The 115,343-nt window shown below is 59.4% G+C and carries 98 protein-coding genes and 3 tRNA genes; 47 read left to right on the top strand and 54 right to left on the bottom strand.

Going from position 1 to position 115,343, the window contains the following annotated elements:
• The first annotated feature begins 35 nt into the window (after positions 1-35).
• The 3 genes from F8N21_RS01600 to F8N21_RS01590 all read left to right on the top strand — a co-directional run bounded on the left by F8N21_RS01600 (position 36) and on the right by F8N21_RS01590 (position 4,643).
• A complete protein-coding gene (locus F8N21_RS01600) occupies positions 36-1,223 on the top strand; it encodes an ATP phosphoribosyltransferase regulatory subunit (protein ID WP_150640438.1) in 1,188 nt (395 codons plus the stop codon).
• A 54-nt stretch (positions 1,224-1,277) separates the two neighbouring features.
• Positions 1,278-2,570 carry an adenylosuccinate synthase gene (locus tag F8N21_RS01595; RefSeq protein WP_150640437.1) on the top strand — a complete coding sequence of 431 codons (1,293 nt, stop codon included), beginning with the start codon at positions 1,278-1,280 and terminating at the stop codon, positions 2,568-2,570.
• A gap of 138 nt (positions 2,571-2,708) precedes the next feature.
• The gene (locus F8N21_RS01590; protein ID WP_150640436.1) at positions 2,709-4,643 is read left to right on the top strand and encodes a methyl-accepting chemotaxis protein; all 1,935 of its coding nucleotides are present in this window, start codon (positions 2,709-2,711) and stop codon (positions 4,641-4,643) included.
• 241 nt (positions 4,644-4,884) lie between these two features.
• On the opposite strand, the gene F8N21_RS01585 is transcribed toward F8N21_RS01590, so the two are convergent.
• Positions 4,885-4,971, bottom strand: a tRNA-Leu gene (locus F8N21_RS01585).
• Between the two features lie 167 nt (positions 4,972-5,138).
• Positions 5,139-5,225 (bottom strand) — tRNA-Leu (locus F8N21_RS01580).
• 225 nt (positions 5,226-5,450) lie between these two features.
• Here F8N21_RS01580 and rnr point away from each other — a divergent pair.
• The 7 genes from rnr (at position 5,451) to dnaB (ending at position 12,726) form a co-directional block, all read left to right on the top strand.
• The gene (gene rnr, locus F8N21_RS01575; RefSeq protein ID WP_150640435.1) at positions 5,451-8,081 is read left to right on the top strand and encodes a ribonuclease R; all 2,631 of its coding nucleotides are present in this window, start codon (positions 5,451-5,453) and stop codon (positions 8,079-8,081) included.
• The gene (gene rlmB / locus F8N21_RS01570) at positions 8,078-8,839 is read left to right on the top strand and encodes a 23S rRNA (guanosine(2251)-2'-O)-methyltransferase RlmB (RefSeq protein WP_150640434.1); all 762 of its coding nucleotides are present in this window, start codon (positions 8,078-8,080) and stop codon (positions 8,837-8,839) included. The genes rnr and rlmB overlap by 4 nt, the downstream gene beginning before the upstream one ends.
• 289 nt (positions 8,840-9,128) lie before the next feature.
• Positions 9,129-9,554, top strand: coding sequence for a 30S ribosomal protein S6 (gene rpsF, locus F8N21_RS01565; protein ID WP_020299424.1), 426 nt, complete (start codon positions 9,129-9,131; stop codon positions 9,552-9,554).
• 28 nt (positions 9,555-9,582) lie between these two features.
• Positions 9,583-9,813 carry a 30S ribosomal protein S18 gene (gene rpsR / locus F8N21_RS01560; RefSeq protein WP_002551829.1) on the top strand — a complete coding sequence of 77 codons (231 nt, stop codon included), beginning with the start codon at positions 9,583-9,585 and terminating at the stop codon, positions 9,811-9,813.
• 36 nt (positions 9,814-9,849) lie between these two features.
• Positions 9,850-10,743, top strand: a complete 894-nt coding sequence (locus F8N21_RS01555) for a hypothetical protein (protein ID WP_150640433.1) — start codon at positions 9,850-9,852, stop codon at positions 10,741-10,743.
• A 19-nt stretch (positions 10,744-10,762) separates the two neighbouring features.
• Positions 10,763-11,209, top strand: a complete 447-nt coding sequence (gene rplI, locus F8N21_RS01550; RefSeq protein ID WP_150640432.1) for a 50S ribosomal protein L9 — start codon at positions 10,763-10,765, stop codon at positions 11,207-11,209.
• Between the two features lie 122 nt (positions 11,210-11,331).
• Positions 11,332-12,726 carry a replicative DNA helicase gene (gene dnaB, locus F8N21_RS01545; protein ID WP_150640431.1) on the top strand — a complete coding sequence of 465 codons (1,395 nt, stop codon included), beginning with the start codon at positions 11,332-11,334 and terminating at the stop codon, positions 12,724-12,726.
• A 60-nt stretch (positions 12,727-12,786) separates the two neighbouring features.
• On the opposite strand, the gene F8N21_RS01540 is transcribed toward dnaB, so the two are convergent.
• Positions 12,787-13,269: a hypothetical protein gene (locus F8N21_RS01540; protein WP_150640430.1), complete on the bottom strand. Its 483-nt coding sequence runs from the start codon at positions 13,267-13,269 to the stop codon at positions 12,787-12,789.
• Positions 13,270-13,610: 341 nt separating this feature from the next.
• Between F8N21_RS01540 and F8N21_RS01535 the strand changes: the two genes are divergently transcribed.
• From F8N21_RS01535 to F8N21_RS01520, 4 genes are all read left to right on the top strand, one after another.
• Entirely contained in the window at positions 13,611-15,914 is a 2,304-nt protein-coding gene (locus F8N21_RS01535) for a YgiQ family radical SAM protein (protein ID WP_150640429.1), read from the top strand.
• A gap of 306 nt (positions 15,915-16,220) precedes the next feature.
• The gene (locus tag F8N21_RS01530) at positions 16,221-19,496 is read left to right on the top strand and encodes a DUF2126 domain-containing protein (protein ID WP_150640428.1); all 3,276 of its coding nucleotides are present in this window, start codon (positions 16,221-16,223) and stop codon (positions 19,494-19,496) included.
• Positions 19,497-19,584: 88 nt separating this feature from the next.
• Positions 19,585-22,071 carry a circularly permuted type 2 ATP-grasp protein gene (locus F8N21_RS01525; RefSeq protein ID WP_150640427.1) on the top strand — a complete coding sequence of 829 codons (2,487 nt, stop codon included), beginning with the start codon at positions 19,585-19,587 and terminating at the stop codon, positions 22,069-22,071.
• Positions 22,071-22,964 carry a transglutaminase family protein gene (locus F8N21_RS01520; protein WP_150640426.1) on the top strand — a complete coding sequence of 298 codons (894 nt, stop codon included), beginning with the start codon at positions 22,071-22,073 and terminating at the stop codon, positions 22,962-22,964. Before F8N21_RS01525 ends, F8N21_RS01520 begins: the two co-directional genes overlap by 1 nt.
• A 282-nt stretch (positions 22,965-23,246) precedes the next feature.
• On the opposite strand, the gene F8N21_RS01515 is transcribed toward F8N21_RS01520, so the two are convergent.
• From F8N21_RS01515 to F8N21_RS01495, 5 genes are all read right to left on the bottom strand, one after another.
• Positions 23,247-23,435 (bottom strand): hypothetical protein, encoded by a 189-nt coding sequence (locus F8N21_RS01515; protein ID WP_150640425.1) that lies wholly within the window; start codon positions 23,433-23,435, stop codon positions 23,247-23,249.
• 67 nt (positions 23,436-23,502) lie between these two features.
• On the bottom strand, positions 23,503-24,090 hold the full coding sequence (locus F8N21_RS01510) for a TIGR00730 family Rossman fold protein (protein ID WP_150640424.1): 588 nt from the start codon (positions 24,088-24,090) through the stop codon (positions 23,503-23,505).
• Positions 24,091-24,180: 90 nt separating this feature from the next.
• On the bottom strand, positions 24,181-25,008 hold the full coding sequence (gene nadE, locus F8N21_RS01505; protein WP_150640423.1) for an ammonia-dependent NAD(+) synthetase: 828 nt from the start codon (positions 25,006-25,008) through the stop codon (positions 24,181-24,183).
• 3 nt (positions 25,009-25,011) lie between these two features.
• On the bottom strand, positions 25,012-26,238 hold the full coding sequence (gene pncB, locus F8N21_RS01500; protein ID WP_150640422.1) for a nicotinate phosphoribosyltransferase: 1,227 nt from the start codon (positions 26,236-26,238) through the stop codon (positions 25,012-25,014).
• Between the two features lie 376 nt (positions 26,239-26,614).
• A complete protein-coding gene (locus F8N21_RS01495; RefSeq protein ID WP_150640421.1) occupies positions 26,615-27,520 on the bottom strand; it encodes a LysR family transcriptional regulator in 906 nt (301 codons plus the stop codon).
• Positions 27,521-27,696: 176 nt separating this feature from the next.
• Here F8N21_RS01495 and F8N21_RS01490 point away from each other — a divergent pair, with 176 nt between their 5' ends.
• The 8 genes from F8N21_RS01490 (at position 27,697) to F8N21_RS01450 (ending at position 37,891) form a co-directional block, all read left to right on the top strand.
• The gene (locus F8N21_RS01490; protein WP_150640420.1) at positions 27,697-29,187 is read left to right on the top strand and encodes an aldehyde dehydrogenase family protein; all 1,491 of its coding nucleotides are present in this window, start codon (positions 27,697-27,699) and stop codon (positions 29,185-29,187) included.
• A gap of 175 nt (positions 29,188-29,362) precedes the next feature.
• Positions 29,363-30,646 (top strand): NAD(P)/FAD-dependent oxidoreductase, encoded by a 1,284-nt coding sequence (locus tag F8N21_RS01485; protein ID WP_150640419.1) that lies wholly within the window; start codon positions 29,363-29,365, stop codon positions 30,644-30,646.
• 365 nt (positions 30,647-31,011) lie between these two features.
• Positions 31,012-32,148, top strand: coding sequence for an ABC transporter substrate-binding protein (locus F8N21_RS01480; protein ID WP_150640418.1), 1,137 nt, complete (start codon positions 31,012-31,014; stop codon positions 32,146-32,148).
• A gap of 169 nt (positions 32,149-32,317) precedes the next feature.
• Positions 32,318-33,232: an ABC transporter permease subunit gene (locus F8N21_RS01475; RefSeq protein WP_150640417.1), complete on the top strand. Its 915-nt coding sequence runs from the start codon at positions 32,318-32,320 to the stop codon at positions 33,230-33,232.
• A gap of 2 nt (positions 33,233-33,234) precedes the next feature.
• Positions 33,235-34,515 carry a high-affinity branched-chain amino acid ABC transporter permease LivM gene (gene livM / locus F8N21_RS01470; RefSeq protein WP_150640416.1) on the top strand — a complete coding sequence of 427 codons (1,281 nt, stop codon included), beginning with the start codon at positions 33,235-33,237 and terminating at the stop codon, positions 34,513-34,515.
• Entirely contained in the window at positions 34,512-35,387 is an 876-nt protein-coding gene (locus F8N21_RS01465) for an ABC transporter ATP-binding protein (protein ID WP_150640415.1), read from the top strand. The genes livM and F8N21_RS01465 overlap by 4 nt, the downstream gene beginning before the upstream one ends.
• Positions 35,384-36,100, top strand: coding sequence for an ABC transporter ATP-binding protein (locus tag F8N21_RS01460; RefSeq protein ID WP_150640414.1), 717 nt, complete (start codon positions 35,384-35,386; stop codon positions 36,098-36,100). Before F8N21_RS01465 ends, F8N21_RS01460 begins: the two co-directional genes overlap by 4 nt.
• A gap of 1,023 nt (positions 36,101-37,123) precedes the next feature.
• Positions 37,124-37,891, top strand: coding sequence for an SDR family oxidoreductase (locus tag F8N21_RS01450; RefSeq protein ID WP_150640413.1), 768 nt, complete (start codon positions 37,124-37,126; stop codon positions 37,889-37,891).
• A 239-nt stretch (positions 37,892-38,130) separates the two neighbouring features.
• Here the strand turns inward: F8N21_RS01450 and F8N21_RS01445 are convergent, their stop codons facing one another.
• The 15 genes from F8N21_RS01445 to F8N21_RS01375 form a co-directional block, all read right to left on the bottom strand.
• Entirely contained in the window at positions 38,131-39,264 is a 1,134-nt protein-coding gene (locus F8N21_RS01445) for an AGE family epimerase/isomerase (protein WP_150640412.1), read from the bottom strand.
• Between the two features lie 268 nt (positions 39,265-39,532).
• On the bottom strand, positions 39,533-40,105 hold the full coding sequence (locus F8N21_RS01440) for a HupE/UreJ family protein (protein ID WP_150640411.1): 573 nt from the start codon (positions 40,103-40,105) through the stop codon (positions 39,533-39,535).
• A 40-nt stretch (positions 40,106-40,145) separates the two neighbouring features.
• Positions 40,146-40,760, bottom strand: a complete 615-nt coding sequence (gene ureG, locus F8N21_RS01435) for an urease accessory protein UreG (RefSeq protein ID WP_150640410.1) — start codon at positions 40,758-40,760, stop codon at positions 40,146-40,148.
• Between the two features lie 9 nt (positions 40,761-40,769).
• Positions 40,770-41,444: an urease accessory protein UreF gene (locus F8N21_RS01430; protein ID WP_150640409.1), complete on the bottom strand. Its 675-nt coding sequence runs from the start codon at positions 41,442-41,444 to the stop codon at positions 40,770-40,772.
• Complete coding sequence (gene ureE / locus F8N21_RS01425) at positions 41,441-41,941, bottom strand: urease accessory protein UreE (RefSeq protein WP_150640408.1); 501 nt, start codon at positions 41,939-41,941, stop codon at positions 41,441-41,443. Before ureE ends, F8N21_RS01430 begins: the two co-directional genes overlap by 4 nt.
• A 324-nt stretch (positions 41,942-42,265) precedes the next feature.
• Entirely contained in the window at positions 42,266-44,092 is a 1,827-nt protein-coding gene (locus tag F8N21_RS01420) for a S9 family peptidase (RefSeq protein WP_150640407.1), read from the bottom strand.
• A complete protein-coding gene (gene pqqE / locus F8N21_RS01415; RefSeq protein ID WP_150640406.1) occupies positions 44,058-45,230 on the bottom strand; it encodes a pyrroloquinoline quinone biosynthesis protein PqqE in 1,173 nt (390 codons plus the stop codon). Before pqqE ends, F8N21_RS01420 begins: the two co-directional genes overlap by 35 nt.
• Positions 45,202-45,477, bottom strand: a complete 276-nt coding sequence (gene pqqD, locus F8N21_RS01410; RefSeq protein ID WP_150640405.1) for a pyrroloquinoline quinone biosynthesis peptide chaperone PqqD — start codon at positions 45,475-45,477, stop codon at positions 45,202-45,204. Before pqqD ends, pqqE begins: the two co-directional genes overlap by 29 nt.
• On the bottom strand, positions 45,474-46,226 hold the full coding sequence (gene pqqC, locus F8N21_RS01405) for a pyrroloquinoline-quinone synthase PqqC (protein ID WP_150640404.1): 753 nt from the start codon (positions 46,224-46,226) through the stop codon (positions 45,474-45,476). The genes pqqD and pqqC overlap by 4 nt, the downstream gene beginning before the upstream one ends.
• 224 nt (positions 46,227-46,450) lie before the next feature.
• The gene (pqqB, locus tag F8N21_RS01400; protein WP_150640403.1) at positions 46,451-47,362 is read right to left on the bottom strand and encodes a pyrroloquinoline quinone biosynthesis protein PqqB; all 912 of its coding nucleotides are present in this window, start codon (positions 47,360-47,362) and stop codon (positions 46,451-46,453) included.
• An 86-nt stretch (positions 47,363-47,448) separates the two neighbouring features.
• Entirely contained in the window at positions 47,449-47,523 is a 75-nt protein-coding gene (pqqA, locus tag F8N21_RS01395; protein ID WP_080591079.1) for a pyrroloquinoline quinone precursor peptide PqqA, read from the bottom strand.
• 155 nt (positions 47,524-47,678) lie between these two features.
• Positions 47,679-50,144, bottom strand: a complete 2,466-nt coding sequence (pqqF, locus tag F8N21_RS01390) for a pyrroloquinoline quinone biosynthesis protein PqqF (RefSeq protein WP_150640402.1) — start codon at positions 50,142-50,144, stop codon at positions 47,679-47,681.
• A 48-nt stretch (positions 50,145-50,192) separates the two neighbouring features.
• Positions 50,193-50,987, bottom strand: coding sequence for a carbon-nitrogen hydrolase family protein (locus F8N21_RS01385; RefSeq protein ID WP_150640401.1), 795 nt, complete (start codon positions 50,985-50,987; stop codon positions 50,193-50,195).
• 13 nt (positions 50,988-51,000) lie between these two features.
• Positions 51,001-52,683, bottom strand: a complete 1,683-nt coding sequence (locus F8N21_RS01380; protein ID WP_150640400.1) for a flavin monoamine oxidase family protein — start codon at positions 52,681-52,683, stop codon at positions 51,001-51,003.
• A 344-nt stretch (positions 52,684-53,027) separates the two neighbouring features.
• A complete protein-coding gene (locus F8N21_RS01375; RefSeq protein WP_008067391.1) occupies positions 53,028-53,489 on the bottom strand; it encodes an Lrp/AsnC family transcriptional regulator in 462 nt (153 codons plus the stop codon).
• Between the two features lie 137 nt (positions 53,490-53,626).
• On the opposite strand from F8N21_RS01375, the gene F8N21_RS01370 reads away from it, so the two are divergent.
• On the top strand, positions 53,627-54,271 hold the full coding sequence (locus F8N21_RS01370; protein ID WP_150640399.1) for a peptidase M41: 645 nt from the start codon (positions 53,627-53,629) through the stop codon (positions 54,269-54,271).
• 110 nt (positions 54,272-54,381) lie between these two features.
• Here F8N21_RS01370 and F8N21_RS01365 read toward each other — a convergent pair whose 3' ends face one another.
• From F8N21_RS01365 to rpsU, 8 genes are all read right to left on the bottom strand, one after another.
• Positions 54,382-54,690, bottom strand: a complete 309-nt coding sequence (locus tag F8N21_RS01365) for a DUF3077 domain-containing protein (RefSeq protein ID WP_150640398.1) — start codon at positions 54,688-54,690, stop codon at positions 54,382-54,384.
• A gap of 426 nt (positions 54,691-55,116) precedes the next feature.
• Positions 55,117-55,557, bottom strand: a complete 441-nt coding sequence (locus tag F8N21_RS01360) for a helix-turn-helix domain-containing protein (protein ID WP_150640397.1) — start codon at positions 55,555-55,557, stop codon at positions 55,117-55,119.
• A 5-nt stretch (positions 55,558-55,562) separates the two neighbouring features.
• Positions 55,563-55,886: a DUF4258 domain-containing protein gene (locus F8N21_RS01355; protein ID WP_150640396.1), complete on the bottom strand. Its 324-nt coding sequence runs from the start codon at positions 55,884-55,886 to the stop codon at positions 55,563-55,565.
• 157 nt (positions 55,887-56,043) lie between these two features.
• Positions 56,044-56,120 (bottom strand) — tRNA-Ile (locus F8N21_RS01350).
• Positions 56,121-56,135: 15 nt separating this feature from the next.
• Entirely contained in the window at positions 56,136-59,879 is a 3,744-nt protein-coding gene (locus F8N21_RS01345) for an EAL domain-containing protein (RefSeq protein ID WP_150640395.1), read from the bottom strand.
• A gap of 122 nt (positions 59,880-60,001) precedes the next feature.
• A complete protein-coding gene (gene rpoD / locus F8N21_RS01340; protein WP_150640394.1) occupies positions 60,002-61,852 on the bottom strand; it encodes an RNA polymerase sigma factor RpoD in 1,851 nt (616 codons plus the stop codon).
• A 67-nt stretch (positions 61,853-61,919) separates the two neighbouring features.
• Positions 61,920-63,881: a DNA primase gene (gene dnaG, locus F8N21_RS01335; protein WP_150640393.1), complete on the bottom strand. Its 1,962-nt coding sequence runs from the start codon at positions 63,879-63,881 to the stop codon at positions 61,920-61,922.
• Positions 63,882-64,367: 486 nt separating this feature from the next.
• Positions 64,368-64,583, bottom strand: a complete 216-nt coding sequence (rpsU, locus tag F8N21_RS01330; RefSeq protein WP_002551877.1) for a 30S ribosomal protein S21 — start codon at positions 64,581-64,583, stop codon at positions 64,368-64,370.
• 200 nt (positions 64,584-64,783) lie between these two features.
• On the opposite strand from rpsU, the gene tsaD reads away from it, so the two are divergent.
• Positions 64,784-65,809, top strand: coding sequence for a tRNA (adenosine(37)-N6)-threonylcarbamoyltransferase complex transferase subunit TsaD (gene tsaD, locus F8N21_RS01325; RefSeq protein ID WP_150640392.1), 1,026 nt, complete (start codon positions 64,784-64,786; stop codon positions 65,807-65,809).
• Positions 65,810-65,862: 53 nt separating this feature from the next.
• Here the strand turns inward: tsaD and plsY are convergent, their stop codons facing one another.
• Positions 65,863-66,432: a glycerol-3-phosphate 1-O-acyltransferase PlsY gene (plsY, locus tag F8N21_RS01320; RefSeq protein ID WP_150640391.1), complete on the bottom strand. Its 570-nt coding sequence runs from the start codon at positions 66,430-66,432 to the stop codon at positions 65,863-65,865.
• Between the two features lie 74 nt (positions 66,433-66,506).
• Between plsY and folB the strand changes: the two genes are divergently transcribed.
• Positions 66,507-66,860: a dihydroneopterin aldolase gene (gene folB, locus F8N21_RS01315; RefSeq protein ID WP_150640390.1), complete on the top strand. Its 354-nt coding sequence runs from the start codon at positions 66,507-66,509 to the stop codon at positions 66,858-66,860.
• Positions 66,851-67,369, top strand: coding sequence for a 2-amino-4-hydroxy-6-hydroxymethyldihydropteridine diphosphokinase (folK, locus tag F8N21_RS01310; protein WP_150640389.1), 519 nt, complete (start codon positions 66,851-66,853; stop codon positions 67,367-67,369). Before folB ends, folK begins: the two co-directional genes overlap by 10 nt.
• Positions 67,370-67,489: 120 nt before the next feature.
• On the opposite strand, the gene F8N21_RS01305 is transcribed toward folK, so the two are convergent.
• The 11 genes from F8N21_RS01305 to F8N21_RS01255 form a co-directional block, all read right to left on the bottom strand.
• The gene (locus tag F8N21_RS01305) at positions 67,490-68,713 is read right to left on the bottom strand and encodes a multifunctional CCA addition/repair protein (protein WP_150640388.1); all 1,224 of its coding nucleotides are present in this window, start codon (positions 68,711-68,713) and stop codon (positions 67,490-67,492) included.
• Positions 68,714-68,777: 64 nt separating this feature from the next.
• Positions 68,778-70,340: a SpoVR family protein gene (locus F8N21_RS01300; RefSeq protein ID WP_150640387.1), complete on the bottom strand. Its 1,563-nt coding sequence runs from the start codon at positions 70,338-70,340 to the stop codon at positions 68,778-68,780.
• On the bottom strand, positions 70,337-71,608 hold the full coding sequence (locus F8N21_RS01295) for a YeaH/YhbH family protein (RefSeq protein ID WP_150640386.1): 1,272 nt from the start codon (positions 71,606-71,608) through the stop codon (positions 70,337-70,339). The genes F8N21_RS01300 and F8N21_RS01295 overlap by 4 nt, the downstream gene beginning before the upstream one ends.
• 200 nt (positions 71,609-71,808) lie before the next feature.
• On the bottom strand, positions 71,809-73,731 hold the full coding sequence (locus F8N21_RS01290; protein WP_150640385.1) for a PrkA family serine protein kinase: 1,923 nt from the start codon (positions 73,729-73,731) through the stop codon (positions 71,809-71,811).
• A 298-nt stretch (positions 73,732-74,029) separates the two neighbouring features.
• Positions 74,030-74,359, bottom strand: coding sequence for a thiosulfate sulfurtransferase GlpE (gene glpE / locus F8N21_RS01285; protein ID WP_150640384.1), 330 nt, complete (start codon positions 74,357-74,359; stop codon positions 74,030-74,032).
• 33 nt (positions 74,360-74,392) lie between these two features.
• Complete coding sequence (locus F8N21_RS01280) at positions 74,393-75,274, bottom strand: symmetrical bis(5'-nucleosyl)-tetraphosphatase (protein WP_150640383.1); 882 nt, start codon at positions 75,272-75,274, stop codon at positions 74,393-74,395.
• A complete protein-coding gene (gene apaG / locus F8N21_RS01275) occupies positions 75,274-75,654 on the bottom strand; it encodes a Co2+/Mg2+ efflux protein ApaG (protein ID WP_150640382.1) in 381 nt (126 codons plus the stop codon). Before apaG ends, F8N21_RS01280 begins: the two co-directional genes overlap by 1 nt.
• 122 nt (positions 75,655-75,776) lie before the next feature.
• Complete coding sequence (gene rsmA / locus F8N21_RS01270) at positions 75,777-76,595, bottom strand: 16S rRNA (adenine(1518)-N(6)/adenine(1519)-N(6))-dimethyltransferase RsmA (protein ID WP_150640381.1); 819 nt, start codon at positions 76,593-76,595, stop codon at positions 75,777-75,779.
• Positions 76,592-77,581 (bottom strand): 4-hydroxythreonine-4-phosphate dehydrogenase PdxA, encoded by a 990-nt coding sequence (gene pdxA / locus F8N21_RS01265; protein ID WP_150640380.1) that lies wholly within the window; start codon positions 77,579-77,581, stop codon positions 76,592-76,594. The genes rsmA and pdxA overlap by 4 nt, the downstream gene beginning before the upstream one ends.
• Positions 77,578-78,894, bottom strand: a complete 1,317-nt coding sequence (surA, locus tag F8N21_RS01260) for a peptidylprolyl isomerase SurA (RefSeq protein ID WP_150640379.1) — start codon at positions 78,892-78,894, stop codon at positions 77,578-77,580. Before surA ends, pdxA begins: the two co-directional genes overlap by 4 nt.
• The gene (locus F8N21_RS01255) at positions 78,875-81,673 is read right to left on the bottom strand and encodes an LPS-assembly protein LptD (protein WP_150640378.1); all 2,799 of its coding nucleotides are present in this window, start codon (positions 81,671-81,673) and stop codon (positions 78,875-78,877) included. Before F8N21_RS01255 ends, surA begins: the two co-directional genes overlap by 20 nt.
• A gap of 130 nt (positions 81,674-81,803) precedes the next feature.
• Between F8N21_RS01255 and F8N21_RS01250 the strand changes: the two genes are divergently transcribed.
• The 3 genes from F8N21_RS01250 to F8N21_RS01240 are packed head-to-tail and all read left to right on the top strand — an operon-like array spanning position 81,804 to position 84,269.
• On the top strand, positions 81,804-82,829 hold the full coding sequence (locus tag F8N21_RS01250) for an aminoglycoside phosphotransferase family protein (RefSeq protein ID WP_150640377.1): 1,026 nt from the start codon (positions 81,804-81,806) through the stop codon (positions 82,827-82,829).
• On the top strand, positions 82,826-83,500 hold the full coding sequence (gene murU, locus F8N21_RS01245; protein WP_150640376.1) for an N-acetylmuramate alpha-1-phosphate uridylyltransferase MurU: 675 nt from the start codon (positions 82,826-82,828) through the stop codon (positions 83,498-83,500). Before F8N21_RS01250 ends, murU begins: the two co-directional genes overlap by 4 nt.
• Position 83,501: 1 nt before the next feature.
• The gene (locus F8N21_RS01240; RefSeq protein WP_150640375.1) at positions 83,502-84,269 is read left to right on the top strand and encodes a TerB family tellurite resistance protein; all 768 of its coding nucleotides are present in this window, start codon (positions 83,502-83,504) and stop codon (positions 84,267-84,269) included.
• Positions 84,270-84,496: 227 nt separating this feature from the next.
• Here the strand turns inward: F8N21_RS01240 and F8N21_RS01235 are convergent, their stop codons facing one another.
• On the bottom strand, positions 84,497-85,495 hold the full coding sequence (locus F8N21_RS01235; protein ID WP_150640374.1) for an alpha/beta hydrolase family protein: 999 nt from the start codon (positions 85,493-85,495) through the stop codon (positions 84,497-84,499).
• 74 nt (positions 85,496-85,569) lie between these two features.
• Here F8N21_RS01235 and F8N21_RS01230 point away from each other — a divergent pair, with 74 nt between their 5' ends.
• The 9 genes from F8N21_RS01230 (at position 85,570) to trpE (ending at position 96,679) form a co-directional block, all read left to right on the top strand.
• Complete coding sequence (locus tag F8N21_RS01230; protein ID WP_150640373.1) at positions 85,570-87,966, top strand: PAS domain S-box protein; 2,397 nt, start codon at positions 85,570-85,572, stop codon at positions 87,964-87,966.
• Between the two features lie 9 nt (positions 87,967-87,975).
• On the top strand, positions 87,976-88,605 hold the full coding sequence (locus tag F8N21_RS01225; protein ID WP_150640372.1) for a response regulator transcription factor: 630 nt from the start codon (positions 87,976-87,978) through the stop codon (positions 88,603-88,605).
• A gap of 344 nt (positions 88,606-88,949) precedes the next feature.
• Positions 88,950-90,074, top strand: coding sequence for an ABC transporter ATP-binding protein (locus F8N21_RS01220; protein ID WP_150640371.1), 1,125 nt, complete (start codon positions 88,950-88,952; stop codon positions 90,072-90,074).
• Between the two features lie 44 nt (positions 90,075-90,118).
• On the top strand, positions 90,119-91,162 hold the full coding sequence (locus F8N21_RS01215) for an ABC transporter substrate-binding protein (RefSeq protein ID WP_150640370.1): 1,044 nt from the start codon (positions 90,119-90,121) through the stop codon (positions 91,160-91,162).
• A gap of 173 nt (positions 91,163-91,335) precedes the next feature.
• On the top strand, positions 91,336-92,583 hold the full coding sequence (locus tag F8N21_RS01210) for an ABC transporter permease (protein ID WP_150640369.1): 1,248 nt from the start codon (positions 91,336-91,338) through the stop codon (positions 92,581-92,583).
• A gap of 13 nt (positions 92,584-92,596) precedes the next feature.
• Complete coding sequence (locus F8N21_RS01205; RefSeq protein WP_150640368.1) at positions 92,597-93,421, top strand: ABC transporter permease; 825 nt, start codon at positions 92,597-92,599, stop codon at positions 93,419-93,421.
• 222 nt (positions 93,422-93,643) lie between these two features.
• On the top strand, positions 93,644-94,318 hold the full coding sequence (gene rpe / locus F8N21_RS01200; RefSeq protein WP_150640367.1) for a ribulose-phosphate 3-epimerase: 675 nt from the start codon (positions 93,644-93,646) through the stop codon (positions 94,316-94,318).
• On the top strand, positions 94,315-95,133 hold the full coding sequence (locus F8N21_RS01195) for a phosphoglycolate phosphatase (protein WP_150640366.1): 819 nt from the start codon (positions 94,315-94,317) through the stop codon (positions 95,131-95,133). The genes rpe and F8N21_RS01195 overlap by 4 nt, the downstream gene beginning before the upstream one ends.
• Before the next feature lie 70 nt (positions 95,134-95,203).
• Positions 95,204-96,679 (top strand): anthranilate synthase component I, encoded by a 1,476-nt coding sequence (gene trpE / locus F8N21_RS01190; RefSeq protein ID WP_150640365.1) that lies wholly within the window; start codon positions 95,204-95,206, stop codon positions 96,677-96,679.
• A gap of 194 nt (positions 96,680-96,873) precedes the next feature.
• Here trpE and estP read toward each other — a convergent pair whose 3' ends face one another.
• Complete coding sequence (gene estP, locus F8N21_RS01185) at positions 96,874-98,781, bottom strand: esterase EstP (RefSeq protein WP_150640364.1); 1,908 nt, start codon at positions 98,779-98,781, stop codon at positions 96,874-96,876.
• Positions 98,782-99,190: 409 nt separating this feature from the next.
• Between estP and F8N21_RS01180 the strand changes: the two genes are divergently transcribed.
• The 4 genes from F8N21_RS01180 (at position 99,191) to F8N21_RS01165 (ending at position 102,446) form a co-directional block, all read left to right on the top strand.
• A complete protein-coding gene (locus F8N21_RS01180; protein WP_150640363.1) occupies positions 99,191-99,784 on the top strand; it encodes an aminodeoxychorismate/anthranilate synthase component II in 594 nt (197 codons plus the stop codon).
• A 9-nt stretch (positions 99,785-99,793) separates the two neighbouring features.
• Positions 99,794-100,843 carry an anthranilate phosphoribosyltransferase gene (trpD, locus tag F8N21_RS01175; RefSeq protein WP_150640362.1) on the top strand — a complete coding sequence of 350 codons (1,050 nt, stop codon included), beginning with the start codon at positions 99,794-99,796 and terminating at the stop codon, positions 100,841-100,843.
• Complete coding sequence (trpC, locus tag F8N21_RS01170; RefSeq protein ID WP_150640361.1) at positions 100,840-101,676, top strand: indole-3-glycerol phosphate synthase TrpC; 837 nt, start codon at positions 100,840-100,842, stop codon at positions 101,674-101,676. The genes trpD and trpC overlap by 4 nt, the downstream gene beginning before the upstream one ends.
• Before the next feature lie 68 nt (positions 101,677-101,744).
• On the top strand, positions 101,745-102,446 hold the full coding sequence (locus F8N21_RS01165) for a biotin/lipoate A/B protein ligase family protein (protein WP_150640360.1): 702 nt from the start codon (positions 101,745-101,747) through the stop codon (positions 102,444-102,446).
• Here the strand turns inward: F8N21_RS01165 and crp are convergent.
• On the bottom strand, positions 102,443-103,087 hold the full coding sequence (gene crp, locus F8N21_RS01160) for a cAMP-activated global transcriptional regulator CRP (protein ID WP_150640359.1): 645 nt from the start codon (positions 103,085-103,087) through the stop codon (positions 102,443-102,445). The two genes, F8N21_RS01165 and crp, sit on opposite strands and share 4 nt — an antisense overlap.
• A 237-nt stretch (positions 103,088-103,324) precedes the next feature.
• On the opposite strand from crp, the gene F8N21_RS01155 reads away from it, so the two are divergent.
• Together F8N21_RS01155 and speD are read left to right on the top strand one after the other, a co-directional pair.
• Positions 103,325-103,747 (top strand): OsmC family protein, encoded by a 423-nt coding sequence (locus F8N21_RS01155; protein WP_150640358.1) that lies wholly within the window; start codon positions 103,325-103,327, stop codon positions 103,745-103,747.
• A 239-nt stretch (positions 103,748-103,986) separates the two neighbouring features.
• Positions 103,987-104,781: an adenosylmethionine decarboxylase gene (gene speD, locus F8N21_RS01150; RefSeq protein ID WP_150640357.1), complete on the top strand. Its 795-nt coding sequence runs from the start codon at positions 103,987-103,989 to the stop codon at positions 104,779-104,781.
• Positions 104,782-104,981: 200 nt separating this feature from the next.
• Here the strand turns inward: speD and coq7 are convergent, their stop codons facing one another.
• The 6 genes from coq7 to hemJ all read right to left on the bottom strand — a co-directional run bounded on the left by coq7 (position 104,982) and on the right by hemJ (position 109,441).
• A complete protein-coding gene (gene coq7, locus F8N21_RS01145) occupies positions 104,982-105,629 on the bottom strand; it encodes a 2-polyprenyl-3-methyl-6-methoxy-1,4-benzoquinone monooxygenase (RefSeq protein WP_150640356.1) in 648 nt (215 codons plus the stop codon).
• Positions 105,630-105,756: 127 nt separating this feature from the next.
• Entirely contained in the window at positions 105,757-106,095 is a 339-nt protein-coding gene (locus F8N21_RS01140) for a histidine triad nucleotide-binding protein (RefSeq protein WP_150640355.1), read from the bottom strand.
• 79 nt (positions 106,096-106,174) lie between these two features.
• On the bottom strand, positions 106,175-106,963 hold the full coding sequence (locus F8N21_RS01135; protein WP_150640354.1) for an SDR family NAD(P)-dependent oxidoreductase: 789 nt from the start codon (positions 106,961-106,963) through the stop codon (positions 106,175-106,177).
• 62 nt (positions 106,964-107,025) lie between these two features.
• Positions 107,026-107,925: a DUF805 domain-containing protein gene (locus tag F8N21_RS01130; RefSeq protein WP_150640353.1), complete on the bottom strand. Its 900-nt coding sequence runs from the start codon at positions 107,923-107,925 to the stop codon at positions 107,026-107,028.
• An 81-nt stretch (positions 107,926-108,006) separates the two neighbouring features.
• Positions 108,007-108,975 (bottom strand): NAD(P)H-dependent flavin oxidoreductase, encoded by a 969-nt coding sequence (locus tag F8N21_RS01125; RefSeq protein WP_150640352.1) that lies wholly within the window; start codon positions 108,973-108,975, stop codon positions 108,007-108,009.
• A 34-nt stretch (positions 108,976-109,009) separates the two neighbouring features.
• On the bottom strand, positions 109,010-109,441 hold the full coding sequence (gene hemJ, locus F8N21_RS01120) for a protoporphyrinogen oxidase HemJ (RefSeq protein ID WP_150640351.1): 432 nt from the start codon (positions 109,439-109,441) through the stop codon (positions 109,010-109,012).
• A 136-nt stretch (positions 109,442-109,577) separates the two neighbouring features.
• Between hemJ and argC the strand changes: the two genes are divergently transcribed.
• Both argC and erpA read left to right on the top strand, forming a co-directional pair.
• Positions 109,578-110,612, top strand: a complete 1,035-nt coding sequence (gene argC, locus F8N21_RS01115) for an N-acetyl-gamma-glutamyl-phosphate reductase (protein WP_150640350.1) — start codon at positions 109,578-109,580, stop codon at positions 110,610-110,612.
• A gap of 153 nt (positions 110,613-110,765) precedes the next feature.
• Positions 110,766-111,116: an iron-sulfur cluster insertion protein ErpA gene (gene erpA, locus F8N21_RS01110; RefSeq protein ID WP_150640349.1), complete on the top strand. Its 351-nt coding sequence runs from the start codon at positions 110,766-110,768 to the stop codon at positions 111,114-111,116.
• A gap of 75 nt (positions 111,117-111,191) precedes the next feature.
• On the opposite strand, the gene F8N21_RS01105 is transcribed toward erpA, so the two are convergent.
• Positions 111,192-112,283 (bottom strand): anhydro-N-acetylmuramic acid kinase, encoded by a 1,092-nt coding sequence (locus F8N21_RS01105; protein ID WP_150640348.1) that lies wholly within the window; start codon positions 112,281-112,283, stop codon positions 111,192-111,194.
• Between the two features lie 3 nt (positions 112,284-112,286).
• On the bottom strand, positions 112,287-113,723 hold the full coding sequence (locus tag F8N21_RS01100; protein ID WP_150640347.1) for a peptidoglycan DD-metalloendopeptidase family protein: 1,437 nt from the start codon (positions 113,721-113,723) through the stop codon (positions 112,287-112,289).
• 211 nt (positions 113,724-113,934) lie between these two features.
• Between F8N21_RS01100 and tyrS the strand changes: the two genes are divergently transcribed.
• Positions 113,935-115,134 (top strand): tyrosine--tRNA ligase, encoded by a 1,200-nt coding sequence (gene tyrS, locus F8N21_RS01095; RefSeq protein ID WP_150640346.1) that lies wholly within the window; start codon positions 113,935-113,937, stop codon positions 115,132-115,134.
• Positions 115,135-115,343: the final 209 nt, after the last annotated feature.

Here is a 115,343-nt window from a genome sequence, read left to right as displayed (position 1 = left end):
AAGGCTGGCCGCCCGGATCATAGGGGAATGGCGTAATGGCAACGGTAGACCGCTGGCTGCTGCCAGATGGCATCGAAGAAGTACTGCCGCCGGAAGCGGCGCGCATTGAAATAGCGCGCCGTCAGGTGCTGGATCTGTTCCAGAGCTGGGGTTACGAGTTCGTCGTTACCCCGCATATCGAGTACCTGGAATCCCTGCTGACCGGCGCAGGTCAGGACCTCGACCTGCGGACCTTCAAGGTCATCGACCCGCAGTCGGGCCGGCAGATGGGCTTTCGTGCCGACATCACGCCGCAAGTGGCGCGCATCGATGCGCACACCCTGCGACGCGAAGGACCGAGCCGTCTGTGCTATGCCGGCAGCGTCCTGCATGCGCAGCCGCGGGCCTTGTCGTCCTCGCGCAGCCCGATCCAGCTGGGTGCCGAGTTGTATGGCGATGCCAGCCCGAGCAGCGACGTTGAAGTCATCAGCCTGATGCTGGCTATGCTGCAACTGGCCGACGTACCGGAGGTGCACATGGACCTCGGTCATGTCGGCATCTATCGCGGCCTGGCCCGTGCCGCCGGATTGTCCGGTGAAGTGGAACAACAGTTGTTCGACGCCCTGCAACGCAAGGCGATCGATGAGGTCATTACCTTGACCGAAGGCCTGCCTGCCGATTTGTCGGGCATGCTGCGGGCGCTGGTTGATCTGTGTGGCGGTCCTGAAGTGCTGCCTGCTGCCCGTGAGCGACTGGCCAATGCGCCGGCGCCAGTGAAGGCGGCGCTGGATGATTTGCTGGCAATTGCCGAGCGGTTGTCCGCACGTTTCCCTGAAATGCCGCTTTACTTCGATCTGGGTGAGTTGCGCGGTTATCACTACCACACCGGTGTGGTATTCGCGGTATTCGTCCCGGGTGTTGGCCAGTCCATCGCTCAGGGCGGTCGTTACGACGACATCGGCGCCGACTTCGGTCGTGCCCGTCCGGCGACTGGTTTCTCTACCGATTTGAAAACCCTGGTGACCCTGGGGCGTGCTGAAGTCGAGCTACCGTGTGGCGGTATCTGGATGCCTGACAGTACGGATGCAGCACTCTGGCAGCAGGTTTGCCAGTTGCGCAGTGAGGGTCAGCGTGTCGTTCAGGCATTGCCTGGGCAGCCTTTGGCCGCCGCCCGTGAAGCGGACTGCGACCGGCAATTGATTCAGCAGAACGGGCTTTGGCAAGTATTGCCGCTGGCTTCATGAGTTTTCCTGCCGGCCGTTGCCGGCACCAAGTTTGCGCGAATGAGGACAAGTGTTATGGGTAAGAATGTCGTAGTCCTGGGCACCCAATGGGGTGATGAGGGCAAAGGCAAGATCGTTGATCTGCTGACCGAACATGCTGCCGCCGTAGTGCGCTATCAGGGTGGCCACAACGCCGGTCACACGCTGGTGATCGATGGCGAGAAAACCGTCTTGCACCTGATCCCGTCGGGCGTCCTGCGCGCTGGCGTGCAGTGCCTGATCGGTAACGGTGTCGTGGTTGCACCTGACGCCTTGCTGCGTGAAATCATCAAGCTGGAAGAAAAGGGTGTACCGGTGCGCGAGCGCCTGCGTATCAGCCCGTCCTGCCCGCTGATCCTGTCCTACCATGTAGCGCTGGACCAGGCCCGTGAAAAGGCCCGTGGCGAGCTGAAGATCGGCACCACCGGTCGTGGCATCGGCCCAGCGTATGAAGACAAGGTTGCACGTCGCGGTCTGCGCATCGGTGACCTGTTCCATCGTGAGCGTTTCGCCGCCAAGCTGGGCGAGTTGCTGGATTACCACAACTTTGTGCTGGTCAATTACTACAAAGAGCCGGCGATCGATTTCCAGAAGACGCTCGACGAGTGCATGGAATACGCCGAGCTGCTCAAACCGATGATGCTCGACGTCACCGCCGAATTGCACGAGCTGCGTCGCGCTGGCAAAGACATCATGTTCGAAGGCGCCCAGGGCTCCTTGCTGGACATCGACCACGGTACCTACCCGTACGTCACCAGTTCCAACACCACCGCTGGCGGCATCGCCACCGGTTCGGGTTTTGGTCCGATGTACCTGGATTACATCCTCGGCATCACCAAGGCGTACACCACTCGCGTGGGCTCGGGTCCGTTCCCTACCGAGCTGTTCGACGACATCGGTGCATTCCTGGCCAAGCGTGGCCACGAGTTCGGTGCTACCACCGGTCGTGCCCGTCGTTGCGGCTGGTTCGATGCCGTGATCCTGCGTCGCGCTATCGACGTGAACAGCATCTCCGGTCTGTGCCTGACCAAGCTCGATGTGCTCGATGGTCTTGAGACCATCAACATCTGCGTGGGCTACAAGAATCAGGATGGTGCAGTGATCGATGCACCGACCGACGCCGACAGCTACATCGGTCTGGAGCCGGTATACGAAGAAATGCCGGGCTGGACCGAGTCGACCCTCGGCGCCAAGACCCTGGAAGAGCTGCCTCAGGCTGCTCGTAACTACATCAAACGCGTCGAAGAGTTGGTCGGCGCGCCGATCGATATTATTTCGACGGGCCCGGACCGCAACGAGACCATCGTTCTGCGTCACCCGTTCGCTTAATAAGTCGTTGATGTAAAAGATAAAGGGCCCTTCTCAGGGCCCTTTTTCGTTTTTGTCGGTCAAGCGGCACGACCCTTGCTGTGATTCCCTTTTCCTGGCTGCCATCAATTTAATGGCGTCCTAGCGGAGGGATTTCCTGTGTCGGCCGTTCTCTCACTGTTACAAAGCCGTTTATTGCGGCCTGTGTTCGTTACCCTTGGTATCGCCCTTTTAGTGCAGGTACTGGTGGCCGTCGCTCTGACCCGGAGCACGGTGACCGCACTGGAAGCCGATCTCGGCAATAGCCTGGGGATCGATAGTCAAAAACTCGCCGGCGAACTCGAGCAAGCGGGACGTGAAGTCACGTCGAGTCTCGATAGCCTGTCTGCCAGTACCCGTCAACGGCTGACCGCAGGGTTGTCCTCGCGGCTGCAGGACGAGCAGGCACAATTGCGCGCGACGCTGGAAAAGGGGTTGAAGGACTCGGCCAATGACATGGCCCAGCTGCTGGCTTCCGTGGCTCCGCGGGCCATGTGGGACAGTGATGTGCCGACTCTTTCCGAGTTCGCTCGACGTGCCCAGCGCAATCCCGACGTACTGTTCGTGGTATATGACGACGCCACTGGCCAACACCTGACTCGCTATATGAATCGGGAAAACCCGGTCAACAAGGCGTTGCTGGAAAAAGGCCAGGGCGATCGCGCGATGGATAAAATCCTCGATGCGGCGAAAAACGATCCTTCGGTCTACTACCTCGAAGCCTCGATCAACCCCAATGGCGTGGAAATCGGCAAGGTCTTGATGGGGGTCTCCACGGCGTCGGTGGAAACCGATCTGGCGGCGCTGGACAAGCGCTTCTCGGCCTTGATCGCCAGCAGTGATCAACTGGTGGGCGACAGTCTCAAGGGGGCAGCGGCTGATAGCGCCGCAGCCATGCGAGCGCGTTTGCAGTCGGCGCAAAGCACCGCCTCCGAGATGAAGGACAACACCACCAGCACTGTGCAGGAAGCAGCGGCAACCTTGCGCTGGCGGATTGGCATGGGCCTGGCGCTGGTTGGCTTTGGTGTCCTGCTGTTGCTGGCGGTGGTGCTGGGGCGTCGGGTGGTCAACAGATTGCATCTGCTGATCGCGGCGCTGAATGATCTGGCGGCCGGGGAAGGGGATTTGACCAAGCGCGTGCAGCTCAACAGCAGGGACGAGATTGGCGAGATGGCCTCGGCGGTCAATCGTTTTGTCGACAAGTTGCAGCCGATCGTTCGCGAGGCGGGCGATGTAGCGCAGCGCACGGGCGTGGAAATCGGCGCCATGACCCTGCGCAATGCCGGTGCCGATGCGGCGGCAGCGGCGCAGCGTGATGAGGTGGCCGAGAGCCTGCGCGCGCTGTCGCAGATGGCCGACGAGGCGCAGGCCGAAAGTCATGCCATGCAGGCAGCCTTGCAGCAAGTGGTGGATATCCGTCAGGCGACCGACGAGAACACCCGTACCTCGGCTCAGGTCGGCAGTCTGATCGAGGCCTTGGCCGGGCAAGTGGAGACCGGGTCCAAAGTGATCGAGCGGCTGGCGCAACAAAGTGAGCAGATCGAAGTGGTGCTCACGGTGATCCATGGAATTGCCGAGCAGACCAACCTGTTGGCGCTGAATGCCGCCATCGAAGCGGCCCGTGCCGGTGAAACCGGGCGTGGCTTTGCGGTTGTTGCCGATGAAGTGCGGGCGCTGGCGAGCAAGACCCAAAGCTCTACCGGCGACATCCAGGCGCATATCGGCGCCTTGCAACAAGGTGCCCGGGAGGCGGTAGCGGCGATTGGCCAGGCAGGTCGGCAGGCCAGCGAAGGCTTGTTGGTGTTGCGTGATAGCGCACGGCTGCAGCAGTCGGTGCAGGCTTCGGTCGAGCAGGTGCACGCAGCCATTGGTCTGGCGACTCAGGCGGCTGCTCATCAGGCGAAAGGTGCGCATGCGGTGCGTGGGCGGGTTGAAACCATCCATGCCCAGGCCGAGCGCGCGGCTCAGGCGGTGGTGGAAACCACAGCCAGCGGCAAGGTGCTGGATGGGCTGGCGGCGCAGTTGAAAGCCAGTCTGGGGCAGTTCAGGGCTTAATTGTTGTCAGGTCTATCGCTATCGCGAGCAAGATCGCTCCCACACTGGATCATCGTGTGCCCACAATTTTGGGCGCGACATAAATCTAATGTGGGAGCGAGCTTGCTCGCGATGACAATCTCAACGGCTCAGATACATCCACGTCGTCAGCAAATAGACCGGCAGTCCCGAAGCCAGAAACGCAAAAACCCGCTTTCGCGGGTTTTTGTGAAGCTTCAAAGCAAGGCTCTGAAGTTTGAATTGGTGCCCAGAAGAAGACTCGAACTTCCACGACCTTGCGGTCACCAGCACCTGAAGCTGGCGTGTCTACCAATTTCACCATCTGGGCAGTATCAGCAGCGTTGTCCGCCGTTGATGAGGCGCACTATACGGAGAGCGTTTTGATCTGTAAACCCCTGTTTTGGTTTTAATAAATCAAATACCTAAAATGCAAAAACCCGCTTTCGCGGGTTTTTGTGAGAGTCTGGAGATTGATGTAATCTCCAGCTCTTGAATTGGTGCCCAGAAGAAGACTCGAACTTCCACGACCTTGCGGTCACCAGCACCTGAAGCTGGCGTGTCTACCAATTTCACCATCTGGGCAATATCGACATGCGTCTGCGTCGTCGATGGCGCGCACTATACGGACCACCTATTTCACTGTAAACCCCTGTTATGAAAAATACCTGGAAAATTTCGCGAGCGGCATTCAGTCAGGCTTTCTATGCTTGTCAAAGGGCTTTTAAGGTGCTGTCCGAGCCTGAAATTTCCCGTTTCAATACGCGTATGCCAAACTAACCCGCATATAGACAAGGTGAAAACTCTCTAATGGCCGATTGGCAGTCCCTCGATCCCGAGGCCGCTCGTGAAGCGGAAAAATATGAAAACCCTATTCCTAGCCGCGAACTGATCCTCAAGCATCTTGCTGATCGGGGTTCGCCGGCTAACCGCGAGCAGCTGGTGGAGGAGTTTGGTCTGACCACAGAAGACCAGCTCGAAGCCCTGCGTCGCCGCCTGCGCGCCATGGAGCGCGATGCTCAGCTGATCTACACCCGTCGCGGCACCTATGCGCCGGTGGACAAGCTCGACCTGATCCTCGGTCGCATCAGCGGTCACCGCGATGGCTTTGGTTTCCTGATCCCGGATGACGGCAGCGACGACCTGTTCATGAGCCCGGGGCAAATGCGCCTGGTGTTCGACGGTGACCGTGCTCTGGCCCGGGTTTCCGGCCTGGACCGTCGTGGTCGCCGCGAAGGCATGATCGTCGAAGTGGTTACCCGCGCTCACGAAAGCATCGTTGGCCGGTACTACGAGGAAGGCGGCATCGGTTTCGTCGTTGCCGACAACCCGAAGATCCAGCAAGAAGTGCTGGTCACGCCGGGTCGCAATGCCGGCGCCAAAGTCGGTCAGTTCGTCGAAGTGAAGATCACTCACTGGCCAACGCCACGCTTCCAGCCGCAAGGCGACGTGATGGAAGTCGTGGGTAACTACATGGCGCCGGGCATGGAAATCGATGTCGCCCTGCGTACTTACGACATTCCTCACGTCTGGCCTGAAGCGGTGCTCAAAGAAGCCGCCAAGCTCAAGCCGGAAGTCGAAGAGAAAGACAAAGAGAAGCGCATCGACCTGCGCCATCTGCCGTTTGTTACCATTGACGGTGAAGATGCCCGCGACTTCGATGATGCGGTCTACTGCGAAGCCAAGCCGGGCAAGCTGCGCCTGTTCTCCGGTGGCTGGAAGTTGTACGTGGCGATTGCCGACGTTTCCAGCTACGTGAAGATCGGTTCGGCGCTGGATAACGAGTCCCAGGTACGTGGTAACTCGGTGTATTTCCCCGAGCGCGTGATACCGATGCTGCCTGAGCAGCTGTCCAACGGCCTGTGCTCGCTGAATCCGCACGTCGATCGTCTGGCCATGGTCTGCGAGATGACTATCTCGAAAACCGGCGAGATGACCGATTACCAGTTCTACGAAGCGGTGATCCACTCCCAGGCGCGCCTGACCTACAACAAGGTCAGCACCATCCTCGAGCAGCCGAAAACCAGCGAAGCCAAGCAACTGCGTGGCGAATACGCCGGCGTCGTGCCGCACCTCAAGCAGCTGTATGCGCTGTATAAGGTGTTGCTCGGTGCACGACACATCCGTGGTGCGATCGATTTTGAAACCATGGAGACCCGAATCATCTTCGGTTCCGGGCGAAAAATCGCCGAAATCACCCCGACCGTTCGTAACGATGCGCACAAGCTGATCGAGGAATGCATGCTGGCGGCCAACGTGGCCACCGCTGAATTCCTGAAAAAGCACGAGATTCCTGCGTTGTATCGGGTCCATGCCGGTCCGCCGCCAGAGCGTCTGGAAAAGCTTCGCGCGTTTCTCGGTGAACTCGGTCTGTCGCTGCACAAGGGCAAAGACGGTCCTTCGCCGAAGGATTACCAGGCACTGCTCGCCACCATCAAGGATCGTCCGGATTTCCATCTGATCCAGACCGTCATGCTGCGCTCGTTGAGCCAGGCGGTTTATAGCGCCGATAACCAAGGCCACTTCGGCCTGAATTACGATGCCTATACCCACTTCACTTCGCCGATTCGTCGTTACCCGGACTTGCTCACGCACCGGGCGATCCGCAGCGTCATCCATTCCAAGCAGAACACCCCGCACGTCAAGCGTGCCGGTGCGATGACCATTGCGAAAGCGCGTATCTATCCGTACGACGAAGCGGTGCTGGAGCAACTCGGCGAGCAGTGCTCGATGAACGAGCGGCGTGCCGACGAAGCGACCCGTGACGTAGTGAACTGGCTCAAGTGCGAGTTCATGAAAGATCGCGTTGGCGAGTCGTTCCCGGGCGTGATCACCGCGGTTACCGGTTTTGGCTTGTTCGTCGAGCTGACCGATATCTATGTCGAGGGCCTGGTGCACGTCACCGCCTTGCCGGGTGACTACTACCACTTCGATCCAGTGCACCACCGCCTGGCTGGTGAGCGCACCGGTCGCAGCTTCCGTTTGGGTGACACCGTGGAAGTGCGGGTCATGCGGGTTGATCTGGACGAGCGCAAGATCGACTTCGAGATGGCCGAAAAAACCATCAGCGCGCCGATCGGGCGCAAAAAGCGTACGGCGGGTGTCGATGTGCCTGCGGCCAAGCCTGTTCCTGAGCCGGCAGCGGCCAAGACCGGGCGGCGTACCGCGGCAGACAAAAAATCCGCCGAAGCTTACCGTCCAAGCGATGCGGCGGCGAAAAACGCCGAGCTGCGCAAAAGTCGTGAAATGAAGCAGGCGTTGCTGTCTGAAGCGAAAAGCGGCGGTAAAGCGCCGTCTGCGGGAAAGTCCGGCAAGTCGACGTCGGACAAGGCGACAGACAAGCCAGCCAAACCGAGTAAACACCGTAAAGGCCCGCCGAAAGCGGGCTCGGCTCCTGCCGCGAAAAACGGCGGAGTGCGTAAACCTAAGGCCAAGTCATGAGTCAGTTGGAAAAGATCTACGGCGTGCATGCGGTAGAAGCGTTGTTGCGCCATCACCCGAAGCGGGTCAAGCAGATCTGGCTGGCTGAGGGTCGTAATGATCCGCGAGTCCAGGTATTGATTGAACTGGCCAACGAAAACCGGGTGGCCGTCGGTCAGGCTGAAAAGCGTGAGCTGGATGCCTGGGTCGAAGGTGTACACCAGGGCGTGGTCGCGGACGTCAGTCCGAGCCAGGTCTGGGGCGAGGCGATGCTCGATGAGCTGCTCGATCGCACCGAAGGCCCGCCACTGATCCTGGTGCTCGATGGCGTTACCGACCCGCACAACCTCGGCGCTTGCCTGCGCTCGGCGGATGCGGCAGGTGCTTTGGCTGTGATTGTGCCGAAAGACAAGTCGGCAACCCTGACACCGACTGTACGAAAAGTGGCCTGCGGCGCGGCGGAAGTGATTCCGCTAGTGGCTGTGACCAACCTGGCGCGGACCCTGGAAAAACTCAAGCAGCGGGGCTTGTGGGTCGTCGGTACGGCGGGCGAGGCTGAGCAGGATCTGTATCAGCAAGACCTGACTGGTCCGACCATCCTGATCATGGGCGCGGAGGGTAGCGGGATGCGTCGCCTGACTCGCGATCTTTGCGACTATCTGGTGCGCCTGCCAATGGCCGGCAGTGTCAGCAGTCTCAACGTTTCCGTGGCGACCGGTGTCTGCCTGTTCGAAGCCCTGCGTCAGCGCGGTGTAAAAGCGGCTACCAAAAAGTCCTGACACGCCTCTCTGTAGGAGCTGCCGCAGGCTGCGATCTTTTGATTTTGCTTTTTAGAAGATCAAAAGATCGCAGCCTTCGGCAGCTCCTACAGGTGTTCGGCGTTCCACCCGAGGTGATTGTTCAAATAATCACCAATCACCTTGCGTCGCTCTCGCCCCTTCTCTACAATTGCGCCCCTTGCCTTCATGGCAGGCACGCATGTGCCTCCCTCCGGCAAGACACACAAGTGTCATTCACTCCTTGTCTGACCGCTTTTGAGCGGCAGGCTACAACCCGTAAGGAGCATTCATGCGTCATTACGAAATCATCTTTTTGGTCCACCCGGATCAAAGCGAGCAAGTCGGCGGCATGGTAGAGCGTTACACCAAGCTGATCGAAGAAGACGGCGGCAAAATCCACCGTCTGGAAGATTGGGGCCGTCGTCAACTGGCCTACGCAATCAACAATGTTCACAAGGCTCACTACGTGATGCTGAACGTTGAGTGCACCGGCAAAGCCCTGGCTGAGCTGGAAGACAACTTCCGTTACAACGATGCAGTGATCCGTAACCTGGTCATCCGTCGCGAAGAAGCCGTTACCGGCCAATCCGAGATGCTCAAGGCTGAAGAAAACCGCAGTGAGCGCCGTGAGCGTCGTGACCGTCCTGAGCATTCTGACAGCGCCGATGGCGATGACAGCGATAACAGCGACGCCAGCGATAACGCTGACGAGTAATCCACGGACCTTTTGAGGAGCCAATTACATGGCACGTTTCTTCCGTCGTCGTAAATTCTGCCGCTTCACCGCTGAAGACGTGAAAGAGATCGATTACAAAGATCTCAACACCCTGAAAGCATATGTATCCGAGACCGGCAAAATCGTTCCAAGCCGCATCACCGGTACCAAAGCTCGTTATCAGCGTCAGCTGGCCACCGCTATCAAGCGCGCCCGCTTCCTGGCCCTGCTGGCCTACACCGACAGCCACGGCCGCTGAGACCGGGCAGTCGACACGTAGTAAGGGATTGAATGCATGCGCGCCTTAGCTGAGTTCATCATGCGCGGTCGTATGCAGGCCACTCTGGTAGTGGCTGGATGTGCCGCATTGCCGATGCTGTATTGGTTGGGTGCTGCCGCGGGAAGCTTCGTGCTCCTGCGGCGCGGATTGAAGGACGCCCTTGGCGTCCTTGCTCTGGGAATGCTGCCGGCGTTGATCTGGTGGCTTTATTCCGACGACCCACGCGCACTTATGGTGTTGCTCGGGTCATCGGGCCTTGCGTTGGTTTTGCGCGCAAGTGAATCCTGGAACCGCGTGCTGCTGGTCAGCATAGCGATGGGGTGGGTGTTTTCAGTGGTGCTGGGTGCGGTTTACCGCCCTCAGATCGAAAGCCTGGCGCAGGAGTTGGTAAAAATCCTGCCGCTGGCGCTCGGTGATCTCTACCAGCAGTTTTCGGTAGAAGAACGAGCGCGTCTGGCTGCACTGATTGCACCGATCCTGACCGGCCTGATCGCGGCCTTGTTGCAGATCGTCAGTGTGCTGAGCCTGATTGTTGGGCGTTACTGGCAGGCGTTGTTGTACAACCCGGGTGGTTTTGGTCGCGAGTTTCGCACCATCCGAATCCCGCTGGGGCCGGCGATGTTGCTGCTGGCGTGCATGCTTCTGGGACCGAATTTCGGTTCGCAGATGGCCATGTTGACGCCGTTGTGCAGCGTACCGCTGGTATTCGCCGGGCTGGCCCTGATTCACGGGCTGGTGGCTGAAAAGCGACTGGCCAGATTCTGGCTGGTGGGGTTGTACGTCACGCTGTTGCTGTTTATGCAGCTGCTCTATCCGTTACTCGTGGTGTTGGCCATTGTCGACAGCCTGATTGATTTTCGCGGTCGTTCTGCGCCGAAAGACGCCGATAACGCGAACGGTGAAGGTTAAAAGTTAAGAGGATTTTCACATGCAACTGATCCTTCTGGAAAAAGTCACCAACCTGGGCAACCTGGGTGACAAAGTGAACGTTAAGGCTGGTTACGGTCGTAACTACCTGCTGCCTTACGGCAAAGCAACCGCTGCGACCGCTGCCAACCTGGCTGCGTTCGAAGAGCGTCGCGCTGACCTGGAAAAAGCCGCAGCAGATCGTAAAACTTCGGCTGAAAACCGCGCTGCCCAACTGGCTGAGCTGGAAGTGACTATCACTGCCACCGCCGGTGACGAAGGCAAGCTGTTCGGTTCGATCGGTACCCACGACATCGCTGATGCACTGACCGCCTCTGGCGTTGAAGTTGCAAAAAGCGAAGTTCGTCTGCCGAACGGCACTATCCGCAACGTAGGCGAATTCGACGTAGCCGTGCACTTGCACGCCGAAGTTGAAGCCACCGTACGCGTTGTCGTGGTAGCAGCTTAAGCAGCACTTGTCGGTTGGCACCCTCGGGTGCTTGCCGGTAACATCGGGCACGATCCTGTTTACAGGTCGTGCCCTTTGTCTTTCTGCTGATCCTGATTTTTAGACCCTGATTTCAAGTGGCCATGAACGATATCTCCGCTCCTGAGCAATACGATCTGCAAACCGCTGCCCTGAAAGTGCCGCCGCATTCCATCGAGGCCGAACAGGCCGTGCTCGGTGGTCTGATGCTGGACAACAACGCCTGGGAACGCGTGCTCGATCAAGTCTCCGACGGTGATTTTTATCGGCATGACCACCGCCTGATCTTCCGTGCGATCGCCAAACTGGCCGATCAGAACTCGCCGATCGATGTCGTGACCCTTGCCGAGCAATTGGACAAGGAAGGCCAGACCTCGCAAGTCGGTGGCCTCGGTTATCTGGGCGAACTGGCAAAAAACACGCCGTCGGTCGCCAACATCAAGGCCTATGCGCAGATCGTTCGCGAGCGAGCGACCTTGCGGCAACTGATTGGCATCAGCACCGAAATCGCCGACAGCGCCTTCAATCCGGAAGGCCGCTCCGCCGCCGAGATTCTTGACGAAGCCGAACGGCAGATCTTCCAGATCGCCGAAGCACGGCCGAAAACCGGTGGTCCGGTCAGCGTCAACGACCTGTTGACCAAGGCCATCGACCGTATCGACACGCTGTTCAACACCGACAACGCAATTACCGGGCTGTCCACCGGTTACACCGATCTCGACGGGATGACCAGCGGCCTGCAGCCATCGGACTTGATCATCGTCGCTGGTCGTCCGTCCATGGGTAAGACCACCTTTGCCATGAACCTGGTGGAGAATGCCGTACTGCGCAGCGAAAAGGCGGTATTGGTCTACTCGCTGGAGATGCCAGGCGAATCGCTGATCATGCGTATGTTGTCATCGCTGGGTCGGATTGATCAGACCAAGGTCCGTGCCGGTCGCCTTGAAGACGATGACTGGCCGCGCCTGACCTCGGCGGTCAATCTGCTCAACGATCGCAAGCTGTTCATCGATGACACCGCCGGCATCAGCCCGTCGGAGATGCGCGCGCGAACCCGTCGACTGGTGCGTGAGCATGGCGAGGTTGGCCTGATCATGATCGACTACCTGCAATTGATGCAGATCCCCGGCTCCGGCGGCGATAACCGGACCAACGAGATTTCCGAGATCTCCCGCTCGCTGAAAGCCCTGGCCAAGGAATTCAACTGCCCGGTGGTGGCGCTGTCGCAGCTCAACCGGTCCCTGGAGCAGCGTCCGAACAAGCGCCCGATCAACTCCGACTTGCGGGAATCCGGAGCGATCGAGCAGGATGCCGACGTGATCATGTTCGTCTACCGGGACGAGGTGTATCACCCGGAAACCGAGCACAAAGGCATTGCCGAGATCATCATCGGCAAGCAGCGGAACGGTCCGATCGGCACTACTCGCCTGGCGTTCATCGGTAAGTACACCCGCTTCGAAAACCTTGCGCCGGGTAGTTATAATTTCGACGACGAATAAAGTCCATGACGCTGCCGGCACGAATGTTTATCGGCTGGCAGCGATGTGTTTATTGACTGTTTATTGTTTAACGCAAGTTTCTGTCCCGCGCCCACCGGCACCACGGCCATCTTTGGCATTACGTTCGTAGTCGGGCAAATAATAAGATTTGTGCAAGGTAGTTGTGTATTTTCCGTTGGTGTCTTGATCATGGGTAATTAATGCCATGCCAACCCCGCGATCAGTCGGAGCCTCCTGGCTGTCATTGGCAAAATACATGGATAGCGATTGACCTTGTGCCGCCGCGATGCCGGAGTAGGTAGCGGGTGCTCCATCAAGCTCAACTCGTAGCTTGAATCGGTAGGCACCAAAGCTTTGCTCGAAATGGCTGGCTGCCTCATCAAGAGTGAATGTCAGATCACCTTCGAAGTAACCGTCATGGCTGTCGTAACCTGTACATTTATAATTGCCGACTATATGCAAAGGATCGGGTGATTGAGCCATGGCACTGTTACATAGTGAAACAGCTATTAAACCAATCGTTAAAAAACATTTCCTGAACATGTGTTGCTCCTTTAATGTATGCAGATAGAACCAAGTCTCGGCATGTTCTACCTTTTCAAATTGATTACCTCCTTGCAACCCGGTCAAACTCCAAATACTTCACAACTTGTTTCTTGAATTAATTCCTGAACCACACCCTGTGGTTCTGCAGTGACCCTGCGCAACCGCCATGGTCAGAGGCTGGTCGAGGATGAACGAGTGGCCGGGCGGGGGGGTGACAGACCTGATGGTAAAAGCCGACCATTACCGTCGGAATTGGTCAAATTTTGTGCTATATTCCGCGACCGCGAAATTCTCAGTGAATAAACGCGTCCTTATTTACACCAACACCGGTCATCGTCATGCAAACAGCCAAGCCGTTATTTGACTATCCCAAGTACTGGGCCGAATGTTTCGGTCCAGCGCCATTCCTGCCGATGAGCAGGGAGGAGATGGATCAGCTTGGCTGGGATTCCTGCGACATCATCATCGTCACCGGTGATGCCTACGTCGACCATCCATCGTTCGGCATGGCGATCATTGGCCGGCTGCTGGAAGCCCAGGGTTTCCGTGTCGGTATCATCGCGCAGCCGAACTGGCAGTCCAAAGACGACTTCATGAAGCTCGGCGAACCGAACCTGTTCTTCGGCGTCGCGGCCGGCAACATGGATTCGATGATCAACCGCTACACCGCCGACAAGAAAATCCGTTCCGATGACGCCTACACCCCCGGTGGCATGGCTGGCAAACGTCCGGATCGCGCGAGCCTGGTCTACAGCCAGCGCTGCAAGGAAGCCTACAAGAATGTGCCGATCGTCCTCGGTGGCATCGAGGCTTCGCTGCGCCGTATCGCCCACTACGATTACTGGCAGGACCGGGTCCGCAACTCGATCCTGATCGACGCCTGCGCCGACATCCTGCTCTACGGCAACGCCGAGCGCGCGATCGTCGAAGTCGCCCAGCGTCTGTCCTACGGTCACAAGATCGAAGACATCACCGATGTTCGCGGCACCGCGTTCATTCGTCGTGACACGCCGAAAGACTGGTACGAGATCGACTCCACGCGCATCGACCGTCCGGGCAAGATCGACAAGATCATCAACCCGTACGTCAATACGCAAGACACCCAGGCCTGCGCCATCGAGCAGGAGAAGGGGCCGGTCGAAGATCCGCTGGAAGCCAAGGTCGTGCAAATCCTGGCGAGCCCGCGGATGACCCGCGACAAGACCGTGATTCGTCTGCCATCGGCGGAAAAAGTCCGTGGTGACTCCGTGCTTTACGCGCACGCCAACCGGGTGCTGCACCTGGAAACCAACCCGGGCAACGCCCGTGCGCTGGTGCAGAAACACGGCGAGGTGGACGTCTGGTTCAACCCGCCACCCATCCCGATGACCACCGAAGAAATGGACTACGTGTTCGGCATGCCTTACACGCGGGTTCCGCACCCGGTGTACGGTAAGGAAAAGATTCCTGCCTACGAGATGATCCGCTTCTCGATCAACATCATGCGTGGCTGCTTTGGTGGCTGTACTTTCTGCTCGATCACCGAGCACGAAGGGCGAATCATCCAGAACCGCTCCGAAGAGTCGATCATTCGCGAAATCGAAGAGATCCGCGACAAGGTCCCAGGCTTTACCGGGGTCATTTCCGACCTCGGCGGCCCGACCGCGAACATGTACCGCATCGCCTGCAAGACCCCGGAAATCGAATCCGCATGCCGCAAGCCTTCGTGCGTATTCCCCGGCATCTGCCCGAACCTGAACACCGACCACTCGTCGCTGATCCAGCTCTATCGAAGTGCCCGTGCACTCCCGGGTATAAAGAAGATCCTGATTGCCTCCGGCCTGCGCTACGACCTCGCGGTCGAGTCGCCGGAGTACGTCAAGGAACTGGTGACCCACCACGTCGGCGGTTACCTGAAGATCGCCCCGGAACACACCGAGGAAGGTCCGCTCAATCAGATGATGAAGCCGGGCATCGGCAGCTATGACAAGTTCAAGCGGATGTTCGAGAAGTACACCAAGGAAGCCGGCAAAGAGCAGTACCTGATTCCGTACTTCATCGCCGCGCATCCGGGCACTACCGACGAAGACATGATGAACCTGGCCCTCTGGCTCAAGGGCAATGGCTTCCGCGCCGACCAGGTGCAAGCGTTCTACCCGTCACCGATGGCCACCGCCACCGCGATGTACCACTCGGGCAAGAACCCGCTGCGCAAGGTCAGCTACAAGAGCGACAGCGTGACCATCGTCAAGAGCGAGGAACAGCGCCGTCTGCACAAGGCATTCTTGCGCTACCACGACCCGAAAGGCTGGCCGATGCTGCGTGAAGCATTGACCCGCATGGGCCGTGCCGACCTGATCGGGCCGGGCAAGAACCAGTTGATCCCGCTGCATCAGCCGGCGACCGACAGCTATCAGAGCGCCCGTCGCAAGAACTCGACGCCGGCCGGCAGCCATAAAGTGGCCCAGGAAAAGACTACGAAGATCCTGACCCAGCACACTGGCCTGCCACCGCGTGCCAGCGATGGCGGCAATCCATGGGACAAGCGTGAACAAGCCAAGGCCGCGGCGTTCGCCCGCAACAAGCAGGCAGCCAAGGAGCGCTTGGACGCCGCCAAGGGCAAAGGCAAGAAGCCTGAGCGCAAGCCGGTTGTGCCGCGTTAAGCGTCACCTGCTCTGAACAGAACGCCAACCTTCGGGTTGGCGTTTTGCATTTTGCCAAAAGATCAAAAGATCGCAGCCTGCGGCAGCTCCTACGGGTGTACGCCATATCAATGTAGGAGCTGCCGAAGGCTGCGATCTTTTCAGGGGCGCTCGCCACATTTGCGTGCAACCCTCCCAAAGCAAAATCCCGCGTCGCCCGATTTTGGTGCTGTACTGCCTCAGGCAAAGGAAGAAAGCCCCCGACTTACCTGAATGGCATAAGTCTTGCGCCGCTTTCGAAACGCCCAGGCTCGCAGGAGGCACGCCGTGTCGATCCATGTCGCATTGCACCATGTCACCCATTACCGTTACGACCGTGCGGTCGAACTCGGCCCGCAGATCGTTCGCCTGCGTCCGGCGGCCCACAGTCGCACGCGGATTCTGTCCTATGCGCTGAAGGTTCTGCCCGAGCAGCATTTCACCAACTGGCAGCAAGATCCCCAGGGCAATTACCTGGCGCGACTGGTGTTCCCGGAAAAAACCGATGAGCTACGGATCGAGGTCGATCTATTGGCCGAGATGGCCGTGTTCAATCCGTTCGATTTCTTCCTTGAACCCTACGCGCAAAAGATTCCTTTCACCTACGCCGCTGACGAACAACGCGAGCTGGCACCGTATCTGGAAACGCTGGCGCTCACGCCGAAGTTCAAGGCCTACCTCGAGGGCATCGACCGTACGCCGCTGCCCAGCGTCGATTTTCTGGTGGCGCTGAATCAGCGCCTGAGCGACGACATCGGCTATCTGATCCGCATGGAACCCGGTGTCCAGCCCCCCGAGCACACCCTGGAAAATGCCTCGGGTTCCTGTCGCGACTCGGCCTGGTTGCTGGTGCAACTGCTGCGCAACCTCGGCCTGGCAGCGCGTTTTGTCTCCGGTTACCTGATTCAACTGACTGCCGACGTCAAAGCCCTCGACGGGCCGTCCGGCACCGAGGTGGACTTCACCGACCTGCATGCCTGGTGCGAGGTGTACTTGCCCGGTGCTGGCTGGATCGGTCTGGACGCCACTTCCGGGCTGTTTGCCGGTGAAGGACATATCCCGTTGGCCTGTAGCCCCGATCCGTCTTCTGCGGCGCCGATCAGTGGGTTGGTCGAACCCTGCGAGTGTGAATTTACCCACGAAATGTCGGTGGAAAGGATTTGGGAAGCCCCGCGGGTGACCAAGCCCTACACCGAAGACCAATGGCTGGCGATTCAGACCCTGGGACGGCAGATCGATGCCGACCTGCTCGAAGGCGATGTGCGCTTGACCATGGGCGGCGAGCCGACCTTCGTCTCTATCGACGACCCGGATGGCGCCGAGTGGAACACCGCCGCATTGGGCCCGGCCAAGCGCAAGCTGTCCGCCGAGCTGTTCCAGCGCATGCGCAAGCACTACGCGCCCAAGGGCCTGGTGCATTTCGGCCAGGGCAAGTGGTACCCCGGTGAGCAACTGCCACGCTGGTCGCTCAATCTCTACTGGCGCCGCGACGGTGTGCCGATCTGGCACAACAGCGCGCTGATTGCCGATGAACAGCAAGACTATGGCGCCGATGGTGAACTGGCCGGACGTTTTCTGGCGAGTGTGGCCGAGCGCTTGAAACTGCCGACACGCTTTGTGTTTCCGGCCTACGAAGACAATTTCTATTACCTCTGGCGTGAAGGGGCCTTGCCGCTGAACGTCAGTGCCGAAGACTCACGTCTGGGCGACGAACTCGAACGGGCGCGCCTGCATAAAGTCTTCAGCCAGGGCCTGGACAAGGTCATCGGCCAGGTCCTGCCGCTGGCGCGTACCGCCAAGGGCGATCAATGGCAGAGCGGTCGCTGGTACTTGCGGGAGAACCATTGCCGCCTGGTGCCGGGCGATTCGCCGCTGGGTTATCGCTTGCCGCTGGCTTCGCAGCCCTGGGTGACGGCGGCGGAATATCCGTTCGTGCATCCCACCGATCCGAATCAGGACTTGCCAGAGTTACCCGATACCGCGCAGCTGCGGGCCCACGGCGATCCCGCCGAGGCTGTCGAGCGCACGCCGCAACTCGATGAGTCCGCCGATTGGCTGACCCGCAGCGCCTTTTGCGCCGAGGCGCGGGAAGGGCGACTGTATCTGTTCATGCCACCGCTGGAGCGGGTTGAAGACTATCTGGAGCTGGTCAGCGCCATCGAAGCCACCGCCGAGGAGCTGCATTGCCCGGTATTGCTGGAAGGCTATGAACCGCCGAGCGATCCGCGCCTGCGCAACTTGCGTATTACCCCGGATCCGGGGGTGATCGAGGTCAATGTGCAGCCGTCCGCCAGCTGGGACGAACTGGTGGAGCGCACCGAGTTTCTCTACGAGGAGGCGCGACAGACGCGGCTGACCACCGAGAAATTCATGATCGACGGCCGCCACACCGGCACCGGTGGCGGTAACCATTTCGTACTGGGTGGCGCGACACCGGCCGACTCGCCGTTTCTGCGTCGCCCGGACTTGCTGCGCAGCCTGATCAGTTACTGGCATAACCACCCATCGCTGTCCTACCTGTTCTCCGGATTATTCATCGGCCCGACCTCCCAGGCGCCGCGGGTGGACGAAGCGCGCAACGATGCCTTGTATGAACTGGAGATCGCCTTTGCGCAGATGCCCGATCCTGGGGAAGAGTGTCCGCCATGGCGGGTGGACCGTTTGCTGCGCAATCTGCTGATCGACGTGACCGGCAATACCCACCGCGCCGAGTTCTGCATCGACAAATTGTATTCGCCCGATGGCGCGACCGGTCGCCTTGGGCTGCTGGAGCTGCGCGCCTTTGAAATGCCGCCTCATGCGCGCATGAGTCTCGCCCAGCAACTGCTGTTGCGGGCGCTGGTGGCGCGGTTCTGGCGCGAGCCATACGCGCCGGCCAAGCTGGCACGTTGGGGCACCGAACTGCATGACCGCTTCCTGCTGCCGCACTTTATCGAACAGGACTTCGCCGACGTGATCGTCGACCTGAACGCCGCAGGTTATGCCGTGCGCGCTGAATGGTTCGCCGCGCATCTGGAGTTCCGTTTTCCGAAGGTTGGTGATTACGCTGTCAGTGGCATCGAGCTGGAACTGCGCCAGGCCCTCGAACCCTGGCATGTCCTGGGTGAAGAGGGCACGGCCGGAGGCACGGTGCGCTATGTCGACTCGTCCCTGGAGCGCTTGCAGGTCAAGCTGACCGGCCTGCCACCACAGCGCTATGTGCTGACCTGCAATGGCATCCCGGTGCCGCTGCAACCGACCGGGCGGGTCGGCGAATTTGTCGCTGGCGTGCGGTTTCGCGCCTGGCAGCCGGCAAATTGCCTGCAACCGACCATCCCGGTGCATGCACCGTTGGTGTTCGACCTGCTCGATACCTGGATGCAGCGCTCGCTGGGTGGCTGTCAGTACCATGTTGCCCATCCGGGCGGGCGCAATTACGACAGCTTGCCGGTGAACGCCAACGAAGCCGAGAGTCGGCGTATGGCGCGCTTCTTCCGCCTTGGCCACAGCCCGGGGATCTTGGCGGTGCCGACCCTGACGATCAACGACGAGCTGGCGATGACACTCGATTTGCGACGTTTCTAAATCAGACACGACGCTCGGATTTTTCGCATATCCGGGCGTCAGCCGTCTGCGCTAATCTGCCTTTCACTTGCTGTCTGCCGAGCTCTCCATGCCTGATCTGCTTGACCGCTACCCGCTGACGGCGGGCACTTATCATGAATTGCTCGACGCCAGCGGCGCGGTACGCCCGCACTGGCGTCGGCTGTTCGAGCAATTGCAACGCAGCACCTCGGCGCAGCTGGTTCAGCGTCAGGCGCTGCTGGCCCGGCAGATTCAGGAAAACGGCGTGACCTACAACGTCTACGCTGACCCCAAGGGCGCCGATCGTCCATGGGAGCTGGATTTGCTGCCCCATGTGATTGCCGCCGCTGAGTGGCAGCAGCTGACCGCCGGGATTGCCCAGCGCGCACGCTTGCTCAATGCGCTATTGGCGGATCTGTATGGCCCGCAGCGATTGATCGCTGAAGGGTTGCTGCCGGCCGAACTGGTATTCGGTCACAACAACTTCCTCTGGCCTTGTCAGGGCATTGCGCCGCCTGACGGGACCTTCCTCCATCTGTACGCTGTGGACCTGGCGCGCACTCCCGACGGGCGCTGGTGGGTAACCGCCGACCGGACTCAGGCGCCGTCCGGTGCCGGGTATGCGCTGGAAAACCGCACCATCGTTTCGCGCGCCTTTCCCGAGCTGTACCGCGATCTGAAAGTGCAGCACCTGGCCGGGTTCTTCCGCACCCTGCAGGAAACCCTGGCCCGCCAGGCACCGAGTGATGACGAAGCGCCGTTGGTGGTGCTGCTGACGCCGGGGCGTTTCAACGAGAGCTACTTCGAGCATTTGTACCTGGCGCGTCAGCTCGGTTATCCACTGGTCGAGGGCGCAGATCTGACCGTGCGCGATGCCACGGTCTACCTGAAGACCCTGAGCGGTCTGCGTCGGGTGCACGCCATCATGCGCCGGCTCGACGACGATTTCTGCGACCCGCTGGAGCTGCGCACCGACTCGGCCCTGGGTGTGCCGGGTCTGCTCGAGGCGGTGCGCCGAGGCCGGGTGCTGGTGGCCAATGCCTTGGGCAGTGGGGTGCTCGAGTCGCCGGGGTTGCTGGGGTTTCTGCCGCGGATCAATCAATTCCTGTTCGGTGAAGAACTGCTCCTGCCGTCCATCGCCACCTGGTGGTGCGGTGAAGCGCCGGTGCTGGCCCAGGCACTGGAAAAGCTTCCGGAACTGCTGATCAAACCGGCCTTTCCCTCACAGAGTTTTGCCCCGGTATTGGGGCGTGACCTGAATGACGAACAGCGTCGGGCCTTGGCCGAGCGCATGCAGGCCCGGCCCTATGCCTACGTCGCGCAGGAGTTGGCGCAGTTGTCCCAGGCGCCGATCTGGCAGGCCGAAGACGGTCAGTTGCAACCGCGAGCGATCGGCATGCGGGTCTATGCGGTGGCCAGTGCCGAAGGCTATCGGGTGCTGCCCGGTGGCTTGACCCGGGTCGCGGCCGAAGCCGACGCCGAGGTGGTATCGATGCAGCGCGGCGGCGCGAGCAAGGACACCTGGGTGCTGGGCGAGTGCGCGCCGAGTGGCGAGCAATGGAAGGCCCGGCGGGTCATCGGCGTACAGGACCTGGTAAGACGCGATCCGTACCTGCCTTCGCGGGTGGTGGAAAACCTGTTCTGGTTCGGCCGTTATTGCGAGCGCTGTGACGACAGTGCCCGGCTGCTGCGAATCATGCTGGCGCGGTATGTCGATGGAGATGATCCGCAGGCGCTGCAGGCAGCGGTCGATCTCGGTGAGAGCCTGATGCTGCTGCCGCAGGAGGGGCAATTGCCTGAGCGGCTGCTGGCGGCGTTGCTCGGTGACGACTGGTCCTTCAGTCTGCGTTCCAATCTGCAGCGTTTGCAGTGGGCGGCCTCCCAGGTACGCGGCAAACTCTCGCGGGAGAATTGGCAGGCGTTGGTGGAACTGCAACGCGAAGCCCTGGAGCTGGAAACCGCAGAGCCGGACTTCGGCGAGCTGCTGGATTTTCTCAACCGCCTGGTAATGTCGCTGGCGGCGTTGTCCGGGTTTGCCCTGGACGACATGACCCGCGACGAAGGCTGGCGCTTCTTGATGATCGGTCGGCGGCTGGAGCGGCTGCAGTTCCTTGGCAGCAGCCTCGCGGCGTTCTTGCGCGGCGCTGCGGCGTTCGATCAGGCCGGGCTGGAATGGTTGCTGGAGCTGGGTAACAGCAGCATCACCTACCGCTCGCGCTACCTGGCGGTGGCGCAGTTGATTCCGGTGCTCGATCTGTTGCTGCTCGATGAGCAGAACCCCCATGCGGTGCTGTTCCAGCTGAAACTGGTGAATCGCACCCTCAAGCGCTTGAACGATGATTTTGGTGTGTCGCGCGAAGTTGGCCTGCCCAGGTTGGTAGAACGCCTGGCATGCTTCGATCTTCGATGCCTGGAGAATCCGCTGTTCGGCGAGGCCGGTGTGCGCGCCGCCCTGGATGGCCTGGCGGACCTGCTGCAGGAAGTCGCCGAGGCCAGCGGGCAAGTGTCCGACCGCCTGGCGCTACGGCATTTCGCTCATGTCGATGATGTCAGCCAACAAACGGTGTCCGTCTGATGAGCGCCCAGTACCAGATTCTTCACGATACCCACTATCACTACGACAGCCCGGTGTCGCTGGCCCAGCAGCTTGCGCACCTGTGGCCGCGGCCTTGTGCCTGGCAGCGCTGCACTGAGCAGCAACTGCTGATCAGCCCGGAGCCGACTTCGCGCCGCGATGAGCTGGATGTGTTTGGTAACCCGCTGACCCGCCTGGCCTTCGAGCGGCCCCACGACGAACTGCGGGTCAACGCCCGACTCCGGGTCGAAGTACTGGCCAGGCCCACGCTGAATTTCAAACAGTCACTGGCCTGGGACATGACCCGCAGCGCGCTGACTTACAGCCGCCAGCCGGTTGCCTCGGCGTTGCTGGAAGCCTGCCGCTATCGCTTCGAATCGCCTTACGTGCACTTGAAGAGCAGCTTCGTCGAGTTCTCCGAGAGTTGCTTTCCCCTCGGTCGGCCGTTGTTGCTGGGGGTCCAGGCCTTGATGGAGAAAATCTTCAGCGAGTTTACCTTCGATGCCGAGGCGACCCAGGTGGCCACGCCACTGGTGGAGGTGCTGGAGCGTCGACGCGGGGTGTGCCAGGACTTTGCCCACCTGATGCTCGCCTGCCTGCGTTCTCGTGGGCTGGCGGCACGTTATGTCAGCGGCTATCTGCTGACCCAGCCACCACCGGGCCAGCCGCGGCTAATCGGGGCTGACGCATCCCATGCCTGGGTTTCAGTGTTCTGCCCGGTGCTGGGCTGGGTCGATTTCGACCCGACCAATAACGTGCAGCCAGCGCTGGAACACATCACCCTGGCCTGGGGCCGGGACTTTTCCGATGTTTCGCCACTGCGTGGGGTGATTCTGGGGGGCGGGAGTCATGATCCGGAGGTGCGGGTGACGGTGATGCCGTTGGATGAATGACGTTGGCCGGGACTAGTGGTGCCTGTGCAGCCGTCTTCGCGGGCAAGCCACCTCCCACAAGGATGGTGCAATACCTGTGGGAGCGTGGCTTGCCCGCGATCGACTGCGCAGCAGTCGCAAAACCGGTGAATGCGTTATGCCTGACAAAATGCGATTGCAGATTTCAGGGCCGCTGCGCGCCCCAACGGGGGCAAGCCCCCTCGCCACAAGGGCCAGCAGCATAACTGCTGACCCTGGACACAGATCCGGTGGGCCTGATCAGATCATCCGGCCCGGAGGGTCTCAGGCGTCAGGCGCCTGATCTTTCGGTGCTTCAACATCATCGGCAACCACTTCACCTTCAGCATCCGGGTTCAGGGCGGCGGCTTCTTCTTCAGCTGTAGCTTTCTTGCGTTGAAGCTTTTCCTCTTTCTTCTGCTCTTTAGCCAAGTCTCTCTGACGTTTGGCGAACGAGTAATTAGGTTTAGCCATGGGCGATCCTCTGGGGTCGAAGGTGAGGTTGAGCGGCGCGTATTCTGCCTTAAACAGGGCTCAAGGGTTAGCTGGGTTTTTGCCCGGCCCATTTTGGCGGTACCGAGGGTTTCCAGGCATCCAGCGCATCGAGCAATAGTTGCGGCGATTCGCTCACTTGCAGCATGGCACGGTGGTGGTCGCGAACGAAGCCTTCACCGACGACATGATCAAGAAAACCGGTAAGTTTCTGGTAAAAGTCATTCACTTCCAACAGACCCAGCGGTTTGCCGTGGTAGCCGAGTTGGCCCCAGGTCCAGACTTCGAACAGTTCTTCCAGAGTGCCCAAGCCACCGGGCAGGGCGATAAAAGCGTCGCTCAGCTCAGCCATGCGGGCCTTGCGCGCATGCATGCCATCGACCACTTCCAGGCGGGTCAGGCCTTCATGGCCGATTTCCGAGCTCTTCAGGCTTTGGGGGATGATCCCGATCACTTCGCCGCCCGCCGCCAGCGCGGCATCAGCGACGATTCCCATCAAGCCGACCGCGCCGCCGCCATAGACCAGGGTCAGCTTGCGCCTGGCCAGTTCCTGCCCCAAGGCAATCGCCGCTTCACGGTAAGCCGGATTGGTGCCAGTACTGGCACCACAAAATACACAAACTGACGTTAAAGACATGCCTTACTCCGTGGTCAATGACGATTCAGAGTAATGGCTGATCACCAGCTCTCCAAGGATTAAACCTTGTCGTTTGTTCCCGGCCGCTCGCTACGGCGCGAACGGCATCACGCGCTTGTGATGGGTTTTCTTGTAGGTGTCGCAGATGATCTTGAAAGCTTCTTCACGCACCGGTTGGCCGTGCAGGAACGCATCAATCTCGGCATAGGTCACGCCGTGGGAGGCTTCATCCGGTTTGCCCGGGGACAGATCTTCAAGGTCGGCAGTCGGGATTTTTTCCACCAGCGACTCCGGGGCACCAAAATGCCGAGCGATGGCCCGAACCTGATTCTTCACCAGCCCGCTCAACGGCGCCAGATCGCAGGCGCCGTCGCCGAACTTGGTGAAGAAGCCCATCACCGCTTCCGCCGCGTGGTCGGTGCCGATCACCAGGCCCTGCGCAGCGCCGGCAATGGTGTACTGCGCAACCATACGCATCCGCGCCTTGGTGTTGCCCAACACGAAATCCACCGATACCGCATGCTTGCCTTCGAAGGCTGCGACTTCATTGGCCAGCGATTTGACCGCAGGGCCAATGTTGACGGTGTGGCGCTCGTCCGGGGCGATGAAGTCCACTGACGCCTGGGCCTCGTGCTCATCGAACTGGGTCTCGTACGGCAAGCGCACGGCGATGAACTTGTAGGCGGCGTCACCCGTGCGATCGCGCAACTCGCGCATGGCGCGCTGGGCCAGCAGGCCGGCGGTCAGGGAGTCGACCCCACCACTGATGCCCAGCACCAGGGTTTTAAGCCCCGAGTACAGCAGGCAATCCTGGATAAAGCTGATCCGCCGGGCGATTTCCGCCTCAAGGGCGGCCTGATCGGTAAAGGGCGGTTGGACCTTGAGCTGTTCAGCAATCTCACGCTGTACGGCTTGCATGATTCACTCCTTGCTTGATTTGCCAGATAGGGCGGCAGGTACTTTGAAAACGTGGCGTAAATAGGCGACAAAATTCGGATCCGTGCAATGGGTCTTGCCCGGCTCATCGGAAATCTTGGCGACGGGTTCACCATCGCAGGCGGTCATTTTAAGCACGATACTCATCGGCTCGACACCGGGAATATCGCATGTCAGGTTGGTGCCGATCCCGAAGCTGACATTGATCCGACCGCGCAGCGCCCGAAAAATCTCCAGGGACTTAGGCAGCGTCAGGCTGTCGGAGAACACCAGGGTCTTGCTCATCGGCTCGATGCCCAGCTTGTGGTAGTGGGCGATGGCCTTTTCGGCCCAGAGGATCGGGTCGCCGGAGTCGTGGCGCAGGCCGTCGAACAGCTTGGCGAAGTACAGATCGAAATCGCTGAGAAAGGCATCGGTGGTGATGCAGTCGGTCAGGGCGATACCCAGCAGGCCGCGATATTCACGGACCCAGCAGTCAAGCGCAGCGATCTGGCTATCGACCAGCCGTGGGCCGAGTTGCTGGTGGGCCATGATCCATTCATGGGCCATGGTGCCCAGCGGCTTCATATCCAGTTCACGAGACAGATGCACATTGCTGGTGCCGACGAATCGCCCCGGGAAATCGTGCTTGAGCACGTTGACTACTTCTTCCTGGACCCGATACGAGAAGCGTCGACGGGTACCGAAGTCGGCGACCTGCAGATGCGCCAGTTCATCGGCGCTGGCGTTGGCCGTCAGCCAGTCAAACTTGCGATAGAGCTGCTCGCGGGCCTGCTCCATGACAATTTCGCGGTAGCGATAACGGTTGCGCACTTCGCTGACGATCGCCAGCAGCGGCACTTCGAAGAGAATGATATGCAGCCACGGACCGCGCAGGCGGATGAACAGTTCGCCGTTTTCAATGCCGGTATGGACGTAGCGCAGATTGAAGCGGAACAAGCCGAGAAAACGCAGGAAATCCGGCTTCAGGAAGCTGATGTGTTCCAGAAAGCTCAATTGATCAGCGCTCAGGCTCAAGTCGGCCAGGCGCTCGATCTGAAAGCGGATCTGCGCCAGATACGGACGCAAATCCTCACTGTTACGGCAGCGGAACTCCCATTCGACTTCAACGTTGGGGTAGTTGTGCAGCACCGCCTGCATCATGGTCAGCTTGTAGAAGTCGGTGTCGAGCAGGTTCTGCACGATGCGATCGGCAAACACACTCTCGCTCATAACGGGAATCTCCAGGCTGGTCGCCGCTTGGGCCGCGACATCTCAGCTGTTTCAATGAAGGGGCTAGTGGCGCATATCAGCGGTCTGCTTTGCCAGTGTTTTTTTGGATTATGGGCCTGGCGCAATGCGAACCGTAGCAGCTGCCGAAGGCTGCGTCCGGGCTCATGTAGCAGCTGCCGAGCCCGGCGAGGCTGCGTTCGGCTGCGCAGCAGTCGTAAATCCTGAATGCACGGTTTGTCTGGAATACCGCGGTGGCTGATTTTACGACTGCTGCGCAGCCGAACGCAGCCTCGCCAGCTCGGCAGCTGCTACGCGAGCCGAACGCAGCCTCGCAAGCTCGGCAGCTGCTACGGAGGGGGCGCCAGAAATTTCTTGATCAAGGCACCGCCGGGCCATCCACCTGCTCCAGCATCCACTTCACAAAGTCCCGCACCTTGGGCACTTCCGCCGAATGCTCCGGGTAGGCCAGGTAATAGGCGTCGCTGCTGGGCATCGCGTGTTGCCACGGGATCACCAGTTTGCCGTCGGCCAGTTCTTCTTCCACCAGGAATCGCGGTAACAGCGCTACGCCGCAACCGACCTGGGCGGCGCGGATGCACATGTAAAAGGTTTCGAAACGCGGACCGTGATAACTGTGCTCGGTCTGGTAGCCCTGGCTGTCGAACCAGTCGTGCCAGGCTTGCGGGCGGGAGGCATTTTGCAGCAGCACCAGTTCGCTGAGTTGCGTCGGATCGGTGAAAGGCGTCTGCGGCAAGCTGCCCGGGGCACACACAGGCACCAGCTCTTCGCCGAACAACTTCAGGCTCTCGGTGCCGGGGCGCGAACCCTGGCCGAAGTAGAACGCCAGATCGCTGCGCCCTTGCAGCAGGTCGTCGGCTTCCTGTTCGTTGCACAGGTCCAGGTGGATATGCGGATGGCGCAGGCGCCAGCCCTTGAGCCGCGGTACCAGCCAGCGTGCGCCGAAGGTCGACGGCGTCGAGACTCGCAGGACTTCGGTTTCGCCACCGTAGGAGCGCAAGTAGTGGGTCGACATCTCGACCTGGGTGAGGATTTTGCGCACCTCGACCAGGTACAGATCACCGGCCGGGGTCATCTGCAGGCGTCGGCGAACTCGACGGAACAGCAGGTGCTGCAACAATTCCTCAAGCTGCGCGACCTGTTTGCTGACGGCGCTTTGGGTCAGGTTCAGCTCTTCGGCGGCGCGGGTGAAGCTCAAGTGACGGGTAACCGCCTCGAAACACTGGAGTGCGGTGATCGATGGCAGGTGGCGTTTATTCAGCATGGGTGATCCCTTGTTCTTGTCTCAGCGCTGCGATGCCGACGCAGCATGAATAAACGGAATGATATCTCGCCTAAAGGTCGTTTGTTGACAAGTCTCGGGCCGGCTACAACTAGAGGTCTGAATAGTCGCGGTTGCGGGCTACGAAATTTCTGTTTTTCATGTTTGAGGAGTGACCCATGGTTGCCGCATTGCTTGATCGTCTTGGTGTGAACCCGGCGCTGTACCAGAACGGTAAACAGCCTGTGCACTCGCCGATTGACGGCAGTCGTATTGCCGCCGTGAACTGGGAAGGCGCCGCCGAAGTCGAGCAGCAGGTCAGTCGCGCAGAGCATGCGTTCGAACTCTGGCGCAAGGTTCCGGCACCGCGTCGTGGCGAGCTGGTGCGCCAGTTGGGCGATATTCTGCGCGAATACAAGGCCGACCTCGGCGAATTGGTGTCTTGGGAAGCCGGCAAGATTACTCAGGAAGGTCTGGGTGAAGTGCAGGAGATGATCGACATTTGCGACTTCGCCGTCGGCCTGTCTCGTCAACTGTACGGTCTGACCATCGCTTCCGAGCGTCCTGGTCACCATATGCGTGAAACCTGGCATCCGCTGGGGGTAGTCGGGGTGATCAGTGCGTTCAACTTCCCGGTCGCGGTCTGGGCCTGGAACACTACGCTGGCGCTGGTCTGCGGCAACGCAGTGATCTGGAAACCGTCGGAGAAAACCCCGCTGACCGCACTGGCCTGCCAGGCGCTGTTCGAGCGCGTGCTGAAGAACTTCAGCGATGCGCCGCAGTACCTCAGCCAAGTGATCATCGGTGGTCGTGATGCCGGTGAAGCCCTGGTTGACGATCCGCGTGTGGCCTTGATCAGCGCCACGGGCAGTACCCGCATGGGCCGCGAAGTGGCGCCGAAAATCGCCGCACGTTTCGCCCGCAGCATTCTTGAATTGGGCGGCAACAACGCGATGATCCTCGGCCCAAGCGCCGACCTCGACATGGCGGTGCGGGCGATTCTGTTCAGCGCGGTCGGTACCGCCGGTCAGCGTTGCACCAGCTTGCGTCGCTTGATTGCTCATGAATCGGTCAAGGAAGAGATCGTCACCCGCCTCAAAGCGGCTTACTCCAAAGTGCGCATCGGTCATCCGCTGGAAGGCAATCTGGTCGGTCCACTCATCGACAAGCACAGCTTCGAGAACATGCAGGACGCGCTGGAACAGGCCCTGAGCGAAGGCGGCCGGGTGTTCGGCGGCAAGCGTCAGCTGAAAGACCAATTCCCCAACGCCTATTACGTGTCGCCGGCCATCGTCGAGATGCCGGAGCAGAGCGATGTGGTCTGCACTGAAACCTTCGCGCCGATTCTGTACGTGGTGGGTTACACGGATTTCGCCGACGCACTGCGTCTGAACAACGCTGTGCCACAAGGCCTGTCGTCGTGCATCTTCACCACGGACGTGCGTGAGGCCGAGCAGTTCATGTCGGCGGTGGGCAGTGACTGCGGGATCGCCAACGTCAACATCGGCCCGAGCGGTGCGGAAATCGGCGGCGCCTTTGGTGGCGAGAAAGAAACAGGTGGCGGTCGCGAGTCCGGTTCCGATGCATGGCGCGGTTATATGCGTCGCCAGACCAATACCGTTAACTACTCGTTGGAGTTGCCGTTGGCGCAGGGCATCACGTTCGACTGATGGAATGTCGGTGCGCCTGAAAAGATCGCAGCCTGCGGCAGCTCCTACGGGGATTTGCGCACGGCTGCGGTTTTGCAGGTGCCCCCGGTCGGCGTAGGAGCTGCCGCAGGCTGCGATCTTTTTGGCGGCTCTTACACAATGAGGGTTGGTTAGGTTTCATTTTTGGAGTCTGGCAATGCCGTTACGCGAAGAATGTCTGTGGGAAAAACTGACGCCGCAAAGGCCTGACAACGCGGTACTTCAAGGCGGGCTGACGGTGGATGTCTGCGTGATCGGCGCCGGCATCACTGGGCTATCGACGGCGATTCATTTGCTTGAGCAAGGCAAACGGGTCTGTGTACTCGAAGCCCATCGCACGGGCCATGGTGGCTCCGGACGCAATGTCGGACTGGTGAATGCCGGGATGTGGATTCCCCCGGACGAGATCGAAGCCGGTTTCGGCAAAACGGTCGGCAGCCAGCTCAATCGGATGCTTGGCGCCGCGCCATCCTTGGTGTTCAGCCTGATCGACAAATACCACATCGATTGCCAGTTGCGTCGCGAGGGCACCTTGCACATGGCTCACAACGGCCGTGGCGAAGCCGACCTGCGCAGTCGGGAAGAACAATGGAAGCGTCGCGGTGCCCCGGTGGAGTTGTTGACCGGGGCTGCCTGCGAAGCCGCAACCGGTACCAAAAAGATCGCCGCCGCGTTGCTCGACCGGCGTGCCGGCACCTTGAACCCGATGGCCTATACCTGCGGTCTGGCCAAGGCGGCTGTGGGTTTGGGCGGTCAGTTGTTCGACCATTCGCCGGTCACCCAGCTGGAACGTCAGGGTCAGCGCTGGTCGGTGCAGACGGCACAGGGTTCGGTGCTGGCCGAACAAGTGGTGATTGCTTCCAATGCCTATACCGAAGGCGAGTGGACCGAACTGCGGCGCAACTTCTTTCCCGGTTATTACTATCAGGTGGCTTCAAAGCCGCTGACCGAAGACGCTGCGCAACAGATTCTCCCCGGTGGCCAGGGCTCCTGGGACACCCGTCAGGTCCTGAGCAGCATTCGTCGGGATGCCGATGGGCGCTTGCTGCTCGGCAGCTTGGGTAATGGCACTCAGAAGCCGGCCTGGTTCTTGAAGTCCTGGGCCGACCGGGTCCAGCAACATTACTTCCCGTACCTCAAACCGGTGGAATGGGAATACACCTGGACCGGTTGTATTGCCTTTACCCCTGATCATTTGATGCGCCTGTTCGAACCCGCGCCCGGCCTGGTGGCAGTCACCGGCTATAACGGCCGCGGCGTGACCACTGGCAGCGTAGTCGGCAAAGCCTTCGCCGATTACCTGTGTAACGGAAATCCTCAGGCCTTGCCGATTCCCTTCGCACCCATGCAACCATTGGCCGGGGTGGGGCTGCGCAGCTGTTTGTACGAGGCAGGCTTCTCTCTGTATCACGCGGGCCAGTGCTTGCGGATCGTTATCTAATTGTCGAAAAGTGTTGCTGAATGCTGCGGTTTTCAGCGAAGCGACTAGCCTGTAGTGGTGCGGGTTTGTAGCAGTCTCGCACCAGCAGTGTGCACTTCGGTGACGCATGCTGTTACAGGCAGGTTGCACGTGTTTCAGTGTCACGGTTGCAATGATGGCACTTTATGGTTGCGCCTTTTTAGAAATACGGTTTTACCTTCCGCGGTTTAGACGGTTGCACGCTCAATGAAAATGGGCTCAAAACAGTCGATAAAACAATAACAGAGCGACTTTTTTCAGAATAAAAAACCAATGGCACGGCCCTTGCTCTGAGCATTCAGTGAAGTCGCAGTGCCAACTAAAAAAGAACCATGGAGCATCACCTCATGTCCCAGACGTTTTACAAGAAAGGCTTTCTGGCCCTCGCAGTGTCAGCTGCGTTGGGTGTTTCTGCGTTTGCTCAGGCTGACATCAAGTTCGGGGTAGCGGGACCAATGACCGGTGCCAACGCATCGTTCGGCGAGCAGTACATGAGAGGAGCACAAGCAGCGGCGGACGAGATCAATGCCAAGGGCGGCGTCAACGGCGAGAAAATCGTGTTGGTGAAAGGCGATGACGCTTGCGAGCCGAAACAGGCTGTGGCTGTGGCCAACCGCATGGTTGACCAGGACAAGGTGGCGGGCGTGGTCGGGCACTTCTGCTCATCCTCGACCATTCCGGCTTCCGAGGTGTACAGCGATGCCGGCGTGATCGCGATCACCCCAGGCTCCACTAACCCGGCAGTGACCGAACGTGGCCTGAGCGCCATGTTCCGTATGTGCGGGCGTGACGATCAGCAGGGCATCGTTGCCGGCGACTACATCGTCGACGTGCTCAAGGGCAAGAAAGTCGCGGTACTGCACGACAAGGACACCTACGGCCAGGGCCTGGCGGATGCCACCAAGGCACAGCTGACCAAGCGCGGCGTGACCCCGGTGCTGTACGAAGGCCTGACCCGTGGTGAAAAAGACTTCAGCGCCGTGGTTACCAAGATCCGCGCCGCTGGTGCCGACATCGTCTACTTCGGTGGCCTGCACCCGGAAGCCGGCCCGCTGGTTCGCCAACTGCGCGAACAAGGTCTGAAAGACGTCAAGTTCATGTCCGATGACGGCATCGTTACTGACGAGCTGGTGACCACCGCTGGCGGTCCTCAGTACGTCGACGGTGTTTACATGACCTTCGGCGCCGATCCGCGGATGCTCCCAGAGAGCAAGGCTGTTGTAGAGCAATTCCGCAAGTCGGGTTACGAGCCTGAGGGTTACACCCTGTACGCCTACGCTTCAGTCCAGACACTGGCCGCAGGCTTCACCGGTGCCAAATCCACCAAGGGCGAAGACGCGGCCAAATGGCTGAAAGCCAATGCGGTCAAAACCGTGATGGGCGAGAAGACCTGGGACGCCAAAGGCGACCTGAAGGTTTCCGACTACGTGGTTTACCAGTGGGACAAGGACGGCAAATACCACCAGCTGGAAAAACAGAAGTGACATGAACCTCTGATCTGGCCGACGCCTCGGTGTCGGCCAGACGCAAAGCGTGTCCGTGCAGTACCTGTCTTTTCTCGTAGAGCTGCACAAGTGTGTGTTGCCGGGTGGTTGAACCCCAAGCCGTCGCAGCAAGTGTTTGTGCAGTCTCTCAAGTGTGTGAGATTGCGTTATGGATGGTATTTTCCTGCAGCAACTGATCAATGGACTGACCCTCGGGTCCGTCTATGGTCTGATCGCCATCGGCTACACAATGGTCTATGGCATCATTGGCATGATCAACTTCGCCCACGGCGAGGTTTACATGATTTCCGCTTACCTCGCGGCAATCAGTCTGGCTCTGCTGGCCTACTTCGGTATCGAATCCTTTCCGCTACTCATTCTCGGAACCCTGGTGTTCACCGTCGTCGTGACGGGGATCTACGGCTGGGTCATCGAGCGTGTCGCTTATAAACCGCTGCGCAACTCCACCCGCCTGGCGCCGCTGATCAGCGCTATCGGCATCTCGCTGATCCTGCAGAACTACGCGCAGATCAGTCAGGGTGCAAAACAACAGGGTGTGCCGACGCTGCTTGCCGGTGCGCTGAAAGTCGACATCGGCACTGGTTTCGTCCAGCTCACCTACACCAAGATCTTCATTCTGATCGCAGCATTTGCCGGGATGGCGGTGCTGACCTACATCATCAAGTACACCAAGCTCGGCCGTATGTGCCGCGCCACCCAGCAAGATCGCAAGATGGCCTCGATCCTGGGGATCAACACCGACCGGGTGATTTCCTACGTGTTTATCATCGGTGCAGCCATGGCGGCCCTGGCCGGTGTGCTGATCACCATGAACTACGGCACGTTCGACTTCTATGCCGGGTTCGTCATCGGCATCAAGGCGTTCACCGCGGCGGTACTGGGTGGGATCGGTTCGCTGCCCGGGGCCATGCTCGGCGGGATCATTCTCGGGATCTCCGAGTCGCTGTTCTCCGGTCTGATCAACTCTGACTACAAAGACGTGTTCAGTTTCTCGCTGCTGGTGCTGATCCTGATCTTCCGTCCTCAAGGCCTGCTGGGTCGCCCACTTGTGGCGAAGGTGTAAGTATGTCTGCTGCCAAAAAACCGATTGATATCAAAAAAAGTGTAATTGACGCCATTCTGGCCGGGCTGATCTCGCTGATCGTGTTCGGGCCGATTGTCGGCGTGGTGCTCGACGGCTACGGCTTCGACCTCCAGCCGGCGCGCGTTGGCTGGCTGGTGGCGATCGTCATGATCGGGCGCTTCGCCATGAGCTTGTTCATGCAAACCCCCAAAGGTTTGAAAGTCCTCCATGGCTTCGAAAGCACGGGATCAGGCGTGCATGTGCTGGCGCCGGACTACAAGTCACGTTTGCGCTGGATCATTCCGGCGCTGATCGTGATCGCCATCGTGTTTCCGTTCTTTGCCAACAAGTACATTCTGACCGTGGTCATTCTCGGGCTGATCTACGTGTTGCTCGGCCTTGGACTGAACATCGTGGTCGGTCTGGCCGGCCTGCTCGATCTGGGTTATGTGGCGTTCTATGCCATCGGTGCCTATGGCCTGGCGTTAGGTTATCAATACCTCGGACTGGGGTTCTGGACAGTGTTGCCATTGTCGGCCCTCGCGGCGGGGCTCGCGGGATGTCTACTCGGCTTCCCGGTCTTGCGAATGCATGGGGACTACCTGGCTATCGTGACCCTGGGTTTCGGCGAGATCATTCGTCTGATCCTCAACAACTGGCTGTCCTTTACTGGCGGACCGAACGGCATGCCGGTGCCGTCGCCAACCTTTTTCGGCCTGGAGTTCGGACGCCGGGCCAAGGAAGGCGGGGTGCCGTTCCATGAGTTCTTCGGCCTCGAATACAACCCCAACATCAAGTTCCTGTTCATCTACATCGTGTTGTTCCTGGTAGTGTTACTGGTGCTCTATATCAAGCATCGCCTGACCCGCATGCCGGTCGGCCGGGCCTGGGAAGCCCTGCGTGAAGACGAAATCGCCTGTCGCTCGATGGGCCTGAACCATGTGCTGGTCAAGCTATCGGCCTTCACCATCGGCGCTTCCACGGCCGGTCTGGCGGGGGTGTTTTTCGCCAGCTATCAAGGCTTCGTCAACCCGTCATCATTTACCTTCTTCGAGTCCGCGCTGATCCTTGCCATCGTGGTACTGGGCGGCATGGGTTCGACGGTCGGCGTGGTGATCGCCGCGTTCGTGCTCACGGTCGCGCCGGAATTGCTGCGCGCCTTCTCCGAATATCGGGTGCTGCTATTCGGCGTACTGATGGTGGTGATGATGATCTGGCGACCACGGGGCCTGATCCGGATCAGCCGTACCGGGGTGACCCCACGTAAAGGAGTGGCGCCATGAACGATGAAGTCATTCTCTCGGTCGAGAACCTGATGATGCACTTCGGCGGTATCAAAGCCCTGAGTGACGTCAGCCTGCAGGTCAAACGCAACTCGATCTTCGCCCTGATCGGCCCCAACGGCGCCGGCAAGACCACGGTGTTCAACTGCCTGACCGGCTTCTACAAAGCCTCCGGTGGCAAGATTGAACTCAATACCCGTGGCGAGCCTATCAACGTCATCAAAATGCTTGGCGAGCCCTTTCACGCGACCGATTTCGTTTCGCCGAGAAGCTTCGCCAGCCGGCTGTTCTACAAGATGTTTGGTGGTACTCACTTGATCAACCGCGCCGGGCTGGCGCGGACGTTCCAGAACATTCGGCTGTTCAAGGAAATGTCGGTCATCGAGAACCTGCTGGTGGCCCAGCACATGTGGGTCAACCGCAACCTGCTGTCCGGCATTCTCAACACCAAGGGCTACCGCAAGGCTGAAAGCGATGCGCTGGATCATGCGTTCTACTGGCTGGAAGTGGTGAATCTGGTGGACTGCGCCAACCGTCTGGCCGGTGAATTGTCCTACGGCCAGCAACGGCGCCTGGAAATCGCCCGGGCCATGTGCACCCGGCCCAAGCTTATCTGTCTCGACGAACCGGCCGCCGGCCTCAACCCTCAAGAAACCGAAGCGCTGAGCGCGATGATCCGGCTGCTGCGCGATGAGCATGACCTGACCGTGGTGCTGATCGAACACGACATGGGCATGGTAATGAGCATTTCCGACCACATTGTGGTGCTGGACCACGGTAACGTGATTGCCGAGGGCGACCCTGAAGCGATCCGCCACGATCCGAAGGTGATTGCTGCCTACCTGGGCGCTGACGAAGAGGAGCTGGTATGAGTCAACCGATCCTCGAACTGAAAGAGATCGATGTGTTCTACGGGCCGATCCAGGCCCTGAAGAAGGTCTCGCTGCACATCAATGAAGGGGAAACTGTCGCCCTGATCGGCTCCAACGGGGCCGGCAAGTCGACGCTGCTGATGTCGATTTTCGGTCAGCCAAGGGCTGAGGATGGGCAGATCATCTACCAGGGAGTCGACATTACCCACAAGTCATCTCATTACATCGCCTCCAACGGCATCGCTCAATCGCCGGAAGGACGGCGGGTATTCCCCGACATGACGGTCGAGGAAAACCTGCTGATGGGCACCATTCCGATCGGTGACAAGTACGCCGCCGAGGACATGCAGCGCATGTTCGAGCTGTTCCCACGGCTCAAGGAGCGGCGTACTCAGCGAGCCATGACCATGTCCGGTGGCGAGCAGCAGATGCTCGCCATCGCTCGTGCACTCATGAGCCGACCCAAGCTGTTGTTGCTCGACGAACCGAGCCTTGGGCTGGCACCGATCGTGGTGAAACAGATCTTCGCCACCTTGCGCGAGCTGGCAGCGACCGGTATGACGATCTTTCTGGTGGAGCAGAACGCCAACCATGCGCTCAAGTTGTCGGATCGGGCATACGTGATGGTCAACGGCGAAATCCGCTTGAGCGGCACCGGCAAGGAGCTGCTGGTCAATGAAGAGGTGCGCAACGCGTATCTTGGCGGGCACTAAGCTTTAGTCCGTATAAAAAACGCCTTGACGTATTCCGAGTCAGGGCGTTTTTTTTGTAAATGACGACCAACCGTAGGAGCTGCCGCAGGCTGCGATCTTTTGATCTTGTTTTTGATTTTTCCCTTTATACGGTGGCGCCTTGAAAAGATCGCAGCCTGCGGCAGCTCCTACAGATTTTTCAGGCATACACAGGTGTTTCGGCAAATTGTGGAAAACAAATTTAACAACCTGTTAAAGCGCGACATAAAGCCGCTGCAAATAGCTGTTTTGTCACAGTTTTGACTTGTCCCCGTTTGCTGTGGAACTGACTGTGTGTAACGTGGTGGTAACTGGCTGAAGGCCTTGTATTACATGGCTTTCAGGCTTGTGGTTGTTTTTTGATCAGGGGTTTTTGCCTGGCTTGCAGCGGGCGTTGTCAACCTTTTTATTGTCGCAGTGGCGAGGCCAAAAAGGCGTTGCACAGCCTGTGGATAAGTCTGTGGTTAAACTCTGGAAAGACTCGGCTAGACGGCGTAATTACTGGCTTGGCGCCATCGTCCTGATGACCACCGGGGTGCGCTGATTTCAGACTGCTACATATGACGCTCCTGCGGGTCAAGCAAAAAACTTTCAGATTAGCGCTGCAAGCCCTGTGGATAGCGGCTCGGAGGAATTCGCACTTGCCCCCAAAGACTGTGGACGGGGCTGTGGATAAGGTGCGTGTACATAGCTGCGGGCCACGGTGCGTCGGGCGTTGGAGCGGTTGATCAATTTTTATACAGTACTCATGCTCTTCGTAGCAGCTGCCGAAGGCTGCGTCCGGCCGCGAAGCGGTCGTAAATCAGGTGCCCGCGATTAACTTGGGGAAACCGAGACGTATGGATTGCGACCGCTGCGCGCTCGAACGCAGGCTTCGCCAGCTGCTACGAAGGGTTGTGCCGCATACTTTTCCTTCGCTTCGGTTGCCGCTATGGCGCCAGCCGGGCATGCTGCAAGGCGAGTTTCTATTCCAATGGCTGTTTGAAGCCCAGCAAGGAGAACACGATGTCCAACACCCTGTTTATTACCGGCGCGACCTCCGGTTTCGGTGAAGCCTGTGCCCGTCGTTTTGCCGAGGCCGGATGGTCATTGGTGCTGACAGGTCGTCGTGAAGAGCGCTTGAATGCCTTGTGTGCCGAGCTCTCGAAACAGACCGAAGTGCATGGCCTGGTACTCGATGTACGTGATCGCAAGGCCATGGAGGAAGCGATTGCCAATCTGCCACCGGCTTTCAGCAAGCTGCGCGGGCTGATCAACAACGCCGGCCTGGCGCTGGGCGTCGACCCGGCTCCCAAGTGCGATCTGGACGACTGGGACACCATGGTCGATACCAATATCAAGGGCCTGATGTACAGCACCCGCCTGCTGCTGCCACGCCTGATCGCCCATGGTCGCGGTGCCGGGATCATCAATCTGGGCTCTGTCGCCGGTAACTATCCGTACCCGGGCAGCCACGTCTATGGCGCGACCAAAGCCTTCGTCAAACAGTTCTCACTGAACCTGCGCTGCGACCTGCAGGGTACCGGTGTGCGGGTGACCAACATCGAGCCCGGCCTGTGCGAAAGCGAGTTCTCCCTGGTGCGCTTTGCCGGTGACCAGGCTCGCTACGATGCTACCTACGCAGGCGCCGAGCCGATCCAGCCGCAGGACATCGCCGAGACAATCTTCTGGGTCCTCAACACCCCGGCGCACATCAACATCAACAGCCTCGAGCTGATGCCGGTGAGCCAGACCTGGGGTGGTTTTGCCATTGAGCGCGGGGCCAAGGCTTAAAGCCGAGTCGCTTTTTGTGGTGAGGGGGCTTTCCCTGATGCCAGTCAGTTAAGGACTTTGAGGCGAACATCGCACCAATGTGGCGAGGGGGCTTGTCGGAACGCCGCATCGCCCCGTTCGGCTGCGAAGCAGTCGTAAAACCTGTGTATGCGTTCTACCTGAAAAACCGCAGTTGCAGATTTTAGGGCCGCTGCGCGCCCCAGCGCGGGCGAGCCCGCTCACCACAAGGGATCTGACAGTCAGCCGAAGTATTCGATCAAGCCGCGATAACAGGTCGCCAGATGATACGGCGTGGTCGACGGCATATCCCGTCGGCTTACGATGCCAGCCGCATCGAGGCACTCATACCAGCCACCGGCATGCAGAAACCGTTGTTGCAGCGCATTCAGCTGGCGATGCAGCAGCGCCTGGCTGTCGGGCCGCAGCGTCAGGGCGCGCAGGTATTCGGCTTGCGCCCAGATCCGCTGGGTAGCGTCGCGAACGCTGCCGTCGATATCCAGCATGCCGCTGACGGTGCCGGTTTGCGGATCGACACCGACCTGTTCGGCGTAGGTGAAGGCGCGCTCCAGCGAGGCGTGCAGCGGCGAGTTTTTGAGCAACGGGGTAGACTCGAGCAGGAAAAACCACTCGAACTGATGTCCTGGCTCGAACCAGTTATCCACAGCCCCCAGCGGTTTTTCCATCATCACGCCGTGCTGGCGGTCGATGAAGCGCCTTTGCATGGCATCGCACAGGCTGCCCAGGGCCAATTGCACGGCAGCATCCTGGCGAACTGACAGCGTGGCCAGGAAGGCTTCGGCGAGGTGCATCAAGGGGTTTTGCAGGGGGCCGGATTTGAGCGATGACCAGTCCCGGTCGAGGCTGGCTTCATACAAGCCATCGTCGCTGGCGAAGCGCTCGCTGACCACTTTCAGAGCGGCATTGAGCACCGACTCCACCCGCGGCTCGCGAACCTTGGCCCAGTAATGGGCGCAGGCGAAGATGATGAACGCGTGAGTGTAGAGGTCCTTGCGCTGGTCCAGCGGCGCGCCTTGGGCGTCGATGCTGTAAAACCAGCCGCCGTGCTCGGCATCGTGAAAATGCTCCTGCAAGGAGCGGAACAACGCCGTAGCGCGGTCCTCGGCGCTGGGTACCCCGGGCTCACCGATCAGGCTTGAAAACAGGTACAACTGCCGCGCGCAGGCCATGGCCCGGTAGCGTTGTGGTGGCAATGGCCGATGTTCGGCATCCAGCGCCTCATAGGGCAGCACCAGTTCGGCATTCCAGCCGGGGCCTTGCCAGAGCGGCACGATCACGTCATGAAAATGCTGCTGCACGGCCGCGAACAGAACGGTCAATTCAGGCTGGGAGGCGGAGCTGGAAACATCGGGCATCGGCTGGCGTCGTCACGGCAGAGGTGTTTGCGCGACATGGTAGCAGAGAGGTTGGCTTGAGAGAGGTTGTGTCTTTCAAGCCGCTGTGGCGAGGGGGCTTGTCGGAACGCCGCATCGCCCCGTTCGGCTGCGAAGCAGTCGTAAACCCATCCGCGCGATGTACCTGATCTAACGCGGTGGCTGGATTTGGGGCCGCTTCGCGACCCAGCGCGGGCAAGCCCGCTCGCCACAGCAAGCTCGCGATGAGGCCGGAGCAAACGCTGAAGATTCAACCTGCCAACAACCAAACCCCAGTCGCCGCCGACGCCGCCCCGGCCAACCTTACCAGTGGCGCAGCCGCCTGCGGCAGTACGCGCACTAGCGCATACCCGGCAGCATGCAGCGCCGCCGTAGCCGCAACAAAACCTGCGGCATAGGCCCAAGGGCTGGACATCTGCGGCAGCTCCAGACCATGGGCTACGCCATGGAACAGCGCATACAGTGCCGTTGCACCAAGCGCCAGGCTCAACGGCGCACGCACCGCCAGCGCCACGGCCAGGCCCAGCGCCAGCACCGACGCGGCGATCCCGCTTTCCAGCGCCGGCAGGTTCAGCCCTTCAAAACCGAGCATGCCACCGATCAACAGTGTGCCGACAAAGGTGCACGGCAGCGCCCAGCGCGCCGCGCCTTGCTGCTGCGCGGCCCACAGGCCGACCGCAAGCATCGCCAGCAGGTGATCGAGGCCGCCGATCGGGTGGCTGAGGCCGGCGATCAAACCGTTGTCGCCATGGCCGGGGTGGGCGAAGGCCATAGCGGGGGTGAGCAGCAGGGCGACGGCGCCGAGGATATGCTTGAGTGTCATGAATACGCTTCCTTGTTGATGTTCTGTGTAAATGAGCGCATCAGGACGCGGTCAGCAGCCCCTGGCGTTCGATAAAGGCGATGATCGCGTCCAGCCCGAAGCCGGTTTTCTGGTTACTGAAAACGAACGGCTTATCGCCGCGCATGCGCTTGGTATCGCTGTCCATCAGCTCCAGCGAAGCGCCCACCAGGGGGGCCAGGTCGATCTTGTTGATGACCAGCAGGTCGGATTTGCAGATTCCCGGACCGCCCTTGCGTGGCAGCTTGTCACCGGCCGAGACGTCGATCACATAAATGGTCAGGTCCGACAGTTCGGGGCTGAAGGTCGCCGACAGGTTGTCGCCGCCGGACTCCACCAGAATCAGATCGAGACCGGGGAAGCGCCGATTCAACTGGTCGACCGCTTCGAGGTTGATCGACGCATCTTCACGGATCGCCGTGTGCGGGCAACCGCCGGTTTCCACGCCGATAATCCGCTCCGGCGCCAACGCCGCATTGCGCACCAGGAAATCGGCATCTTCGCGGGTGTAGATGTCGTTGGTGACCACTGCCAGGTTGTAGCGCTCGCGCAGGGCCAGGCACAGGGCCAGAGTCAGGGCGGTCTTGCCGGAACCGACCGGTCCGCCGATACCAACGCGCAACGGTTGTGCGTTCATGTGTTTCTCCTAAGAGCGGAATAGACGGCTGTACTGGCGCTCATGGGCCATGCATGCCAGGGACAGGCCGAAAGCGGCGCTGCCGTATTGATCGGAAGGGATGTTCGACGCCATGTGCTGGGCCTGCTGCAGCACCGGCAGCAGTTCGCTGGTCAGGCGCTGGGCAGCTTGCTGGCCGAGCGGCAGGGTCTTCATCAGCACCGCCAGTTGATTTTCCAGCCAGCTCCAGAGCCAGGCGGCCAGCGCGTCCTGCGGGCTGATCTGCCAGGCGCGAGCGGCCAGCGCCCAGCCAAGGGCCAGGTGCGGTTCTGGATGTTGCGCAAGAAAGGCCCGGGCGCGGGCGTCGAGCTCCGGCAAGCCATTGAGCAGTTGTTGCAGGGAATAGCCCATTTGTCGGCTTTCCTGATGCAGTTCGCGGGTCTCGCGGCTGGCACGGTGTTCTTCGCAGCGTTGCAACAGTTCGGCCCAGTCTTCGTCCGCTGCGGCGCGGCAGTGGGCGAGCAATAGCGGTGCTTCAAATCGCGCGAGGTTGAACAGCAGCTGATCGCTGATCCAGCGGCGGGCCGTTAGCGGGTTGCTCACTCGCGCCTGTTCCACGGCCATTTCCAGCCCTTGGGAGTAGCTGTAGCCGCCAATCGGCAGTTGCGGACTGGCCAGGCGCAGCAAGGCCCAGGCCGGGTTCATAGGCGCACACCGAACTGATGCAGGCGCGGTGGGTAGTTGAAGTCCTCGTCGCCATGCCGTGAATGGTGGTGGCCGCCACCATAGGCTCCGTGTTCCGGCTGGAATGGCGCTTCGAGGGCCTCAGTGCGGGCACCAAGCTGTTCGAGCATGGCCTTGAGTACGTAGTCATCGAGCAGGCGCAACCAGCCCTCACCGACCTGCAGCGCGACGTGCCGATTCCCCAGATGATAGGCCGCGCGGGTCAGCTCAAAGGCATTGGCGCAAGTGACGTGCAGCAGCAGTTCGGGGCGCGCGCAGACTCGCACGATGCGCCCGTCTTCGGCTTGCAGGAACTCGCCGTCATGCAAGGGTGGTTGGCCACGTTCCAGAAATAGGCCGACGTCTTCACCTTCGGTACTGAAACAACGCAGTCGGCTTTTGCTGCGGGCCTCGAAATTCAGGTGCAGTTCGGCGGCCCAGAGGGGTTGAGGGTCGATTCTGCGATGAATCACCAGCATGGCAAGGCTTCCAGCAAAGGGCGTTGTAGAGGCTAGAGCAAGGCCCTTGCCAACAGAGCTGGATGTAGGAAAAAACCGAAAGAACTGTAGGAAGGCTTGCTTGCGCCAGAAAGTGGTGCGCAGGGTTTTGCATGGGATTGGTGCGACGAAGAAGTTGGCGCACCATTTTGCGGCGTTTGGTTTGCCCTAATGCCAATCAGTTAAGCGCTGAATGCCCTTAAAAGATCGCAGCCTTCGGCAGCTCCTACAGGTTTTGCGTATAACTGCTGTCTCGAAGGTGACCCGGCTGGCGTAGGAGCTGCCGCAGGCTGCGATCTTGGCGATCTATGGCGCCATCACCCCTTGATAGAACAACCACTCCTGCTCCAGCGCATGGGCCTGATTGTCGGCCTTGCGAAAACCGTGGCGTTCGTCGGGGTAGTAATGCGCCTGGGCCGGGATGCCGTTGTCCTGCAGGGCCTTGAGCATGTCGCGGGTCTGTTGCGGGACAACCACGGCATCGAGTTCGCCCTGGAAAAATATCACCGGCACGCGGATAGTCCGGGCGTGCAGCAACGGTGTGCGGGCCTTGTAGCGTTCGGCATCCTGTTCGGGGTCGCCGATCAGCCAGTCGAGGTAATCGCCCTCGAATTTGTGGGTTGTGCGAGCCAGCGCGATCGGGTCGCTGACCCCGTACAGGCTGGCGCCAGCGCGGAAAATCCGGTGAAACGCCAATGCGCAGAGGGTGGTGTATCCGCCGGCGCTGCCGCCGCGAATGAAGGCGTTTTCGCCGTCGATCAGCCCTTGACCGGCGAGATAGGCAACGACCGCGCAGGCATCCTCGACGTCCACCTCGCCCCAGCTCAAATGCAACGCTTGTCGATAGGCGCGCCCGTAGCCGCTGCTACCGCGATAGTTGAGGTCGGCGATGGCAAAGCCGCGTTGTGTCCAGTACTGGATACGCGGATCGAGCATCGGGTAGCAGGCAGAGGTCGGGCCACCGTGGATAAACACCACCAAGGGCGGTTTGGCGGCGCCATTCATGGCCGGGTAGAAAAAACCATGGGCTTCACCCTGTCCACTTGGGTAGAGCAGGGTTTGCGGACGACTGATCTGCTCGGCAGGCAAGGGTGCAACACCGCCGGCCAGCACCTTGACCTCATGGGTATCACGATGGATGGCGACTACCGCCGCCGGGCTCACGGGCGACGCAACTATGCAGTAAACAAACTGCTCATCCAGCGCCAGACTGCGGAATCGGCTGTAGTCACCGGTGAATTCTTCCAGCGAACCATCACCCTGGCGCAGCCCCAGTCGGCCAAAACCCGCTTCGGTCCAGCTTGCCAGGTAGGCGCCTTCACCCAGTGGCAGCCATGTACTACCACCCAATTGCCAGGGCGCGGGTGCGTGATCGGCTGCAGCGCTGGGCAGCGGGCTCAAGCCGGATTCGGATTCGATCCAGGGTTGCCAGAACCCTGCGCGATCCGTCAGGCAATACAGATCGCCAGATTGATCAAAACGCGGTTGTTGCAGGGACTCTTCGGCGCTATTGCCAGCCACGCAACGCGGTTGGCTCCAACCGTTGTCAGCCAGACGCTCGGCCACCATCAGGCGGGTAGAGGTCCAGGGTTGGTGGGGACGATCCCACTCGATCCAGGCCAGACGTCGACCGTCTGGGCTCAGGGTCGGCGCGGCATAGAAGTCCGCGCCTTCGAGCAGAATCTGACGTTGCCCACTGGCGATATCGATGGCGACCAAACGATGTTGATTGTGATGTTCCTCGACCGCCAGAACCTGTCCGGCAGCGAACTGCAGGTCGCCATAACGACACCCGCCCTGAGTCACCGCCTGGGGCGTCTCACCTTGCAGGGATTGCCGATACAACTGCTGATCCGTTTCGTTGACGAACACCAGCCCGTCATCGCTCAGGCAGAACGAACCACCGCCATATTCATAGACTCGACTGCGCACGCTGAATCCCGAGGGCGTCAGGCAGCGGGCCTGACCTTGGTGCCAGCGCCAGATCCGGCAAGCTGCCTCTTCCGGGCGGTATTCATTCCAGAACAGGCCGTGCCGGCCGGCTTGCAGTTCAGCGAAGTCGATAGCGGCGGCGACAGCCTGCGCTGCGCTGAAGGGCTCAGCCTTTAACGATGAGGCGTGAATTTCGTTCATTGCGAAAGGCCAGTTGTTCGATGGTCTGGGTCGCGTGCTCGGCTTCTTCGCGGGCCTGGAGAATCACGCCGTGATGTTCCGACTTGCTGCACACCGGATCGGCGTTGCTCGCGTCGCCGGTGAGCATGAAGGCTTGGCAACGGCAACCGCCGAAGTCCTTTTCCTTCTCATCGCAGGAGCGGCACGGTTCGGGCATCCAGTCGTAGCCGCGAAATTTGTTGAAGCCGAACGAGTCGTACCAGATGTGCTGCATGCTGTGATCGCGCACGTTCGGGAACTGCACCGGCAGCTGCCGCGCGCCGTGACACGGCAGGGCGGTGCCGTCCGGAGTGACGGTGAGGAAGATGCTGCCCCAGCCGTTCATGCAGCCTTTGGGGCGTTCCTCGTAGTAATCCGGAGTGACGAAGATCAGCTTGCACGGATTCCCTTCGGCTTCCAGTTTGGCGCGGTATTCGTTGGTGACACGTTCGGCGCGAACCAATTGATCTTTGGTCGGCAACAGGCCCACTCGGTTGAGCTGAGCCCAGCCGTAGAACTGGCAGGTGGCGAGTTCGACGAAGTCGGCTTCCAGGGCAATGCACAGCTCGATGATGCGGTCGATCTTGTCGATGTTGTGCCGATGGGTGACAAAATTCAGCACCATCGGATAGCCGTGGGCTTTCACCGCACGAGCCATTTCCAGCTTTTGCGCGAAGGCTTTTTTCGAGCCGGCCAGCAGGTTGTTCACTTGCTCGTCGCTGGCCTGGAAGCTGATCTGGATGTGGTCCAGTCCGGCTTTCTTGAAATCGCTGATTTTCTGCTCGGTGAGGCCGATGCCCGAGGTGATCAGGTTGGTGTAGAAACCCAGCTTGCGGGCTTCAGCAATCAACTCGGCCAGGTCCTGGCGCACCAGTGGTTCGCCGCCGGAAAAACCCAGCTGCGCCGCGCCCATCTCCCGTGCTTCGCGGAACACCTTGATCCACTGTTCGGTGCTCAGCTCTTTGCCCTGCTCGGCGAAATCCAGTGGATTGGAGCAATAGGGGCATTGCAGCGGGCAGCGGTAGGTCAGCTCGGCCAGCAGCCACAAGGGCAGGCCGATCTCAGGCTTGGGCGGTATCCGCAGGGCCTTTTCAGACAAGTTCGATCCAGTGCTGTGCACGGGCGACCTCCATGAATTGCTCGATGTCGTCAGCGAGCTCGGGTACGCCGGGGAATTTGGCGTCCAGTTCGGCAATGATCGCCGCGACGTCACGCTCACCGTCGATCAGGCCGCCAATCAGCGCGGCGCTTTCGTTGAGTTTGATCATGCCTTCGGGGTACAGCAGCACATGACCTTTTTGCGCGGGTTCGTACTGGTAACGGTAGCCGGTCCGCCAGGTCGGGGTCTTGCTGCGATCGAAACTCATAGGGGAATCCCTTTGTGCCAGACCCGCTGCCCGGTCACGCTGTGATAAGGCGGGCGGTTCAGTTCGTAGGCCATGCTCATGGCATCGAGCATGCTCCAAAGAATGTCCAGTTTGAACTGGAGAATTTCCAGCATGCGCTCCTGGCCGACCCGCGTGGTGTAGTGTTGGAGGGTAATCGCCATGCCGTGTTCCACATCCCGCCGCGCCTGGCTCAGGCGAGTGCGGAAATACTCATAACCGGCCGGGTCGATCCAGGGGTAATGCTGCGGCCAGCTATCGAGTCGCGACTGGTGGATTTGCGGGGCGAACAGTTCAGTCAGCGAGCTGCTGGCGGCTTCCTGCCAATTGGCCCGGCGGGCGAAGTTGACGTAGGCGTCGACGGCAAAGCGCACGCCGGGCAGGACCAGCTCCTGGGAGCGCAGTTGATCCGGGTCGAGACCGACCGCCTGGCCCAGACGCAGCCAGGCTTCAATGCCGCCGTCTTCACCGGGCGCGCCGTCATGGTCCAGCAGGCGCTGAATCCACTCACGGCGGACCTCGCGGTCCGGGCAGTTGGCCAGAATCGCGGCATCCTTGAGCGGGATGTTCACCTGATAATAAAAGCGGTTGGCGACCCAGCCCTGAATCTGCTCGCGGGTCGCCCGACCTTCATACATCGCCACGTGATACGGGTGATGGATGTGGTAATAGGCGCCCTTGGCGCGCAGCGCCTGTTCGAATTCGGCGGGGGACATTGGTTGGTCAGTCATCTGGGCTCTCCGGGAACAGCCGTGAAGTAGTCGTCTGGTAGGGCAGTCTCGCGGGCAAGGTCTCTGTAGGAGCGAGCTTGCTCGCGATGGACTCAAGGGCGGCGCGTTTATTCAGAAAACACGCGTTATCGTTAACGTCCATCGCGAGCAAGCTCGCTCCCACAGGGAGTTGCGGTGTCTGTAGGAGAGAGGCTTGCCTGCGATTGATCGTGAGACGATCTCAGTTACAGCTCAATACTCATTCCGTCGTAAGCCACCTCGACCTTTCGTCGTAGTAGTTCGGCACGTTCGGCGGAGTCTTCGTCGAGGATCGGGTTGGTGTTGTTGATGTGAATAAGCACTTTGCGCTGCTTGGGCAACTGTTCCAGCACTTCCAGCATGCCGCCGGGACCGTTCTGGGCCAGATGGCCCATTTCCCGACCGGTACGGGTGCCAACGCCACGGCGCTGCATTTCGTCGTCGTCCCACATCGTGCCGTCCACCAACAGGCAGTCGCTGCCGGCCATGATTTCCAGCAGCGGCGCATCGACCTTGCCCAGGCCCGGCGCGTAGAACAGCTTGCCGCCGGTGCGCAGGTCTTCGACGATCAGCCCGATGTTGTCGCCGGGGTGCGGGTCGAAGCGATGGGGCGAGTAGGGCGGTGCGGCGCTGCGCAGCGGCAGTGGGGTGAAGCGCAGGTTCGGGCAGGCGGGGATGGTGAACGTGCCTTCGAGCTCGATGCGGTTCCAGTTCAGCCCGCCGTTCCAGTGGGTCAGCATGGTGAACAGCGGAAAACCGGTGCTCAGGTCTTCATGGACCATGTCGGTGCACCAGACCTGGTGCGGGCAGCCTTCGCGCAGGCTGAGCAGGCCGGTGGTGTGGTCGATCTGGCTGTCCATCAGGATGATCGCGCTGATCCCGGTATCGCGCAGGGCGCGGCCCGGTTGCATTGGGGCAAAGTTCTGCAGCTGCGCGCGGATGTCCGGCGAGGCATTGCACAGCACCCAGTTCACGCCATCATCGGAAATTGCGATGGATGATTGGGTACGCGCCTCGGCCCTCAGGCTGCCGTCGCGAAAACCCGCGCAGTTCACGCAGTTGCAGTTCCACTGCGGAAATCCGCCGCCGGCGGCGGAACCTAGGATCTGGACAAACATGACTGCTCCATTACTCGAAAGCTGAAAATAAAAACGCCCCGGACTGGCCGAGGCGTTGCACTGCATGCTCTACCCAAAAGGCAGAATTAACGGCTTGCGAAATACATGGTGACTTCAAATCCGATACGCAGGTCGGTGTAAGCAGGCTTGGACCAGGCCATAGAGTAGCTCCTTCAGGTGGGTGTGACAGTTGAGATCTATACATATAGCCCACCTCCAGCGGAGATGTTCAGATGCTTAGGTGGCTATCTTACTAAATTCCCACTAGCGTTTGACCGCAATTCTCGAAGAAAGCTAATTGCAGCCGGGGTAATGGTCATTTTGCCACTTGCCATGGCTTGTCAGGGCAAGAACCGCTAGCCAGACACCTCCAGCCACCTTCGGCCTGGTTCAATCGTTGAGCCGCGTCCAGCAGGCTTTGGCGGCTTGAGCTTATGATCGCCCTTTGCAGCTGTTGCAGATAATCCGACGGATGGTCGGCCAGTTTGCCCTGCCAGAGTAGTTCAGCAACTTGGGCAAGGGGCAGGGCGCTGCTGTCGAATTGATCGGCGAGCGCCTGGCATTGGTTGGTCAAAGACGAATCATCGATCCTTGAGACTAGTTCAGGCAGTTGCTCAAGGAATACTTCAATGTGTTCCAGGATGTCTCGCGATGCAACGCTGGGTGACTGTACGCCGAACAGCAGCCCGGTTTGCCCGTTGATCTGCCGCACCCCGCTGAACACCCCGTAGCCCAGTTGTAGCTCGACCCGCAGGCGCTGGTAGAACGGCGACTGACACAGTTGCGCAAGCAAACGCCAGGCAGCTTCGTCGGCGATGTCCTGGGTGGGCGTCGGACAAAACAGCAGCAGTGCGTGTTCGCTGGAGTCGGTCGGCACCTGGCTCCACAGATGCTGCGAGCGAATTGACAGCGCCAGTGCCACCTGAGTCTGCGCAATGCCGGGCATTTGGCTCAGGGCACCGGTGATTGCAGCTTGTACCTTGGCCGGCAGGCCGAGCGCCAGTCCGTCCCAACGGGCGCTCGACCAGAGTTGTTGCAGGTCGGCGGCGCTGACGGGTTGCAACGCTGGAGACTGCAAATAGCCCAGGCAATGTTCGGGCAATAACTTCAGTAGTTGCCGAATGGGCATCAGCGGCGGGCTTATGCCTGGTTTATCTGGTTTTTGCCAGAAGTCGGCGGCAGGTTTTGTCAGGCGCATTAACGCCTGTTCGAGTATCGCGGGCATCGGCTCATGAATGCCGACCAGCTTCAGCAGCCATTGATTACCCACAGCACTGAAGGAAAAATCGACACCGGCCTGTAGGGCGTCTTCCCGCAAGTCTTTCAGGCTGATTTCCAGTTTCGGCTGAAGACTGGCCTGCACAGCTGAATCCAGGCGCCAGCGCAGATACACCGCAGCTTCGCCGGTTTCGTCCGGCAGTTCCTGACTCACCAGCAGGCTCGAACTGTCACGGCGGCCGCGCGATCGATCCTGGGCAAAGGTCCGCAAGCCGCGATGAGCACTGGTTTGCCCACGGATCAAGCCGGTTCGGGCCGGTGCCGCGACCTGGCGCAGAAAGGGATTGGGCGGCGGCAGCTGCCAGGTGCCTGTGGGTTTATCCACAGACATCTGCTGCAAGAGTGTCTTGAGTGCGTTGACGCCTTGTTCGGACAAGCCAGGCTCTAACTGCTCGCTGTCTATTCGGGCCAGCTCCAGTGCGCTGCTGACCTGCTGTTTGCGCTGTTGCAGCAAGGCGTATTCCTCGCGCAATTGCGGCCAGTCGCGGTGTTCGTTGAAAAAGCTCAGCCAGTCAAAAAACAGCTCTCTAATCAATGCATCCTGACTCGAGCCGCTGGCGCTGAGTGTGAATTCGATATTCAACAAGGCCTGGCCGGCGAACTGGTATAGCGGCGCGGCTTTCAGGAAATCGATCAGCTGGCGGTTTTGTAATTCGGCGAGTAGCCCGCCGGGTTTTGAAGAGTTCAACCAAGTGCATAGAAAATCCAGCGCCTGGGGTGATGAGTCGGGCAGGTGCTCAAAGGCAAACAACAGATTCATACGGCGTTCGCCAGCCTGTTGATAACGGTTGTCGGCGCTGGCCATCAATGACGGCGGAGCGCTCTGCGCCACCTGCTGGCCGCTGGCAAGCTGGGCGCCGAACCGTTCTGCCAGCGCTTTCAACTCGGCAACAGACTGCGGTCCGGCCAGGCTCAGGGTCATTTGTCCGGTCTGATAAAAGCGCTGGTAGAACTCGCTCAATGCCTGCTGGAACGCTGGCTGCGGTACCGGCAGGCTGTAGCGATTTCCTGCATGGAAGGCGCGCAATGGATGGGCCGCGCTGAGGCCATCGAACAGGCCGAACTGTTGCTGCGCCGACGGATCCCGTGACCAGGCAATAAATTCGGCGTGCAGCACTTCCCGCTCGCGCAATTGGTCGTTCTGGTCCAGGCGCGGATGGGCCAGCATGTCGCTCAAGCGCTCGAGCCCGCCGTTGAACGCAAGCGGTGACAGTTCGAAGAAAAAGTCCGTGTTGCGCTCGTTGGTCCGCGCATTCAGCTGCCCGCCGTGACCTTGCACGTAGGCCATCAACCCTTGGTCTGCGGGAAAACGCTCGGTACCGAGAAAGAGTAGATGTTCGAGGAAGTGCGCCAGCCCAGGCCAGGCAAGTGGCACGTCGTGGCTGCCGGCGGCGACCCGTAAGGCAGCGGCGCAGCGTTTCAAGCGTGGCGCATGACGCAGAGAGATCCGTAGCCCGTTGGCCAGGGTCTCAGTGTGGGGATGAGGGTGGTTCAGCGCAGGCATGAGCACTTCCAGAACAGTGAAGTGCTCATGCTAGCGGATAACCACCGATCAGCGCTTGTTCAGGTCGCTATAAAGCTCGGGTCGACGATCCTGGAAGTAGCGATTGACGGCGCGTGAATCGATCATCAATTGGCGATCCAGTGTTCCAATGATCAATGCCTCATCCAGGCCCGCCTGGGCCAGACGGCTACCGTCCGGTGCGGCAATGCTGCTTTGACCGCAGTAGTGGATCTCGCCTTCATGCCCGCAGTAGTTGGCGTACGCCACATAACACTGGTTTTCGAAGGCACGGGCACGCACGGTGACGTCGGCGATAAAGTCGTACGGAATCATGTTCGCCGTCGGCACCAGAATCAGCTCGGCCCCGGCCAAGGCCAGGCGACGGGCATTTTCCGGGAATTCCAGGTCATAGCAGATCAGGAACCCGAGTTTCCAGCCGTTCAACTCCACCAGGGGAAACTCGTCGGGGCCGACACTGAACATCGAGTGATCGAGTTCACCGAACAGGTGAGTCTTGCGGTAGTTGCACAGGCTTTGGCCCTTGGCATCGATCAACTGCACGGCGTTGTAGATCTGCCCGTCGTCGGCGCGCTCCGGGTAGCCGTAGAGAATGGCCACCCCTGAACTCCTCGCGATGCTGGCAATGCGTTGCGCCGACTCGCCATCGCGCGCCTCGGCCAATGCGCCGACCGCCTCGACGCCGATGTTGTACCCACTGAGGAACATTTCCGGCAGCACCAGCAAATCCGCGTCCCGGGCTTCCATCGCCAGGTGTTGCAGACGCTGCAGATTGCCAGTCACGTCCAGTGGCAGCGGCGGGCATTGGTAGAGGGCGACACGCATAGTGAGCTTCCTTTTACTCAGGCAGGGCTATCGGGCCGATTTCATGGAACACATCACCCGGACCAGGATTCTGCGCAGGCGTCTCGCCACCGAAATGTTTCATGATGCCCCACACGGCGTTCAACGAAGTCTGCACTGCGCCTTCAACCCACGCCGGGGTCCATGAAACATCGTCGCCTGCAATGAAGATCCCGCGCTGCTCGGCGGGCATGTCTTGCTGCATGAAGTGCGCATACATGCGCTGGTTGTAGCGATAGTGGCCCGGCAGCGCACCCTTGAAGGCGCCGAGAAAATGCGGGTCGGCTTCCCAGGAAACGGTGATCGGGTCGCCGATAATGCGCGCGGCGATATCGACTTTCGGGTAGATCTTCTTCAACGCGTCCAGCGCCAGCTTTACGCGTTTTTCCACCGGATGCGGGAGCATTTTAAGCGCGTCGCTCATCCACGAATACGACAGGCAGATCACCCCTGGCTTGTCGTCGCCGTTGTCGAAAAGGTAAGTGCCGCGGGTCAGGCGGTCGGTGAGGGTCATGCTCATCAGGTCGCGCCCGGTTTCCGGGTCCTTGTCCTTCCAGAACGGTCGGTCGACCATGACGAAGGTTTTCGACGACTGCATGTAGCGGGTGCGGTCCAGGGCCATCCACATCTTTTGCGAGAACAAGCTTTCGTCGCATTCGATCTGGGTGGTCAGCAGCCAGCTCTGGCAGGTGGTCAGCACCGCCGCGTATTCCCGGGTATCGCCCCAATTGTCGGTGACGGCAAAACGGCCGTTGGCCGCGTGGGCGATGCGTTTCACGCCAGTACGCGGCGCGCCGCTGTGCAACGAGCTCAGGCTGGTGCCTGCGGGCCAGTGGGCACAACGCTCGGGGACATGACGCCAGATGCCGAGGGGCACTTGCTCGACGCCGCCGACCACCAGGTGCTGGTGGTCATCGCAGTTGGTCATCACCACGCGAAAAATTTCCAGCATCGAGTTGGGGAAGTCCGAATCCCAGCCGCCGGTGCCGAAGCCAACCTGGCCAAACACTTCGCGGTGATGGAAGGACAACTTGGCGAAGGCTTTCGAAGTGGCGACGAAGTCGTAGAAGGTGCGGTCATCCCAGAGCGGAACCAGGGTGTTCCACAGCTCTTTCAAGCGCGGCACGTCGCGGTCGCGGATCGCTTGCTGGATCTCGCCGAAGCGCGAACCGTCCTCCAGCGCATCAGCCCAGGCATCGGCGACTTCCTGGAACAATGCCGGCAGGTCGGCGAGCTTCTGCGCGTAGTGGGTCTGGCCTTCGAGGTCGATCACCGTGCTGCCCGAGGCAGGGGTCAGCGGGTTGGGGAAGGGTTTGGTTTCCAGGCCGAGCTTGTCGACATAGTGATAGAACGCGGTGGACGACACCGGGAAACGCATACCCCCGAGCTCGGCGATGATGCCTTCGGCGCCTTCAAAGGCCTGGGAGCGCAAGCGCCCGCCCATCTTCGAAGCCTCATAAACCACTGGTTTCAAGCCCAGCTTCATCAGCTCGTACGCCGCCACCAACCCGGCGATCCCGGCACCGACGACCGCCACTTCGGCACCGTGGTGCTGCGCTGGAATACTGCCTAGCCCGGCCGGGTGCTCTATCCAGTCGTCGAATGCGAAGGGGAAGTCGGGGCCGAAAATAGTGACCGGTTTTTTACCGTCTGCAGGATGGCGATTGTTCTTGTTCATGGATGACCTTGCTGGCGACTCGCGCGGTGGTGACCGCGGTGAGTTTGGAAGGGGAGAAGACTGCCGCCATTCTAGGGAGTGTAGAACACGTTAATAAGACGCAAAGTGTCGTCGATATGAATGCTTTTTAAGCTATGTGACGAGGATATTGAGCTAAATGACCGCGTGGCCTCCGTAGCAGCTGGCGAAGCCTGCGTTCGAGCGCGAAGCGGTCGCAGTTCAGTCGACACGTACTACCTGAAGCAACGCGGCAATGAGTTTTACGACCGCTGCGCGGCCGAACGCAGGCTTCGCCAGCTGCTACGGGGGGATCTTCGGTCGTGCCAAAGGGGGCTAGGCAGACCTTAAACCGGCTGGCCGCGATCGATCTTGCTGCTGAGGATGATCGAAGTGGTGGTTTTCTCCACGCCATCGACGCTGCCGATCTGATCGAGCAGTTGATCGAGCTGTTCCGGCGAATCGGTGCGCAGCCACGCCACGTAATCAAACTCGCCACTCACCGCACACAGCTGCTGCACCTGGGCCATGGCACTGAGCCGACGCAGCACTTCCTTGCCGGAACGCGGCTGCACGGTGATCCCGACGTAGGCCTGCAAGCCACCATCCACCACTCGCTGCCCGAGGCGCACGCCGTAACCGGTGATTACTCTGGCTTTTTCCAGCCGCGCCAGACGCGACGTGACGGTAGTACGGGCGATGCCCAGTTGGCGGGCGAGCATGGCCACGCTTTCGCGGGCATTGATCTGCAAGGCCGCGATCAATTGGCGGTCGATTTCGTCGAGAACGGGCGGGCGGGTGTCAGGCAAAGGTCGTCTCCAGCGGCACAGAGCAAAGGGCAAGCATGTTACAGGCACTCCACGCCATCGACGGGTTAATTGGATAGACACAAACTGTCACTCGTAGTCGAATGCGCGAACAAGAGCTGTGAAGCGAGAGGATCGAAATGAAGAGCATGCCTGCTGCTGTACGAGACTATGCACTGCAGATTGCGAATCACGAAATGGGGCACTACGTAGTAGCCCGAGCCCTGGGCTTTGAAACGGGTGATGTGACCCTGAAAGTTACCGTGGGCTTGGCGCACCACGGAGGGGCTTCCATTACCTTGGCGCGGTCAATTTCGTCGATCGAAGAAATGAAGGAACATTTGGAAGGTCGGATAATGGTCCTCTTCGCCGGAGCTATGGGGCAGACATTACCTCCAAAACATTCGCCCGAGAAACTCGTTGATAAGTCGAAAGCGGCAGCCATCCTGAAAGGAGAGCTTGGGGCGGAACAGGATTACGCAAAAATAAGAGAGTTAGGGCACCTGCTGCGCAATATCTCCTACCCTGATACGGATCCAGCGTCGTGTGACAGCGTAACGGCTGAGCTTAAAGAAATTACTGATCGCGCGTGGTCACGGACTCAAAAAATCGTAGAGGAATTGGCCGATACGATTACCGGATTGGGCGCGGCGCTGGTAGACGGCATGGTCATCGTGGAGCAGTGGGGTAGGCCGGCGGATACGTATGAGGTCGTGTTGACGGGTGAAATGCTTGAACGGCTGCGGTCAGTGCAGGCCATTCCAGCATTAGGTGTTCTGGAGTAAACATCCAGGCCACCGCCGGACGCAGTAAAGGTCGGGCATTGCAGCAGCGCTCCCGATCACGATCTGGAAGCCCCGAAAAATCGGGGCGTATTTCAAGGGATGAGTCAGCGCTATTGTTCGGACTCCGTCGCCGTCCGAGCGGGTCTCGGTGTCAGCACCTTCACCACATCATCAATCACTGCTTTGCTCATTGCCGTCAGATAGTACGCGGCCCAGGCGTGGCGGTCGGTGTCTTTTGCGTAGGCGGCATCTTCGGTAAATGACTTGGCGAGGAACAGCAGATCGGAGGCCTGTGCCAATGCATCCCCAATGGGAACGCCACGACAAACGTGGAACAGCGGCTGATCCGAGCAATAGATGAAAGGCGTGAAGCCGATGGTTTTCAGTTCTGAAGGTGCGGACGGATTTGTTTTGGTCATGGTTTTACTCCTGGGTTCGAGGAGCCGACACGTTCGTTTCCAAGCGAATGGGTGGCGGCTGTACGCAGGTTGGAAAACCGGGAACCAAGGAACCGGCACGCCCGAAGGCGTCCCACGCACAGCCGCCATAACACAGGGTTCAGTCGTAAAAAACGTCTGCAGTCGTGATGGGGTGCTGTTGCGCTGTGGTTCGACGGGTTTCCAAGCCCGGTCGCTGATTGGCAGCGACGTCCGGAGAGTATCCCGTCGAAGAAAAGCGCAACAAGGCAGCAAAGTGCCCAAACGCACCCATTACGCAATTCTCGGAGTTTGCCTACAACCTCAACGGGAGTCATCCGATATTCCGGCACCCGCGTAAAACAAAATCTGAACAGGGATAGATAAAAAGCCCGGCGATAGGCCGGGCTTCTAGAGTGTTGACGTAGGTCAAGCGCATTGCTTTTCTTTATTGTGCCATTCGCCTTCAAACTCCAGATTCAGTTTGTATAGGTCGTGGTCCAATCTGTTGATGGAATTGATAGCAGCCATAAGATCCGCTTCGCCGGTTTTAGCTTCAAGATAAAGTCCCCGTAAATACCGGTCATTTACGGTTGGGATCTTGTCAGTTTTTTCCCAGATCGCCACAGCCTGACTCGTCAGCCCGACGATGTCGGCAAGTCTTTCTTGGGACAACCCAAGCTCCTTCCTGAGGAACCTAAACTCAGCACCTGTCAAAGGTGCTGGTTTTTCCGCGATAGACTTGCCAATTACGTCATGAAGGCCTTTCACATCCGTGATTGCAACGGACTCGCCATAGGCAGTCTCTTTCACCACGAAGCCATTGCTAAGCCATACGTTCGGCAGGCCGCTTTCTACGTAGTGGTACATAAAATTCACCCCTTCTTTTGTATCGTGGTCACTATGACGAGAAATGTCCCGTCGTCGTCGACATCGATTGCGCCAACGACCTGGAGAGGCGACCCAGCTCTAAACCAGGAAATGGTAAATCTCCAATCACCGCCAGGCTGCTGGAACGGCCCTTCCGTGATCTGCCCTTTTCCCAGGCAGTCCATCACGTCGGGCATGGTCACACCTCGCTCAATCATCCGCCCCTTGGCGTGCGGAGAGTAGAAGATGCGTTCCGACATTTCCGAAAGCTCACGGATTATTTCAAGAGCTTTCTTTTTAGGCAGCGGAAAAGGTAGAAGGTCACTCATGGTTTTCTATAGTATTTATAGGTAACGTCATCTTAAAGTTCAAGGAGGGTTTGTCAATTCTTATGAAGATTTTTTGACGAGGGTGTGAGCCCCCCTTCTGCTCGGAAAAACCGAACAGCCAGATACACGAAAGCCGCGCAGTGCGCGGCTTTCTGTATGGTGGGCCCAGTAGGACTCGAACCTACGACCAAGGGATTATGAGTCCCCTGCTCTAACCAACTGAGCTATAGGCCCTCAGTAGGCCGCGGATTATAACGATGGTTTCTCCGCTGTGCTATCCGAAAAATCGGAAAGGTTGATACGAAGAAAGGCTGCGGCGAATTCGTCGGCGGGGAGGGGGAGGCTGACGATGTAGCCCTGGATCTCTTCACAACCTTCGGCGGCCAGGAATTGCTGCTGGGCCTGGGTTTCGACGCCTTCGGCAATGACGGTGAATTGCATGCTGCGGCCCAGGGCGATGATGGCGCGGACGATGGCGACATCGTGGGGATCATCGGGCAGGCCGCGGACGAAGGATTGGTCGATTTTCAGGAAGTCCAGGGGCAGGCGTTTGAGATAGCTCAGCGAGGAGTAGCCGGTGCCGAAGTCGTCGATTGCCAGCTGCACACCCAGGCGTTTGAGTTGATGCAGGACTTCCAGTGCTTCTTCAGCCTGGCTCATGATGAAGTTTTCGGTGATTTCCAGCTGCAGGAGGCCGGGCATGAGGAGGTTGTCATTGAGTAGCTGCTCGATCCGGTTGAGCAGGTTCGGTTGGCGCAATTGAGCCCCGGCCAGGTTAACCGAGAGGGGGCCGAAGCTCTCATAGTGCAGATTCCACTCGTAGAGCTGCCGACAGGCTTGCTCCAGCACCCAGTCGCCAATCTGCAGGATCATGCCGTTTTCTTCAGCCAGGGGGATGAAGTGTTCGGGAGGTACATCGCCGAAGGTTGGATGGCGCCAGCGCAGCAGGGCTTCGGCGCCGACCAGGCACTGATACTTGAGGCTGATTTTCGGCTGGTAGTAGAGCGTTAGCTCATTGCGTTCAATAGCCCGGCGCAATTCATGCTCCAGGGCGATCCGTTCGCTGGCCTGGGCGGTAAGGTCGCGGGTATAGCTTTCGACCCGATTGCGGCCCTTGGCTTTGGAACGGTACATGGCCGCGTCGGCATTCTTGACCAGCGTGGCGACGTCGCAGCCGTCCTGTGGGTAGAGGCTGGTGCCAATGCTGGCACTGATAAAGAACTCGTGCTCGCCGGCCTGGAAGGGCGCTCCAAAGCAGTTGAGCAGCTTGTTGGCGATGTGTTCGGCGTCGCTGGCTTGCTGCAGGCCCGGCAGCAGGATGATGAATTCATCACCGCCCAGGCGGGCCACGGTGTCGATGTCACGCAGTTGCTCTTTCAGGCGCACGGCAATGCCCTTGAGCAGCAGGTCGCCGACCGGATGGCCAAGGCTGTCGTTGATATGTTTGAAGCGGTCGAGATCAAGGAACAGTACGGCGCCCTGGCCACCGTTTTCTTGCTGGGTGTTAAGTGCTGTCAGCAACCGGCTTTCGAACAGGGTGCGGTTGGGCAGGCCGGTCAGCGGGTCGTGGTGAGCCTGGTAGTCGAGGCGCGCCTGGGCATGCTTCAAGCTGGAGATGTCGGCGAATACCGCAACGAAGTGGGTGATGAATTTGTCCCGGTTACGCACGGCACTGATGGTCAGCCAGCTGGGGTACAGCTCGCCATTTTTGCGCCGGTTGGAAATCTCGCCCTGCCAATGACCTTCGGCGGTCAGTTGGTGCCACATGGCGGCGTAGAAGGCGCTGTCGTGCAAGCCTGAGGCAAGCAGTCGGGGGGTGTGGCCGAGCGCTTCGGTTTCGCTATAGCCAGTGATCTCGGTGAAGGCTCGATTGACTGCGCTGATGTGCTGTTGAGTGTCGGTGATCAACACCCCTTCGGCGGTGCTCTCGAACACCGTGGCGGCCTGTTGCAGCTTTTCCTGCATCAGATGGCGCTCGGTAATATCGCGGGCGATGGTCAGCATGCAATCTTCGCCAGCGATGGGCAGCGGCCGACTGGAGACCTCGCACAGACGAATCTGCCCGTCGTTACGGCGGATGTGGCAGCTGAAGTCGCGGACAAAACCGTCGCGTTGCAGCAGGTCGAGCATCTGTTTGCGTTCGTTGAGGTTGACCCAGATACCCAGGTCCAGGGTGGAGCGGTCCACGGACATCGCGCTATTGAAACCGGTGATCCGGCTGAAGCCCTCGTTGACTTCAATCAGCAAGCCATCGCTCTGGCGGCTCAGCAGCAGGCCATCGGGCGAGGCATGGAAGGCTTTGGCGAATTTCTCTTCGGAGGTTTGCAGTTGTTGCTGGGTTTCCTTGAGTTGGCTGATGTCGCGCACCACCACCACCAGCGCGGGGGTGGTGTCGAGGTCGAAGTGTTCGGCGGAGATCAGCCCAGTGAACAACTGCCCGTTGTTGCGCCGGAACGGCATCTCCAGGTTGCGAATGCTGCCAGCCTGCAAGCGCTGCAAGAGACCAGGCCCGACGCCCGGTACGCCCCAGATGTTCAGGTCGGAGGCGGTCTGGCCGATGACTTGCTCGGCGCTCAGGCCAATCTGTTCCTCAAAGGCTTCGTTGACCACCAGCAGGCAACCGTCGGACAGACGCGCGATCACCAGAATGTCCGGGCACTGCTGGAATACCGAAGCGAACTTTTGCTCGGATAAACGCAAGGCTTCTTCGGTTCTTTTGGCTTCACTGATATCGATCATCAGGCCGCGCAGAACCGGCTCATGACCGTGCTCTATCAGACTGACGATATCGCGCACCCACAGACAGCGACCGTCGGCGGTGATGACACGGTAGTCGACGCTGTGATCACGGCCGGCCAGTATTTCATGGTCGCAAAAGGTCTGGGCGCGAGTCAGGTCGGCGGGGTGAATGATGTTGCGCCAAAAGCCCGGGATCAGCCAATTCGCCAAGGGATAGCCGAGCAGGTCTTCGGCGTGGGGTGACACGTAGCTGTAGGTGTAGTCGCTTATGCGGGCTTCCCAGGCTATCGCCGAAAGGCTTTCGACCAGGCCGCGGTAGTGGTATTCGCTGCTGCGCAACTCCTGTTCCAGCGCGACCCGACGCGAGATCTCCGAACTGAGCCGGCGATTGATGCGGATAACGACTGCCAGCACGGTAAACAGCAGCAGCACGCCGGGCAGACCATAAACCAAAAGACCGGACCAGAAAGTGCGTTGATCCAGGACATTGCCCACCCAGTGTTCCTGGATGCTGCTGATTTCTTCGGGACTCAGGTCGGCCAGCACTTTGTCGAGAATACCGACCAGTATTTTGCTTTGTTGCGGTACTCCCATCGCCAATTGATAGCGATAAGGCGTTTCACCGCTGACGTAAAGACCGTCCAGTTTAAGCTGGCGCAGGCTCCAGACGCTGGAGGCGAGATCGCCCACGACGGCATCGACCTGGTCCGTGGCCAGCGCCTGGAGGGCCGAGCTGACATTTGGCAGGGCGACCAGGTTCAGGTCGGGATGGTGGGAGCGCAACAGCTCGTGGGGCGCATAGTTTTCCACGACGGCAATCTTCAGGCCGTACAGATCGTTGAGATTGTGCGGTTGTGGTCCGCCCTCGTGGGCCAGGATCACGATGGGGAAGTCCAGGTAGGGGCGAGTGAAGGACAGGTAACCCTGGCGCTCGGGAGTCGACATAATCCCTGGTAGCAGGTCCAGCTTGCCTTGTCTGGCCTGTTCCAGCACCTGGCTCCAGCTGATCGGCTCGACGGGGGTCACCTTGATGCTCAGGCGTTCCTGGATCAGGCGAATGTAATCCGCCGCCAGACCCTGGTAACGGCCTTGTTCATCGCGATACTCAAAAGGTGGCCATGACGCATCGACACCCAGACGCAGTTCCGGGTGGTTCGCAAGCCAGCTACGTTCTTCGTCGGTAAGAGTCAGCGCGCCAGCCGTTGCAGTCCAGGTCATCAGCCACAGCAAAAACACAGCCGGCATTCTGGGCATAACGGTCTCGTTATGGCTCGGGGAGTAGATTCGAGTGTAGACGGGCAATTCGGGCGGGAGGGACGCTTGGAGAATTTAATCTGCATAAAGCAAAACCCCCAGCCAGGCTGGGGGTTTTGTGATCACTCGTCGAGGAAGGAGCGCAAATGCTCGCTTCTCGTCGGGTGGCGCAGCTTGCGCAGCGCCTTGGCTTCGATCTGACGAATCCGCTCGCGGGTAACGTCGAACTGCTTACCGACTTCCTCAAGGGTGTGGTCGGTATTCATGTCGATGCCGAAGCGCATGCGCAGGACCTTGGCTTCACGGGCAGTGAGGCCGGAGAGTACTTCGCGAGTCGCTTCTTTAAGGCTCTCAACAGTGGCGACATCGATTGGCGACTGCATGGTCGAGTCTTCGATGAAGTCACCCAGGTGGGAGTCTTCGTCATCACCGATCGGGGTTTCCATGGAGATCGGCTCTTTAGCGATCTTCAATACCTTGCGGATCTTGTCCTCAGGCATTTCCATGCGTTCGCCCAGCTCTTCCGGGGTCGGTTCGCGACCCATTTCCTGCAACATCTGCCGGGAAATACGGTTGAGCTTGTTGATCGTCTCGATCATGTGCACCGGAATACGGATGGTGCGGGCCTGGTCGGCGATCGAGCGAGTGATCGCCTGACGGATCCACCAGGTGGCATAAGTCGAGAATTTGTAGCCGCGACGGTATTCGAACTTGTCCACCGCTTTCATCAAGCCGATGTTGCCTTCCTGGATCAGATCGAGGAACTGCAGGCCACGGTTTGTGTACTTCTTGGCGATGGAGATCACCAGACGCAAGTTCGCTTCAACCATCTCTTTCTTCGCGCGGCGGGCCTTGGCCTCACCGATCGACATGCGACGGTTGATGTCCTTGATCTCGGCAATCGTCAGACCGGTTTCGGTCTGCAATGCAGTCAGCTTTTGCTGGCAACGAAGGATGTCCGGTTGCAGGCGACCAATGGCTTCAGCGTATTTGCTTTTGCCTTTGGCCAGTGCCTCGGTCCAGCTTTCGTCGACTTCATGGCCCGGGAACTGGCGCAGGAAGTCGGTGCGCGGCATGCGTGCATCACGAACGCAGAGCTGCATGATTGCGCGCTCTTGCTGACGCAGACGATCGAGAGCACTGCGGACACGCTCAACCAGGCCTTCGAATTGCTTCGGAACCAGTTTGATCGGCATGAACAGCTCGGCCAGGAGCACCAGCTCGGCGATTGCCAGCTTATTGCCACGACCGTGCTTTTTCAGCGCCTTGCGAGTGACTTCCATCTGGTCGGACACGGCACCGAAACGCTGTGCAGCGATGACCGGATCCGGACCGCTTTCGACTTCATCTTCTTCGTCAGTAGCTGTTTCGGCTTCGTCGTCGTCGGTTTCGTCATCCGCTTTCACGGTTTTCGGATCGACAGGCGGCGGCACTTCGGCAGCAGGCGGCGCAATGCCGTCGTCCGGGTCGATATAACCGCTCAGGACGTCGGACAGGCGGCCACCTTCGGTGGTGACGCGAGTGTACTCGGAGAGAATGTGGTCAACCGTGCCAGGGAAGTGCGCAATTGCGCCCATCACTTCACGGATGCCCTCTTCGATACGCTTGGCGATTTCAATTTCGCCTTCACGTGTGAGGAGCTCTACTGTACCCATTTCACGCATATACATGCGCACGGGGTCAGTGGTGCGGCCAATGTCGGTCTCGACCGCTGCCAACGCTGCAGCCGCTTCTTCAGCGGCTGCCTCGTCGGTATCGGCGTCGGCCAGCATAAGGGCGTCCGCATCCGGAGCACTCTCGTGTACGGGAATCCCCATGTCATTAATCATGCGGATGATGTCTTCCACCTGTTCCGGATCTGAAATATCCTCCGGCAGGTGGTCGTTGACCTCTGCGTAAGTCAGATACTTCTGCTCACGACCCAGGGTGATCAACTCTTTGATACGAGACTGCTGTTGCGCTTTTCCGGACATAACACCCTATCCACTGAAGGTCTTGGCGGGCAAAAAACAAGCCAAGGATTATACCTGAGCTATGACCTCACGCGCCAGTTGAGGTCGGGTTTGATGCGGAAACATTGCGACTTAGGAGGTCGCGCAGCTGATTTTTTTCTTCAGCACTCAATTCACTTTGACGCGCTTTCCTGAGCAATTGTTCCAGATTTCGCTCGCGTTGGCGGGCTGACAAGCTAGTAATGGTGTCGAAAAACTGTTGTTCAAGGTTATCGCCCTCAATCAGCCATTCCTTTTCTGCCAACGCTTTGAGCAGGCGCCCTTGTTCGGTGCCATGCCAGCGCGCAATCAGTTGAAATGAGTTTAGCTTAGGATTCTTTTGTACGGCTTCGAGTAGTGCCACCAATAGTTGTGTATTGGTGTGGTCCTCGGCGGCAAAGTGCCCGGCATCTTCAACTTTTTCTGCCAATTGCGGGTGATGCAGCAGCGTGCGCAGGGCTGCCAGCGTCGGCGGCTCTACGGCTGCTGGAATGCGCGGGGCGCGGGGCTGATCGCGATCGCCCTGACGCTTGGCCTTTTTATCCCAGGGTTTATTTTCCCATTTCTTGCCGCCGCTGCCCGGTTTTTTCGGTGTCCACTCCTGTTGAGGCGCATAGGTCTCTTGAGGCTGGTGGTAATCGGCGTAATCGGGCATGGCGTCGTAATCGATGCCGGGATCGTAGGCGGGCGGAGCCTCTTGGGGTGCGCTGTGCACCAGTTGGCTGACTGCCTCGCTGTTGAGGCCGGTGATTTCCGTGAGTCGCTGGCGCATCAGGGTGCGCAGGTTGGCCCCTGGAACCTTGTCGATCAGCGGCGCTGCAAGGGTGGCCATGTGGGCCTTGCCTTCGAGCGAGCGCGGATCGGACTCTTCGGTCAGTTGCTGGAAAAAGTAATCGGCCAAGGGTTGTGCGTGCTGGTTGATCCGGGCACGGAACGCGGCGGTGCCTTCGGAGCGGACCAGGGTATCCGGGTCTTCGCCTTCGGGCAGGAACAGAAAGCGCGCACGCCGCCCGTCCTGCAGGCTGGGCAAGGCCGCTTCCAGAGCGCGCCATGCGGCATTGCGTCCGGCCTGATCGCCGTCAAAGCAGAACAATACGTTGGGCACTACTCGAAACAGGCGTTTCAGGTGTTCTTCGCTGGTGGCGGTGCCAAGTGTCGCGACGGCATTGCGCAGGCCTTGCTGGGCGAGGGCGATGACGTCCATGTAGCCTTCGACGACGATGATTTCGTCGAGGTTGCGATTGTTCTTGCGCGCTTCAAACAGCCCGTAGAGTTCCTGGCCCTTGTGGAATACCGGGGTTTCCGGGGAGTTCAGGTATTTTGGCTTGTCGTCGCCCAGCACCCGGCCGCCGAACGCAATGATCCGGCCGCGACTGTCGCGGATCGGGAACATCACGCGATCGCGGAAGCGGTCGTAGCGCTTGCCGGTTTCGGCATTCTCGATCAGCAGACCGGCATCAATCATGGCTTTCTGCTGCAGGGTGTCGCTGCTCAGGTGCTTGTACAGATTGTCCCAGCCGGGCGGGGCGAATCCGAGGCCGAAATCCCGGGCTATCTCACCGGTCAGGCCCCGGCCCTTGAGATAATCGACGGCGGCCTTGCGCGCCGGATGGCTTTTCAGTGCCTGGCGATAGAAGTCGGCGGCAGCGCTGAGCAAGGGGTAGAGCGGCGAGTCGGTCGGTTGCCGGGGTTTGTGCGGCCGGCCACTTTCCTCTCGGGGTATTTCCATGCCGGCGGCTTTGGCCAGTTCCTCGACAGCCTGGGGGAAGTCCAGGTTGTCGTGGTCCATGATGAAGCCGAGGGCATTGCCGCCAGCGCCGCAGCCGAAGCAGTAGTAAAACTGTTTGTCCGGGCTGACGCTGAAGGAGGGGGTTTTCTCTTTGTGGAACGGGCAGCAGGCCGTGTAATTTTTGCCGGCTTTCTTCATTTGCAGGCGCGAGCTGACCACGTCGACGATGTCGGTGCGGTTCAGAAGGTCGTCAATAAAGCTCTGGGGAATTAGCCCGGCCATGGCGTTCTCGTCATCACTGCGCGGAAATTGATCCGGGGCGAAGGGCGGCCGAAGTCTGGTCGTGGTTTTGAGGCGCAACAGTCTGCGTCTCGACCGGATGTCGTCTGCGTGATCGCTGTCGGGAAGTGTATCTGCCGAAAATCCACTGACGTTAGTTCCAATCAGCATTCGACTATTTGAAAGTGTTGCTCTGAGTCCGGCAACGGCCAGTGGCGGCCTCGGATAGCTCACAAGCGGGCACAGGAGATCGTGCCTTGGGCTGATCGTCTGTTGAGGAATCAGTAAGGTGTGCTCGTCAGTAGCCTTGAAAGGCTCGTCAGAAAAGACGTGCACCGCTGGCAAAAGAGCCAGGTCTGACGTGGTGAAGCAGATTTGTCTCGGTCGCATCGGCGGCTTTGACAGTGAAGCGTCAAGCGAATATACGCAAATGCCAATAGCCCGGCTGAGGGCCGGGCTTGGCAGAAGCTTGCTACCAACGTCTGTGTATTAGTACAGACGAACGGCGCGGCGCTGCTCGCGCTGAACTTTCTTCGCGTGACGCTTAACAGCAGCTGCTGCTTTACGCTTACGCTCGGAAGTCGGCTTCTCGTAAAATTCGCGGCTACGAACTTCAGCCAGTACACCGGCTTTTTCGCAGGAGCGCTTGAAACGACGCAGAGCTACGTCGAAGGGTTCGTTCTCTTTAACTTTGACCGCGGGCATCCAGAGCTACCTTCATTCATTACCGGGGATCAACATCCTCGCGGCATAAATGCACTTGAAGACGTCGGTTTTTAAGGGTTGCGGATGTTAACCCCTCAACGCTCGGAATGCAAAGCCTCTGATCGAAAACCGCTGGTAGGTACCGGAAGTGACGACTATTATGCGCGCCTTCGAATCTAGCCTCTACAAGGCGCAAACCCATGCTAGTACTGGGATTAGAAACCTCTTGCGACGAAACCGGTGTCGCACTTTACGACAGTGAACGCGGCCTGCTGGCCGACGCGCTGTTCAGTCAGATCGACCTGCATCGTGCCTATGGTGGCGTGGTGCCGGAGCTGGCTTCGCGTGACCACGTCAAACGCATGCTGCCCCTGATTCGCCAGGTTCTGGCCGAGGCCGACTGCGTCCCGACCGAGATCGATGCGATCGCCTACACCGCGGGTCCCGGGCTTGTCGGGGCGTTGCTGGTCGGCGCCTCATGCGCCCAGGCGTTGGCGTTTGCCTGGGGCATTCCGGCCCTTGGCGTGCATCACATGGAAGGCCATTTGCTGGCGCCGATGCTGGAGGAACAACCTCCGGAGTTTCCGTTCGTCGCTTTGTTGGTTTCCGGTGGGCATACCCAGCTGGTTCGGGTCGATGGGATCGGCCAATACCAGCTGTTGGGCGAGACGCTCGATGATGCCGCCGGTGAAGCGTTCGACAAGACGGCCAAGATGATGGGCATGAATTATCCGGGTGGGCCTGAAATCGCGCGGCTGGCGGAGCAAGGCGTTGCTGGACGTTTTGTCTTCCCGCGGCCAATGTGCGATCGCCCGGGGCTGAGCTTCAGCTTCAGCGGCTTGAAAACCTTTGCCTTGAACACCTGGCAGCAATGCGTCAGCGCTGGGGACGACAGTGAACAAACCCGTTGCGACATCTCGCTGGCCTTCCAGCAGGCGGTGGTGGAGACTTTGACCATCAAGTGCAAGCGCGCGCTGAAACAGGCGGATCTCAAGCGCCTGGTCATTGCTGGCGGCGTGAGTGCCAACAAGGCGCTGCGGGTTTCGCTGGAGAAAATGCTCGGCGACATGAAGGGCGACGTTTACTACGCACGTCCGGAGTTCTGCACCGATAACGGCGCGATGATCGCTTTTGCCGGCTGTCAGCGTTTGCAAGCCGGGCAGCATGAAAGCCTGGCAATCAGTGTGCAGGCGCGCTGGCCGATGGAGCAATTGTCGCCGCTGTAGGCGCTTGTCCTGGCGAGCGTGGCCGAAACCTGAATGGCATTCATCGTCAAGATCTAAAAATGCCGTTCGCGCCCGGCCAACAGGTCGCGTAGATTGCCGCGATGGCGCCAGACGATCAGCGCCGTGAGTGCGCTCATCGGCAGCAAGGCTGCAGGCTCTTGCCAGGCCAGCAGTGGCAGGGTCAGGGGTGTGGCAATCAAGGCAGCCAGTGAGCTGGTGCGGGTGAGGTAGAAGGTCAGTAGCCAGGCGCAGAGGGCCAGGAGCGCGGCAGGCGGGTACAGTCCCAGCAGCATTCCGGCAGCGGTGGCCACGCCTTTGCCGCCACGGAAGCGAAAGTACAGCGGGAACAGGTGGCCGATCACGGCGCATAAGCCGACCCAGGCCTGTTGCTGCAGTGACAACCCTGCCACGCCGGCGATCACGACCGGCAGCAGACCTTTGCAGAGGTCGCCGAGCAAGGTCAGGGTGGCGAGTTTTTTACCCGCCACGCGCAGCATGTTGGTGGCGCCGGCATTACCCGAGCCACTCATTCGCGGATCGGGGCTACCGGTCAGGCGGCTGAGCAAAATGGCGAAGGACAGAGAGCCAAGCAGGTAGGCGAGGATCGCCAGTAACCAAAACATGCTAACTATTCCGGGCGAAGACGCCCTGATTCTAACGGCGCATTGCGCCCTTGTCGTGCTGCGGAGAAGAGTGCTTGGACAGAGTGTTTATCGAGGGCCTGGAAGTTGACACGGTGATCGGGGCCTACGACTGGGAGCGGGGCATCCGACAGTGCCTGCGTCTTGATCTGAGCTTCGCCTGGGATAATCGCCCGGCCGCTGCAGGTGATGACCTGACTCTGGCGCTGGACTATGCCAGCGTATCCTCGCGCGTACAGGCGTTTGCCGAGCAGGCACAGTTCCAGCTGGTGGAAACGTTCGCCGAGCGTCTGGCCGAGGTGCTGATGAGCGAGTTTCACATTCCCTGGCTGCACCTCAAGCTGACCAAGCCTGGTGCAGTGGCCGCCGCCACCGGTGTGGGCGTGGAGATCGAGCGCGGATGTCGCTAACTCAGGTGTTTCTAGGTCTCGGTAGCAATATCGAGCGCAACACCCATTTACAGGCAGGGCTGGATGCTCTGGCCGGTTTTCTGGTGGATGTGCGGTGTTCGGCGGTATTTGAAAGTCAGGCGGTGGGTATCAAGAGTGGTCCGTTCTTCAATTTGGTGGTGTCGGCTTACACCGACCTGTCGTTGATGGAGCTGGATCGCCGACTGAAATTCATCGAGGCGGACAACGGTCGTTATGCGCCGGATCGCAAGGGCCTGCCGCTGGATATCGACGTGCTGCTGTATGGCGATCTGATGGGTAATTTCGACGGATTGATCCTGCCTCGCACGGAAATCCTGAAAAATGCCTTTGTATTGTGGCCGTTGTCGTTGATGGCGCCTGACAGATTGCATCCCGGTGTCGGAAAGACCTTCGCAGTCCTGTGGAGTGAGGCGCAGATTGACCAGGTTTTGGCGCCTGTGGCGTTTGAATGGCGTGGGGTACAGCTGACTTCCCCGAACCTGCTCTGAGCCGATAATTCTTCGTTGTATTTCGAATAGCCAGGATCGCAGCTTGCGGCAGCTCCTACAGGGGCCGGGTGTACACGATTGCGTAGGAGCTGCCGCAGGCTGCGATCTTTTGATCTTGCTTTACTGCAGTTCCTTGTAAGCCTTGAGCGCTTTCAAGCGTTCAGCCTTGAGTGCTTCACCTAACTCCGGCCCTTTGAAGCCTTGTTCCAGCAGTGGCTGTACCGCCACGGTTCGCGCTGCGATTGCGGCGCCGCGTAAATACGCTGCCTGTGGATAACTGCGTTGTTCGAGGCCTTTGCGGCCTCGGGCGTCCATTTCGCAGGCGACAACGAACTCTTCAAAGCGTTGCGGCCGTCGATAGACATCAAAGCTTTGCAGCAACTCCAGCAAAGTCGAAGGCTTGAGCTCGAGGGCGCGATGTCCATGAGTGTGATATTGGCCGACCAGCAAGGCCAGTTCCGAACAATCCCTGGGCGCTTTAAAGCGCTCGTTCACCGCCTTGATCAGGCGTAATCCCTTTTGCTCGTGGGCAATATGTTGCGGCCACTGAGTCTCTGGGGTGAGCCCCTTGCCCACGTCATGGAGCAGGCAGGCCCAGCGCACTGTCAGCGGCTGGGCATGCCTGGCCGTCTGTTCGAGGACGCTCAGGGTATGGATGCCGCTGTCGATTTCCGGGTGATGGAGTTCCGGTTGTGGCACGCCGAACAGTGCTTCAACTTCGGGGAGCAAGACTTTGAGTGCGCCGCAGTCACGCAGCACCTGGATAAACACCTGAGGCTGATCTTCCATCAGGGCGCGGGAGATTTCTTTCCAGCTGCGCTCCGCGGTCAACGCCTCGAGCTCGCCTGATTCGCTGAGTTCGCGCATCAGTTCCAGGGTCTCGGGCGCGATGCTGAAGCCGAGCCCGGCGTAGCGCGCTGCGAAACGGGCCACTCGGAGAACCCGGAGTGGATCTTCGGCGAATGCCGGGGAAACGTGACGAAGTATGCGGGCTTCAAGATCGCGCTGGCCGTGATAGGGGTCGGTCAGTTGGCCCTGCTCGTCCTCGGCCATGGCATTGATCGTCAAGTCGCGGCGGATCAAGTCTTGTTCAAGGGTGACCTCGGGGCTCGCGTGGAAAGTGAAGCCGCCATAACCGCGGCCACTCTTGCGTTCGGTCCGGGCAAGCGCGTATTCCTCGCCGCTCTGCGGGTGCAGGAATACCGGGAAATCGGCGCCTACCGGGCGATAGCCCTTGGCGAGCATTTCTTCTGTGCTGGCGCCGACCACGACCCAATCGATATCGGTGACAGGCCTGCCCAGCAAGCGATCGCGCACCGCGCCACCGACTTTATAAATCTGCATAAAAAACCTCCGTTAGCTCGACAGGATAACCTTTGCGTCGAACTTTCGGAGGCTTTGGCTGGAATCAAAGGTGGATGACGGCCAGGTCCAGCCGACCGTAATCCCCTTCGCTATGCTCGCCTCTTGGGGGGACGTGATGGGTTTTCACTACATGGTCACCCTGCAGGGTTTCCAGGTGAATATCGAAGCCCCAGAGCCGATGCAGGTGCTTGAGCACTTCGTCGGTGGAATCTCCCAGGGGTTTGCGGTCGTGCTGCTGGTGGCGCAGGGTCAGCGAACGGTCTCCACGCCGGTCGATGCTGTAGATCTGTATGTTGGGTTCGCGATTGCCCAGGTTGTATTGTGCCGCCAGGGTTTCACGGATGATCCGATAACCGTCTTCGTCATGGATCGCCGGCACCAGCAGATCCTCCTTCTGATCGTCATCAAGGATGCTGAACAGCTTCAGATCGCGGATCACCTTGGGTGACAGGTACTGCAGGATGAAGCTTTCGTCCTTGAAACTGCTCATGGCGAACTTGATGCTGGACAGCCAGTCGGTACCGGCGACGTCCGGGAACCAACGGTAGTCTTCTTCAGTGGGCGATTCGCACATCCGCCGGATATCGCGGTACATGGCGAAACCCAGGGTGTAGGGGTTGATCCCATTGTAATAAGGGCTGTCGAAACCGGGCTGAAACACCACGCTGGTATGGGAAGTCAGGAACTCGATCATGAAGCCATCAGTCACCAGGCCTTCGTCATACAGGTCGTTCATCAAGGTGTAGTGCCAGAAGGTCGCCCAGCCTTCGTTCATCACCTGGGTTTGCCGTTGCGGGTAAAAGTACTGCGCGATCTTGCGCACGATCCGCACGATTTCCCGCTGCCAGGGCTCCAGTAGCGGTGCGTGTTTTTCGATGAAATAGAGGATGTTTTCCTGGGGCTCGGCGGGGAACCGCGCATTGTCCTTGTCGCTGTACTTGTCCGCGCCTTTGGGAATGGTGCGCCAGAGGTCGTTGATCTGCTTTTGCAGGTGCTCTTCCCGGTCCTTCTGCCGCCGCCGCTCTTCCTCCGCGGAGATCGGATAGGGGCGTTTGTAACGGTCTACTCCATAGTTCATCAGCGCATGGCAGGAGTCCAGCAAGTCTTCTACCGCATCAATGCCATGGCGTTCTTCGCATTGCATGATGTACTGCTTGGCGAACACCAGGTAGTCGATGATCGAGCTGGCATCGGTCCAGGTACGAAACAGGTAATTGCCTTTGAAGAAGCTGTTGTGGCCATAGCAGGCATGGGCCACGACCAGCGCCTGCATGCAAATGGTGTTTTCCTCCATGAGATAGGCGATGCACGGGTCCGAATTGATCACGATTTCGTAGGCCAGCCCCATCTGGCCGCGAGTGTAGGATTTTTCGGTACTGAGAAAGTGTTTGCCATAAGACCAATGGTGATACCCCAGAGGCATGCCCACGGAAGCGTAGGCATCCATCATCTGCTCGGCGGTGATCACTTCGATCTGGTTGGGGTAGGTATCCAGCGCATACCGGTCCGCGAGCCTGCTGATTTCGCGGTCGTAGGCCTGGATCAGCTCGAACGTCCATTCCGAGCCGGTGGATATGGGTAGGCGTTTCTGCTCTCTGGCGGTCATGTCACTAACCTGCGCTGGAAGAGTTCACGGAAGACCGGATAGATATCTCCGGCCGAGACCAATTGTTGCTGGGCAAACGTGTCGGAAAAGGCTTCGGCGATCCGTTCGTACTCGAACCACAGGGCTTGGTGTTCGCGGGGAGTAATCTCCACATAAGTGTAGTACTGCACAAATGGCATGATCTGGTTGATCAGGATATCGCGGCAGATCGGTGAGTCATCGTTCCAGTTGTCACCGTCGGACGCCTGGGCTGCGTAGATATTCCATTCATTGCTCGGATAGCGTTCGGCCATGATCTCCTGCATCAACTTCAAGGCGCTGGAAACGATGGTGCCGCCGGTTTCGCGGGAATAGAAAAACTCCTCCTCGTCGACTTCCCGGGCGCTGGTGTGATGGCGGATGAACACCACATCGATCTTGTCGTAGTTACGCTTGAGGAACAGGTACAGCAGGATGAAAAAGCGTTTGGCGATGTCCTTGGTCGCTTGAGTCATGGAGCCGGAGACGTCCATCAGGCAGAACATCACCGCCTTGGAGCTGGGATTGGGCTGTTTGATCAGCAGGTTGTACTTGAGGTCGAAAGTATCGAGAAACGGCACGCGATGAATGCGCGCAATCAATCGTTCGATTTCCGCTTCAATTTCCTGAATATCGCCGAAGTTATCCGGTTCTTCGCGTTTTAGCCGCAAGAGTTCGTCCCTGGCATCGCGCAGTTTTGCCCGGCTGCTGCCGGACAGCGCAATCCGTCGGGCATGGGCCGAACGCAATGTGCGGATGATATTGATCCGCGACGGGTTGCCTTCGTTGCTGATGCCGGCTCGAACGGTTTTAAAGGTGTCGGTCCCGGTCAGGTTGCGTTTGACCAGATTGGGCAGTTCCAGGTCTTCGAACATGAATTCGAGAAACTCTTCCTGAGTAATCTGGAAGACGAATTCGTCCATGCCTTCGCCGGTGTTGCCGGCCCTGCCGGGGCCTCTGCCGCCGCCACCGCCGGGCGGGCGAGGGATGTGTTCGCCACTGGTGAATTCCTTGTTTCCAGGGTGAACCACGGTCTGCTTGCCGCCGCGACCATGATGAAGCACCGGCTCGTCGATATCGCGGCCGGGAATGCTGATTTGCTCGCCGTGCTCCATATCGGTGATGGAGCGACGGCTGACGGCTTCTTCAACAGCTTTCTTGATGTGATCACGGTAGCGCCGCAGAAACCGTTGGCGGTTAACCGTGCTCTTGTTCTTGCCATTGAGACGTCGGTCGATCACATAGCTCATGACTGCTCCTTAGAAGCTGTCCTGGAAGCGGTGCACGGGTCTGTGGCACGCCAACTGCCCGGAGGCGACCATTGGGCCTCCTGAGCCAATTGTACTGCCAGTACCTCGCTACCGACTTCTGACACCTTCCTGGAACCTGTGTACCAGAAAATCCTGGCACAGGCTCCGGGCTAACGACAACCGGTGCGACCGGTAGCGGGTTACTGTGATTTTCTGACCCGCAGGTACCACTCGGAGAGCAGTCGTACCTGTTTGTCGGTGTAGCCGCGCTCGACCATCCGTGTAACGAAGTCGTTGTGCTTTTGCTGATCCTCTTTGCTGGCCTTGGCGTTGAAGCTGATAACCGGCAGCAGATCCTCGGTGTTCGAGAACATTTTCTTCTCGATGACCACCCGCAGTTTCTCGTAGCTGAGCCAGGTCGGGTTTTTGCCATTGTTGTTGGCCCGGGCGCGCAACACGAAGTTGACGATTTCGTTGCGGAAATCTTTCGGGTTGCTGATGCCGGCCGGTTTTTCGATTTTCTCCAGTTCCTCGTTCAGCGCCACACGGTTGAGGATCTCGCCGGTTTCCGGATCGCGGTATTCCTGATCCTGAATCCAGAAGTCTGCGTAGAGCACATAACGGTCGAAGATGTTCTGACCGTACTCGCTGTAGGACTCGAGGTAGGCGGTCTGGATTTCCTTGCCGATGAACTCGATATAGCGCGGTGCCAGGTACTCTTTCAGGAAGCGCAGGTAGCGTTCCCGGGTTTCCGCCTGGAATTGCTCCTGTTCGATTTGCTGTTCCAGTACATAGAGCAAATGCACCGGGTTGGCAGCGATCTCGTGAGGGTCGAAGTTAAAGACTTTCGACAGGATCTTGAACGCAAACCGGGTCGACAGACCATTCATGCCCTCATCGACACCGGCGTTGTCGCGGTACTCCTGGATCGATTTTGCTTTCGGATCGGTGTCCTTGAGGTTCTCACCGTCGTACACGCGCATTTTCGAGTAGATATTGGAGTTCTCCGGCTCTTTGAGGCGCGAGAGTACGGTGAACTGCGCAAGCATCTTCAAGGTGTCGGGCGCGCAATGGGCTTTGGCCAGCGAACTGTTGAACAGTAGTTTGTCGTAGATCTTCACTTCGTCGCTGACCCGCAGGCAGTACGGCACTTTGACGATGTAGATCCGGTCAATGAACGCTTCGTTGTTCTTGTTGTTACGGAAAGTGTGCCATTCCGATTCGTTTGAGTGGGCCAGCAAGATGCCGGTAAACGGAATGGCCCCCAGACCTTCGGTACTGTTGTAGTTGCCTTCCTGGGTTGCCGTCAGCAATGGGTGCAGCACCTTGATCGGTGCCTTGAACATTTCGACGAATTCCATCAGGCCCTGGTTGGACCGGCACAGGGCGCCCGAGTAGCTGTAAGCGTCTGCGTCGTTCTGCGGGTATTCTTCCAGCTTGCGGATATCGACCTTGCCCACCAGGGCAGAAATATCCTGGTTGTTTTCATCCCCGGGCTCGGTCTTGGCGACCGCGATCTGGTTGAGGATCGATGGGTAGAGCTTGACCACCCGGAACTGGCTGATGTCACCGCCAAACTCGGCCAGGCGCTTGGTGGCCCAGGGCGACATGATGGTGCTCAGATAGCGCCGCGGAATACCGAAGTCTTCTTCAAGGATCTGGCCATCTTCCGTGGCGTTGAATAACCCAAGAGGCGACTCGAAAACCGGTGAACCCTTGATGGCGTAAAAGGGCACTTTCTCGATCAGCTGTTTCAGCTTCTCGGCCAGGGACGACTTGCCACCACCCACCGGGCCGAGCAGATAGAGGATCTGTTTCTTCTCTTCCAGGCCTTGAGCCGCATGGCGGAAGTAGGAAACGATCTGATCGATGCATTCCTCCATGCCATGGAAGTCTTCAAAGGCCGGGTAGCGGCGGATCACCTTGTTGGAAAAAATTCGCGACAAGCGCGAGTTGGCAGAGGTGTCCAGCAATTCCGGCTCGCCGATTGCCAGTAGCAGGCGTTCGGCTGCGGAGGCGTAAGCGCTGCGATCCGTTTTGCACAGCTCTAGATACTCCTGCAGCGAGAGTTCTTCCTGGCGTGTGGACTCGAAACGTTGTTGGAAGTGGCTAAAAATACTCATGACGTCACCTCGCTCGATACGTGGAGCCGACGCCGGATCAGATCAGTCAAGTGCTGGCATGCAACTGAAATCCAGTTGCTGTTTACCCCCCAGAACACTTTCAAAGCAATCTACCTTGAAAGCTAGTACCGATGACCCGCACGCCGGTGTACCGGCTCTCCCCTGTTTTGGATGGCCTGAGGCTAAGGATAGTTCGGAATCGGAGAGAACAAGGAGCAATGCGTAATTAGTTGCGACTGACCGTTCGTCAGCCACCGCGCTAGCCCGCGGGGGACGTGGGCTAGAGCGTTAGAAAAAATTATTCGGAAACGCTTTTCGCGGTTTCCGACGGATAAGTCGTACGCCATAACTCAAAACCACCGTCCAGGCTGTAGACGTCGGAAAAGCCTTGGCTGATCAGGTAGGCCGCAGCGCTTTGGCTGGAGTTTCCGTGGTAACAGACCACCACCAGTGGCGCGTCCAGGTCGGCATTGCGGATAAAGTCGGGAATGGAATGGTTATCCAGGTGTTGCGAGCCGCTGATGTGATTGGCGGCGTAAGTCTGCGGATCACGAATGTCGACCACGACTGCACCCTGTTCACGCAGGGCATGGGCTTGTTCGGGAGGGATGCGTTTGAATTCGCTCATGGCGGGCTCCTGTGGCCTGGCTGAAAGCGCAGTTCAGCGCTTCGCGGTGGCCGGCAATTGTTCGGGGGTAGAGTGGGCGACATTCGGTTTGGCGTGGCCTTGGGCATCGCACTTGCACCGCAGACGCTCACCGGTGTCGATATTCAGCAGGGTCAGGGCGCCGCCCCAGACACAGCCGGTGTCGAGGGCGAAGATACCCGGCTCGTTGCAGCGGCCATCAAGGGCTGCCCAGTGACCAAAGACAATCTTCAGGCCCTTGGTCTTGCGCTCCTTGTGGCGAAACCAGGGGGCATAACCTGGCGGCGCGGTATCCGGGCCTTCCTTGCCCTTGAGGTCAAGTTTGCCATCGCTGGTGCAGAAGCGCATGCGAGTGAAATAGTTGGTGATCATTCGCAGGCGGGCAGCGCCTTTGAGGTCGTTGTCCCATTTCACCGGCTCGTTGCCGTACATGCCATCCAGATAGGGTGCGAAGAGGATGTCGTCGTGCAGAGCTTGTTCGACTTCCTCCGCATACTTCAGCGCTTTGCGCAGCGACCACTGAGGCGGTATGCCAGCGTGGACCAGCACCATGTCGCGCCGTTCGTCATAGTGCAGCAGTTTTTGCTGGCGCAACCACTCCAGCAGTTCTTCGCGATCAGGCGCTTCGAGGATCTCGCGCAGGGTGTCGGCTTTCTTCAGGCGCTCGATATTTTGCCCGACGGCCAGCAGGTGCAGGTCATGGTTACCCAGCACGCACACCAGCGATTCGCGGATGCTGTAAAGAAAGCGCAGGGTTTCCAGCGACTGTGGGCCGCGGTTGACCAGGTCTCCGACCAGCCAGAGGCGATCTTTGACGGGGTCGAAGGCGACGCGTTCGAGCAGGCATTGCAGCGGTTCAAGGCAGCCTTGCAGGTCGCCGACGGCATACACCGCCATTAATGCAGGGCTCCGGGCACCGCGAGCCGAAATGGCGCGATGATAGCGTCAAAGTGTTTACCGTCTTCGGCGAGCATCTGATAACTGCCCTGCATGGTACCTACGCGGCTGGTCATCACCGTGCCGCTGCTGTAGGTATGGCTTTCGCCAGCCCCGATCAACGGTTGCTGACCGACCACGCCCGCACCGCGGACCTCTTCGACATGCCCGTCGCCATCGGTGATGACCCAGTGCCGTGAGAGCAACTTGGCCGATATCTGGCCGTTGTTCTTGATGGTAATGGTGTAGGCGAAGGCAAAACGATTTTGCTCGGGTAACGATTGTTCTGCCAGATAGCGGGTGACGACGCTGACGTCGACCTTATAACGAGGATCGGACATGCAAAAGGCCTTAAAAGCAAAGCGAAGCGCGGGACATAACTGATGAGATCAGTCTAGGCCAAGTATCGGGTAGTAAACCAGACATGGCGCCTGGTGTCTTACCCGAAAACGATAATGGCGTGTCAGCTGAGGCTGGGCGTCTCGGCAACTTGTTCGCCCAGCTTGTCGGCCAGGCGGACAAACGCGGCCAGGTCGAGCTGTTCCGGGCGCAGGCTGCCATCGACGCCCGCGGCTTCTATCTCGGCATTGCTGAGCAAGGCTTTGAGGGTGTTGCGCAGGGTCTTGCGACGCTGATTGAAGGCTTCGCGAACAACGCGCTCGAGCAGGCGATGATCCTTGGCCGGGTGCGGCAGAACGGCGTGGGGCACCAGGCGGACAATCGCCGAATCGACTTTTGGCGGCGGGTTGAATGCACCCGGGCCGACATTGAACAGGTGTTCGACCCGGCAATGGTACTGAACCATGATCGACAAGCGGCCCCAGTCACCGCCGCCAGGGCCCGCTGCCAGGCGCTCGACCACTTCCTTTTGCAGCATGAAGTGCATGTCGCGGATCAGGCTGGCGTTGCGCAGCAGGTGGAAAATCAGCGGGGTGGAGATGTTGTACGGCAGGTTGCCGACTACTCGCAGGCTGCTGGGCGCGGCATTGAGGCTGGTGAAGTCGAACTTCAGGGCGTCGCCTTGATGCAGGTTGAAATTGCTTTTGCCAGCGAACTGTTGATTGAGGATCGGGATCAGATCCTTGTCCAGCTCAACAACATCCAGCTGTGCGCCGCTGTCGAGCAGGCCTTCGGTCAATGCGCCCTGGCCCGGGCCGATTTCCAGCAGGCGGTCTTCAGGGCGGGCGTGAATGGCGCGCAGAATGCGGTCGATCACCCCAGCGTCGTGCAGGAAGTTCTGGCCGAAACGCTTGCGCGCCCGGTGTTGGTAGTGTTCGGTCATAAACGGGTCTCGGCCATCTGGTAGGCGGTTTCCAGGGCGACTTGCAGGCTGCCGGTGTCGATTTTTCCGCTACCGGCCAGATCCAGGGCGGTTCCATGGTCGACTGAGGTGCGGATAATTGGCAGACCGAGGGTCACATTGACTGCGGCACCGAAACCTTTGTATTTCAGTACGGGCAGGCCCTGGTCGTGGTACATCGCCAGCACTGCATCGCAGTGCTCCAGATATTTGGGGGTAAACAGAGTGTCGGCAGGCAGGGGGCCGCGTAGATCCATGCCCTCACTGCGCAGACGCTCCAAGGTAGGTTCGATGATGTCGATTTCTTCATGGCCCAGATGCCCGCCTTCGCCAGCATGGGGGTTGAGCCCGCAGACCAGGATGCGCGGCTGGGCAATACCGAACTTTTGCTGCAGGTCGGCGTGCAGGATCCGCGTCACTCGCTCCAGGCGTTCCGGGGTGATCGCATCGGCAATCTGCCGCAAGGGCAGGTGAGTGGTGACCAGGGCTACGCGCAGACCGCGGGTGGCGAGCATCATCACGACTTGGGCAGTGTGGGTCAGGTCGGCAAGGAATTCGGTATGACCCGAGAAGGGTATCCCTGCCTCGTTGATCACGCCTTTATGCACGGGCGCGGTGATCATGCCGGCAAAATGCCCGTCGACACAGCCTTGGGCCGCGCGAGTCAGGGTCTGGAGCACGAACCCGGCGTTGGCCTTGTCCAGTTGTCCGGCAATGACTTTGGCCTGTAGCGGGGTATCCCAGACATACAGGCTGTTGGCCGGAGCCGGTGAGTCCGGCCAGCTGTCTGGAGTCACCGCCAGCAGGTCGACAGCCACACCCAGTTGCGCGGCCCGCTCAAGGAGCAGGTCGCGGCTGGTAATGGCTATCAGGGGGTATGGCTGGGGCTGCGAGGCGAGCAGCAGGCACAGGTCAGGACCTATGCCGGCCGGCTCGCCGGGTGTCAGCGCGAAACGCTTGGGGTTCACTGCGGCGCCTGGTCAGCGCCAGGGAGCTTGATTTCAACGTAGGCTTCGTCACGGATCTGACGCAGCCAGGTCTGCAGCTCTTCGTCGTATTTGCGGTTACGCAATACGGTCATCGCTTGCTGTTCACGGGCCTGGGAGGTGCTGTCGGTGGCGCGCCGGCCGAGGACTTCCAGGACGTGCCAGCCGTAAGGGCTTTTGAACGGTTTCGACAGCTGACCCTGAGGGGTCCCGGCCATTACCGCGCGGAATTCAGGCACCAGGGCGTTCGGGTCGATCCAGTTCAGGTCGCCGCCATTGAGGGCAGAGCCCGGATCTTCCGAAAAGCTTTTCGCCAGTTCGGCAAAGTCTTCGCCGGATTCAATTCGCTCGTAGAGTTTCTCCGCCAGACGCCGGGTTTCTTCTTCGCTACGAATTTCGCTGGGTTTGATCAGGATATGGCGGACATGCACTTCGTCACGCACCTGAGTCTCGCCGCCGCGTTTTTCCAGGATTTTCAGAATGATGAAGCCACCCGGGGTGCGCATCGGCTCGGTGATGTCACCCACCGCCATCCTGCTGAGCATGCGATCGAACGGCGGTGGCAGTTGTGCGGCTTTACGCCAGCCCATGTCGCCGCCTTCCAGCGCGGTTTCACTGGCGGATTTGGCGATTGCCAGCTGAGCGAAATCAGCGCCTTGCTTGAGTTGCTGATAAACATCGGCAGCCTGACGCCCGGCGTTCTGAATCGCTTCAGAGTTGGCGCTTTCCGGGGTCGGGATCAGGATGTTGGCCAGGCGGAACTCTTCGGACAGCTGCATCTTGCCCAAGTCCGAGGCGAGGAAGTTCTTCACTTCCTGCTCCGATACCTGCACGCGCTCAGCCACGCGACGCTGGCGGACCCGGCTGATGATCATCTCGCGACGAACCTGATCACGAGCGTCTTCATAAGACAGGCCGTCGCGAGTCAGAGCGATGCGGAACTGTTCCACGGACATGTTGTTGCGCTGGGCAATGGTGCCGATCGCCTGGTTCAGCTCCTCATCGGTGATGCGGATGCCGGAACGCTCGCCGATCTGCAGTTGCAGGTTTTCGACGATCAGGCGCTCGAGCACTTGCTGATCCAGTACACCAGGTGGCGGCGCGGCAGCACCGCGCTTGGCGATGGTTTGCTGAACCTCATGAACCCGTTGGTCCAGTTGGCTCTGCATGACCACGTCGTTATCGACGATGGCCACCACCTTATCGATGGACTGTACCGCAGCGTTGGCCGCGGTGCCCAGTAGCAATGCACCCAGCAGCAGCGGGCGCAGAGAATCAGAAAGCTTGGTCTTCACGTTCACGATAACCTTGAATGCCTTTGTCGAGGAAGCTCTCTACTTTGGAGCCAACAACGCCACCAAGCCCCTTCAGAACAATTTGGAGGAAGACGCCATGGTCGCCTTTTTCGTTTTGCGGAGCGTCCTGACTGAACTCGTCATAGTCGATCCAGTAACGGTTGATCAGGCGCAGTTTCCAGCAGCAGTTGTCGTACTCGAAACCACCGAAGGCTTCCAGGGTACGGTTGCGGTTGTAGTCATACTGCCAGCGGCTGATGGCGTTCCATTGCGGCACGATCGGCCACATCACCGAGAAGTCGTGCTGTTTGATCTTGTAGTAGTCCTTCACGAAGCCTGGCTGGCCTTCAACACCGTAATCGCCGCCGCCAACCTGCCACGTACCGGTGGTCTGGTCGTAGCGGATCTGGTCGTTGCGATAACGATAACCGGCGTTGATGACCTTGTTCGGGTTGTCTTCCGGCTGGTAGTGGAACATCGCGCTGCCCGAGCGAGGGCTGCCGCTGTCCGGATCCCAGTTGTAGTCAGCGGTGGCGCGCCAGTCGCGGTTGAAGCGGTAGGCGTACTCAAGCGCATAGGGTGAAACGCTGGAGTGTGCATCCTCGCGGGTTTTTGCATCGATACCCGGCAACTGAACTTCGCGGTCCTTGAAATACAGGGCCTGACCGACGCTGATGGTTTGACGTTCGAAGCCGTTTTCTTCGATCCAGCGGTTGGTTATGCCCAGCGACAGCTTGTTTTCGTCGCCGACACGGTCGGAACCGGAGAAGCGGTTTTCGCGAAACAGCGAGGAGTAGTTGAACGTACTTTCGCCGGTGTCGAATACCGGAATGTCGGCCTGGTCTTTCTCCGGGACATAGAGATAGAACAGGCGCGGTTCCAGGGTTTGGCGGTAATTCTTGCCGAACCACTGGGTATTGCGGTCGAAATACAGGCCGCTGTCGATGCTGGCAATCGGCACGCCTCGGTTTTGATTCTGGCTGAAGGTGCCATTGAGACGATCACCTTCGGCATTCTGCAAGGCGATCTGATCTTTACCTGTTCCGTCGAGGTCAAGATCATACTGGGTATATTTGTACTTGAGCGATGGTTTCAGGAAGCCATACGTCCAATTGAGCGGCAGGCTGACGCCCGGTTCGAGATCGAGACGGTTGCCGTTGGCGCGTGCCAGACCCTGAACGTTCCTATCGAGCCGCGGCGCCGCGACACCGTCTTGATCAACGTAGTTGCCGGTTTTCAGATCCCGATCAAACCGCACGACTTCAGTCTTGTAGTCAAAATCCAGCCCGCTTGGGTGGTACGGCAGTGCACCGTTGAAGGTGATCTGCGGTAAGCGGTCATAGGGCGTGATATCCGAGACAGTCGCCAATTCATAGGCATGTGCGTTGATCCGCGCGGTGTAGTTGTCGCCACGGTAGCTGACGGCACCTTGCTGGTTCACGTAGTCGCTGGTTTTGATGCCGATCTGATCGCTTTCCAGATCCTGGAAGTAATAAGGATCGCTGATGTCGGTGTAGTCGACTTCGGTCAGTACACGCGAATCCAGCCCGCCCTTGTGCTGCCAGTTGAGCATGTAACGGGTTTTTTCGTAGTCGGACTGCAGTTTGCGGTCGTCATTCTCGTCGTTGAGGTACGCGCCGCCGAACTGACCTTCACTGCCCTTGGTCAGGTAACGGAATTCGCCTTCCATCAATAGCCCGCGCTTGCTCATATAGCGCGGATACAAGGTGGCATCGTAGTTCGGTGCAATGTTGAAGTAGTACGGGGTCACCAGCAGGAAGCCGGTATCGCTGCCGGAGCCAATAGTCGGCGGCAGGAAGCCGGACTGGCGACGGTCATCGATCGGGAAATAGATGTACGGGGTGTAGAGCACCGGGATGTCTTTGACCCGGAGGGTCACGTTAGTCGCGGTACCGAAGCCGGTCGCCGGGTTCAGGGTGATGTTGTTACCCTTGAGCTGCCAGGCATTGCTGTCCGGTTCGCACGTGGTGTACGTACCATCCTTGAGACGGATGATGGCGTTCTCGGCACGTTTGGCATACAGCGCGCTGCCGCGCACACGTGACTTGTGCAGCACGTATTCAGCGTTGTCGACCTTGGCCTCGCCGGTGTCGAGTTGCACATCGGCGTGGTCGCCGACCAGCAGCGCGCCGTTGTCGCGAACGCGCACGTTGCCGCTCAGCTCACCGCGGTTTTCCGTCTGGTACAGGCTGGCCTCGTCGGCCTCGGCCTGCATGCTGCCCTGACGCATGACCACGTCACCAGCCAGGGTAGCGACTTGTTTTTCTTGCTCGTAACGCGAGGCTTTGGCACCGATAAAGGTCGGAGCGTCTTTTTTATCCGTCTTGTCATTCATGCCAGGACGAATGGGTTCGACATAGGAGCCAGAGCAATAAGGACCCGTCTCGGCCAATTGTGCAGCGGTGAGATTCTCGCGGGGCACCCAGTCGAGGTGGCTGTAGTCGGCACTGCGTGACTTCAGACCGCGGCCCTTGGCCTCGGTGACCAGCGTGGTCTTGGCAACGGTTTCGTCGCCGGCGCCGCTGTCCGTCGGGGTCTCGCCGGGTGCGCTGACCGCGTCTGCGCTATGCACGGGACGTGGTGGCAATTGAGGGGCGTTGGATTTCGGCGCACAGTCCCAGGCACCCGAAGCAGAGACTGAGCAGTCATACTGTTCCGCGGCGACCACGAACTGAGTGGCTAGAGGTTGCAGGGCCAGCAGACTGCCGGTAACCAACAACGGAAATTTTTTACGAAACGCGGGGGATTTCAATGCCATCTTATTAGTCCGGGCTTCCTGCGTGCCATCTGCCCGCGGTGGGGGCCGCACGCCTCTCGATGGTCTGAAAAAGATGCTGGATAATAAAGCATGACCCGCTTGACGGCTAGCGCCGTCGGAGACCCTTGCAATGCCTGATCAAGATGTACGCTTGCAACACCTGAAAGTTTGGCTCGATGAGCAGTTGGCAATCCTCTATGCCGCGCAAGACTGGGGCTCCGTGCCCCCGGCTACATTGACTGCGGCCAGCAGCGACGCGAGTTTTCGGCGGTACTTCCGCTGGGAAGGGGAAGGGCGCAGTTTCGTCGTGATGGATGCGCCGCCGCCCCAGGAAAACTGCAAACCCTTCGTGGATATCGCTTTTTTACTGGGGACTTGCGCGATTAATGTGCCGAAAATTTACGCACAAGACCTGCCGCGTGGTTTTCTTTTGCTCAATGACCTGGGCAACAAGACCTATCTGGAGGTGATCGACAGCGAAAATGCCGACACTCTGTTCAAGGATGCGTTGCAGGCATTGCTGGCCTTCCAGCAGTTGCCGATGGACGCGCCTCTGCCGAGCTATGACGTGGCGTTGCTGCGCCGCGAACTGGAACTCTTCCCGGAATGGTACGTGGGGCGTGAGCTGGGTATTCAGTTTGACCAGCAGCAACGGGCGCTTTGGCAGCGGGTCAGCGATCGGCTGATCGACAGCGCCCTGGCTCAGCCCAAGGTCCTGGTGCATCGTGACTACATGCCACGCAACCTGATGTTGAGCGACCCCAACCCGGGTGTGCTGGATTTTCAGGATGCGGTGTACGGTCCGGTCACTTACGACGTGACCTGCCTGTTCAAGGATGCCTTCCTCAGTTGGCCTGACGCTCGTGTGCAGGGTTGGCTGAAGGATTACTGGCACCAGGCCGCTAGTTTGGGCATCCCGGTACAGTCGGATTTTCAAGACTTCCTGCGAGCAAGCGATCTGATGGGCGTGCAGCGTCATTTGAAAGTGATCGGGATCTTTGCCCGTATCTGCCATCGTGACGGCAAGCCGCGTTATCTCGGCGATGTGCCGCGCTTTTTCGCCTACATAGAGGCCGTCGTGGCGCGCCGACCGGAGTTGGCCGAGTTGGCTGAGCTATTGAACAGTCTTCGCCAGCCAGTCGAGGCCCCTGTATGAAGGCAATGATTCTGGCGGCGGGCAAGGGCGAGCGCATGCGGCCGTTAACGTTGACCACACCCAAGCCATTGATTCGTGCCGGCGGGGTGCCATTGATCGAGCACCACCTGCGGGCGCTGGCGGCGGCAGGATTTACCGAGATCGTCATCAACCATGCCTGGCTCGGTCAGCAGATCGAGGACTACCTGGGTGATGGCGCGCGGTTCGGGTTAAGCATCCAGTACTCGCCGGAGGGCGAACCGCTGGAGACTGGCGGGGGAATTTTTCGCGCGTTGCCGCTGCTGGGTGATGAGCCATTCCTGGTGGTCAATGGCGATATCTGGACCGACTACGACTTCTCGGCCCTGCGCCAACCGATCGCCGGCCTTGCCCATCTGGTGATGGTCGACAACCCGGCGCATCACCCGAACGGGGGGGATTTTTGCCTGCAGGACGGGCAGGTTCGCGACGCCGAGCCGGGGGCGCAGATGCTGACCTACAGCGGTATTTCAGTGCTGCATCCGAAACTGTTCGCGACTAGCGTTGCCGGCCCTTTCAAGTTGGCTCCGCTGCTGCGCGAAGCGATGGCGCAAGGGCAGGTCTCCGGTGAGCACATGCACGGATGCTGGATTGATGTCGGCACGCTGGAGCGTCTGGCACAGGTCGAACAACTCCTGGAAGCGAGCCGCTGATATGTTATGGCCAGGGACTCTGATCGGAGCCGGAGCGGGCTTTCTCATAGCCAGCATTCCGGGGGCCATGCTCGGTGCATTATTGGGGCAGGCACTGGACCGGCGTCTGCAGCTGCAGAGCTGGGCGCAGCTGCGCGAGTGTTGGGGTGGGCGTGCGGCGCTGCGCAATGATGAGCTGTTATTCGTCTTGTTGGGGCGCCTGGCCAAGTGCGATGGCCAGGTAGTCGAGGGCCATATTCAGCAGGCTCGTCAGGAGATGCGTGCGCTGGAAATGAATGAGTCGGCGCGCAATCGCGCAATCGCTGCGTTCAACCGAGGCAAGTCCGGGCGTGATCGCTTGCGCGGCTATCTACGGCGCCTGAGTGTTCAGCCGCATGCGGCAGAGGGTGTGTTGCGCGCTTGTTGGCGGATGGTCTGGGCTGATGGCCGGGCCAGTAGCGCCGAGCGTGATCTGATCAAGCTATGGGGCAAATGGCTGGGCTGGACACCGCAGCAGGTGCAAGCGCTGGCCGGTGAATACGAACCCCATAGAAAACCGCTGGCTAACAGTGGCGGGGCTTATCAGGAGGCTTTGCGAGTGCTGGGCGTCTCGGCCACCAGTGAGCCTTCACAGATCAAGCGTGCTTACCGGCGCCTGCTCAGCCGCCATCACCCGGACAAGATTGCCGGCAGTGGGGCCAATCCGTCTCAGGTGCAGGAGGCCACCGCGAAGACTCGTGAGTTGCACAATGCGTATGCGTTGATTCGCCAGCGGCGGGATTTTCGTTAGCAGGCGAATTTTGCGTTGCCCTTGATGCAGTCTTCGCGAGCTTGCCCCAATGCCGTAGCAGCTGCCGAAGGCTGCGTTCGGCTGCGAAGCGGTCGTAAAATCAGGCACTGCGGTATTCCAGATAATCCGTGCAAGCAGGATTTACGACTGCTGCGCAGCCGAACGCAGGCTTCGCCAGCTGCTACGGTTCGCGTACCGCCTTAACTGACTGGCATGGGAAGGGGCGATCAGCTGCCGCTGTGCTGCGGGCTCAGCCAGCCGCGAATGCGCCGAAACAGCTGCTCTTGTTCGGCGGCGCTGTTTCCGGGCAATGCATTCAAGGAGATCTGGGTAAAGTTCGCGCTCTTCAAGCGTTTGCTCGCTTGCAGCCGTTGCAACGCTGCGTCGCGCGTCTGCGCCTTGTCCTTATAGAAGAAGTCGGCGGTTGCCACTTTCAGGGTCGACGCCAGTTCCGCCAGTTCCGGTTGGCCATTGAGCGGCTTTTGTGCGGCGACCATCACAAACTTCTCTATCTGCGAGGGTTGCTTCTCGCTCAGGTAACGTGCCGCCCAATAAGCCCCCGTGCCATGGCCCAACAGGACGATGCTGCGTGCGTTCTGCTGTTCGGCAAAGGCGATCGCCGCATCGATTCGGGTGAAGATCCGCTCGGCGTCAGCCTTGAACTGCTCTTCGGAAGTTTCGGTGGTGGCACGGTCAGCGACATCCGCCTCACCGCCGGCCGCTTGTTCGATGGGTTTAGGCGCGGCAGTACTGGCACTTTTGCTGCTAGTGTCCGCCGGGGCCGGGGCGGGCGCGACTTCGACAATCCGCGGCTGGCTGGCGGCACTTTGCAGATCCGGCAAGCTGATACTCAGGCTGCCCCAGTTGGCATCCGGCAGTTTTCGCCGCAATGGGCTGATTGCTTGAGGCCAGTCAGCTGTTTCGCCTGCGCCCGGGATGATAATCACCGCACCGCGAGGTTCGCTGGTATTGGCCGGTTTCCAGAGCGCGAGGAAACTGTCGCTGCCGGCCACCAACTGCTGTTGCTCCTGCTGCGGGATTTGGCGCTCGAGGGCTGCCGCCACTTCCTGGCTGCGCTCAAGCAACGGTTGGCGCTCCAGCGGCTGTTCTTCTGCGGTTTTTTCCACAGTGGCGGGAGCCGGGTCGGCGGCCTCGACTGAAAACGCACAAGGCAGGATCAGCGACAGGCACAATGCAGGCAGTGCCGAGCGGTAGACAGGGGGCATTGGATGTTCCAGGCCAGAAGTAATTCCGGCAGCCTAATGGGTTAGTCAGTATTTGTCAGGGTGTGAGACTTCAGATGATGCGTTTTCGCTGCCTGTTGGTTATCGGCTGTTTTTGCCTGCCCTTGATGGCAGCAGCAACGCCTGCGCCTGCGCCCCATGTTCCTGTCGCGCAGTTGAATGCCGAACAGCGTCGCTGGCTCGAGCAACACCCCGAATTGCGGGTAGGGCTGGTGCTGCAAGCGCCATATGCCCAGTTCGATCGCCGCTTGCAGCGCTTGTCCGGGGCCAACGTCGAGCTGATGCAATGGCTGGCCAAAGCCCTTCAGGTCGAGCTCAGATGGCATAACTTTGCCGATCAGGCCCAGTTGGAAGCCGCTGTGCGCAAGGGTGAAGTCGACATCGCCCCAGGCCTGAGTCAAACCCCCACGGGGTTGAAACTCTGGCAGTTCTCCGATCCCTATATGCGTGTTCCGCAGCTGATCGTCAGCGCTCAGAAGGAGGCCGGCGCGGTTGAGCTGGAACGGCTCGATAGCCAGACCCGTGTCGCGGTGCGCATGCCCAGTACAGTCGCCGATTATCTGCGCAGTACCTACGCCAATCTCAATCTGCAAGGTGTCCCCCTGGAGCGCCAGGCGCTGCAACTGCTGTTGAGCCAGCAGGCCCGATATGCGGTGGTTGATGAAGCGCAGCTCGGTCGCTTGTCCGCCGAGACGGAATTCGCCGATCTGGTGGTGGTCGGTGATATCGGTCTGCCGCAATTGCTGCGGATCGCTACACGACGTGATTGGCCCGAGCTGGCAGGGATCGTTGAAAGGGCGCTGCATGCCATTGCGGCGAAGGATCTGGAACAGCTGCACAATCGCTGGCTGCAACCCAAGTATCCACGCCTGGTCGAGTCGCGAGGCTTTTGGCAGAACCTCTGTCTGTTGCTGGCGGTGTTGTTGTTCAGCTGCATGGCCATCGTCGCCTGGCAGCGCCGCCAGCAAAGCAGCCTTGAGCAGCGGTTGCTGGCCGCCAGGGAAGACATCGCCCAGCGCGAGGCCAGCGAAGAAGCCTTGCGCCTGACGCAGTTTTCCATTGATCAAAGCACGGTGGGCATCCTCTGGGTCAACTGGGACAGTCATGTCCGTTATGCCAATCGGGCCGCAGAATCGATGCTCGGTTATGCCCCGGGTGGCGTCATCGACCGACCCTTGATCGACTTCGAACCTGGCTTGAACATGGACCGCTGGCTGACCCTGTGGAAGCGCGCCCGCGCCAGTGAGGAAGGACCACAGAGTTTTGAGACCCACTGCGTGCGGGCCGACGGCAGTATTCTGCCCACTGACGTATCGCTGAGTTTCATGCGCTTTCGCGATGGTGAGTACCTGGTGGTCTATCTCAACGATGTCACCGAGCGTCGTCGGGCCCTGGCCGCCTTGCAGGAAAGCGAGGCGCGCCTGCAAGGCATCGCCGCGAATGTCCCGGGGCTGGTGTTTCGTCTGGAGCGGGCACCAGTCACCGGGCAGATCGACTTCGCCTATATCAGTGAAGGCAGTGAAAGCCTGGTGGGTTATTCCCCGGCGACACTCAGTCAACGCGACAAAGGTTTGCGCAGCCTGGTCCACCCGGACGACAAGGCCAGCTACCACCAGACCCAGGATCAGGCCCTGGATACCGACAAAGACTGGTCCTGGCAAGGACGCATCGTGACCCGCCAGGGTGAGCAGCGCTGGGCGGAGATCAAGGCAATCACTCGGCGTCTGGAGGACGGCGCGGTGGTCTGGGACGGGATTGTCTGGGACATCAGCGAAAGCAAGCGTATCGAACTGGAGTTGGCCAGTTCCCGCGAGCAGTTGCGCGAGTTGTCCGCTCACCTGGAAAGCGTGCGGGAAGAGGAAAAGGCTCGTATCGCCCGGGAAGTTCACGATGAGCTGGGGCAGATGTTGACCGTGCTCAAGCTGGAAACCTCGATGTGCGAGCTGGCTTACGCGCAGCTTGATCCGGGCTTGAACGAACGGCTCAACAGCATGAAACGCCTGATCGCCCAGTTATTCCAGCTGGTGCGCGATGTTGCCACGGCACTGCGGCCACCGATTCTCGATGCGGGGATCGCTTCGGCCATCGAGTGGCAGGCGCGACGTTTCGAGGCGCGCACGCAGATCCCGTGCCTGGTACAGGTGCCGGACAACCTGCCGGCCCTCAGCGACGCCAAGGCCATTGGTTTGTTTCGGATCCTGCAGGAGGCGCTGACCAATGTCATGCGCCATGCTCAGGCGCATACTGTGGAACTTAGCCTGACCTTGGAAGGCGATGATTTATGCCTGACGGTCAGCGACGATGGTCAGGGCTTCGTCCCGACCACTGGCCGGTCGACTTCGTTTGGTGTGGTCGGCATGCGCGAGCGGGTGTTGATCATGGGCGGCAGTCTGTCGCTGGAAAGTGAACTGGGCGAAGGCACGACGTTGAGCGTGCGAGTGCCGCTGGATTAGGAGAGAGGCGTGATCCGTGTACTGGTAGCTGAAGACCACACCATCGTTCGCGAAGGCATCAAGCAGTTGATCGGTCTGGCCAAGGATTTGCTGGTGGTGGGCGAGGCGAGCAATGGCGAGCAGCTATTGGACGTCTTGCGACATATTCCTTGTGAAGTGGTGTTGCTGGATATCTCCATGCCCGGTGTCAACGGCCTGGAGGCGATCCCGCGGATTCGCGCGCTGAACAATCCTCCGGCGATTCTGGTGCTGTCGATGCACGACGAAGCGCAAATGGCCGCGCGGGCGTTGAAGGTCGGCGCCGCCGGTTATGCCACCAAGGACAGCGATCCGGCGCTGCTGTTGACGGCGATCCGTAAAGTCGCGGCCGGGGGGCGTTATATCGACCCTGACCTGGCTGACCGGATGGTCTTCGAAGTCGGTCTGACCGATTCGCGGCCGTTGCACTCGTTGCTCTCGGAGCGCGAATTTTCGGTATTCGAACGCCTGGCCCAGGGCGCGAACGTCAATGACATCGCCCAGCAACTGGCGTTGAGCAGCAAGACCATCAGCACCCACAAGGCGCGGCTGATGCAGAAACTCAACATCACGTCCCTTGCGGAATTGGTGAAATACGCGATGGAACACAAGCTCCTCTGACACAACCCGGTCCCTCTGTAGGAGCTGCCGAAGGCTGCGATCTTTTGATCTTGCTTTTGCTTTCGCGGCGCCTGGGGGAAAAAGATCGCAGCCTGCGGCAGCTCCTACGGGGATCGTGCCGGCATATCCATTTGCGACATACCTGCCAGCGCGCCTTTGCCTGTTCTTGAGGCTTGCAGCTTGAAACTTGCCGCTGCTCCTCTCCAATCCCGCCATCCTTGTAGGGCAATCCCTACCCCGAACTTTCCCTCCGGCCTAGGCGAATCTCTCATACCCCCCGATTTGCGTGCTCCCCAGCCTCCACTAGGCTTAGTCCACGGCAGTCCAAAACAAAAGGTGTGGGTATGAGCGAGGTCAATTCAAGTGCTGGGGCCAATGATGTTCTGGTCAGCTTTCGTGGGGTGCAAAAGAGCTACGACGGCGAGAATCTGATCGTCAAAGACCTCAACCTGGAGATTCGCAAAGGCGAATTCCTCACGCTGCTGGGGCCTTCCGGGTCCGGCAAGACCACCAGCCTGATGATGCTGGCGGGCTTCGAGACCCCGACTGCCGGCGAAATCCTGCTGGCCGGGCGCTCGATCAACAATGTGCCGCCGCACAAACGCGACATCGGCATGGTGTTCCAGAACTATGCGCTGTTCCCGCACATGACCGTCGCCGAGAACCTGGCGTTCCCGTTGTCGGTGCGTGGCCTGAACAAGACCGATATCGGCGATCGGGTAAAACGCGTGCTGAGCATGGTTCAGCTCGACGCCTTCGCCCAGCGTTACCCGGCGCAGCTTTCCGGTGGTCAGCAACAGCGGGTGGCCCTGGCCCGGGCGCTGGTGTTCGAACCGCAACTGGTGCTGATGGACGAACCCCTCGGCGCCCTCGATAAACAGCTGCGTGAACATATGCAGATGGAGATCAAGCACCTGCATCAACGCCTGGGCCTGACAGTGGTTTACGTGACCCATGACCAGGGCGAAGCGCTGACCATGTCCGACCGGGTGGCGGTATTCCATCAGGGCGAGATCCAGCAGATCGCGGCTCCACGCACCCTCTACGAAGAACCGAAGAACACCTTTGTCGCCAACTTCATCGGTGAGAACAACCGTCTCAATGGCCGCTTGCACAGTCAGAGTGGTGATCGTTGCGTGGTCGAGCTCAGTCGCGGCGAGAAGGTCGAGGCGCTAGCGGTGAATGTCGGCAAGACCGGCGAGCCAGTGACCCTGTCGATTCGTCCGGAGCGGGTGAGTCTGAACGGCTCCAGCGAATCCTGCGTCAACCGCTTCTCGGGCAGGGTGGAGGAGTTCATCTATCTGGGCGACCACGTCCGCGTTCGCCTGGAAGTCTGCGGCAAGACCGATTTCTTTGTGAAACAACCGATCGCCGAGCTGGACCCGGCTTTGGCAGTCGGTGATGTGGTACCGCTTGGCTGGCAGGTCGAGCACGTTCGCGCGCTCGACCCACTTCTAGAGGCGAATTGATCGCCCCCTTGCTTCACCAACCCTGCACGTGGAGAGAACAATAAATGTTGAGATCCCTGAAATTCACCGCTATGACTCTGGGCCTGATGGGAGCGGCACACGCGATGGCTGCGGGCCCGGACCTGACCGTGGTGTCCTTTGGCGGGGCGAACAAGGCGGCTCAGGTCAAAGCCTTCTACGCACCGTGGGAAGCGGCGGGCAACGGCAAGATCGTCGCCGGCGAATACAACGGCGAGATGGCCAAGGTCAAAGCCATGGTCGACACCAAGAGCGTGTCCTGGGACCTGGTGGAAGTGGAATCGCCAGAGCTCTCCCGCGGCTGTGACGAAGACATGTTCGAGCAACTCGATCCGGCCCTGTTCGGCAAGAACGAGGACTACGTCAAAGGCGCTATCCAGCCTTGCGGCGTGGGCTTCTTCGTGTGGTCGACCGTGCTGGCCTACAACGCCGACAAGCTGAAGAGTGCACCGGCCGGTTGGGTGGATTTCTGGGATACCAAGAAATTCCCGGGTAAACGTGGCCTGCGTAAAGGCGCCAAGTACACCCTGGAATTCGCGTTGATGGCTGATGGCGTTGCGCCGAAAGACGTCTACAAAGTGCTGGCCGGCAAGGACGGGCAGGATCGCGCCTTCAAGAAACTCGATGAACTCAAACCAAGCATTCAGTGGTGGGAAGCGGGCGCCCAGCCGCCGCAGTATCTGGCTTCCGGCGACGTCGTAATGAGCTCGGCCTACAACGGTCGGATTGCTGCCGTGCAGAAAGAAAGCAACCTGAAGGTCGTGTGGAACGGCGGTATCTACGACTTCGACGCATGGGCAATTCCAAAAGGCCTGGATAAAGCCCGCGCGGAAGCGGCGAAGAAATTCATCGCCTTCTCGGTTATGCCGCAACAGCAGAAGACCTACTCGGAAAACATCGCTTACGGCCCGGCCAACACCCAGGCCGTTCCGCTGTTGTCCAAGGATGTCCTGAAAGACATGCCGACTACTCCGGAAAACATCGCCAACCAGGTGCAGATCGACGTCAGCTTCTGGGCTGACAACGGCGAGCAACTGGAGCAGCGCTTCAACTCGTGGGCGGCCAAGTAGGAGCTGCCGCAGGCTGCGATCTTTTGATCTTGATCTTCGGCGCCCTCACAGGCCTCAAAAGATCGCAGGCTGCGCCAGCTCCTACGGGATGTGTGTTTTAAACATAAACAGAGGCGGCCTTCCGGTTGCCGGATGCCGCCCTCTGTAACGATCAAAGATTTCCGGAGTTCGCTATGGCCATCACCGTTCCCCTGAACGAGGTCACCAGCCCCACCTTGAAGCAGCGACTGGCACGCGCCGAGCGGCTTAACCGCTGGAAGGCACAAGCCTTGATCGCGCCCTTGGTGCTGTTTTTGTTGCTGGTGTTCCTGGTGCCGATCGTGGCGCTGCTCTACAAAAGCGTCGCTAACCCGGAAGTGGTTGGCGGTATGCCACGCACTGTGGCAGCTGTCGCTGCATGGGATGGACGAGGCCTGCCGGCCGAGCCGGTGTACAAGGCCGCCAGCGAAGACCTGGCCGAAGCCCGCAAGAATCAAACCTTGGGCGATCTGTCCAAGCGCTTGAACATGGAGTTGGCCGGCTATCGCAGCCTGCTGACCAAAACCGCACGAGCGCTGCCGTTCAAGACCGAACCGGCCTCCTATAAAGAAGCAATGGAAAGTCTCGATGAGCGTTGGGGCGACCCGGCGTACTGGCAGGTGATCCGCCGCAATACCAGCAACCTGACACCTTATTACCTGTTGGCAGCCGTCGATCACCGTATAGACGACCTGGGTGAAGTCGCCCCGGCCACACCAGACCAGGCGATTTACCTCGATATTTTCGCCCGCACTTTCTGGATGGGCCTGATCATCACCGCGATTTGCCTGGTGCTGGCCTATCCATTGGCCTACCTGCTGGCCAACCTGCCGTCGCGTCAAAGCAACCTGCTGATGATTCTGGTGCTGCTGCCGTTCTGGACCTCGATTCTGGTGCGGGTTGCAGCCTGGATTGTGTTGCTGCAATCGGGTGGCTTGATCAACAGCGGCCTGATGGCCATGGGCATCATCGATCAACCGCTGGAGCTGGTGTTCAACCGCACTGGGGTTTACATCTCCATGGTGCACATTCTGCTGCCGTTCATGATTCTGCCGATCTATAGCGTGATGAAAGGCATTTCGCCTACCTACATGCGAGCGGCGATTTCCCTCGGCTGCCATCCGTTTGCCAGCTTCTGGCGGGTGTACTTCCCGCAAACCTATGCCGGTGTCGGCGCCGGTTGTCTGTTGGTGTTCATTCTGGCGATTGGCTACTACATCACCCCGGCGCTGCTCGGCAGCCCGAACGATCAGATGGTCAGTTACTTCGTCGCCTTCTACACCAACACCAGTATCAACTGGGGGATGGCGACTGCACTGGGTGGGCTGCTGCTGTTGGCGACCGTCGTGCTCTATCTGATTTACAACTGGCTGGTGGGCGCCAGTCGCCTGCGCCTGAGCTAAGGAGAGAATCGAAATGCTGAGCCCTTATATGTCGCCCGTTGAGCGGGTCTGGTTCTACAGCTTGCGTATTCTCTGCGGGCTGGTCCTGTTATTCCTGATTCTGCCGGTGCTGGTGATCATTCCGTTGTCGTTCAACTCCGGCAGCTTCCTGGTCTACCCCCTGCAAGGATTTTCGCTGCATTGGTACGAGGATTTCTTCGCCTCGGCCGAATGGATGCGTTCCCTGAAGAACAGCCTCATCGTCGCCCCGGCGGCGACTGTAATCGCCATGATTTTCGGCACGCTGGCGGCCATCGGCCTGACTCGCGGCGACTTCCCCGGCAAACCGTTGGTAATGGCGCTGGTGATTTCGCCGATGGTGGTGCCGGTGGTGATCATTGGCGTGGCCAGTTACCTGACCTTCGCTCCGCTGGGGTTTGGCAACAGCTATCTATCGCTGATCGTCGTGCATGCGGTGTTGGGCGTGCCGTTCGTGATCATTACCGTGTCGGCTACTTTGCAAGGCTTCAATCAAAACCTGGTGCGTGCCGCGGCCAGCCTTGGCGCTTCGCCGCTGACGGCATTCCGCCGTGTGACCTTGCCGTTGATCGCGCCGGGGGTGATTTCCGGGGCGCTGTTTGCCTTTGCGACGTCGTTCGATGAGGTGGTGGTCACGTTGTTCCTCGCCGGCCCCCAACAGGCAACCTTGCCTCGGCAGATGTTCAGCGGCATCCGGGAAAACCTCAGCCCGACCATCGCCGCCGCGGCCACCCTGCTGATTGCCTTTTCGGTGATCTTGCTGCTGACCCTGGAATGGTTGCGTGGGCGTAGCGAGAAGCTGCGTACGGCCCAAGTCTGACGCGAAACACAATACCCGTAGGAGCTGCCGCAGGCTGCGATCTTTTGATCTTTCGCTTGAAATTCAAGCGAGATCGAGAAAAAAGATCGCAGCCTGCGGCAGCTCCTACGTGTTCAGCCTCGCGCAGCCAATTAGAGTCCAATCATCGAGGTCACAGTGCGCGCTGGAAAGCATGCGGTATACAATGCGCGCCATCGTGATTTTGCTCAAACAAGGTGCGTCATGCAGCCCTTCGCTATTGCTCCGTCGATTCTCTCCGCCGACTTCGCCCGTCTGGGTGAGGAAGTGGACAACGTTCTCGCCGCTGGCGCCGACATCGTGCACTTCGATGTCATGGACAACCACTACGTGCCGAACCTGACCATCGGCCCGATGGTCTGTTCCGCGCTGCGCAAATACGGGATTACCGCGCCAATCGACGCGCACTTGATGGTCAGCCCGGTGGATCGGATCATCGGCGACTTTATCGAGGCCGGTGCGACGTACATCACCTTCCACCCGGAAGCCACGCTGCACGTCGACCGTTCCCTGCAAATGATCCGCGAAGGCGGTTGCAAGGCCGGTCTGGTGTTCAACCCGGCCACCCCGCTGGACGTGCTCAAGTACGTGATGGACAAAGTCGACATGATTCTGCTGATGAGCGTCAACCCGGGTTTTGGCGGGCAGAAGTTCATTCCCGGGACCCTCGACAAACTGCGCGAAGTACGGGCGATGATCGATGCGTCGGGGCGCGATATCCGCCTGGAGATCGACGGAGGGGTCAATGTGAACAACATTCGCGAAATCGCTGCAGCAGGTGCTGACACCTTCGTCGCCGGCTCGGCGATCTTCAATGCGCCGAATTACCAGGAGGTAATTGCAAAGATGCGTTCCGAACTGGCGCTGGCTCGCCCATGAGTGGCTTTGAGCAACTGTTCCCCGGGTGTCTGCCGCGGCTGGTGATGTTCGATCTGGATGGCACCCTGGTCGATTCGGTCCCTGATCTCGCGGTGGCCGTGGATAACATGCTGCTCAAGCTCGGACGCCCGCCCGCCGGTCTCGAATCGGTGCGTAAATGGGTCGGCAACGGCGCGCCGGTGCTGGTTCGCCGCGCGCTGGCTGAAAGTCTCGATCATTCAGCGGTCGACGATACCGAAGCCGAGCAGGCTTTGGAGCTTTTCATGGACGCCTATGCGCAGAGCCATGAGCTGACCGTGGTCTATCCCGGGGTGCGCGACACGCTGAAATGGTTGCACAAGCAGGGCGTGGAAATGGCCCTGATCACCAACAAGCCCGAGCGGTTTGTCGCACCCTTGCTGGATCAGATGAAGATTGGCCGGTATTTTCGCTGGATCATTGGCGGTGACACCCTGCCGCAGAAGAAACCCGATCCGGCGGCGCTGTTTTTCGTGATGAAAATGGCCAATGTGCCAGCGTCCCAGTCGTTGTTCGTCGGTGATTCGCGCAGCGATGTGCTGGCGGCGAAAGCGGCGGGGGTGAAGTGTGTGGCACTCAGTTATGGCTACAACCACGGCCGACCGATAGCCGAAGAGTCGCCGGCGCTGGTAATCGATGACATGCGCGCGCTAATTCCCGGTTGCCTGGATCTTGCCGCTGGGATAACGTTGGCCGACGTTGCTCAACCCCCTCCTAGAGATTCCATCGTGGTGGTCACTCGCAAGCTCTGGATGAAAGTCATCAAGGCCCTGGCCCGCTGGCGTTGGCGCGCCTGACTTGATTCTGGCCGGTTATCCGGCGCGTTTGCACAACTGACCGTTAGACGCTCAAGCCACGAGGCTCCCCATGATCCGTGAAGAATTCCTGCGTTTGGCCGCTGCCGGCTACAACCGCATTCCGCTTGCCTGTGAAACCCTTGCAGACTTCGACACGCCGTTGTCGATCTACCTGAAACTGGCCGACCAACCGAACTCCTATCTGCTGGAGTCGGTGCAGGGCGGTGAGAAGTGGGGGCGTTATTCGATCATCGGCCTGCCGTGCCGCACTGTGTTACGTGTCCATGATCATCAGGTCAGCGTGACCCACGATGGTGTGGAGATCGAAAGCCACCAGGTCGAAGACCCGCTGGCGTTCGTCGAAGCCTTCAAGGCGCGCTACAACGTGCCGACCATCGCCGGATTGCCGCGCTTCAACGGTGGGCTGGTGGGTTACTTCGGCTATGACTGCGTGCGTTATGTGGAGAAGCGGCTGGGTCAATGCCCAAACCCGGATCCGCTGGGTGTGCCGGACATTCTGCTGATGGTTTCCGATGCGGTGGTGGTGTTCGACAACCTCGCCGGCAAAATGCACGCGATTGTCCTGGCCGATCCTTCCCAGGAAAACGCCTACGAGAATGGCCTGGCGCAACTGGAAGCGTTGCTGGAAAAACTCCGTCAGCCGATCACCCCGCGTCGCGGTCTGGACTTCAGCAAGCAACAGTCCGCTGATCCGGTGTTTCGTTCGAGTTTCACCCAGGACGACTACGAGCGGGCGGTGGACACCATCAAGGAATACATCCTTGCCGGTGACTGCATGCAGGTGGTGCCGTCGCAACGAATGTCCATCGATTTCAAGGCGGCGCCGATCGATCTGTACCGTGCGCTGCGCTGTTTCAACCCGACGCCTTATATGTACTTCTTCAACTTCGGCGACTTCCATGTCGTCGGCAGTTCGCCGGAAGTGCTGGTGCGGGTCGAAGACAATCTGATAACCGTGCGGCCCATTGCCGGTACCCGTCCACGCGGGGCCACTGAAGAGGCCGATCTGGCGCTGGAAGAAGACCTGCTGTCCGATCACAAGGAAATCGCCGAGCACCTGATGCTGATTGACCTGGGTCGCAACGATACCGGTCGGGTGTCGGAGATCGGTTCGGTGAAACTCACCGAGAAAATGGTCATCGAACGCTACTCCAACGTGATGCACATCGTCTCCAACGTCACCGGCCAATTGAAAGCCGGCCTGACGGCCATGGACGCACTGCGGGCGATTCTGCCGGCGGGCACCCTGTCTGGCGCACCGAAAATCCGCGCGATGGAAATCATCGACGAACTGGAACCGGTCAAGCGCGGCGTCTACGGCGGCGCAGTGGGTTATTTCGCCTGGAACGGCAACATGGATACCGCCATTGCGATCCGCACGGCAGTGATCAAGAACGGCGAACTGCATGTGCAGGCCGGTGGTGGCATCGTCGCGGACTCAGTGCCGGCCCTGGAATGGGAAGAAACGCTGAACAAGCGCCGCGCCATGTTCCGTGCCGTTGCCCTGGCCGAACAAACGCCATAACACTACCCCAATAAAAAACGCTGCCTCTGTGAAGAGGCGGCGTTTTTTAATCTCGCCAGGCTGCCCCGAAAAGATCGCAGGCTACGCCAGCCGGGTACACCCGTGAAATGTCAGGTACCCCCGATCCCCGTAGGAGCTGCCGCAGGCTGCGATCTTTTGATCTTTTGATCTTTTGATCTTTTGGATCGCCAGACCTAGAAATCCAGGCTAACTCCAAGGCTCACACCCTGCTGGGTAAAGTCGTCGTCCTTGCGAATGCTATACCCGCCGCGTAACGCCAGGTCGGCCGTCAACTTATGGCTGAGCCCCAGGCTCACGCGATTCAGATGGCTCTGTGGGGTATAGCCCTCCAGGGTGAAATCGTTATCAGGCAGACTGTTGAGCGCGATGTTCAGGTGCAGGGTGTCGTCTTCATACTCATGTTCGTAAGCGTATTCGCCGAACACCTGGGTTTGCCGGGTGATCTGGTATTTGCCCTGCAAGCCCGCGCCAAGACGCTTGGATGTGCGCGTCTGGTCGTCGTAGGCCAGCGAAGTTGCGTTGGCGCCTTTCTCTGAATAACCGTCGACTTCAACCCGCGCGTAATCGGCGCTGATAAAGGGCGACAAATGCCATGCGCTGCCCGGTTGCGCGAAGTCATAACCCAAGCGGGTGCTGAAGGCCCCGAGATAGCCATCGGTATCGCCTTTCTCGGCGCCTTCGCTGATACCCAGAGCAAACTTGCGTTCGAGATTGTCGTAGTCCAGATGACCGCCGGTCAGCGCCGCATCAGCCCACCAGTGATGGTGTTGGTACTGGGCGAAAACGGTGCCCAGATAACTGTTGAGTTTGTAGTCCGAATCGCGGTCTCCTGCTTCAAGGTCCTGGCGGTAGAAACCTGTCGCGACACCCAGGCGCCATGTCTCGGTGAGCCGGTAGCTGCCGCCGAGCGTCAGGTTATAACCGCTACCATCGGCACTGGCGGCACTGTTTTGCTCGTCGATATCCAGGCGTTGCCCGCCGCCCGCCACAATTGCCCGCCATTGGCCGACACCCTGCCAGTTATCCCAGTCAGTCAACCATTGGCTGCGCAGTTCATCCTGATGGGCGCGTACAGTGCCCTGAGCCATTTCTGGCAGCAGGGTTATTTCCCATGGTGCAGCCAGCAGAGAGTAGGCGTAGTCGGCGATCAGTCGCTGACCCGCCTCGGTGGGGTGCACCGAGTCGTTATAGATCAGCCTGGTCGGATCGGGGTTGGCGCTGTTGATCCCATAGGTAGCATTTTCGAGGCAACCGTTGCCGCTGAAGCAGGTGGCGGTGAGGTTCTGGTCCGCGGCCAGGCCGAATCGGGCGGGGTCGGCGACGGTGTCCCTCAACAGCAGCGGGATGTTGAGCGGGATGATTTCGGCGTTGATCTGAGCCAGTTGCGTGACCAGTTGCTGGTTGAACGCTGCGCTGGCCTGGGTGCCGAATGCCTGCGCCGGACCGCCATTGAGAGCGGGTGTCAGGCCGAGGTCGGGAAGCAACCAGACCATTACATACCTGGCGCCGGCCTGTTGCAGGACCCGGACGCTAGCCACCAGTCGGTCGGCTGCCGCGTTGGCCTGGTCGACGTTGAGAATCCGGCCTTGGAGGAAGTCGTTGCCGCCGCCGGAAAGGTAATACAACGCCTTGGGATCGGCGCGCAGATTATTCGCTATCAGATAACCCGGACGACTGCGTTCGCCGGTGTTGGATTCGCTGGTAATCGAGTCGAGGATCTGATCGGTACGGTAGCCACCCACCGCCCAGTTATTGCCATCCGGCAGGCCTTGGCTGGCACGGGCCGCCGAGGTCGAGGCGGCCACCTGGTCAGGTGAAAACCCCAGTTTTGCGCCGAGCAGCTGGGTCGAATTGGCGGAGCGGATTTCACCGCTGCCGTCCAGATAGAGCGGGCCGGTGCGGTTGGTAAAACGTTGAGTTGCACCGGCGGGGCCGCCCGGATCAGTGAACTGTCCGGCGTCGCTCAAGCTGTCGCCAAACACCACAAAGTTTGAGTAAGGGGAGGGGGCGGCTATCGCCTGGGCACAGGCCAGGGAGAGAAGAGCGCCTGCGAGCGGTACGAACAACGTCTGTTTGATCATGAGCGAGTCCGTTTATCTATTGTTGTAGTTAATGAAACGACAGGGTAAAAACTGTTGCGCTTGAACTATGGCTAATGGCCGCATCACTTCTTTGATCAAGCAGCAGGGCTGCGCCATATTGCGCCCTCTGCTCAGCTAAGTTACTGTGCCAGGATCTATGAATGAGACCTTCCCCGTGTTGATCGTCAGCAAACTCTTGATGCGAGTTGTCAAGGCCCACGCCCGTTGGCGTTGGCGCGCCTGACATTTCTCTGCCGGCCCGGCCGGACCTGTACCGATTTGCCTTCTTTGCCCCTGTAAGACACCGCTTGTGCTGGTTCAAGTCCAGCGATAGACAGAGCGGGAGACGCTGCGGGCAAATCATCTGAAGGCTGTATTAAAAATCAGTGAATTCAAGAGGTTGTAACCCATGTTGCTGATGATCGATAACTACGACTCTTTTACGTATAACGTTGTGCAGTACCTCGGCGAGCTGGGCTCGGACGTAAAGGTTGTGCGCAACGATGAACTCACCATCGCCGAGATCGAAGCCCTCAAGCCTGAGCGCATCGTCGTTTCCCCAGGCCCGTGCACCCCGACTGAAGCCGGTGTTTCCCTGGAAGTCATCAAGCACTTTGCTGGCAAGTTACCTATTCTGGGTGTATGCCTCGGTCATCAGTCTATCGGCCAGGCATTTGGCGGCGACGTGGTACGCGCCCGTCAAGTCATGCACGGTAAGACTAGCCCGGTATTTCACGAGGACAAGGGCGTGTTCGAAGGCTTGAACCATCCGCTGACGGTTACGCGGTATCACTCGCTGATCGTCAAGCGCGAAACCCTGCCCGAATGTCTGGAGCTGACCGCCTGGACGCAACTTGAAGATGGCTCCATTGACGAGATCATGGGCCTTCGTCACAAAACGCTGAACATCGAGGGTGTGCAGTTTCACCCCGAGTCGATCCTCACCGAGCAGGGCCACGAGCTGTTCGCCAATTTCCTCAAACAGAGCGGCGGCACGCGCTAAGGACTTTCCATGGATATCAAGACTGCCCTGAGCCGTATCGTCGGCCACCTGGACCTGAGCACTGATGAGATGCGCGATGTCATGCGCGAAATCATGACCGGGCAATGCACCGACGCGCAGATCGGCGCCTTTATGATGGCCATGCGCATGAAAAGCGAAAGCATCGACGAAATTGTCGGTGCGGTCTCGGTCATGCGTGAGTTGGCCGATAAAGTCGAACTGAAAACCCTCGACGGCGTAGTCGATGTGGTGGGTACCGGCGGTGACGGCGCAAACATTTTCAACGTATCCACGGCGGCCTCGTTTGTGGTCGCTGCGGCGGGTTGCACCGTGGCCAAGCATGGCAACCGTGCGGTGTCTGGTAAAAGCGGCAGTGCCGATTTACTGGAGGCTGCCGGTATTTATCTGAACCTGACGCCGGTCCAGGTCGCCCGTTGCATTGATAACGTCGGCATTGGCTTCATGTTCGCGCAGTCCCATCACAGTGCCATGAAGTACGCCGCCGGGCCGCGCCGCGAACTGGGCTTGCGCACGCTGTTCAATATGCTTGGCCCGCTGACCAATCCGGCCGGTGTGAAACATCAAGTGGTGGGCGTGTTCACTCAGGCGTTGTGCCGTCCGTTGGCCGAAGTCCTGCAACGGATGGGCAGCAAGCATGTGTTGGTGGTGCATTCCCAGGATGGTCTGGACGAATTCAGCCTCGCCGCTCCGACTTTCGTTGCCGAACTGAAAGATGGCGCAATAACTGAATACTGGGTCCAGCCTGAAGACCTCGGTGTAAAGAGCCAGAGTCTGTTCGGCCTGGTGGTCGATAGCCCGGCGGCGTCCCTTGAATTGATTCGCGATGCCTTGGGGCGTCGTAAAACCGAGTACGGCCAGAAAGCCGCGGAAATGATCATGCTCAATGCTGGCGCGGCGCTGTATGCCGCCGATCATGCGAGCAGCCTCAAAGAGGGTGTTGCCCTGGCTCACGATGCACTGCACACCGGTCTGGCCCGGGAGAAGCTCGAAGAGTTGGGTGCGTTTACCGCGGTATTCAAGGTGGAGAATGAGGGATGAGTGTGGCGACGGTTCTGGAAAAGATTCTTGCGCGCAAGGCTGAGGAAGTTGCCGAGCGCAGCGCCCGGGTGAGCCTGGCGGAGTTGCAGCGTCTGGCGGCATTGGCCGATGCGCCGCGGGGTTTCGCCGAGGCACTGATCAAACAGGCCAGGCTCAAGCAGCCGGCGGTGATTGCCGAGATTAAAAAAGCCTCGCCCAGCAAAGGCGTGATCCGTGAGAACTTCGTCCCGGCAGACATCGCCAGGAGCTACGAGAAAGGCGGTGCGACCTGTCTGTCGGTGCTGACCGATATCGATTACTTCCAGGGCGCCGATGCTTACCTGCAACAGGCGCGGGAGGCATGCAAGCTACCGGTGATTCGCAAGGATTTCATGGTCGACCCTTATCAGATCATCGAAGCCCGGGCGCTGGGTGCCGATTGCGTGCTATTGATCGTCGCCGCGCTGGATGACGTGAAAATGGCCGAGCTGGCTGCCGTGGCGAAGAGCGTTGGTCTTGATGTACTGGTTGAAGTGCATGACGGTGACGAGCTGGAGCGGGCCTTGAAAACCCTCGACACGCCACTGGTGGGCGTCAACAACCGCAACCTGCACACCTTCGAGGTCAACCTGGAAACCACCCTCGACCTGTTGCCGCGTATCCCCCGGGATCGCCTGGTAATCACCGAGAGTGGCATTCTCAATCGAGCCGATGTCGAGCTGATGGAAATCAGCGACGTGTATTCGTTCCTGGTCGGCGAAGCGTTCATGCGCGCCGAGAGTCCGGGTGCGGAGCTGCAACGGTTATTCTTCCCTGAGCGTGGTGTGCCGGTGAGCGGCTCCACTCTCGATTGAACCTGATTTAGTGAAGAAGCCGGCGATGCCGGCTTTTTTGTAACCATCGCAAAAGGATTCGTACTGCCATGACTCAGCCCATTGCCTTGACCGTCGAAGCTGGCCTGCGCGCCGAGCAGGACTTGCTGGCCGCCGTTTGCGCGGGCGAACAGGAGTTCGGCCTGTTGTTCTGGCAGCCGAGTGATCGAGCGCTGGTCATGCCCAGGCGTTTAAGCCGCCTGCCAGGTTTCGAGGCGGCCAGCCAGGCGTCGGCCGCCAGCGGTTGGCCAGTCCTGTTGCGTGAAACGGGCGGTGAGCCGGTGCCGCAGTCTGCTGCGACCATCAATCTTGCGCTGGTCTATGCGCCGCCGCGCAGTGAAGGCGACCAGGGACGGATCGAAACCGCCTATCGGCGTCTGTGCGATCCGATCTGCGAGCTGCTCACCGAGCTCGGTGGTAATGCTTCGTTGGGAGAGATAGAGGGCGCATTCTGCGACGGTCGTTTCAACGTCAATCTTGATGGCCGCAAAATGGTTGGCACTGCCCAGCGCTGGCGCCAGAGCAAGGGGGGGCAGCGTCCGGTAGGGCTGGTGCATGGTGCGCTGTTGCTGGATGACGAGCGTGAATCGATGGTCGCGGCGGTCAATTGCTTCAATCAGGTCTGTGGTCTGGAACAGCGGGTCCGTGCCGAGAGCCACATCGCCCTGCATGAAAAATTTGCCGCTGCGGATGCCCTCGAGCGTTTGGACAGCTTATACCGACAAATGCTGGCAAAGGTGATGGCGGTCTAACGGGTACCGAACACCACCATGGTTTTGCCTTTGACGTTCACCAGGTTGCGTTCTTCCAGATCCTTGAGCACGCGCCCGACCATTTCTCGTGAGCAGCCGACGATTCGCCCGATTTCCTGGCGGGTTACCTTGATCTGCATACCGTCCGGGTGGGTCATGGCATCCGGCTGCTTGCACAGTTCCAGCAGGCAACGGGCAACCCGGCCGGTGACGTCGAAAAACGCCAGATCGCCGACCTTGCGCGTGGTGTCGCGCAGGCGCTGGGCGATCTGGCCGCTGAGTACGTAGAGAATGTCCGGGTCTTGCCGGGACAGTTCGCGGAATTTGCTGTAACTGATCTCCGCCACGTCACATTCGATCTTGGCTCTGACCCAGGCACTGCGTTGCTGCTCGTGGCCGGCTTGTTCAAACAAGCCCAGCTCGCCGAAGAAATCACCGGAGTTGAGGTAGGCGATGACCATTTCCCGGCCATCGTCGTCTTCGATCATGATGGTGACCGAACCTTTGATGATGAAGAACAGCGTATCCGAACGATCACCGGCACAGATAATATTGCTCTTGGCCTGGTAGCGTCGGCGCTGACAGTGCATCAACAGCTTGTCGAGGTTCTTGATCTTGGGTGTGGGGGTAATAGCAACCATGGTTGTATCCCGAAAAGCCTGCAGGGTGTGGTGTCGTTTTACTTTTTTTATAGGCGCGAAGCGCTGTAAACAGCCAGCCAGGCGCCAGTGATTTGGCGCCAGCTTAACAGACACATTCTGTAGAGATTCGTGAATTTATGTATCCGCTGTGGCAGCCACTCGACTGGTTGCAAAACGCTGTGTTTTCAGGGGCCTGTGCTAAGCTGGCGACCCTTTTCTAGCAGTGGAGTCTTGGCGATGAAGGCACGCATCCAATGGGCTGGCGAAGCCATGTTCCTCGGTGAATCCGGTAGCGGTCATGTTGTGGTCATGGATGGCCCACCAGAAAGCGGTGGACGCAATCTGGGTGTGCGGCCCATGGAAATGCTCCTGCTCGGTGTGGGTGGGTGCAGCAATTTCGATGTGGTCAGCATTCTGAAGAAATCCCGTCAGGCGGTGGAAAGCTGTGAGGCCTTTCTCGAAGCCGAGCGAGCTACTGAAGATCCGAAGGTCTTTACCAGGATCCACATGCATTTCGTGGTCAAGGGCCGGGCGCTGAAGGAAGCTCAGGTCAAGCGCGCAATCGAACTGTCCGCAGAGAAGTATTGCTCGGCGTCGATCATGCTTGGTGCGGCCGGCGTGACCATTACCCACGACTACGAAATTGTCGAACTCGGTTGAATCGACATTCAACTATCATAATTGCAGTGCAGACTCTGGCGATCATGGGTTCAGGTCTGCATAATGCGCCACTTTTTTCAGGGTGCTGATCGCTTTCAAGGCAGGTCACGGTCCCGAACAGACAACCAAAATCGCCATTGCGAAGAGGTGTTAACCGTCCTACGCAGGTGCGTCGTTCGCATCTGACGGGCATGCTTGATCACGCGGCTCGGGCCGCAATACATAGAGAGTTTTTAACGGTGAAAAGCAAACTCAAGCTCCACGGGTTCAATAACCTGACAAAGACCTTGAGCTTCAACATCTATGACATCTGCTATGCGGAAACCCCGCAGGACCAACAGGCTTACGTCGAGTACATCAACCAGGTCTACGACGCCGAACGCCTCACGCAGATCCTTACAGAAGTTGTCGATATCATTGGTGCCAACATCCTGAACATCGCCCGTCAGGACTACGATCCCCAAGGCGCCAGTGTGACCATTCTGATCTCCGAGCAGCCGGTGACGCCTACCGACAGCCAGATCGAAGAGTCGCCGGGCCCGTTGCCCGAAATCATCCTGGCCCACCTCGACAAGAGCCATATCACGGTGCACACCTACCCGGAAATCCATCCGGTGGACGGAATCGCGACCTTCCGCGTGGACATCGACGTGTCGACTTGCGGGGTCATTTCACCGCTTAAAGCGCTCAACTACCTGATCCACCAGTTCGAGTCGGACATCGTCACCGTGGATTACCGCGTGCGCGGTTTCACGCGGGATGTTGAAGGCAAAAAGCACTTCATCGACCACGAGATCAACTCGATCCAGAACTACCTCTCCGGGGACACCCGCGACGGTTACCAGATGACCGACGTGAACGTGTATCAGGAAAACCTGTTCCACACCAAGATGCTGCTGAAGAACTTCGAACTGGATAACTACCTGTTCGGCGACGCCACCAGCAACTTGTCGGCTGAACAGCGCGCTCAGGTCACTGAGCGGGTGAAACACGAAATGCTGGAGATCTTCTACGCTCGCAACATGCCGAGCTGAGATCAGCGAGTACAAAAAAGGCGGCTACCTTCGGGTAGTCGCCTTTTTTATTTCTGTTTGTCTGATGCTCCGTGCGACGGCTATCGCGAGCAAGCTCGCTCCCACACTAGATCGCTTTTGGATACAGAACTTGTGAACACCAGAGATCGAATGTGGGAGCGAGCTTGCTCGCGATGAGGCCCTAAAGTGCGACGCAACTATCAGATCCGATAGGTGCTCTTGGTCATAACCTTGGCCATCAGACTCATGCCGAACTTGACCGGCGCGGGGAACCGGAAGCCACCGGCATCCAGTGCGCTTTCGGCGTGCTGCTCTTCATCGATGCGCATTTGCTCGAGAATCGCCCGGGACTTCTCGTCTTCGGCCGGCAATTGCTCAAGGTGTTCATTCAGATGCTTGCAGACTTGATGTTCGGTCGCGGCCACGAAGCCCAGGCTGACTTTGTCGCTGATCAGCCCGGCAACCGCGCCAATGCCGAACGACATGCCGTAGAACAGCGGGTTCAACAGGCTGGTATGACTGCCCAATTGACGGATACGTTGTTCGCACCAGACCAGGTGATCGATCTCTTCTTCGGCGGCATGTTCCATGGCGGCGCGCACGTGCGGCAGCTTGGCGGTCAGGGCCTGGCCCTGGTACAGCGCCTGGGCACAGACTTCGCCGGTATGGTTGATGCGCATCAGACCGGCGACGTGCCGGGTGTCCTCGTCGCTCATCTGCACGTCTGGCTGCACGATGGCCGGCGAAGGGCGATACGGCTGGCCGCTGAAGGGCAGCAGGGTGCGCATCGCGGTATCGGCTTGCAACAGCAGACGGTCGATCGGCGAGTAGTGACGTTGGGTAGTCATGCTTACCTCCGGGAAGAATCACGGCGGCCAGTTTACCCCAATCGATGCGGCGAAGGCTGCGCTGGATCAGCGCACCCTTGCCCTTGATGTCGCGAAGGGTGTGCTGCAAAGGTCTATATCAGAGCAATCAGCCCGGCGGCCAGTGCATCTGACGCTGACCGAGTACGTGCATGTGAATGTGATAGACGGTCTGCCCACCCAATTCATTGCAGTTCATGACCACCCGGAAGCCTGCTTTGCAGCCAAGCTCTGTGGCCAGGCGCTGGGCGGTGAACAGCATATGTCCGGCCACCGCTTTGTCATCTTCAGTGAGGTCATTAAGGGTGCGGATGGGTTTCTTCGGGATCACCAGAAAATGCACCGGTGCCTGTGGCGCATTATCGTGGAAGGCCAGTATCTGGTCGTCCTCGTAGATGATCTTCGCGGGTAGTTCTCTGTTGATGATCTTGGTGAACACAGTATCCACTGCTGTTTCTCCGTTGTGTTGGTCCGGACTGAGTGTACTCAGGCGACCGACCTGCGCCCAGCCTTTGCATGGTTGCAATTTAATACGGGCAGTAAGTCTTGTTGATCGCACCGGCGATTTTTCGGGTCAGCCAGCGCGAGCCCAGACGCGGAATGAAGGCGTGCCAGCGGTTGCGGCGACCGGGAATGATGATGGCGCGGTTCTTCTCCAAAGCACGCACGGTGTAGAGCGCGACTTCCTCGGGGCTCATCAGCAGCTTGCTGTTTTCCAGCTTGCTGGCGTCGAGCTGGGCAGTGCGAAAGAACGCCGTGCGCGTCGGCCCGGGGCACAATACCGAGACCTTGACCGCGCATTTTTTCAATTCTTCGCGCAAGCCTTCGGAGAAGTGCAGCACGTAGGCTTTGCTGGCGTAGTAAGTGCTCATCCAGGGGCCAGGATGGAAGCCCGCGACCGAGGCGACATTCAGGATCTGCCCGCCGCCCTGCAAGGCCATGGTATTGCCAACGGCATGGCACAAGCGGGTGAGGGCCAGAATATTCACTTCGATCAGGTCCTGTTCGGTCATCCAATCCTGGGCCAGAAACGGGCCGCAGGTGCCGATTCCTGCGCAATTGACCAGCAGGTCAATCTGCCGGTCACCTTCCTCAAGCTCCAGCAGAAAACCGGAGAGACGCAGGGGTTCACCCAGGTCGCAGGCCCGGAACAGCACTTCCACGCCAAAGCGCTGGGTCAGTTCGATTGCAATGCTTTCCAGCTGATCACGTTGGCGGGCCAGCAGAATCAGGCTGCGGCCGCGCCTTGCCAGCGCTTCGGCCAGGGCCAGGCCAATGCCGCTGGAAGCACCAGTGATCAGAGCGTAACGGGTCATGCAGTTCTCCATCGCAACGGCTGCGCGTCTGGGACGGACGTCTCACAGGCGCGCAGCGCTTTTCATTCTTGCGCAGAGTCTACAGGTGGCTGAGCGGGTTCGGCTGTTTCTGTCGCAGGTTCGACGATTTCATAGCTGCTCATTGAGCTGCTTTGGTATTCCTGCGTGAGGGTGCCGAGACCACCGGCGAGTGCGCCGATGATCAGCACGGCAAGCAACACCAGCCACAGCGCAGACAGTATTTTGACTGCGCTGCTGTTGGGCGGCGGTGGTGCGCCATAGCGGTTGGCGCCGGTATTGCCCGGCATGACCGTTATCAGAATCGGGAATACGCTCCCTACCATCGGCACCAGGTTGAGGAACCATAGCCAGCCTGACCAGCCAAGATCGTGGAGGCGCTGGACGGTAATGGTGATGTTCACGTAGAGGTAGGCCAGTAGCGCGACGAAGCCAAACAGGCCCCCCAGCACGAAGTGCTCATCAGAGAACAAGCTCAGGACAATGACTGCCGCGACAATGGTTGCGGCCATTAGCGAAACCAATGTCCAGGCCAGAAACCGCAGGCGCCCGATGCGTCCTTGAACGCTGAATACCTTCAGTTCGGAAAACTCTGGAAGGGTTTCACCGACCGCCGCGCGGGGAGGGCTGTAGGGCGATTCGGTATCACTGGAGGACGATGCAATGTCGCTAGCAGGCTGATGAACCTCGGCGAGGCTGAGTTCAATGGGCAGTTCGGGCTCGATTCGAGCGTCGATGCCGGTCTTCGACAGGGCATCCAGATAGGTTTGCGCATCCGTGCGGGACAGGTCGCGTTTCAAAGCGACGGATTTTCCGCTGAACAGGCGCTCAATGGCCGTCACGTCGCTTTTAAACAGGTGGGCGAGATTGAGCTTTGCCGTGGTGATCTCGACGCCGGGGAGCAGGGCACCGTTGAACACGATCTTGAAACGGTGTTCGCTCATTCAGGGCATCCTTGTCAGTTGCAATAGGTAGGGTGGAGTTTAAGGTCAGTCGCGTGCGTCTGACCAAAAATACCCGGGGTGTCAGCGCGGCCAGCGTTTCGGCAATTGCGCAGCGAGCGCTTGGGCACTGCGGTATTCGGCGTCCAGCCGTGCTACCAATTGATCGACACTCGGCAGGTCATCGATTTCACCTACGCCCTGGCCGGCAGACCAGACGGTTTTCCAGGCTTTGGCTTCGTCTTTGAGGGGTTTGAGTTTCGAGCCGAAATTGACTTCGCCCTTGCCCTGCAGCGCGGCCAGATCGAAACCGGCATTGAGCAGGCTCTGGCGCATGAAACTTGCGGGGATGCCAGACACTGCGGGGGTATGAATGATGTCAGCGGCCTTGGAGTTCAGCAGCATCTCTTTATAGGCCTCGGGTGCATGGCTTTCGCTGGTGCCGATAAAACGTGTCCCGAAGTACGCCAGATCCGCGCCGAGCAGTTGTGCGGCAAGAATCTCGTGGCCGTGGTTCAAGCAGCCAGCCAGCAACAGGGTCTTGTCGAAGAACTGACGGATTTCGGCAATCAGCGAAAACGGGCTCCAGGTTCCGGCATGCCCGCCAGCGCCAGCGGCGACCGCGATCAGCCCGTCGACCCCGGCTTCAGCGGCTTTTTCCGCGTGGCGCCGGGTGGTGACGTCGTGAAACACCAGTCCGCCATAACTGTGTACGGCATCGACGAGCTCTTTCACTGCACCGAGGCTGGTGATGACAATCGGCACTTTGTGTTCGATACAGATCGCCAGATCCGCTTCCAGGCGCGGATTGCTGTTGTGGACGATCAGGTTCACGGCATAAGGCGCAGGATTCTCAAGCGCTGCCAGCCCTGCTTCGATTTCCTCCAGCCAGGCTTTGAAACCGCTGCTTTCACGTTGGTTGAGAGCGGGAAAGCTCCCCACCACGCCATTACGGCAACAAGCCAGGACCAACTGCGGGTTGGAAATCAGGAACATCGGCGCTGCCACCACCGGCAGACGCAAACGTTGTTCGAGCAGAGCGGGCAGCGACATTGGAGGTACCCCGAATAGTTGCGACTTGTAGGATTTAGAACGGCCGTACAACGACCAGAATTACAATAGCCAGCAATATCAGAACCGGCACCTCATTGAACCAGCGATAAAAGACATGGCTGCGGGTGTTTTCGCCACGGGCAAAACGTTTTACCTGCGCGCCGCACATATGGTGATACCCGATCAGGATCACCACCAGGGTCAGCTTGGCATGCATCCAGCCGCCCTGGCCGAAATAGGCGCTCGGGTTGAGCGCGATCAGCCAGATCCCGAAGACCAGCGTCGCGATCATCGCCGGGAGCATGATGCCCCGGTACAGCTTGCGCTCCATGAGGCTGAAGCGCTCTTTGCTGATGCTGTCCTCGCTTTGCGCGTGATAAACGAACAGGCGCGGCAGGTAGAACAGGCCGGCAAACCAGCAGACCAGACTGACGATGTGAAAGGCTTTGAGCCACAGAAAAAGCATTTTTGGTTATTCCCCAGGTTCACGGTAGCGAAGATAGTAGAGGTTAGAGCGCCCGCACGTCACCTTGGCGGTTGTCGCAGAGCGTTGCGGCCCCTATTATCGATGGCTTTCCAGTGGGTTCGTTGAGGGCAGGTATATGGTCAAGGTCGGTATCGTCGGCGGCACGGGTTACACCGGGGTTGAATTGCTGCGTCTGTTGGCACAGCATCCGCAAGCTGAAGTGGTGGTGATCACTTCCCGATCCGAGGCTGGCCTGGCCGTGGCCGACATGTATCCGAATCTGCGCGGTCATTACGATGGCCTGGCATTCAGCGTTCCGGACATCAAGGCTCTGGGCGCCTGCGATGTGGTGTTCTTCGCCACGCCGCATGGTGTCGCTCATGCCCTGGCGGGTGAACTGCTGACGGCCGGCACCAAGGTTATCGACCTGTCGGCGGACTTCCGTCTGCAAGACGCCGATGAATGGGCCAAGTGGTACGGCCAGCCGCACGGTGCGCCGCAGTTGCTGGAAGAAGCGGTCTACGGCTTGCCGGAAGTAAATCGTGAGCAGATCAAGCAAGCGCGTCTGATCGCCGTACCGGGTTGCTACCCCACCGCCACGCAGTTGGGTTTTCTGCCGTTGCTCGAAGCGGGTCTGGCAGATACCAGCCGTTTGATTGCTGACTGCAAATCCGGCGTCAGCGGTGCCGGCCGGGGTGCTGCCGTAGGTTCGCTGTACGCCGAGACCTCGGAAAGCATGAAGGCTTACGCCGTCAAAGGGCACCGTCACTTGCCGGAGATTCGTCAGGGGCTGTGTCGCGCATCGGGCAAGGACGTCGGTCTGACCTTCGTTCCGCACCTGACGCCAATGATTCGCGGCATTCACTCAACGCTTTACGTCACGGTCGTCGACCGCTCGGTAGATCTGCAGGCACTGTTCGAGAAGCGCTATGCCGACGAACCGTTCGTCGACGTCATGCCTGCCGGCAGCCATCCGGAAACCCGTAGCGTGCGCGGCGCCAACGTTTGCCGTATCGCCGTGCATCGTCCGCAAGACGGCGATCTGGTGGTGGTGTTGTCGGTGATCGACAACCTGGTCAAGGGCGCGTCGGGTCAGGCAGTGCAGAACATGAACATCCTGTTCGGCTTGGATGAGCGCCTGGGTCTGTCCCACGCCGGCATGTTGCCCTGAGAGCATCCACAAGCTGCAAGCTTGAAGCAACAAGCTTGCAGCTTGAAACTAGTAGCTTGCCGCTGCTCCTTAATAGTTGACCGCTTTTCTAGGAGAAGGGGATAATGCGCGTCATCACGCATTATGGCGGCGTAACGCCGGGAGATAGTCAGCATGAGCGTCGAATCCTTCACCCCCATGGCTTTGCAATTCACCCACGGTGCCGCGCACAAGGTGAAGAGCCTGGTCGATGAAGAGGGCAATGATCGCTTGAAGCTGCGCGTATTCGTTACGGGCGGCGGTTGTTCAGGTTTTCAGTACGGTTTCACCTTCGATGAAGATGTGGCCGATGACGACACCATCGTCGAGCGCGAAGGCGTCAGTCTGGTTGTCGATCCGATGAGCTTCCAGTACCTGGCGGGTGCCGAGGTGGATTATCAGGAAGGTCTGGAAGGCTCTCGTTTCGTGATCAAGAACCCGAATGCCTCCACGACCTGTGGTTGCGGTTCTTCGTTCTCGATCTGATCGAACGGCACAGTACCGGTTTCACTTGACGCCGCATGGCTGCACAAAGCCATGCGGCGTTTTGCTGTCTGTCGATCAGGCCGGGTAGATGGCGCCCAGTACTCGCAAGCCCCGAGCACCGGTGACGCTCGGACGATTGGCGGCAATGCCTTCCAGGCAGCAATGCGCCAGCCAGGCGAAGGCCATGGCCTCGACCCAGTCCGGATCGACGCCATAAGCGGCGGTGCTGCTGACAGTGGTGTTGGGCAGCAGGGCCGCGAGGCGGTTCATCAGCGCAGCGTTATGAGCGCCACCGCCGCAGACCAGTAACTCCTGGGTTTCGCCTTGCGCGGCCTGCAACGACTCGACGATGGTCAGGGCGCTCAGCTCAAGCAGGGTCGCCTGCACATCTTCAGCAGCCAGTGCGGGCAGGCCCGCCAGGTGTTGCTGCAACCATTGCAGGTTGAACACTTCACGACCAGTGCTCTTCGGGCCTTTGGTCAGGAAGAAGGGGTCGCTGAGCAGGGCATTCAGCAGCGCTGGTTCCACCTTGCCGCTGGCGGCCCATTGGCCGTCGCGATCAAAGTTGTCGCCGCGTTGCAGGTGAATCCAGGCATCCAGCAGAACGTTCCCGGGACCGCAGTCAAAACCGGAGACAGGCTTGCCAGTCTCGATCAGGCTGAGATTGCTGAACCCACCAACATTCAGCACGGCTCGATGACCTGCACGCTGATCAAACAGTGCCTCGTGGAAGGCTGGAACCAGTGGAGCGCCCTGGCCACCCGCGGCTACGTCACGACTGCGGAAATCGCTGACGACGGTGATCCCGGTCAGTTCGGTCAGCAGTGCCGGGTTGCCAATCTGCACCGTGAAGCCCCGTGAGGGCTCATGGCGGATGGTTTGCCCGTGGCTACCGATAGCCCGAACCGCTTCAGGTTGCAGATGATGTTTGTCGAGGAGGGTGCTGATGCCCTGAGCGGCCAGATGCACCCAGTTCTGTTGGGCGATGGCCGAGCGGGCAATCTCATCGGGGCCGCTGGCGCACAAGCCAAGCAGCTCGGCGCGCAGGGTTTCAGGCATGGGGATGTAGTGCGTGGCGATCAGCCTGATCGCCGGTGCCTGCTCGATCAGCGCGATATCCAGGCCATCAAGGCTGGTCCCGGACATCACACCTATATAGAGCGCCATGGCTTAGCGCTTGCTCGAAGCTAGCGTGGTGGCTTTTTCCTGATCCATCCGCGCCATCAGAGGCTGGCTCTGTTGCTTGAAGCGCGCGCGCTCGGCTTTGGAGATCGGATCGGCCATGGCCACCTTCTGACCCAGTGGATCGACGTGCATACCATTGACCTGGAACTCGTAGTGCAAGTGTGGGCCGGTGGATAGGCCTGTGGTGCCGATGTAGCCGATAACCTGGCCCTGCTTGACGCTCCCGCCGGTCTTGACGCCTTTGGCGAAGCCTTGCATGTGGCCATAGAGCGTACGGTAGGTATTGCCGTGCTGGATGATCACGGTGTTGCCATAACCGCCGCGACGACCGGCCAACAGAACCTTGCCGTCACCGGCTGCCTTGATCGGCGTACCGCGTGGTGCTGCGTAATCGACGCCTTTGTGAGCGCGGATCTTGTTCAGGATCGGGTGCTTGCGGCCCATGGAGAATCGCGAACTGATACGGGCGAAGTCTACCGGTGTGCGAATGAAGGCTTTGCGCATGCTGTTGCCATCAGCGGTGTAGTAGCTGCTGGTACCTTGCTTGTTGGTGTAACGCACGGCGGTGTAAGTCTTGCCGCGGTTGATGAAACGGGCGGAAAGGATCGGGCCGGTGCCGACGGTCTTGCCGTTGACGACCTTCTGCTCGTAGATCACATCGAACTGGTCGCCCGGGCGAATATCCTGGGCGAAGTCGACGTCGTAGCCAAATACGCTGGCCATGTCCATGGTCAGTCTATGGGACAGACCGGCACGGGCCGCGGACTGCGAGAGCGAGCTGTTGATCACGCCGTGAACATAGGCCGAGCGCACGGTGGGCTTGGAAGTGAGGCGATTGAAGGCAAAACCTTTGGCGCCTTTGGTCAGAGTGATGGTTTCGAGGTCGCTGAGCTGGCTGTGCAGGTTCTTCAGCTGGCCATCAGCGTCCAGTTCGAACTCGAGTTTCTGGCCGCGTTTGAGCTGGGTGAACTGCTTGGCCTGTTTGTCGCTGGCGAGGATTTCATGCACGGAAGTCGCGGGCAGGCCGACTTTCTCGAACAGCGTGGAAAGCGTATCGCCTTTGGCAACCACGACTTCCCGGTGTTCGGGAGCTTTTTTCTCTTCCACCACCGCTGGAGCCAAGACCGCTGGAGCGGGCTGTGCTTGAGCGGTTTGCGGGGGTTCTTCCGCGCTGTTGTCGATCTGTGCAAACGGCGGGGCGACCACTTCATTTGTGGCTTGCTCGACTTCTGCAGCGTCTTGATCTTGTGTCAGTTGCTCGACAGGGGCTTCCAGGTCGAGATTCAGAGTCGTTCTTTTGGCCTCTACATCACTGGACGGAAATACCAGGAGCGCCAGGCTGAGTAAGGCGGCGATACCACTTGCGGCGAGCAGGTGGGTCTTCGGATAAAGCGGTGGCGCTTTAGGCGGTTTGGAGGTCATAGGTATTCTTGACTTTGAGAAAGATGAATTGGAAAAGATGACTGACATGATGAAGATGAAATAACTGTATAAAATATAACCAAATCGTCTGTGAAGCAAGCCCGCGAACGTTCCGTTCGTGGAATGGCCTCCGTACGCCGGGCAAAACTTGTAATTGGCCCGTGATCTTGTATGGTTGCTTCCCTTTGAATCTGAGCCTTGCGGGTCTGTTATGAAGTCGGTTGAAGAGCAGCTAGCGCTGATCAAACGTGGTGCGGAAGAGGTGTTGGTCGAGTCCGAGCTGATCGAAAAGCTCAAGCGTGGCCAGCCGCTGCGTATTAAGGCCGGTTTCGATCCGACGGCGCCGGATTTGCACCTGGGGCACACCGTGCTTATTAATAAGCTGCGCCAGTTCCAGGATCTGGGGCATCAGGTGATCTTCCTGATCGGTGACTTCACCGGGATGATCGGCGATCCGAGCGGCAAGAGCGCAACGCGTCCTCCGCTGACTCGTGAGCAGGTTCTCGAGAATGCCGAGACCTACAAGACCCAAGTATTCAAAATTCTCGACCCGGCCAGGACCGAGGTGGCGTTCAACTCCACCTGGATGGACCAGATGGGGCCGGCGGACTTCATTCGTCTCACTTCGCAGTACACCGTGGCGCGGATGCTCGAGCGCGACGATTTCGACAAGCGCTACTCGACCAATCAACCGATCGCAATCCACGAGTTTCTCTATCCGCTGGTCCAGGGGTATGACTCGGTAGCTCTGCGAGCCGATGTCGAGTTGGGTGGTACCGATCAGAAGTTCAACCTGCTGATGGGGCGTGAGTTGCAGCGCGCCTATGGGCAGGAGGCACAGTGCATCCTGACCATGCCGTTGCTGGAAGGTCTGGACGGCGTGAAAAAAATGTCCAAGTCCCTGGGTAACTACGTGGGGATTCAGGAAGCGCCGGGTGTCATGTACGGCAAGCTGGTTTCGATTCCGGATGAGCTGATGTGGCGCTACTTCGAGTTGCTCAGCTTTCGCTCGATGGACGAGATTGCAGTCTTCAAGGCTGACGTCGAGGCCGGCGCCAATCCGCGGGATATCAAAATCAAGCTGGCTGAAGAGATCGTTGCGCGCTTCCATGGTGAAGAAGCCGCGGCGAATGCTCATCGTGGCGCGGGCAACCGCATGAAGGATGGCGAGCTGCCGGATGATCTGCCAGAGATCGAATTGACCGCGACTGAAGATATGCCGATTGCCGCCGTTCTTAATAAGGCGGGCCTGGTGAAGAACTCGGCAGTGGCGCGCGACCTTCTCGGTTCCGGTGGTGTGCGTATAGATGGTGAGGTGGTTGATCGCACCTATATATATGCATTGGGCGCGACCCATGTTTGTCAGGCCGGGAAGAAGGCATTTGCGCGTATTACGCTCAAGCCTGAGTAAAGCTGAAATTAGTCCTTGACGGCAGATCCTGGAAGTCTATAATTCGCCCCACTTCCGGCGCAGTCGAAACGGAAAACTCCTTGGAAAACAAAGAGTTACGCAGTTTTCGACAGTGGGTTGCTTCAGTTCATCGAGGCCCAGAAGGAGTTGATAAGGTCGTGTTGTTTGGCCCTATTAATGATTCGATCCACTCGGTCGAAAGCGGTGTA

It is taken from the genome of Pseudomonas fluorescens (assembly GCF_902497895.1).
GTDB classification, from domain to species: Bacteria; Pseudomonadota; Gammaproteobacteria; order Pseudomonadales; family Pseudomonadaceae; genus Aquipseudomonas; species Aquipseudomonas fluorescens_BP.
This window is presented reverse-complemented; position numbering and strand designations above follow the sequence as displayed.

What these genes read in the sequence shown, in the direction of transcription:
- hemJ (WP_150640351.1), bottom strand. Translation starts at nt 109,441, where the DNA reads ATGCTTTTTCTGTGGCTCAAAGCCTTTCACATCGTCAGTCTGGTCTGC.
- F8N21_RS01370 (WP_150640399.1), top strand. Translation starts at nt 53,627, where the DNA reads ATGAAGAGCATGCCTGCTGCTGTACGAGACTATGCACTGCAGATTGCG.
- F8N21_RS01510 (WP_150640424.1), bottom strand. Translation starts at nt 24,090, where the DNA reads ATGTCTTTAACGTCAGTTTGTGTATTTTGTGGTGCCAGTACTGGCACC.
- F8N21_RS01450 (WP_150640413.1), top strand. Translation starts at nt 37,124, where the DNA reads ATGTCCAACACCCTGTTTATTACCGGCGCGACCTCCGGTTTCGGTGAA.
- F8N21_RS01420 (WP_150640407.1), bottom strand. Translation starts at nt 44,092, where the DNA reads ATGAACGAAATTCACGCCTCATCGTTAAAGGCTGAGCCCTTCAGCGCA.
- rpsR (WP_002551829.1), top strand. Translation starts at nt 9,583, where the DNA reads ATGGCACGTTTCTTCCGTCGTCGTAAATTCTGCCGCTTCACCGCTGAA.
- F8N21_RS01385 (WP_150640401.1), bottom strand. Translation starts at nt 50,987, where the DNA reads ATGCGTGTCGCCCTCTACCAATGCCCGCCGCTGCCACTGGACGTGACT.
- F8N21_RS01355 (WP_150640396.1), bottom strand. Translation starts at nt 55,886, where the DNA reads ATGAGTGACCTTCTACCTTTTCCGCTGCCTAAAAAGAAAGCTCTTGAA.
- tyrS (WP_150640346.1), top strand. Translation starts at nt 113,935, where the DNA reads ATGAAGTCGGTTGAAGAGCAGCTAGCGCTGATCAAACGTGGTGCGGAA.
- F8N21_RS01210 (WP_150640369.1), top strand. Translation starts at nt 91,336, where the DNA reads ATGGCCATCACCGTTCCCCTGAACGAGGTCACCAGCCCCACCTTGAAG.
- trpE (WP_150640365.1), top strand. Translation starts at nt 95,204, where the DNA reads ATGATCCGTGAAGAATTCCTGCGTTTGGCCGCTGCCGGCTACAACCGC.
- rlmB (WP_150640434.1), top strand. Translation starts at nt 8,078, where the DNA reads ATGAGTCAGTTGGAAAAGATCTACGGCGTGCATGCGGTAGAAGCGTTG.
- F8N21_RS01515 (WP_150640425.1), bottom strand. Translation starts at nt 23,435, where the DNA reads ATGGCTAAACCTAATTACTCGTTCGCCAAACGTCAGAGAGACTTGGCT.
- F8N21_RS01300 (WP_150640387.1), bottom strand. Translation starts at nt 70,340, where the DNA reads ATGACCGCCAGAGAGCAGAAACGCCTACCCATATCCACCGGCTCGGAA.
- glpE (WP_150640384.1), bottom strand. Translation starts at nt 74,359, where the DNA reads ATGAGCGAATTCAAACGCATCCCTCCCGAACAAGCCCATGCCCTGCGT.
- rpsU (WP_002551877.1), bottom strand. Translation starts at nt 64,583, where the DNA reads ATGCCCGCGGTCAAAGTTAAAGAGAACGAACCCTTCGACGTAGCTCTG.
- F8N21_RS01525 (WP_150640427.1), top strand. Translation starts at nt 19,585, where the DNA reads ATGCCTGATCTGCTTGACCGCTACCCGCTGACGGCGGGCACTTATCAT.
- F8N21_RS01155 (WP_150640358.1), top strand. Translation starts at nt 103,325, where the DNA reads ATGAAGGCACGCATCCAATGGGCTGGCGAAGCCATGTTCCTCGGTGAA.
- F8N21_RS01195 (WP_150640366.1), top strand. Translation starts at nt 94,315, where the DNA reads ATGAGTGGCTTTGAGCAACTGTTCCCCGGGTGTCTGCCGCGGCTGGTG.
- coq7 (WP_150640356.1), bottom strand. Translation starts at nt 105,629, where the DNA reads ATGACTACCCAACGTCACTACTCGCCGATCGACCGTCTGCTGTTGCAA.
- F8N21_RS01520 (WP_150640426.1), top strand. Translation starts at nt 22,071, where the DNA reads ATGAGCGCCCAGTACCAGATTCTTCACGATACCCACTATCACTACGAC.
- F8N21_RS01600 (WP_150640438.1), top strand. Translation starts at nt 36, where the DNA reads ATGGCAACGGTAGACCGCTGGCTGCTGCCAGATGGCATCGAAGAAGTA.
- rnr (WP_150640435.1), top strand. Translation starts at nt 5,451, where the DNA reads ATGGCCGATTGGCAGTCCCTCGATCCCGAGGCCGCTCGTGAAGCGGAA.
- murU (WP_150640376.1), top strand. Translation starts at nt 82,826, where the DNA reads ATGAAGGCAATGATTCTGGCGGCGGGCAAGGGCGAGCGCATGCGGCCG.
- pqqF (WP_150640402.1), bottom strand. Translation starts at nt 50,144, where the DNA reads ATGCCTGCGCTGAACCACCCTCATCCCCACACTGAGACCCTGGCCAAC.
- F8N21_RS01490 (WP_150640420.1), top strand. Translation starts at nt 27,697, where the DNA reads ATGGTTGCCGCATTGCTTGATCGTCTTGGTGTGAACCCGGCGCTGTAC.
- rplI (WP_150640432.1), top strand. Translation starts at nt 10,763, where the DNA reads ATGCAACTGATCCTTCTGGAAAAAGTCACCAACCTGGGCAACCTGGGT.
- estP (WP_150640364.1), bottom strand. Translation starts at nt 98,781, where the DNA reads ATGATCAAACAGACGTTGTTCGTACCGCTCGCAGGCGCTCTTCTCTCC.
- F8N21_RS01125 (WP_150640352.1), bottom strand. Translation starts at nt 108,975, where the DNA reads ATGTCGCTGCCCGCTCTGCTCGAACAACGTTTGCGTCTGCCGGTGGTG.
- F8N21_RS01280 (WP_150640383.1), bottom strand. Translation starts at nt 75,274, where the DNA reads ATGGCGGTGTATGCCGTCGGCGACCTGCAAGGCTGCCTTGAACCGCTG.
- F8N21_RS01255 (WP_150640378.1), bottom strand. Translation starts at nt 81,673, where the DNA reads ATGGCATTGAAATCCCCCGCGTTTCGTAAAAAATTTCCGTTGTTGGTT.
- apaG (WP_150640382.1), bottom strand. Translation starts at nt 75,654, where the DNA reads ATGTCCGATCCTCGTTATAAGGTCGACGTCAGCGTCGTCACCCGCTAT.
- rpoD (WP_150640394.1), bottom strand. Translation starts at nt 61,852, where the DNA reads ATGTCCGGAAAAGCGCAACAGCAGTCTCGTATCAAAGAGTTGATCACC.
- plsY (WP_150640391.1), bottom strand. Translation starts at nt 66,432, where the DNA reads ATGTTTTGGTTACTGGCGATCCTCGCCTACCTGCTTGGCTCTCTGTCC.
- F8N21_RS01205 (WP_150640368.1), top strand. Translation starts at nt 92,597, where the DNA reads ATGCTGAGCCCTTATATGTCGCCCGTTGAGCGGGTCTGGTTCTACAGC.
- ureE (WP_150640408.1), bottom strand. Translation starts at nt 41,941, where the DNA reads ATGCTGGTGATTCATCGCAGAATCGACCCTCAACCCCTCTGGGCCGCC.
- F8N21_RS01365 (WP_150640398.1), bottom strand. Translation starts at nt 54,690, where the DNA reads ATGACCAAAACAAATCCGTCCGCACCTTCAGAACTGAAAACCATCGGC.
- rsmA (WP_150640381.1), bottom strand. Translation starts at nt 76,595, where the DNA reads ATGACCGAACACTACCAACACCGGGCGCGCAAGCGTTTCGGCCAGAAC.
- F8N21_RS01595 (WP_150640437.1), top strand. Translation starts at nt 1,278, where the DNA reads ATGGGTAAGAATGTCGTAGTCCTGGGCACCCAATGGGGTGATGAGGGC.
- pqqC (WP_150640404.1), bottom strand. Translation starts at nt 46,226, where the DNA reads ATGACTGACCAACCAATGTCCCCCGCCGAATTCGAACAGGCGCTGCGC.
- F8N21_RS01475 (WP_150640417.1), top strand. Translation starts at nt 32,318, where the DNA reads ATGGATGGTATTTTCCTGCAGCAACTGATCAATGGACTGACCCTCGGG.
- tsaD (WP_150640392.1), top strand. Translation starts at nt 64,784, where the DNA reads ATGCTAGTACTGGGATTAGAAACCTCTTGCGACGAAACCGGTGTCGCA.
- F8N21_RS01345 (WP_150640395.1), bottom strand. Translation starts at nt 59,879, where the DNA reads ATGCCCAGAATGCCGGCTGTGTTTTTGCTGTGGCTGATGACCTGGACT.
- rpsF (WP_020299424.1), top strand. Translation starts at nt 9,129, where the DNA reads ATGCGTCATTACGAAATCATCTTTTTGGTCCACCCGGATCAAAGCGAG.
- F8N21_RS01135 (WP_150640354.1), bottom strand. Translation starts at nt 106,963, where the DNA reads ATGACCCGTTACGCTCTGATCACTGGTGCTTCCAGCGGCATTGGCCTG.
- trpD (WP_150640362.1), top strand. Translation starts at nt 99,794, where the DNA reads ATGGATATCAAGACTGCCCTGAGCCGTATCGTCGGCCACCTGGACCTG.
- F8N21_RS01165 (WP_150640360.1), top strand. Translation starts at nt 101,745, where the DNA reads ATGACTCAGCCCATTGCCTTGACCGTCGAAGCTGGCCTGCGCGCCGAG.
- rpe (WP_150640367.1), top strand. Translation starts at nt 93,644, where the DNA reads ATGCAGCCCTTCGCTATTGCTCCGTCGATTCTCTCCGCCGACTTCGCC.
- folK (WP_150640389.1), top strand. Translation starts at nt 66,851, where the DNA reads ATGTCGCTAACTCAGGTGTTTCTAGGTCTCGGTAGCAATATCGAGCGC.
- argC (WP_150640350.1), top strand. Translation starts at nt 109,578, where the DNA reads ATGGTCAAGGTCGGTATCGTCGGCGGCACGGGTTACACCGGGGTTGAA.
- pncB (WP_150640422.1), bottom strand. Translation starts at nt 26,238, where the DNA reads ATGAGCGAGAGTGTGTTTGCCGATCGCATCGTGCAGAACCTGCTCGAC.
- F8N21_RS01220 (WP_150640371.1), top strand. Translation starts at nt 88,950, where the DNA reads ATGAGCGAGGTCAATTCAAGTGCTGGGGCCAATGATGTTCTGGTCAGC.
- crp (WP_150640359.1), bottom strand. Translation starts at nt 103,087, where the DNA reads ATGGTTGCTATTACCCCCACACCCAAGATCAAGAACCTCGACAAGCTG.
- F8N21_RS01215 (WP_150640370.1), top strand. Translation starts at nt 90,119, where the DNA reads ATGTTGAGATCCCTGAAATTCACCGCTATGACTCTGGGCCTGATGGGA.
- F8N21_RS01180 (WP_150640363.1), top strand. Translation starts at nt 99,191, where the DNA reads ATGTTGCTGATGATCGATAACTACGACTCTTTTACGTATAACGTTGTG.
- F8N21_RS01495 (WP_150640421.1), bottom strand. Translation starts at nt 27,520, where the DNA reads ATGCTGAATAAACGCCACCTGCCATCGATCACCGCACTCCAGTGTTTC.
- F8N21_RS01465 (WP_150640415.1), top strand. Translation starts at nt 34,512, where the DNA reads ATGAACGATGAAGTCATTCTCTCGGTCGAGAACCTGATGATGCACTTC.
- F8N21_RS01295 (WP_150640386.1), bottom strand. Translation starts at nt 71,608, where the DNA reads ATGAGCTATGTGATCGACCGACGTCTCAATGGCAAGAACAAGAGCACG.
- trpC (WP_150640361.1), top strand. Translation starts at nt 100,840, where the DNA reads ATGAGTGTGGCGACGGTTCTGGAAAAGATTCTTGCGCGCAAGGCTGAG.
- F8N21_RS01555 (WP_150640433.1), top strand. Translation starts at nt 9,850, where the DNA reads ATGCGCGCCTTAGCTGAGTTCATCATGCGCGGTCGTATGCAGGCCACT.
- F8N21_RS01100 (WP_150640347.1), bottom strand. Translation starts at nt 113,723, where the DNA reads ATGACCTCCAAACCGCCTAAAGCGCCACCGCTTTATCCGAAGACCCAC.
- pqqB (WP_150640403.1), bottom strand. Translation starts at nt 47,362, where the DNA reads ATGTTTGTCCAGATCCTAGGTTCCGCCGCCGGCGGCGGATTTCCGCAG.
- F8N21_RS01130 (WP_150640353.1), bottom strand. Translation starts at nt 107,925, where the DNA reads ATGAGCGAACACCGTTTCAAGATCGTGTTCAACGGTGCCCTGCTCCCC.
- dnaG (WP_150640393.1), bottom strand. Translation starts at nt 63,881, where the DNA reads ATGGCCGGGCTAATTCCCCAGAGCTTTATTGACGACCTTCTGAACCGC.
- ureG (WP_150640410.1), bottom strand. Translation starts at nt 40,760, where the DNA reads ATGAACGCACAACCGTTGCGCGTTGGTATCGGCGGACCGGTCGGTTCC.
- F8N21_RS01480 (WP_150640418.1), top strand. Translation starts at nt 31,012, where the DNA reads ATGTCCCAGACGTTTTACAAGAAAGGCTTTCTGGCCCTCGCAGTGTCA.
- F8N21_RS01380 (WP_150640400.1), bottom strand. Translation starts at nt 52,683, where the DNA reads ATGAACAAGAACAATCGCCATCCTGCAGACGGTAAAAAACCGGTCACT.
- F8N21_RS01240 (WP_150640375.1), top strand. Translation starts at nt 83,502, where the DNA reads ATGTTATGGCCAGGGACTCTGATCGGAGCCGGAGCGGGCTTTCTCATA.
- F8N21_RS01440 (WP_150640411.1), bottom strand. Translation starts at nt 40,105, where the DNA reads ATGACACTCAAGCATATCCTCGGCGCCGTCGCCCTGCTGCTCACCCCC.
- F8N21_RS01250 (WP_150640377.1), top strand. Translation starts at nt 81,804, where the DNA reads ATGCCTGATCAAGATGTACGCTTGCAACACCTGAAAGTTTGGCTCGAT.
- F8N21_RS01230 (WP_150640373.1), top strand. Translation starts at nt 85,570, where the DNA reads ATGATGCGTTTTCGCTGCCTGTTGGTTATCGGCTGTTTTTGCCTGCCC.
- pqqD (WP_150640405.1), bottom strand. Translation starts at nt 45,477, where the DNA reads ATGAGTTTCGATCGCAGCAAGACCCCGACCTGGCGGACCGGCTACCGT.
- F8N21_RS01305 (WP_150640388.1), bottom strand. Translation starts at nt 68,713, where the DNA reads ATGCAGATTTATAAAGTCGGTGGCGCGGTGCGCGATCGCTTGCTGGGC.
- F8N21_RS01290 (WP_150640385.1), bottom strand. Translation starts at nt 73,731, where the DNA reads ATGAGTATTTTTAGCCACTTCCAACAACGTTTCGAGTCCACACGCCAG.
- F8N21_RS01360 (WP_150640397.1), bottom strand. Translation starts at nt 55,557, where the DNA reads ATGTACCACTACGTAGAAAGCGGCCTGCCGAACGTATGGCTTAGCAAT.
- F8N21_RS01540 (WP_150640430.1), bottom strand. Translation starts at nt 13,269, where the DNA reads ATGTTCAGGAAATGTTTTTTAACGATTGGTTTAATAGCTGTTTCACTA.
- F8N21_RS01105 (WP_150640348.1), bottom strand. Translation starts at nt 112,283, where the DNA reads ATGGCGCTCTATATAGGTGTGATGTCCGGGACCAGCCTTGATGGCCTG.
- livM (WP_150640416.1), top strand. Translation starts at nt 33,235, where the DNA reads ATGTCTGCTGCCAAAAAACCGATTGATATCAAAAAAAGTGTAATTGAC.
- F8N21_RS01485 (WP_150640419.1), top strand. Translation starts at nt 29,363, where the DNA reads ATGCCGTTACGCGAAGAATGTCTGTGGGAAAAACTGACGCCGCAAAGG.
- F8N21_RS01235 (WP_150640374.1), bottom strand. Translation starts at nt 85,495, where the DNA reads ATGCCCCCTGTCTACCGCTCGGCACTGCCTGCATTGTGCCTGTCGCTG.
- F8N21_RS01535 (WP_150640429.1), top strand. Translation starts at nt 13,611, where the DNA reads ATGCAAACAGCCAAGCCGTTATTTGACTATCCCAAGTACTGGGCCGAA.
- erpA (WP_150640349.1), top strand. Translation starts at nt 110,766, where the DNA reads ATGAGCGTCGAATCCTTCACCCCCATGGCTTTGCAATTCACCCACGGT.
- F8N21_RS01460 (WP_150640414.1), top strand. Translation starts at nt 35,384, where the DNA reads ATGAGTCAACCGATCCTCGAACTGAAAGAGATCGATGTGTTCTACGGG.
- nadE (WP_150640423.1), bottom strand. Translation starts at nt 25,008, where the DNA reads ATGCAAGCCGTACAGCGTGAGATTGCTGAACAGCTCAAGGTCCAACCG.
- F8N21_RS01445 (WP_150640412.1), bottom strand. Translation starts at nt 39,264, where the DNA reads ATGCCCGATGTTTCCAGCTCCGCCTCCCAGCCTGAATTGACCGTTCTG.
- F8N21_RS01430 (WP_150640409.1), bottom strand. Translation starts at nt 41,444, where the DNA reads ATGAACCCGGCCTGGGCCTTGCTGCGCCTGGCCAGTCCGCAACTGCCG.
- dnaB (WP_150640431.1), top strand. Translation starts at nt 11,332, where the DNA reads ATGAACGATATCTCCGCTCCTGAGCAATACGATCTGCAAACCGCTGCC.